The sequence below is a fragment of the Afipia massiliensis genome, from assembly GCF_014203115.1.
Lineage (GTDB): Bacteria > Pseudomonadota > Alphaproteobacteria > Rhizobiales > Xanthobacteraceae > Afipia > Afipia massiliensis.
Genome location: NZ_JACHIJ010000004.1, coordinates 168,665 through 279,407, shown reverse-complemented (window position 1 = coordinate 279,407; position 110,743 = coordinate 168,665). Strand labels below are relative to the sequence as shown.

General features: G+C 60.5%; 117 protein-coding genes, 1 tRNA gene, 2 other RNA genes and 1 pseudogene (2 of these 121 cut by a window edge). 63 read left to right on the top strand and 58 right to left on the bottom strand.

Going from position 1 to position 110,743, the window contains the following annotated elements; all coding sequences use genetic code 11:
* Both polA and HNQ36_RS15145 read right to left on the bottom strand, forming a co-directional pair.
* Window positions 1-2,593 carry the 5' portion of a DNA polymerase I gene (polA, locus tag HNQ36_RS15150; protein WP_184086440.1) on the bottom strand. The gene continues 509 nt to the left of window position 1, outside the view, so only the first 2,593 of its 3,102 coding nucleotides appear in the window; it begins with the start codon at window positions 2,591-2,593; its stop codon lies beyond the left edge, outside the window.
* 203 nt (window positions 2,594-2,796) lie between these two features.
* Window positions 2,797-3,855 carry an acyltransferase family protein gene (locus HNQ36_RS15145; RefSeq protein ID WP_184086438.1) on the bottom strand — a complete coding sequence of 353 codons (1,059 nt, stop codon included), beginning with the start codon at window positions 3,853-3,855 and terminating at the stop codon, window positions 2,797-2,799.
* Between the two features lie 154 nt (window positions 3,856-4,009).
* Between HNQ36_RS15145 and HNQ36_RS15140 the strand changes: the two genes are divergently transcribed.
* The 3 genes from HNQ36_RS15140 (at window position 4,010) to HNQ36_RS15130 (ending at window position 8,754) form a co-directional block, all read left to right on the top strand.
* Window positions 4,010-5,320, top strand: a complete 1,311-nt coding sequence (locus tag HNQ36_RS15140) for a UDP-glucose dehydrogenase family protein (RefSeq protein WP_184086436.1) — start codon at window positions 4,010-4,012, stop codon at window positions 5,318-5,320.
* A gap of 261 nt (window positions 5,321-5,581) precedes the next feature.
* Complete coding sequence (hrpB, locus tag HNQ36_RS15135) at window positions 5,582-8,053, top strand: ATP-dependent helicase HrpB (protein ID WP_184087075.1); 2,472 nt, start codon at window positions 5,582-5,584, stop codon at window positions 8,051-8,053.
* 161 nt (window positions 8,054-8,214) lie between these two features.
* Window positions 8,215-8,754 carry a TIGR02281 family clan AA aspartic protease gene (locus HNQ36_RS15130; RefSeq protein WP_184086434.1) on the top strand — a complete coding sequence of 180 codons (540 nt, stop codon included), beginning with the start codon at window positions 8,215-8,217 and terminating at the stop codon, window positions 8,752-8,754.
* A 14-nt stretch (window positions 8,755-8,768) separates the two neighbouring features.
* On the opposite strand, the gene HNQ36_RS15125 is transcribed toward HNQ36_RS15130, so the two are convergent.
* Window positions 8,769-9,371 (bottom strand): DUF938 domain-containing protein, encoded by a 603-nt coding sequence (locus HNQ36_RS15125; protein WP_184086432.1) that lies wholly within the window; start codon window positions 9,369-9,371, stop codon window positions 8,769-8,771.
* Between the two features lie 149 nt (window positions 9,372-9,520).
* On the opposite strand from HNQ36_RS15125, the gene HNQ36_RS15120 reads away from it, so the two are divergent.
* A complete protein-coding gene (locus HNQ36_RS15120) occupies window positions 9,521-11,020 on the top strand; it encodes a phosphomannomutase/phosphoglucomutase (RefSeq protein ID WP_184086430.1) in 1,500 nt (499 codons plus the stop codon).
* Between the two features lie 65 nt (window positions 11,021-11,085).
* Here the strand turns inward: HNQ36_RS15120 and HNQ36_RS15115 are convergent, their stop codons facing one another.
* The 4 genes from HNQ36_RS15115 to HNQ36_RS15100 all read right to left on the bottom strand — a co-directional run bounded on the left by HNQ36_RS15115 (window position 11,086) and on the right by HNQ36_RS15100 (window position 14,109).
* Window positions 11,086-11,595 (bottom strand): Lrp/AsnC family transcriptional regulator, encoded by a 510-nt coding sequence (locus tag HNQ36_RS15115; protein WP_046827832.1) that lies wholly within the window; start codon window positions 11,593-11,595, stop codon window positions 11,086-11,088.
* 92 nt (window positions 11,596-11,687) lie between these two features.
* Complete coding sequence (locus HNQ36_RS15110; RefSeq protein ID WP_184087073.1) at window positions 11,688-12,638, bottom strand: PfkB family carbohydrate kinase; 951 nt, start codon at window positions 12,636-12,638, stop codon at window positions 11,688-11,690.
* Between the two features lie 87 nt (window positions 12,639-12,725).
* Window positions 12,726-13,667 (bottom strand): NAD(+) diphosphatase, encoded by a 942-nt coding sequence (nudC, locus tag HNQ36_RS15105; RefSeq protein WP_046827830.1) that lies wholly within the window; start codon window positions 13,665-13,667, stop codon window positions 12,726-12,728.
* A 22-nt stretch (window positions 13,668-13,689) separates the two neighbouring features.
* On the bottom strand, window positions 13,690-14,109 hold the full coding sequence (locus HNQ36_RS15100; RefSeq protein WP_184086427.1) for an HIT domain-containing protein: 420 nt from the start codon (window positions 14,107-14,109) through the stop codon (window positions 13,690-13,692).
* Between the two features lie 380 nt (window positions 14,110-14,489).
* Between HNQ36_RS15100 and ffs the strand changes: the two genes are divergently transcribed.
* From ffs to HNQ36_RS15085, 3 genes and pseudogenes are all read left to right on the top strand, one after another.
* An RNA gene (gene ffs / locus HNQ36_RS15095) (signal recognition particle sRNA small type) lies at window positions 14,490-14,586 on the top strand.
* Window positions 14,587-14,657: 71 nt separating this feature from the next.
* Window positions 14,658-16,529, top strand: a complete 1,872-nt coding sequence (locus tag HNQ36_RS15090) for a DNA polymerase III subunit gamma/tau (RefSeq protein WP_184086425.1) — start codon at window positions 14,658-14,660, stop codon at window positions 16,527-16,529.
* Between the two features lie 17 nt (window positions 16,530-16,546).
* Window positions 16,547-16,873: pseudogene (locus HNQ36_RS15085) on the top strand (YbaB/EbfC family nucleoid-associated protein); the annotation flags it as partial.
* Window positions 16,874-16,906: 33 nt separating this feature from the next.
* Here the strand turns inward: HNQ36_RS15085 and HNQ36_RS15080 are convergent.
* Window positions 16,907-17,377 carry a hypothetical protein gene (locus tag HNQ36_RS15080; protein WP_184086423.1) on the bottom strand — a complete coding sequence of 157 codons (471 nt, stop codon included), beginning with the start codon at window positions 17,375-17,377 and terminating at the stop codon, window positions 16,907-16,909.
* Window positions 17,378-17,460: 83 nt separating this feature from the next.
* Between HNQ36_RS15080 and recR the strand changes: the two genes are divergently transcribed.
* Together recR and HNQ36_RS15070 are read left to right on the top strand one after the other, a co-directional pair.
* On the top strand, window positions 17,461-18,066 hold the full coding sequence (gene recR / locus HNQ36_RS15075) for a recombination mediator RecR (protein ID WP_184086420.1): 606 nt from the start codon (window positions 17,461-17,463) through the stop codon (window positions 18,064-18,066).
* A 36-nt stretch (window positions 18,067-18,102) separates the two neighbouring features.
* The gene (locus HNQ36_RS15070; protein WP_184086418.1) at window positions 18,103-18,513 is read left to right on the top strand and encodes a hypothetical protein; all 411 of its coding nucleotides are present in this window, start codon (window positions 18,103-18,105) and stop codon (window positions 18,511-18,513) included.
* On the opposite strand, the gene HNQ36_RS15065 is transcribed toward HNQ36_RS15070, so the two are convergent.
* A complete protein-coding gene (locus HNQ36_RS15065) occupies window positions 18,510-19,886 on the bottom strand; it encodes an AmpG family muropeptide MFS transporter (RefSeq protein ID WP_184086416.1) in 1,377 nt (458 codons plus the stop codon). The genes HNQ36_RS15070 and HNQ36_RS15065 overlap by 4 nt on opposite strands.
* Before the next feature lie 224 nt (window positions 19,887-20,110).
* Window positions 20,111-21,325 (bottom strand): DNA recombination protein RmuC, encoded by a 1,215-nt coding sequence (locus tag HNQ36_RS15060; protein WP_184086414.1) that lies wholly within the window; start codon window positions 21,323-21,325, stop codon window positions 20,111-20,113.
* 171 nt (window positions 21,326-21,496) lie between these two features.
* On the opposite strand from HNQ36_RS15060, the gene def reads away from it, so the two are divergent.
* Genes def through truA form a run of 4 tightly spaced genes read left to right on the top strand, consistent with a single transcriptional unit; the run spans window position 21,497 to window position 24,220 of the window.
* Window positions 21,497-22,012, top strand: a complete 516-nt coding sequence (gene def / locus HNQ36_RS15055; RefSeq protein ID WP_184086412.1) for a peptide deformylase — start codon at window positions 21,497-21,499, stop codon at window positions 22,010-22,012.
* A gap of 26 nt (window positions 22,013-22,038) precedes the next feature.
* The gene (gene fmt, locus HNQ36_RS15050; RefSeq protein ID WP_184086410.1) at window positions 22,039-22,971 is read left to right on the top strand and encodes a methionyl-tRNA formyltransferase; all 933 of its coding nucleotides are present in this window, start codon (window positions 22,039-22,041) and stop codon (window positions 22,969-22,971) included.
* Window positions 22,968-23,477 carry a GNAT family N-acetyltransferase gene (locus HNQ36_RS15045; protein ID WP_184086408.1) on the top strand — a complete coding sequence of 170 codons (510 nt, stop codon included), beginning with the start codon at window positions 22,968-22,970 and terminating at the stop codon, window positions 23,475-23,477. The genes fmt and HNQ36_RS15045 overlap by 4 nt, the downstream gene beginning before the upstream one ends.
* Before the next feature lie 5 nt (window positions 23,478-23,482).
* Entirely contained in the window at window positions 23,483-24,220 is a 738-nt protein-coding gene (truA, locus tag HNQ36_RS15040) for a tRNA pseudouridine(38-40) synthase TruA (protein ID WP_184086406.1), read from the top strand.
* A gap of 3 nt (window positions 24,221-24,223) precedes the next feature.
* Here truA and HNQ36_RS15035 read toward each other — a convergent pair whose 3' ends face one another.
* The 12 genes from HNQ36_RS15035 to rpmH form a co-directional block, all read right to left on the bottom strand.
* A complete protein-coding gene (locus HNQ36_RS15035) occupies window positions 24,224-24,604 on the bottom strand; it encodes a RidA family protein (protein ID WP_184086404.1) in 381 nt (126 codons plus the stop codon).
* Between the two features lie 12 nt (window positions 24,605-24,616).
* Window positions 24,617-25,174 (bottom strand): phosphorylase family protein, encoded by a 558-nt coding sequence (locus tag HNQ36_RS15030; RefSeq protein ID WP_184086403.1) that lies wholly within the window; start codon window positions 25,172-25,174, stop codon window positions 24,617-24,619.
* Between the two features lie 11 nt (window positions 25,175-25,185).
* A complete protein-coding gene (gene dapE, locus HNQ36_RS15025; protein ID WP_184086401.1) occupies window positions 25,186-26,343 on the bottom strand; it encodes a succinyl-diaminopimelate desuccinylase in 1,158 nt (385 codons plus the stop codon).
* A 134-nt stretch (window positions 26,344-26,477) separates the two neighbouring features.
* Entirely contained in the window at window positions 26,478-27,323 is an 846-nt protein-coding gene (dapD, locus tag HNQ36_RS15020; protein WP_184086398.1) for a 2,3,4,5-tetrahydropyridine-2,6-dicarboxylate N-succinyltransferase, read from the bottom strand.
* A gap of 275 nt (window positions 27,324-27,598) precedes the next feature.
* The gene (locus HNQ36_RS15015; protein WP_184086396.1) at window positions 27,599-28,297 is read right to left on the bottom strand and encodes a pyrimidine 5'-nucleotidase; all 699 of its coding nucleotides are present in this window, start codon (window positions 28,295-28,297) and stop codon (window positions 27,599-27,601) included.
* Entirely contained in the window at window positions 28,294-29,358 is a 1,065-nt protein-coding gene (locus HNQ36_RS15010) for a DUF1036 domain-containing protein (protein ID WP_246395393.1), read from the bottom strand. The genes HNQ36_RS15015 and HNQ36_RS15010 overlap by 4 nt, the downstream gene beginning before the upstream one ends.
* A gap of 91 nt (window positions 29,359-29,449) precedes the next feature.
* Window positions 29,450-30,346, bottom strand: coding sequence for an acetylglutamate kinase (gene argB, locus HNQ36_RS15005; protein ID WP_046829630.1), 897 nt, complete (start codon window positions 30,344-30,346; stop codon window positions 29,450-29,452).
* A 94-nt stretch (window positions 30,347-30,440) separates the two neighbouring features.
* Window positions 30,441-30,821, bottom strand: a complete 381-nt coding sequence (locus tag HNQ36_RS15000; protein WP_184086394.1) for a DUF423 domain-containing protein — start codon at window positions 30,819-30,821, stop codon at window positions 30,441-30,443.
* Window positions 30,822-30,911: 90 nt separating this feature from the next.
* Window positions 30,912-31,577, bottom strand: a complete 666-nt coding sequence (yihA, locus tag HNQ36_RS14995; RefSeq protein ID WP_184086392.1) for a ribosome biogenesis GTP-binding protein YihA/YsxC — start codon at window positions 31,575-31,577, stop codon at window positions 30,912-30,914.
* Window positions 31,578-31,637: 60 nt separating this feature from the next.
* Entirely contained in the window at window positions 31,638-33,482 is a 1,845-nt protein-coding gene (gene yidC / locus HNQ36_RS14990; protein ID WP_184086390.1) for a membrane protein insertase YidC, read from the bottom strand.
* A gap of 13 nt (window positions 33,483-33,495) precedes the next feature.
* A complete protein-coding gene (rnpA, locus tag HNQ36_RS14985) occupies window positions 33,496-33,882 on the bottom strand; it encodes a ribonuclease P protein component (RefSeq protein WP_184086388.1) in 387 nt (128 codons plus the stop codon).
* A gap of 43 nt (window positions 33,883-33,925) precedes the next feature.
* Window positions 33,926-34,060: a 50S ribosomal protein L34 gene (gene rpmH, locus HNQ36_RS14980; protein WP_008542748.1), complete on the bottom strand. Its 135-nt coding sequence runs from the start codon at window positions 34,058-34,060 to the stop codon at window positions 33,926-33,928.
* Window positions 34,061-34,387: 327 nt separating this feature from the next.
* Here rpmH and HNQ36_RS14975 point away from each other — a divergent pair, with 327 nt between their 5' ends.
* Window positions 34,388-35,866: an ATP-binding protein gene (locus HNQ36_RS14975; RefSeq protein ID WP_430641371.1), complete on the top strand. Its 1,479-nt coding sequence runs from the start codon at window positions 34,388-34,390 to the stop codon at window positions 35,864-35,866.
* Between the two features lie 118 nt (window positions 35,867-35,984).
* Window positions 35,985-36,061, top strand: a tRNA-Arg gene (locus tag HNQ36_RS14970).
* A gap of 18 nt (window positions 36,062-36,079) precedes the next feature.
* Here HNQ36_RS14970 and HNQ36_RS14965 read toward each other — a convergent pair.
* On the bottom strand, window positions 36,080-37,150 hold the full coding sequence (locus HNQ36_RS14965) for a tyrosine-type recombinase/integrase (protein WP_210312046.1): 1,071 nt from the start codon (window positions 37,148-37,150) through the stop codon (window positions 36,080-36,082).
* 283 nt (window positions 37,151-37,433) lie between these two features.
* The gene (locus HNQ36_RS14955; protein ID WP_184086380.1) at window positions 37,434-37,664 is read right to left on the bottom strand and encodes a hypothetical protein; all 231 of its coding nucleotides are present in this window, start codon (window positions 37,662-37,664) and stop codon (window positions 37,434-37,436) included.
* 359 nt (window positions 37,665-38,023) lie between these two features.
* On the opposite strand from HNQ36_RS14955, the gene HNQ36_RS14950 reads away from it, so the two are divergent.
* The 4 genes from HNQ36_RS14950 (at window position 38,024) to HNQ36_RS14935 (ending at window position 41,149) form a co-directional block, all read left to right on the top strand.
* Entirely contained in the window at window positions 38,024-38,341 is a 318-nt protein-coding gene (locus HNQ36_RS14950; RefSeq protein ID WP_184086378.1) for a MerR family transcriptional regulator, read from the top strand.
* Complete coding sequence (locus HNQ36_RS14945) at window positions 38,338-38,604, top strand: helix-turn-helix transcriptional regulator (protein WP_184086376.1); 267 nt, start codon at window positions 38,338-38,340, stop codon at window positions 38,602-38,604. Before HNQ36_RS14950 ends, HNQ36_RS14945 begins: the two co-directional genes overlap by 4 nt.
* Before the next feature lie 215 nt (window positions 38,605-38,819).
* On the top strand, window positions 38,820-39,974 hold the full coding sequence (locus HNQ36_RS14940; protein WP_184086374.1) for a hypothetical protein: 1,155 nt from the start codon (window positions 38,820-38,822) through the stop codon (window positions 39,972-39,974).
* Window positions 39,975-40,018: 44 nt separating this feature from the next.
* Window positions 40,019-41,149 carry a T6SS phospholipase effector Tle1-like catalytic domain-containing protein gene (locus tag HNQ36_RS14935; RefSeq protein ID WP_347339972.1) on the top strand — a complete coding sequence of 377 codons (1,131 nt, stop codon included), beginning with the start codon at window positions 40,019-40,021 and terminating at the stop codon, window positions 41,147-41,149.
* A gap of 161 nt (window positions 41,150-41,310) precedes the next feature.
* On the opposite strand, the gene HNQ36_RS14930 is transcribed toward HNQ36_RS14935, so the two are convergent.
* The 3 genes from HNQ36_RS14930 to HNQ36_RS14920 are packed head-to-tail and all read right to left on the bottom strand — an operon-like array spanning window position 41,311 to window position 44,958.
* On the bottom strand, window positions 41,311-42,459 hold the full coding sequence (locus HNQ36_RS14930; RefSeq protein WP_184086372.1) for a hypothetical protein: 1,149 nt from the start codon (window positions 42,457-42,459) through the stop codon (window positions 41,311-41,313).
* Window positions 42,460-42,478: 19 nt separating this feature from the next.
* Complete coding sequence (locus HNQ36_RS14925; protein ID WP_184086370.1) at window positions 42,479-44,644, bottom strand: hypothetical protein; 2,166 nt, start codon at window positions 44,642-44,644, stop codon at window positions 42,479-42,481.
* Window positions 44,644-44,958, bottom strand: a complete 315-nt coding sequence (locus tag HNQ36_RS14920; RefSeq protein ID WP_184086368.1) for a hypothetical protein — start codon at window positions 44,956-44,958, stop codon at window positions 44,644-44,646. The genes HNQ36_RS14925 and HNQ36_RS14920 overlap by 1 nt, the downstream gene beginning before the upstream one ends.
* A gap of 181 nt (window positions 44,959-45,139) precedes the next feature.
* Here HNQ36_RS14920 and HNQ36_RS14915 point away from each other — a divergent pair, with 181 nt between their 5' ends.
* Complete coding sequence (locus HNQ36_RS14915; RefSeq protein ID WP_184086366.1) at window positions 45,140-46,009, top strand: hypothetical protein; 870 nt, start codon at window positions 45,140-45,142, stop codon at window positions 46,007-46,009.
* 198 nt (window positions 46,010-46,207) lie between these two features.
* Here the strand turns inward: HNQ36_RS14915 and HNQ36_RS14910 are convergent, their stop codons facing one another.
* From HNQ36_RS14910 to HNQ36_RS26580, 11 genes are all read right to left on the bottom strand, one after another.
* Window positions 46,208-46,471 carry a P27 family phage terminase small subunit gene (locus HNQ36_RS14910; RefSeq protein WP_246395410.1) on the bottom strand — a complete coding sequence of 88 codons (264 nt, stop codon included), beginning with the start codon at window positions 46,469-46,471 and terminating at the stop codon, window positions 46,208-46,210.
* Window positions 46,472-47,304: 833 nt separating this feature from the next.
* Entirely contained in the window at window positions 47,305-48,063 is a 759-nt protein-coding gene (locus HNQ36_RS14900; protein WP_184086360.1) for an HK97 family phage prohead protease, read from the bottom strand.
* Window positions 48,063-48,647 carry a hypothetical protein gene (locus HNQ36_RS14895; protein WP_184086358.1) on the bottom strand — a complete coding sequence of 195 codons (585 nt, stop codon included), beginning with the start codon at window positions 48,645-48,647 and terminating at the stop codon, window positions 48,063-48,065. The genes HNQ36_RS14900 and HNQ36_RS14895 overlap by 1 nt, the downstream gene beginning before the upstream one ends.
* 245 nt (window positions 48,648-48,892) lie before the next feature.
* Window positions 48,893-49,396, bottom strand: coding sequence for a hypothetical protein (locus tag HNQ36_RS14890; RefSeq protein WP_184086356.1), 504 nt, complete (start codon window positions 49,394-49,396; stop codon window positions 48,893-48,895).
* Window positions 49,397-49,461: 65 nt separating this feature from the next.
* Entirely contained in the window at window positions 49,462-50,481 is a 1,020-nt protein-coding gene (locus HNQ36_RS14885) for an AAA family ATPase (protein WP_184086354.1), read from the bottom strand.
* On the bottom strand, window positions 50,478-50,759 hold the full coding sequence (locus HNQ36_RS14880; RefSeq protein WP_184086352.1) for a hypothetical protein: 282 nt from the start codon (window positions 50,757-50,759) through the stop codon (window positions 50,478-50,480). Before HNQ36_RS14880 ends, HNQ36_RS14885 begins: the two co-directional genes overlap by 4 nt.
* Window positions 50,760-51,131: 372 nt before the next feature.
* Window positions 51,132-51,461: a hypothetical protein gene (locus HNQ36_RS14875; protein ID WP_184086350.1), complete on the bottom strand. Its 330-nt coding sequence runs from the start codon at window positions 51,459-51,461 to the stop codon at window positions 51,132-51,134.
* Between the two features lie 68 nt (window positions 51,462-51,529).
* Window positions 51,530-51,913 (bottom strand): hypothetical protein, encoded by a 384-nt coding sequence (locus tag HNQ36_RS14870; protein WP_184086348.1) that lies wholly within the window; start codon window positions 51,911-51,913, stop codon window positions 51,530-51,532.
* Window positions 51,913-52,473: a hypothetical protein gene (locus tag HNQ36_RS14865; protein ID WP_184086346.1), complete on the bottom strand. Its 561-nt coding sequence runs from the start codon at window positions 52,471-52,473 to the stop codon at window positions 51,913-51,915. Before HNQ36_RS14865 ends, HNQ36_RS14870 begins: the two co-directional genes overlap by 1 nt.
* A gap of 257 nt (window positions 52,474-52,730) precedes the next feature.
* Window positions 52,731-52,943 carry a response regulator transcription factor gene (locus HNQ36_RS14860; RefSeq protein WP_184086343.1) on the bottom strand — a complete coding sequence of 71 codons (213 nt, stop codon included), beginning with the start codon at window positions 52,941-52,943 and terminating at the stop codon, window positions 52,731-52,733.
* A 6-nt stretch (window positions 52,944-52,949) separates the two neighbouring features.
* Window positions 52,950-53,675: a PDZ domain-containing protein gene (locus HNQ36_RS26580; protein WP_184086341.1), complete on the bottom strand. Its 726-nt coding sequence runs from the start codon at window positions 53,673-53,675 to the stop codon at window positions 52,950-52,952.
* A gap of 359 nt (window positions 53,676-54,034) precedes the next feature.
* On the opposite strand from HNQ36_RS26580, the gene HNQ36_RS14850 reads away from it, so the two are divergent.
* Entirely contained in the window at window positions 54,035-54,346 is a 312-nt protein-coding gene (locus HNQ36_RS14850) for a hypothetical protein (RefSeq protein WP_184086340.1), read from the top strand.
* 543 nt (window positions 54,347-54,889) lie between these two features.
* On the opposite strand, the gene HNQ36_RS14845 is transcribed toward HNQ36_RS14850, so the two are convergent.
* The 3 genes from HNQ36_RS14845 to HNQ36_RS14835 all read right to left on the bottom strand — a co-directional run bounded on the left by HNQ36_RS14845 (window position 54,890) and on the right by HNQ36_RS14835 (window position 57,904).
* Window positions 54,890-55,360, bottom strand: coding sequence for a hypothetical protein (locus HNQ36_RS14845; protein WP_184086339.1), 471 nt, complete (start codon window positions 55,358-55,360; stop codon window positions 54,890-54,892).
* A gap of 140 nt (window positions 55,361-55,500) precedes the next feature.
* The gene (locus HNQ36_RS14840; protein WP_184086338.1) at window positions 55,501-56,520 is read right to left on the bottom strand and encodes an AraC family transcriptional regulator; all 1,020 of its coding nucleotides are present in this window, start codon (window positions 56,518-56,520) and stop codon (window positions 55,501-55,503) included.
* A 184-nt stretch (window positions 56,521-56,704) separates the two neighbouring features.
* Window positions 56,705-57,904: an AraC family transcriptional regulator gene (locus HNQ36_RS14835; protein WP_347339971.1), complete on the bottom strand. Its 1,200-nt coding sequence runs from the start codon at window positions 57,902-57,904 to the stop codon at window positions 56,705-56,707.
* Between the two features lie 81 nt (window positions 57,905-57,985).
* Here HNQ36_RS14835 and HNQ36_RS14830 point away from each other — a divergent pair, with 81 nt between their 5' ends.
* From HNQ36_RS14830 to HNQ36_RS14780, 11 genes are all read left to right on the top strand, one after another.
* Window positions 57,986-58,459: a helix-turn-helix domain-containing protein gene (locus tag HNQ36_RS14830; protein ID WP_184086337.1), complete on the top strand. Its 474-nt coding sequence runs from the start codon at window positions 57,986-57,988 to the stop codon at window positions 58,457-58,459.
* Between the two features lie 64 nt (window positions 58,460-58,523).
* The gene (locus HNQ36_RS14825) at window positions 58,524-59,633 is read left to right on the top strand and encodes an HlyD family secretion protein (protein WP_184086336.1); all 1,110 of its coding nucleotides are present in this window, start codon (window positions 58,524-58,526) and stop codon (window positions 59,631-59,633) included.
* A gap of 200 nt (window positions 59,634-59,833) precedes the next feature.
* The gene (locus HNQ36_RS14820) at window positions 59,834-60,508 is read left to right on the top strand and encodes a hypothetical protein (RefSeq protein WP_246395392.1); all 675 of its coding nucleotides are present in this window, start codon (window positions 59,834-59,836) and stop codon (window positions 60,506-60,508) included.
* Window positions 60,509-60,520: 12 nt separating this feature from the next.
* Entirely contained in the window at window positions 60,521-61,966 is a 1,446-nt protein-coding gene (locus tag HNQ36_RS14815; RefSeq protein WP_184086335.1) for a DUF1254 domain-containing protein, read from the top strand.
* A gap of 57 nt (window positions 61,967-62,023) precedes the next feature.
* Entirely contained in the window at window positions 62,024-62,731 is a 708-nt protein-coding gene (locus HNQ36_RS14810; RefSeq protein WP_184086333.1) for an outer membrane protein, read from the top strand.
* Between the two features lie 463 nt (window positions 62,732-63,194).
* A complete protein-coding gene (locus tag HNQ36_RS14805; protein WP_246395391.1) occupies window positions 63,195-64,013 on the top strand; it encodes a DUF2092 domain-containing protein in 819 nt (272 codons plus the stop codon).
* A 59-nt stretch (window positions 64,014-64,072) separates the two neighbouring features.
* Window positions 64,073-64,342 (top strand): hypothetical protein, encoded by a 270-nt coding sequence (locus HNQ36_RS14800; RefSeq protein WP_246395408.1) that lies wholly within the window; start codon window positions 64,073-64,075, stop codon window positions 64,340-64,342.
* A 43-nt stretch (window positions 64,343-64,385) separates the two neighbouring features.
* Window positions 64,386-64,643: a hypothetical protein gene (locus tag HNQ36_RS14795; RefSeq protein WP_137325171.1), complete on the top strand. Its 258-nt coding sequence runs from the start codon at window positions 64,386-64,388 to the stop codon at window positions 64,641-64,643.
* Between the two features lie 73 nt (window positions 64,644-64,716).
* Window positions 64,717-65,205, top strand: coding sequence for a DUF992 domain-containing protein (locus tag HNQ36_RS14790; RefSeq protein ID WP_184086329.1), 489 nt, complete (start codon window positions 64,717-64,719; stop codon window positions 65,203-65,205).
* 41 nt (window positions 65,206-65,246) lie between these two features.
* Complete coding sequence (locus HNQ36_RS14785; RefSeq protein ID WP_184086328.1) at window positions 65,247-65,603, top strand: HdeA/HdeB family chaperone; 357 nt, start codon at window positions 65,247-65,249, stop codon at window positions 65,601-65,603.
* A 218-nt stretch (window positions 65,604-65,821) separates the two neighbouring features.
* Window positions 65,822-66,463 (top strand): alpha/beta hydrolase family protein, encoded by a 642-nt coding sequence (locus tag HNQ36_RS14780; RefSeq protein WP_184086327.1) that lies wholly within the window; start codon window positions 65,822-65,824, stop codon window positions 66,461-66,463.
* Window positions 66,464-66,545: 82 nt separating this feature from the next.
* On the opposite strand, the gene HNQ36_RS14775 is transcribed toward HNQ36_RS14780, so the two are convergent.
* Window positions 66,546-67,481: a hypothetical protein gene (locus tag HNQ36_RS14775; protein ID WP_184086325.1), complete on the bottom strand. Its 936-nt coding sequence runs from the start codon at window positions 67,479-67,481 to the stop codon at window positions 66,546-66,548.
* A 212-nt stretch (window positions 67,482-67,693) separates the two neighbouring features.
* Window positions 67,694-68,530 (bottom strand): class I SAM-dependent methyltransferase, encoded by an 837-nt coding sequence (locus HNQ36_RS14770; protein ID WP_184086323.1) that lies wholly within the window; start codon window positions 68,528-68,530, stop codon window positions 67,694-67,696.
* A gap of 130 nt (window positions 68,531-68,660) precedes the next feature.
* On the opposite strand from HNQ36_RS14770, the gene HNQ36_RS14765 reads away from it, so the two are divergent.
* Window positions 68,661-70,664, top strand: coding sequence for a transcriptional regulator (locus HNQ36_RS14765; protein WP_246395390.1), 2,004 nt, complete (start codon window positions 68,661-68,663; stop codon window positions 70,662-70,664).
* A 52-nt stretch (window positions 70,665-70,716) separates the two neighbouring features.
* On the opposite strand, the gene HNQ36_RS14760 is transcribed toward HNQ36_RS14765, so the two are convergent.
* A complete protein-coding gene (locus tag HNQ36_RS14760; RefSeq protein ID WP_184086319.1) occupies window positions 70,717-71,607 on the bottom strand; it encodes a transcriptional regulator GcvA in 891 nt (296 codons plus the stop codon).
* 112 nt (window positions 71,608-71,719) lie between these two features.
* Between HNQ36_RS14760 and HNQ36_RS14755 the strand changes: the two genes are divergently transcribed.
* From HNQ36_RS14755 to HNQ36_RS14745, 3 genes are all read left to right on the top strand, one after another.
* On the top strand, window positions 71,720-71,932 hold the full coding sequence (locus tag HNQ36_RS14755; protein WP_184086317.1) for a DUF1127 domain-containing protein: 213 nt from the start codon (window positions 71,720-71,722) through the stop codon (window positions 71,930-71,932).
* Between the two features lie 88 nt (window positions 71,933-72,020).
* A complete protein-coding gene (locus tag HNQ36_RS14750; RefSeq protein WP_184086315.1) occupies window positions 72,021-72,662 on the top strand; it encodes a GNAT family N-acetyltransferase in 642 nt (213 codons plus the stop codon).
* Between the two features lie 102 nt (window positions 72,663-72,764).
* The gene (locus HNQ36_RS14745; RefSeq protein WP_184086313.1) at window positions 72,765-74,060 is read left to right on the top strand and encodes an acetyl-CoA C-acyltransferase; all 1,296 of its coding nucleotides are present in this window, start codon (window positions 72,765-72,767) and stop codon (window positions 74,058-74,060) included.
* Window positions 74,061-74,063: 3 nt separating this feature from the next.
* Here HNQ36_RS14745 and HNQ36_RS14740 read toward each other — a convergent pair whose 3' ends face one another.
* Genes HNQ36_RS14740 through HNQ36_RS14730 form a run of 3 tightly spaced genes read right to left on the bottom strand, consistent with a single transcriptional unit; the run spans window position 74,064 to window position 76,578 of the window.
* Window positions 74,064-74,513, bottom strand: coding sequence for a GNAT family N-acetyltransferase (locus tag HNQ36_RS14740; RefSeq protein ID WP_184086312.1), 450 nt, complete (start codon window positions 74,511-74,513; stop codon window positions 74,064-74,066).
* A 28-nt stretch (window positions 74,514-74,541) separates the two neighbouring features.
* Window positions 74,542-75,570, bottom strand: coding sequence for a peptidoglycan -binding protein (locus tag HNQ36_RS14735; protein ID WP_184086310.1), 1,029 nt, complete (start codon window positions 75,568-75,570; stop codon window positions 74,542-74,544).
* A 15-nt stretch (window positions 75,571-75,585) separates the two neighbouring features.
* A complete protein-coding gene (locus HNQ36_RS14730; protein WP_046827777.1) occupies window positions 75,586-76,578 on the bottom strand; it encodes a hypothetical protein in 993 nt (330 codons plus the stop codon).
* Between the two features lie 166 nt (window positions 76,579-76,744).
* Here HNQ36_RS14730 and HNQ36_RS14725 point away from each other — a divergent pair, with 166 nt between their 5' ends.
* Both HNQ36_RS14725 and HNQ36_RS14720 read left to right on the top strand, forming a co-directional pair.
* Window positions 76,745-77,545 (top strand): DUF1295 domain-containing protein, encoded by an 801-nt coding sequence (locus HNQ36_RS14725; RefSeq protein ID WP_184086308.1) that lies wholly within the window; start codon window positions 76,745-76,747, stop codon window positions 77,543-77,545.
* 25 nt (window positions 77,546-77,570) lie between these two features.
* Entirely contained in the window at window positions 77,571-78,611 is a 1,041-nt protein-coding gene (locus HNQ36_RS14720; RefSeq protein ID WP_184086306.1) for an SAM-dependent methyltransferase, read from the top strand.
* A 7-nt stretch (window positions 78,612-78,618) separates the two neighbouring features.
* Here HNQ36_RS14720 and HNQ36_RS14715 read toward each other — a convergent pair whose 3' ends face one another.
* The 7 genes from HNQ36_RS14715 to tkt all read right to left on the bottom strand — a co-directional run bounded on the left by HNQ36_RS14715 (window position 78,619) and on the right by tkt (window position 87,140).
* Complete coding sequence (locus HNQ36_RS14715; protein WP_184086304.1) at window positions 78,619-79,407, bottom strand: inositol monophosphatase family protein; 789 nt, start codon at window positions 79,405-79,407, stop codon at window positions 78,619-78,621.
* Window positions 79,408-79,609: 202 nt separating this feature from the next.
* Entirely contained in the window at window positions 79,610-80,719 is a 1,110-nt protein-coding gene (locus tag HNQ36_RS14710) for a tetratricopeptide repeat protein (RefSeq protein WP_184086303.1), read from the bottom strand.
* Between the two features lie 7 nt (window positions 80,720-80,726).
* Window positions 80,727-81,407 carry a thiamine phosphate synthase gene (locus HNQ36_RS14705; protein WP_184086301.1) on the bottom strand — a complete coding sequence of 227 codons (681 nt, stop codon included), beginning with the start codon at window positions 81,405-81,407 and terminating at the stop codon, window positions 80,727-80,729.
* Window positions 81,408-81,599: 192 nt separating this feature from the next.
* Window positions 81,600-82,667, bottom strand: a complete 1,068-nt coding sequence (gene fba, locus HNQ36_RS14700) for a class II fructose-bisphosphate aldolase (protein ID WP_184086299.1) — start codon at window positions 82,665-82,667, stop codon at window positions 81,600-81,602.
* 57 nt (window positions 82,668-82,724) lie between these two features.
* Window positions 82,725-83,918, bottom strand: coding sequence for a phosphoglycerate kinase (locus tag HNQ36_RS14695; protein WP_184086297.1), 1,194 nt, complete (start codon window positions 83,916-83,918; stop codon window positions 82,725-82,727).
* Between the two features lie 127 nt (window positions 83,919-84,045).
* Entirely contained in the window at window positions 84,046-85,053 is a 1,008-nt protein-coding gene (gene gap, locus HNQ36_RS14690; RefSeq protein ID WP_184086295.1) for a type I glyceraldehyde-3-phosphate dehydrogenase, read from the bottom strand.
* Window positions 85,054-85,148: 95 nt separating this feature from the next.
* Complete coding sequence (gene tkt, locus HNQ36_RS14685) at window positions 85,149-87,140, bottom strand: transketolase (RefSeq protein ID WP_184086292.1); 1,992 nt, start codon at window positions 87,138-87,140, stop codon at window positions 85,149-85,151.
* Window positions 87,141-87,408: 268 nt separating this feature from the next.
* On the opposite strand from tkt, the gene HNQ36_RS14680 reads away from it, so the two are divergent.
* From HNQ36_RS14680 to HNQ36_RS14660, 5 genes are all read left to right on the top strand, one after another.
* Complete coding sequence (locus HNQ36_RS14680) at window positions 87,409-87,738, top strand: DUF4164 domain-containing protein (RefSeq protein WP_046827768.1); 330 nt, start codon at window positions 87,409-87,411, stop codon at window positions 87,736-87,738.
* The gene (locus tag HNQ36_RS14675) at window positions 87,735-88,118 is read left to right on the top strand and encodes a cell division protein ZapA (protein ID WP_019195440.1); all 384 of its coding nucleotides are present in this window, start codon (window positions 87,735-87,737) and stop codon (window positions 88,116-88,118) included. The genes HNQ36_RS14680 and HNQ36_RS14675 overlap by 4 nt, the downstream gene beginning before the upstream one ends.
* 54 nt (window positions 88,119-88,172) lie before the next feature.
* Window positions 88,173-88,333: non-coding RNA, 6S RNA (gene ssrS / locus HNQ36_RS14670), on the top strand.
* A gap of 55 nt (window positions 88,334-88,388) precedes the next feature.
* Window positions 88,389-88,979 carry a 5-formyltetrahydrofolate cyclo-ligase gene (locus HNQ36_RS14665; RefSeq protein ID WP_184086290.1) on the top strand — a complete coding sequence of 197 codons (591 nt, stop codon included), beginning with the start codon at window positions 88,389-88,391 and terminating at the stop codon, window positions 88,977-88,979.
* Window positions 88,980-89,798: a TIGR00282 family metallophosphoesterase gene (locus HNQ36_RS14660; RefSeq protein ID WP_184086288.1), complete on the top strand. Its 819-nt coding sequence runs from the start codon at window positions 88,980-88,982 to the stop codon at window positions 89,796-89,798.
* Between the two features lie 161 nt (window positions 89,799-89,959).
* Here HNQ36_RS14660 and HNQ36_RS14655 read toward each other — a convergent pair whose 3' ends face one another.
* Complete coding sequence (locus HNQ36_RS14655; protein ID WP_184086286.1) at window positions 89,960-91,711, bottom strand: methyl-accepting chemotaxis protein; 1,752 nt, start codon at window positions 91,709-91,711, stop codon at window positions 89,960-89,962.
* Window positions 91,712-91,941: 230 nt separating this feature from the next.
* Here HNQ36_RS14655 and HNQ36_RS14650 point away from each other — a divergent pair, with 230 nt between their 5' ends.
* The 11 genes from HNQ36_RS14650 to HNQ36_RS14600 all read left to right on the top strand — a co-directional run bounded on the left by HNQ36_RS14650 (window position 91,942) and on the right by HNQ36_RS14600 (window position 100,460).
* A complete protein-coding gene (locus HNQ36_RS14650; protein ID WP_184086284.1) occupies window positions 91,942-92,688 on the top strand; it encodes a YebC/PmpR family DNA-binding transcriptional regulator in 747 nt (248 codons plus the stop codon).
* Between the two features lie 223 nt (window positions 92,689-92,911).
* Window positions 92,912-94,285, top strand: a complete 1,374-nt coding sequence (gene mgtE, locus HNQ36_RS14645; protein ID WP_184086282.1) for a magnesium transporter — start codon at window positions 92,912-92,914, stop codon at window positions 94,283-94,285.
* A gap of 180 nt (window positions 94,286-94,465) precedes the next feature.
* Complete coding sequence (gene ruvC, locus HNQ36_RS14640; RefSeq protein ID WP_184086280.1) at window positions 94,466-94,984, top strand: crossover junction endodeoxyribonuclease RuvC; 519 nt, start codon at window positions 94,466-94,468, stop codon at window positions 94,982-94,984.
* A 66-nt stretch (window positions 94,985-95,050) separates the two neighbouring features.
* Window positions 95,051-95,674: a LysE family translocator gene (locus HNQ36_RS14635; protein WP_184086278.1), complete on the top strand. Its 624-nt coding sequence runs from the start codon at window positions 95,051-95,053 to the stop codon at window positions 95,672-95,674.
* 3 nt (window positions 95,675-95,677) lie between these two features.
* Window positions 95,678-96,295: a Holliday junction branch migration protein RuvA gene (gene ruvA / locus HNQ36_RS14630; RefSeq protein WP_184086276.1), complete on the top strand. Its 618-nt coding sequence runs from the start codon at window positions 95,678-95,680 to the stop codon at window positions 96,293-96,295.
* The gene (locus HNQ36_RS14625) at window positions 96,292-96,825 is read left to right on the top strand and encodes a hypothetical protein (protein WP_184086274.1); all 534 of its coding nucleotides are present in this window, start codon (window positions 96,292-96,294) and stop codon (window positions 96,823-96,825) included. The genes ruvA and HNQ36_RS14625 overlap by 4 nt, the downstream gene beginning before the upstream one ends.
* Entirely contained in the window at window positions 96,822-97,874 is a 1,053-nt protein-coding gene (gene ruvB, locus HNQ36_RS14620) for a Holliday junction branch migration DNA helicase RuvB (protein WP_184086272.1), read from the top strand. Before HNQ36_RS14625 ends, ruvB begins: the two co-directional genes overlap by 4 nt.
* A 50-nt stretch (window positions 97,875-97,924) precedes the next feature.
* Window positions 97,925-98,842: a metallophosphoesterase gene (locus HNQ36_RS14615; RefSeq protein ID WP_184086270.1), complete on the top strand. Its 918-nt coding sequence runs from the start codon at window positions 97,925-97,927 to the stop codon at window positions 98,840-98,842.
* A gap of 39 nt (window positions 98,843-98,881) precedes the next feature.
* On the top strand, window positions 98,882-99,334 hold the full coding sequence (gene ybgC / locus HNQ36_RS14610) for a tol-pal system-associated acyl-CoA thioesterase (RefSeq protein ID WP_046827757.1): 453 nt from the start codon (window positions 98,882-98,884) through the stop codon (window positions 99,332-99,334).
* Between the two features lie 80 nt (window positions 99,335-99,414).
* Entirely contained in the window at window positions 99,415-99,882 is a 468-nt protein-coding gene (locus HNQ36_RS14605; protein ID WP_184086268.1) for a nuclear transport factor 2 family protein, read from the top strand.
* A 20-nt stretch (window positions 99,883-99,902) separates the two neighbouring features.
* Complete coding sequence (locus HNQ36_RS14600; RefSeq protein WP_184086266.1) at window positions 99,903-100,460, top strand: TetR/AcrR family transcriptional regulator; 558 nt, start codon at window positions 99,903-99,905, stop codon at window positions 100,458-100,460.
* Between the two features lie 74 nt (window positions 100,461-100,534).
* Here HNQ36_RS14600 and HNQ36_RS14595 read toward each other — a convergent pair whose 3' ends face one another.
* Window positions 100,535-101,179, bottom strand: coding sequence for a glutathione S-transferase N-terminal domain-containing protein (locus HNQ36_RS14595; protein ID WP_184086264.1), 645 nt, complete (start codon window positions 101,177-101,179; stop codon window positions 100,535-100,537).
* A gap of 88 nt (window positions 101,180-101,267) precedes the next feature.
* On the opposite strand from HNQ36_RS14595, the gene HNQ36_RS14590 reads away from it, so the two are divergent.
* The 3 genes from HNQ36_RS14590 (at window position 101,268) to HNQ36_RS14580 (ending at window position 103,266) form a co-directional block, all read left to right on the top strand.
* On the top strand, window positions 101,268-101,936 hold the full coding sequence (locus HNQ36_RS14590; RefSeq protein WP_184086262.1) for a TetR/AcrR family transcriptional regulator: 669 nt from the start codon (window positions 101,268-101,270) through the stop codon (window positions 101,934-101,936).
* Between the two features lie 50 nt (window positions 101,937-101,986).
* The gene (locus HNQ36_RS14585; protein WP_184086260.1) at window positions 101,987-102,655 is read left to right on the top strand and encodes a TetR/AcrR family transcriptional regulator; all 669 of its coding nucleotides are present in this window, start codon (window positions 101,987-101,989) and stop codon (window positions 102,653-102,655) included.
* A 104-nt stretch (window positions 102,656-102,759) separates the two neighbouring features.
* Window positions 102,760-103,266: a DUF2852 domain-containing protein gene (locus HNQ36_RS14580; RefSeq protein WP_184086258.1), complete on the top strand. Its 507-nt coding sequence runs from the start codon at window positions 102,760-102,762 to the stop codon at window positions 103,264-103,266.
* Window positions 103,267-103,337: 71 nt separating this feature from the next.
* Here HNQ36_RS14580 and HNQ36_RS14575 read toward each other — a convergent pair whose 3' ends face one another.
* Window positions 103,338-104,135 (bottom strand): phytanoyl-CoA dioxygenase family protein, encoded by a 798-nt coding sequence (locus HNQ36_RS14575; RefSeq protein ID WP_184086256.1) that lies wholly within the window; start codon window positions 104,133-104,135, stop codon window positions 103,338-103,340.
* A gap of 227 nt (window positions 104,136-104,362) precedes the next feature.
* Complete coding sequence (locus tag HNQ36_RS14570) at window positions 104,363-105,061, bottom strand: DUF6498-containing protein (RefSeq protein WP_184086254.1); 699 nt, start codon at window positions 105,059-105,061, stop codon at window positions 104,363-104,365.
* Between the two features lie 287 nt (window positions 105,062-105,348).
* On the opposite strand from HNQ36_RS14570, the gene HNQ36_RS14565 reads away from it, so the two are divergent.
* The 6 genes from HNQ36_RS14565 to HNQ36_RS14540 form a co-directional block, all read left to right on the top strand.
* Window positions 105,349-106,332 (top strand): Na+-dependent transporter, encoded by a 984-nt coding sequence (locus HNQ36_RS14565; protein WP_184086251.1) that lies wholly within the window; start codon window positions 105,349-105,351, stop codon window positions 106,330-106,332.
* 325 nt (window positions 106,333-106,657) lie between these two features.
* Window positions 106,658-107,371 carry a protein TolQ gene (gene tolQ / locus HNQ36_RS14560; protein WP_046829619.1) on the top strand — a complete coding sequence of 238 codons (714 nt, stop codon included), beginning with the start codon at window positions 106,658-106,660 and terminating at the stop codon, window positions 107,369-107,371.
* A 37-nt stretch (window positions 107,372-107,408) separates the two neighbouring features.
* Window positions 107,409-107,861 (top strand): protein TolR, encoded by a 453-nt coding sequence (tolR, locus tag HNQ36_RS14555; RefSeq protein ID WP_046827748.1) that lies wholly within the window; start codon window positions 107,409-107,411, stop codon window positions 107,859-107,861.
* A gap of 1 nt (window position 107,862) precedes the next feature.
* Window positions 107,863-108,798 carry a cell envelope integrity protein TolA gene (locus HNQ36_RS14550; RefSeq protein ID WP_184086249.1) on the top strand — a complete coding sequence of 312 codons (936 nt, stop codon included), beginning with the start codon at window positions 107,863-107,865 and terminating at the stop codon, window positions 108,796-108,798.
* An 83-nt stretch (window positions 108,799-108,881) separates the two neighbouring features.
* The gene (gene tolB / locus HNQ36_RS14545) at window positions 108,882-110,219 is read left to right on the top strand and encodes a Tol-Pal system beta propeller repeat protein TolB (protein WP_184087061.1); all 1,338 of its coding nucleotides are present in this window, start codon (window positions 108,882-108,884) and stop codon (window positions 110,217-110,219) included.
* Window positions 110,220-110,403: 184 nt separating this feature from the next.
* Window positions 110,404-110,743, top strand: partial view of a putative bifunctional diguanylate cyclase/phosphodiesterase gene (locus tag HNQ36_RS14540; RefSeq protein ID WP_184086247.1) — the 5' portion only. 1,976 nt of this gene lie beyond the right edge of the window; the window shows 340 of its 2,316 coding nt (coding positions 1-340); the start codon lies at window positions 110,404-110,406; its stop codon lies off the right edge, out of view.

Here is a 110,743-nt window from a genome sequence, read left to right as displayed (position 1 = left end):
TGCCGAAGTTGATCGCCTTGGCGCGGCGGCGCACCTCACTCGGCATGTCCTTGATCGGCACGCCGAACATTTCCGACGCGGTCATGGCGTGAATGTCCAGCTTGTCCCGGAACGCCTGCTTCAGCGACGGAATGTCCGCGATCTCGGCCAGCAGCCGCAGTTCAATTTGAGAATAGTCCGCCGAGACCAGCTTGTAGCCTTTGGCGGCGATGAAGGCCTTGCGGATCTTGCGGCCGTCCTCTGTGCGCACCGGAATATTCTGAAGGTTCGGCTCGTTGGACGACAGCCGGCCCGTGGTAGTCGCGGCCAGTGCGTAGGTCGTGTGCACGCGATGGGTCTGCGGATTGACGTATTCCGGCAGTGAATCCGTGTAGGTCGATTTCAGCTTGGTGACCTGCCGCCATTCCAGAACATGTTTCGGAAATTCATGTCCGGCCTCCGCCAGTTCGTCGAGGATCTGCGCGGAGGTGGACCATGCGCCGGTTTTGGTTTTCGCGCCGCCCGGAAGACCCATCTTGCCGAACATGATGTCGCCGAGTTGCTTCGGGCTACCCGGATTGATCGGCTCGCCCGCCATTTTCTGAATATCTGCTTCGACGCGCGCGGCGGTCTGCGCGAACTCGCCGGACAGACGCGACAATACTTGTCTGTCGATGGAAATGCCGCGCCGCTCCATGCGCGCGAGCACGGACACCAGCGGGCGCTCCAGCGTCTCGTAGACGGTGTTGACGCGATACGCCATCAGGCGCGGCTTCAGCACGCGCCAGAGCCGCAGTACGATGTCGGCGCGCTCGGCGGCGTATTCGGTGGCCTTGTCGACCTGCACCTGATCGAAAACGATGCGGTTCTTGCCAGTGCCGGTCAGCTCTGTGAAGCCGATGGCCTTGTGGCCGAACCAGCTCTCGGCCAGCGACTCCTGATCGTGCTTGGCGCGGCCCGCATCGAGCACGTAGGAAATCAGGATGGTGTCGTCGATGGGAGCCATCTCGATGCCGTGCTGTGCCAGCACCACGGTATCGAACTTCAGATCGTGGCCGATTTTGAGAACACCGACATCCGTCAGCAGCGGCTTGAGCGCGGCGAGCGCGTCAGCAGCCTTAATCTGATCCGATGCCAGTCCGCCGGCGAACAGTCCCGAGCCGTCGCCGGGCTTGGTGTGCGCCAGCGGTACATAGCAGGCCTCACCGACGCCGGTGGCCAGCGAGATGCCGCAGATCTCCGCCTGCATCGGGTCGGCGCTGGAGGTCTCCACCGTCACGGCAACCTGGCCGATGTCGAAGGCGCGCGCGATCCGCCGCTGCAATTCGTCGAGGGTTTTGATCGTCGCGTAGGCGGCGCGATTGAATTTGGCGCTGCGCGCTTCCGCGGCGCGGGCATCGGCCAGCGCCTTTGGCGTCTGAGGTCCCGCGCCATTGGTTGCGGATTGCTTCGGCTGCGGCGTCGATCCCGCCCACTGGCCGGCGTTGGACGTTCCGCCCGATGTCCCTTTGGCAAACAGGTCAGGCTCGCCGCCCAGCGGCAGTGTGGCCGGTGATGAAGCCGCGACATCGGCGGGTGCGAACGCGCTCTTCATGCCGGCATCGGCTTCGACATCCGACGGATCGATCTGCGCATACTCGGCGACGCGACGCGTCAGCGTCGAGAATTCCATCGCCTTGAGAAATGAGATCAGCTTGCGTGAATCCGGTTCGTGCACGGCGAGATCATCCAGCGGCACATCGAGCGGCACACGGTCGTCGAGTTGAACGAGTTTCTTCGAGATGCGCGCCTTCTCGGCGTGCTCGATCAGCGCCTCGCGCCGTTTCGGCTGCTTGATCTCTGGGGCGCGCTTGAGCAGCGTTTCGAGGTCGCCGTATTCGGTGATGAGCTGCGCCGCGGTCTTGATGCCGATCCCCGGCACGCCTGGCACGTTGTCAACCGAGTCACCCGCCAGCGCCTGCACCTCGACCACTTTTTCGGGTGGTACGCCGAATTTCTCGATCACTTCGGGAATGCCGATGCGGCGATCCTTCATGGTGTCGTACATCGACACGCAATCGGTCACGAGCTGCATCAGATCCTTGTCGCTGGAGACGATGGTTGCGGTCGCGCCGCGTTCGCAGGCTTCGCGCACATAAGTGGCGATCAGGTCGTCGGCCTCGAAGCCGGACTGTTCGAGGCACGGCAGATCGAACGCGCGCACTGCCTCGCGGATCAGCGCGAACTGCGGAATGAGGTCATCGGGCGCGGGCGGCCGCTGCGCCTTGTACTCGGGATAGAGTTCGTTGCGGAACGTGACCTCGGACTTGTCGAAGATGATGGCGAGGTGGGTTGGCCGGTTGTCCGGCGGCATGTCGCGCATCAGCTTCCACAGCATGTTGCAGAAGCCGAGCACGGCGTTGACCTGCAGGCCGTCGGACTTGCGGTTCAGCGGCGGCAGCGCGTGGTAGGCGCGGAAGATGTAGCCCGAGCCGTCCACCAGAAAGACGTGGTCGCCCTTGGCGGGGGCGTTGGCCGCAGGAGCCGTCGTCGCCGCAGTTTTGGCGGCGGGCTCTTTGACAGCGGCGGGTTTCGCGGCGGGTGATTTCGCGGGGGATGCGGGCTTTTTCGGCATGGCCGCAACTTAAGGATTTTGGCTGCGAATAACACCCCTTTGGAAGGTAGATGCACACTGGATTCTTGGCGAGGGCAGTCCAAAACCTGCGTCGTCCCCGCGAAAGCGGGGACCCATAGCCACAGAACACTATGAGAATCGCTTCAGGAACCGCTCGCTCAGGGAGTATGGGTCCCCGCCTTCGCGGGGACGACATCGTGGATTTATTCCGCCGCCTGCAGGGCCGGGCGCTTTTGCTTCGGCGCGATCCAGAACATGGCGGGCCGTTCGAACAGGAAGTTGAGCCCAGCGCGTTTCGCGCCCCACCACATCAAAAGCGCGCCGAGCACGCCCGCGATGGTGTCGATCAGCGAGATCATGCCGATGTCCGCAATGATGCCCGTCTTCAGCAACACAACGCGCGTGATTGCCATCGGCAGGAAGAACGCCAGATAGATCACGATGGAGTGTTCGCCGAAGTAACGCAGGAAGCCGAGCCAGTTGGCGCGGGCGAGCAATGTGCCGGTGACGATGACGGCGCAGGCGCCGGCAAATCCGAGCGCCAGCGAAATCACCGGGCGGTCGCCGAAGCCTGCGAACACCAGAACGCCATTGATCAGCGCCCATGCCGCAAGGCCGGCCAGTGCGAGGCTTGGCTTGTCGCGTGCACGATCGGCCAGCGCGAATACATAGTTCGCGAACAGGTAGCCGGAATAGAAATAGACGAAGCGCGCGGCGAATTCGTCGATCACGGTCCAGCCGGTGGCGATATGCGCGGCCTCAAGCAATGCGGCGATCAGCCAGATCAGCGCTGCGGGGATGCGCAGCGTGGCTTTGGTCACCACGAAGAACACCGGTAGCAGGTAGATGAACCACAGCGTGCCGAACGGCTCGATGAAAGATTGCAGATACATGACACCGACATGGCTCCAGCCCTGCTCGGCGGCGAAGCCGGGGGCCTTGAAGCCGAACTGGATGGTGACCCACAGCACGTAGAAGTAGGCGAAATGGACCACCTTGCGGTCCAGATAGGTGCGCCAGTCGCGGTCGATCACCCGTGCCAGGAACAGCCCTGAAATCAGGAAGAAATCCGGCATCCGGAACGGCTTTGCGAACTCGACGAACAGGTGCATGAAACCCTGCTTGCCTGCGGCCGCCTCGACGCCCAGCGTCGAATGCATCATCACCACCATGATGATGCAGATGCCCTTGGCATAGTCGACCCAGTCGATCCGCTCGGAGGCGGGGGACAGGAGCGCGCCGGATGTGCCGTTGTTGCTCATCGTGTCTCGTTTCGGTCCAACTGCGCGCCATCATGGGGCGCATGGGTTTCTTTCTCCTTTATTCATACAAATGTTGTGCCCACTTCACGCGGAATTGCGCTAAAAGCCCCCGCGACAACAACATCGTTAATTTGCGTCCTGGGTGGGTAAATACATGCGGATTGCCATGATCGGCACAGGCTATGTGGGGCTGGTGTCCGGGGCCTGTTTCGCGGATTTCGGCCATCGCGTGACCTGCGTCGATACCGATGCCGGCAAGATCGCCGCCCTTAACCGCGGCGAAATTCCGATTTTCGAGCCCGATCTGGACCGGCTGGTGGCCGCCTCCGTGAGCGCCGGGCGGCTCGATTTCACCACCGATCTGGCCGGCCCGGTCGGTGAGGCGGACGCCGTGTTCATCGCGGTCGGCACGCCGTCGCGGCGCGGCGACGGCCACGCCGACCTGACCTATGTGCATGCTGCGGCCCGCGAGATCGCCAAGGCTCTGCAGGGCTTCACGGTGGTCGTGACCAAATCTACGGTGCCGGTCGGCACCGGCGACGAGGTCGAGCGCATCATCCGCGAAACCAATCCACAGGCCGACGTCGCCGTCGCGTCCAATCCTGAATTCCTGCGCGAGGGTGCGGCGATCCGCGACTTCAAGCATCCGGACCGCATCGTGGTCGGAACGTCGGACGAGCGTGCGCGCAAGGTTCTCGGCGAGGTCTATCGCCCGCTGTATCTCAATCAGGCGCCGATCATGTACACCGAGCGGCGGACGGCGGAGCTGATCAAGTACGCCGCCAACGCATTTCTCGCGACCAAGATCACCTTCATCAACGAAATGGCGGATCTGTCGGAGAAGGTCGGCGCCGATGTGCAGGAGGTTGCGCGCGGCATCGGGCTCGACAATCGCATCGGTCCGAAGTTTCTCAACGCTGGTCCCGGTTTCGGCGGCTCGTGCTTTCCGAAGGACACCCGCGCGCTGGTGAAGACCGCGCTGGATCACGATGTGCCGCTGCGCATCGTCGAAGCCGTGCTCGCGGTCAACGACAATCGCAAGCGTGCAATGGCGCGCAAGGTTTCCAACGCGCTCGGCGGTAATCTGCGCGGCAAGACCATCGGTTTGCTGGGTCTCACCTTCAAGCCGGACACCGACGACATGCGCGAGGCTCCGTCGATCCCGCTGGTCACCGGACTGCTCGACCTTGGCGCGAAGGTGCGCGCCTACGATCCGGCGGGCATGGAACAGGCCAAGACCGAACTGCCGGATATCACGTACTGCGAAGATCCTTATGCGGTCGCCAAGGATGCCGATGCGCTGGTGATCGTCACCGAGTGGCGGCAGTTTCGCGCCCTCGATCTGAAGCGGCTGAAGCGTGAGATGGCGACGCCCGTGATGATCGACCTGCGCAATATCTATCGCCGCGACGAGATGGAAGAATTGGGCTTCACCTATGAGAGCGTCGGGCGCGGGGCGGTTTGAACGCTGCTCTCTTAAAAGATCCTTGCGTTTCATTTTCGATGTCGTCCCCGCGAAGGCGGGGACCCATAACCCCTGAATTCACAGTGTTATCGTTGCGTGCTTCGAACGCATCGGCCATCAACGCTGAACGATCACGTTGGGAGCATGGGCCCCGCCTTCGCGGGGACGACGCAGAAATTTTTGCAAATGCCGACGGACTAAATGCGCAGCAAGACGTGGATGGCCGGGACAAGCCCGGCCATGACGCATTATAGAAACAGCATGAACTTCTCCACACCTCTTCCCATCGATGCGGTTCTCGATCAACTGACATCGACGCTCGCACGCAGCAGCACCGCCGTGCTGGTCGCGCCGCCCGGTGCGGGCAAGACCACGCGCGTGCCGCTGGCGCTGCTGGACGCGGATTGGGTTGGAACGAAAAAGATCATCGTGCTGGAGCCGCGCCGGATAGCGGCGCGCGCCGCCGCCGAGCGCATGGCGCACACATTGGGCGAACGCGTCGGTGAGACCGTCGGCTATCGTGTGCGTTTCGGTTCGAAAGTCTCGCGCGCGACGCGGATCGAAGTGGTCACCGAGGGCATCTTCACCCGGCAGATTCTCGACGATCCGGAATTATCCGGCGTCGCCGCGGTGCTGTTCGACGAATTCCACGAACGCTCGCTTGATGCGGATCTGGGCCTTGCGTTGGCGCGCGATGCGCAAATCGGACTGCGCGAGGATCTGCGCATCCTGGTGATGTCGGCGACACTCGATGGCGCGCGGGTGGCGAAGCTGCTCGGCGATGCGCCGGTGATCGCCAGCGAAGGCCGCGCGTTTCCGGTCGACACGCGCTACCTCGGCCGCAAGCCGGATGTTCAGATCGAACGGCAGATGGCGGATGCCATCGGCATGGCGCTGCATGCCAACAACGGATCGGTGCTGGCGTTTCTGCCGGGTGCCGCCGAAATTCGCCGTACCCAGACATTTCTTAGCGAGCGCGTCAGCGATCCCAACACCGAGATCGTGCCGCTGTTCGGCGCGCTCGATGCGACCGTGCAGGATCGCGCGATTTCGCCGCCGCCTAGGGGACAGCGCAAGGTGGTGCTGGCGACGTCGATTGCGGAGACGTCGCTGACGATTGAGGGCGTGCGGATCGTGGTCGATTCCGGCATGGCGCGGGTGCCGCGCTATGAGCCGGATATCGGTCTCACGCGGCTGGAAACCGTCCGCGCCTCGCGCGCCGCCGTTGATCAGCGCCGAGGACGTGCAGGCCGCACCGAGCCCGGCATCTGTTACCGGCTGTGGGACGAGCCGCAGACTGCGTCGTTGGAGGCCTATACGCGGCCGGAGATTCTCTCGGCTGATTTGTCGTCGCTGGTGCTGGACCTCGCCCATTGGGGCGCGAGCGATCCATCGGCGCTGGCATTTCTCGATTCCCCACCGCTCCCGGCGCTGACCGAGGCGCGTGCGCTGCTGCGCGAACTGAACGCGCTTGATGAGACCGGCCGGATCACGCCTGAAGGCAACAGCCTGCGCGCGTTGGCGCTGCCGCCGCGCCTTGCACGCATGATCGTGGATTCGCATCGGCTGGGTTCTGGTGAGGAGGCCGCGTTGATCGCCGCGATTCTCACTGAACGCGGGCTTGGCGGCGACAGCGCCGATCTTGATGCACGACTGGATCAATTCCGCCGCGACCGTTCGCAGCGCGCGCAAGCCGCGCGGCAGCTCGTAGAGCGCTGGGCCAGGCAGGTGGCGGCGAATGAGCCGTTCGATGTGACGGATCGCTCGCTCTCCACGGGGCTCATGCTCGCGCTGGCCTTTCCTGATCGCGTCGCGCGCAATCGCGGCAACGGCTCCTTCGTGCTGGCCAACGGACGCGGCGCGAGCGTTGAACAAACATCGGCGCTGGCGAAATCGCCTTACATCGCCGTCGCAGAACTGACCGGCACGGCGGCGAACGGACGTATCCTGCTGGCGGCGCCGATCACGCAGGGCGAGATCGAGGCGCAGTTCGCCGATCACATCCAGACCGACGACGAGATCACGTTCGACAGGTCCGCGATGGCGCTGCGGGCGCGGCGCAGGAAGAAGCTCCACGCGATCACGCTCTCGGAGCAAACCCTACAGGTCTCGCCCTCGGCGGACACCGCGCGCGTGTTGGCCGACGGTCTTGTCGCTTTGGGGCTGGATCGGTTGCCATGGTCGAAGCCGCTCAAGCAATGGCGCGACCGCGTGATGTTTCTGCGTGCGGCGTCGCCTGAAGACTGGCCTGATCTCTCCAACAACGCGCTGGCAGATACACGCAGCGAATGGCTCGTGCCTGTTCTGTTCGACAAGACCTCGTTGGCGAATTTTTCCGCCGGCGACCTGTCCGATGCGCTGATGAATCTGCTGCCATGGGAATTGCGCGCGCGGCTCGACCGCGAAGCGCCGACGCACTTTGAGGCGCCGACGGGAACGTTGCTGCCGATCGACTATGAAGCCGAGCAGGGGCCGACCATTGCGGTTCGGTTGCAGGAACTGTTCGGGCTCAACGTGCACCCGTCGATCGCGAAGGGGAAGATTCCGCTGGTGCTCGAACTGCTGTCTCCCGCGCATCGCCCGGTGCAAGTGACGCGCGATCTGCCGGGCTTCTGGCGCGGGTCCTATGCAGCCGTTCGCTCCGATTTGCGCGGACGCTACCCGCGTCATCCCTGGCCGGAAGATCCGGCGTCCGCGCTACCCACCCGCCGGGTCAAGCCGCGCGGGACGTAAAGCCGCCCTTCGGGGCGGTTCCTGAGGCGCGCTTAATACTTCCCTCACCCTTATCTCGGAAAAAGCCCTCTTTGCCGGGACCGGACGGTCAGCTTTCGGCCCATTGTGATGTGGTTCCCATAAGCTTTGGCGCGGGACCGGTGAGTACAGGCGTATGCGTTATGCGTAGCATCATGATTCTGGCGGCCATTCTGATCGTGTTCGGCACGTCCATGGCGAAAGTCGCGGACACCATCACCACCGAGAAGGCGCAGGCCAAGGCGGTCGACAAGGCCAAGGCCATGAACGCTTTCGCGTCGGTGCAGCCGATAACCACCGGCAATGCCGGCCTCCGCAGTTTCACCATTCCGCGCGACAGCCGCGGCCATTTCCAGACCGAAGGCCGTGTCGATGGCCGCCGGCTGGGCTTCATGGTCGATACTGGCGCGTCGGTGATCGCGCTGAACGAATCGTCGGCGGCGGAAATCGGTGTCCGGCCGCGGCCCAGCGACTACACCGCGAATGTTTCCACCGCCAACGGATCGATCAAGGCCGCTCGCACGCGACTTGCGATGGTCGACATCGGCGGGCTTGTCGTGCGCGATGTCGATGCGCTGGTGCTGCCCGACGAGGCGCTCTCGGAAAACCTGCTCGGCCTGTCGTTCCTGTCGAAGCTCAGGCGCTATGAATTCGCCGGCAGCAAGCTGGTGATGGAGCAGTAAGCTTCGCTTTCGGATCACACCCGCCGGAACACCACACTCAGGTTGTTCGCCGGCATTTCGGTGACCACCGGCCCTGAGAATCCCACCGACCGCGCCAGATCAGCGACTATTTCCAGATCGCGCAAACCCCATTCTTCGTTCCGTGCCTTGAGACTTGCATCGAACGCCTCGTTGCTCGGTGCGGTGACGACACCAGCGCGCCGGTAAGGCCCGTACAGATACAGCGGCGCGCCGCCGGGCAGCAATTTCGCTGCGCCATGAAACAGGCCCTCCGTCGCCCGCCACGGCGCGATGTGAATCATGTTGATGCAGAGAACAGCATTCGCCGCGGTCACCGGCCAGCGCTCTGACAATGCATCCAGCATCACCGGCGGCCGCACGTTGGCGAGGCCGCTGTCCAGCGTCCACGCCTGTATGCTTTGCAGGGCGGCTTCCTCGGGATCGGAGGGCTGAAATGTCAGGCCGGGAAACGCCCGTGCGAAATGCACGATATGCTCGCCCGATCCGCTGGCAATCTCGAGCACTAGTCCGGACGCCGGCAGCACGCCGCGCAGCACATCAAGAATGGCGTCGCGGTTGCGCAAGGTGGCGGGATACTCAAGGCGGCGGTCGGTCATGCGTATCCGATCTGAATGAAAGCTGCACGGGTTAGCTGCCAATATGCCGCAATTCGTTCGTAAATGCTTGGCTCCCGCCTTTCCACGGTTCCAAGCATTCGCTAAAGCTGCTGGATATCGCCCGCCCGCATTGTCACGAGGCCATCTGAATGTTTCCGAAGCCGAAGCCCGAACTCGTTCCCAATACCTATGCCTACGAATCAGAGCCGATGGTGAAGGCGACCGGCTTCCGCGAATACGATGCGCGCTGGCTGTTCGGGAAAGAAATCAACCTGATGGGCATTCAGGCGCTGGGCATGGGCCTCGGCACCCTGATCGGCGAGATGGGACAAAAGCAGGAGATCGTCACCGCGCACGACTTCCGCAGCTACTCGGCCTCGATCAAGTATGCGCTGATCTCGGGCCTGCTGGCGTCCGGCTGCAAGGTGCATGACATCGGCCTCGCAGTGACGCCGATGGCGTATTTTGCGCAGTTCGAACTCGACGTGCCTTGCGTCGCCATGGTTACCGCCTCGCACAACGACAACGGCTGGACCGGCGTGAAAATGGGTGCGAACCGCCCGCTGACCTTCGGGCCGGATGAAATGAATCGCCTCAAGGAAATCGTGCTCAACGCCGATTTCAAGCTCAAGCCCGCGGGCTCGTATCACTTCGTCGAGAATTTTCCGGCGCGCTATATCGCCGATCTGACCAAGCGCCCCAAACTCAAGCGCAAGCTGAAGGTTGTGGTCGCCTGCGGCAACGGCACCGCGGGCGCGTTCTCGCCGCAGGTGATGGAAGCGATCGGCTGCGAGGTCATTCGCCTCGATACGGAACTGGATCACACCTTCCCGAAATACAATCCGAATCCCGAAGATATGGAAATGCTGCACGCGATCCGCGATGCGGTGCTTGAGCACAAGGCCGATGTCGGTCTCGGATTTGACGGTGACGGTGACCGCTGCGGCGTGGTCGACAACACCGGCGAGGAAATCTTCGCCGACAAGGTCGGCGTGATGCTGGCGCGCGACATGTCCGCGATCCACAAGAACGCGCAGTTCGTGGTCGACGTGAAGTCCACCGGCCTGTTCGTGACCGATCCAGTTTTGCAGAAGCAGGGCGCACACACGACCTACTGGAAGACCGGCCATTCCTACATGAAGCGCCGCACCCACGAGCTGAAGGCGCTGGCGGGGTTCGAGAAGTCGGGCCACTTTTTCTTCAATGCGCCGATCGGACGCGGCTATGACGATGGCCTCGTTTCCGCGATCGCGATCTGCGACATGCTGGACCACGCCGCCGGCAAGACCATGGCGGATCTGAAGGACGCGTTGCCGAAAACCTGGTCGTCGCCGACCATGTCGCCGCACTGCTCGGACGAGACCAAGTACGGCATCGTCACGCAGGTCGTGAAGCATTTCGAGGATTTGAAGGCGAAGGGTGCCAAGGTCGCCGGTCAGCCGATCCGCGATCTGGTCACGGTCAACGGCGTGCGCGTCACCTGCGAGGACGGCAGCTGGGGGCTGGTGCGCGCCTCGAGCAACAAGCCCGAGCTTGTGGTCGTGGTCGAGAGCCCGGTCTCCGAACAGCGCATGCGCGACATGTTCGAGGCGATGGATTCGGTGCTGCGCGCCCATCCGGAAGTCGGCGAGTACAATCAGAAGATCTGAGACCGATAAAATGCTCAGGCCGTCTCCGCCTTCGCGGAGACGGCCTGATTTCATTTAGCAGATGACTACGCCGCGCTGATTGCAGGCACCGGCAGCGCCGTGACCGACTTGATCTTCTCCATCGCGAAGCGCGAGGTGACGTTCTTCAATGCCACTGCGCTGATAAGCTTCTTGTAGAAAATGTCGTAGCTCTGCATGTCGGCGACGACCACGCGCAGCATATAGTCGACGTCGCCCGCCATGCGATAGAACTCCATCACTTCAGGCATGGCGCTGACGGCGTCAGCGAATTTCTTCAGCCAGGCGTCGGAATGATCGCCGCTTTCCACCGACACGAACACCGAAATTCCGAGGCCGATTTTGTTCTGATCGACCAGTGCCACGCGGCGCAGGATGATGCCCTCGGCTTCCATGCGCTGGATGCGCTTCCAGCACGGCGTCGAGGACAGCCCGACCCGGTCGCCGATTTCGGCCACCGACAGCGAGGCGTCGTCCTGGAGCACGGTCAGAATTTTGCGGTCGATGGCGTCAAGGCGGCGCGGGGCGTCAGCGATGACAACGGCGGCGTCGGACATGAAAAGAACTTTCTTCCATAATTGAGGATTGAAACCCTCATATATAGAAAATTCTTCTCAGACAAGCCCAAATCCGGGCCTTTAGAGAGCCTCTATACCATCGCCTCGACCGGGTTAGATGATAAAAACTCTTCAACTTCAATGCGTTGCGGGGAGCCAAAGGCCCCGCCGAAGCGCGTGCATTTGAGTGCAGCCGTGGCCGAGGCGAAACGCATGGCCGCTTCCAGCGCAAGGCCTTCGGCGATCGCCAGGGTGAACGCGCCATGGAAGGCGTCGCCCGCGCCCAGCGTATCCACGGTATGGACCGGGAAAGCCGGCATCTGCTTTGGCTCACCCTGCTGGTCGAGCCAGATTACCCCCTTGGAGCCTGAGGTGACGCCGAGCAATGCCGGCGTCACCTTTGCGATCTTGCGCAGCGCTGTCACGTCGTCGCTTTCGCCGGCGGTGGCGTGCAGCGCTTCCGCGGAAAAGATGATGTGCGACGACACCTGCAACAGGCCTTCGCGCATCGACATCATGCGGTCGCCGTCGACGACAACGGGGATGCCGCGGCGATGCGCTTCGGCGCACACATCGGTCCCGAATTCCGCACACCGGCTCTCGATCAGAATGGCGTCGCAGTCCGCGAGCAGTGTGTCCGATGGCGGCAGCGCCACGGTCCACAGTTTCGGATCGCGGAAAGTGGCGATGGTGCGTTCTCCGCTCGGATCGATCAGGACGCTGGAGATCGGCGTGACCACATCATTGACGACCACGAGGCCGCTGGTGTCGATGCCCTCACTCCTGAATTGATCCTCGATGGTGGCATTGCTCGCAGCAAGCGCACCGCCGATCGGCCCTGAGAGCAGAACGCGCCCACCGAGTCGCGAAATCGAAATCGCGGCGTTGGGCGAATTGCCGCCGGCGACCTCAACGAACTCGCTGGCATACTCCTTCTGTCCGCGCGCCGGAACTTCCGGTACGCGGAAAATCAGATCGCGCACCGGCATGCCGATGCAGACAATCCGTGGTGATTTTTTGCGTGCTTGATTGTGGATATTCACTGACACTGCGCCTCGCCCGAAATGGCCGTGACCAAGACAATCGATGACACGCGATGCGGTTCCCGTTCAAGGGAACCGTCAGGAATTTCAAGCTGTTTCCGCGAGCCAGTTCGCCAGAAGGTGGTGCGCGATTGCGACCGGATGAGGGCCTGTCATGCCCTCGGGATGGGTCTTGGCGAGCATCTTCACGGCCTCGTCCCGGCTAAACCAGCGTGCATCTTCAAGCTCGGTTTTGTCGACGACGATGTCCGTGGTGGTGGCGCGCGCGGTGCAGCCGATCATCAGCGATGACGGATAAGGCCACGGCTGCGTCATGTAGTAGCGCACGTCGGTGCAGTGGATGCCGGCCTCTTCCAGAATCTCGCGCTGTACCGCGTTCTCGATGGTTTCCGCCGCTTCGACGAAACCCGCAAGGCACGACCACATGGTCGGTGGAAACTGTGACTGTCGCCCCATCAGGCACTTGTCACCCGCTGTGACCAGCATGATCACGACCGGATCGGTGCGCGGAAAATGCTCGGTCTTGCAGGTGGGACATACGCGCTTCCAGCCGCCGTCCGCCATGGCCGAGCGCGCACCGCAATTGGCGCAGAAGCCGTGGCGCTGATGCCAACTCACCAGCGACTTTGCCATCGCAATCGTGGAGAGCTCGCGCGCCGGTATAGCTCCGCTTGCGGCGACGGCGCGCAGGTTTTCCACGCCGACATCCTGACGGCCCATCAGGTCCTCGGCGGCTGTGGCGCTGATGCCCATGCCGAAAATCGCCGCACCCTCGTGCAGGCCGAGAAAGATGGTGCCGGGATTGGCGCCGAACTTCTGCGCTTCTTCCAGCGTCAGCAATGCGCGGGGACCATCGGCGCCAAGGGTGACCACGAGCGAATCGCGATGCACCACATAGGCTCGCGCGTTGCGATGGGTTTCCAGTGCGAACAGTTTTTCGGCGTCGGTGCGGACATGCGCCGCACGGTCGATCGGGTGCGACACGAAGCCCGGTTGTCCGAGCGGAAAGGGATCATTTTTTGTTGTCATTGATTGTCAGCTCTATGAAAAATTAGCTTAGCCAGATCTTGCGGCGAAGCGCGGCGATGAGTGCTTCAATTTCCTGCGGATCGTGGGCCAATGGCGGCACCACGCCCCAGACCGGCCGCGGCCACGCCGCGTCCGAGGTCCGGCGTGCAATGATATGAACATGCAACTGCGGAACGACATTGCCCAGCGCCGCGATGTTCATCTTGTCGGGCTTGGTGACCTCCTTCAGCACGCGTGCGACGCGGTTGATCTCGGTCATCAGCTGCGCCTGTTCGACCTCATTCAAATCGATGATCTCGATGATGTCCGCGCGGCGCGGCACCAGCAGCAGCCACGGATAGTTCGCATCCTTGATGACGAGCACACGCGACAGCGGCAGATCGCCGATGTTGATGGTGTCTTTTTCGAGGGTGGAATGGAGCGACCAGGCGGAAGAGGACATTTGGATTCTCTGGTGATCCGGTTCTGACATTCGTATCAAATCCTTCGCGGGCACCTTTACGAATGTCAGAACCAAAGGATCACCAGCAATTATAATTTGCCAGTGTCCTTCGTATCCGACGTTCGCTCGAGATGTCCCGGATAATAAAGCGAACGTCGGATACGGGACACTGGCGGGTTCCCGTAATTTTGCAGAGTGCGGGGTTGCAAACAACACCTGTCATGCCCGGCTTTGCGCGGGGCATCCATGTCTTTGTTCCACCGGGGTGGGATCTGCGGCCGCCGGGCCCGGAAGCCGCCGATTTCATCAGCCGTAACAACATGGTGCGAAGGTCCGCCACGCGCTTGCTTTCCTGCGGTTTTGGCCCCAAATAGGGACCGGGAGATTGGCGGTGGACGAGCCACTCGCCAACCGGGTCAGGTCCGGAAGGAAGCAGCCCTAACGAGGTCCGGATCGGGTCGCTCGTCAGTCTCCTACCTCTCTTTTTCGTGCGTCCGCAGCGGCGCAACGCGCGCCTAATGCTAGCGTGCTCAATCGCGGATCGATTGATGACCGATGCTGACATTGCCGGCGCGACTGCGGACGATCAGCCGGGTTTTGCACTCGGCGGAGCGCCAGCCCCATCGACAGGTTCGGGGTCTGGCTATCGCGTGCTCGCGCGCAAATATCGTCCCGGCACATTCGAGGATCTGATCGGCCAGGAAGCGATGGTTCGCACCATCTCGAATTCGTTCGAGGCGGGGCGCGTTCCGCAGGCCTGGATTCTCACCGGCGTTCGCGGCGTCGGCAAGACCACGACCGCGCGCATTCTCGCCCGCGCGCTGAATTACGAATTGCCCGACGGGTCGGTCAAAGGGCCGACCATCCACATGCCGAAGATGGGCGTGCATTGCCAGGCGATCATGGAAAGCCGGCATATCGACATCCTCGAGATGGACGCTGCCTCACATACCGGTATCGACGACGTGCGTCAGATCACCGACGGCGTGCGCTATGCGCCTTCGAGTGCGCGCTACAAGGTCTACATCATCGACGAAGTCCACATGCTCTCGGAGAAGGCGTTCAACGCCTTCCTGAAGACTCTGGAAGAGCCGCCCGAGCACGCCAAGTTCGTGTTCGCCACCACCGAAATCCGTAAAGTTCCGGTGACGGTGCTGTCGCGCTGCCAGCGTTTCGATCTCAGGCGCGTCGAATCCGATGTGCTGATGGCGCATCTGGCGAGCATTGCGGATAAGGAAGGCGTCAAGACCGAACCCGAGGCGCTGGGTCTGATCGCGCGCGCCGCCGAGGGCTCGGTGCGCGATTCGCTGTCGCTGTTCGATCAGGCGATCGCACATGCCGCGGGCATGGTGCGCGCCGAGGACGTCCGGCAGATGCTGGGCCTCGCCGATCGCACCCGCGTGATCGATCTGTTCCAGTCGCTGGCGAGCGGCGATATCGCCGCAGCCTTCAAGGAATTCCGCGATCAGTATGACACCGGCGCCGATCCGGTGGTGGTGCTCAGCGATCTCGCCGAGTTCGTCAACTTCGTCACCCGCGTGAAGGTCGTGCCGGCGACGGCGGACAATCTGGCGCTAGGCGAAACCGAACGCACGCGCGGACGCGATTTCGCGGCCAAGCTCTCGATGCGGGTGCTGTCGCGGATGTGGCAGATGCTGCTCAAGGGTATTGCCGAAGTGCAGGCGGCGACACGGCCGCAGGCTGCGGCCGAAATGGTGCTGGTGCGCATTGCCTACGTGTCCGATCTGCCAACGCCGGATGAGGCGATCAAGATGATCGATGCCAATGGCGGCGGGTCGCCCACGTTTGGCGGTAATGTTGTCGGCAACAGCGCCCCGCGGGGGCCATCAGCGACGCTGCCGTCAGGTGGCGATGACGGTTCGCAATTGCGCGCGGTGGCATCCAGCACGCGCCCCGCGCTCGATACCTCGCCGCGTCCACAGATGAGCGCTCCTGCGCCCGCACCTGTTGCGGTGGAGGCTGCGCCGGTGCTGCGGCTGAACACGTTCGCTGAACTCGTCGCTCTGACCGGCGAAAAACGCGATTTGCAGATCAAGTCCGCGCTGGAAGCCGACATGCGGCTGGTGCGCATGGAAGACGGCAGGCTCGAAGTCTCTTTGGAACGCAGCGCCGCGCGCTCCGTTGTCAATGAGTTGTCGCGCAAGCTCGAGCAGTGGACCGGGCGGCGCTGGACCGTGATCGTGTCTAACGAGGCCGGTCAGCCGACGCTGCGCGCGCAGGCGCAGGCGGCGAAGGAAAAACTCACCGATGGCGTTCATGCCGACCCGCGCGTGCAGGCGGTGATGGCGAAATTCCCGGGCACGCAGGTGATCGATGTGCGGCGCATCGCGCCGGATACCGGCTCGGGCGCGGATGACTCCGGACCCGTCGCCGCGGCCGAAGAAGACGACGATCTCTAACTCAATTCGATAAAGGACCGTTCATGGCTGATTTTCTCGGCATGATGAAACAGGCGGCGCAACTTCAGTCCAAGATGAAAGCGCTGCAGGACGAACTCGAAACCATCGAGGTCGAAGGCACCTCCGGCGGTGGGTTGATCAGCGTTCGCATGACCGCCAAAGGCGAAGTGAAGGCCGTGAAAATCGATCCGTCGCTGGTGAAAGCGGACGAGCGCGAGATTCTCGAAGACCTGCTGGTGACGGCGCATAACGATGCGCGGCGCAAGGCCGAAGCTGCCATGCAGGAAAAGATGCAGACACTGACCGGCGGCCTCGGCCTGCCGCCGGGATTGGGTCTCGGCTGATAAAATCGAGGACGACCGGGACGCAGGCGCGGGTTACGAAGGAGCTGCGCTGCTTGGTTTGGCCGTCCGATAAATGCCAACGAAAAGCAGAACCGTAAAACCCGCGAGTAAGGACACAAACCGGACCCAGTCATCGAGAAACGACCAGTAGCTCCAGTATCCCCATGCCACCGTGAAGATGCCACCGAAGATCAATCCTGTACCGATCACGTTGAGGGTGAGATAAGCGCCAATGAGGATAGCGCCCACACCTAACGGCGTTGCTGCGATAGCCAGCACGCGGGCGAATTCCCTAGCTGCGGCATTGTATTTTTCTTGCTGCTGTCGCTGCTGGTCGAAGTGTTCTTTTCGCTCGTCTGGTGTGGCGGTAGGAGCCAACGGCGGCCTCGTTGTCACGAAGTTCTGTAGCTTGGGGATGGGATGAAATGTAGCCACGCCATAATAGACAAGTAACGGTAAAATAACTGCGATGCCGAAGCCGATCGCGATCTGGCGCGCTAACATCTAACCCTCCACCCCACTGGCCGGTACAGCTATACTGCGGTCGCCGGTCTTTATCCATAACTTGCTGCGAGCCGTAAGTACCCATGCCCACTGCCGTCGCCGGCCCCGAAATCGAACGTCTCATCCAGCTGCTGGCGCGGCTGCCGGGGCTTGGCCCGCGCTCGGCGCGGCGCGCGGCGCTGCATCTGATCAAGAAGCGCGAAGCCCTGATGACGCCGCTGTCGTCGGCTCTGCAAGTGGCGATTGAGAAGATTCAGGTCTGCAACACCTGCGGCAATATCGATACGCAGAATCCCTGCACGGTCTGCACCGATACACGGCGCGATCCCTCGATCATCGTCGTGGTGGCGGATGTCGCTGATCTTTGGGCGCTCGAACGCGCTCATGCCACAAATGGTTTTTATCACGTGCTCGGCGCGACGCTGTCGCCGCTCGATGGCGTCGGTCCGCAGGACCTGACCATCGACGCGCTGGTCCAGCGCGCGCTCGACCCGCGGGTCACCGAAATCATTCTCGCACTCAATGCAACAGTCGATGGCCAGACCACCGCGCACTACATCACCGACCTGTTGCAGGATGCCAACGTCAAGGTCACACGGCTGGCGCATGGCGTGCCGGTCGGCGGCGAGCTTGATTATCTCGATGAAGGAACCTTGTCGGCTGCCATGCGGCAGCGGACGCTGTTCTGATCTACCTTGAAACTGATTTCACAAAATGGAAGCCGCATGATTCTCCGCCTGTTCGCGAATGTGCCCGCAATGCTTGCCGCGGGCTGCCTTGCTGTTCTGATGTCCTCCAGTGCGTTTGCGCAGCAGAAGGCCAAGCCGATCAACACCGGCGAGGTGTTGTCGGGCCAACTGACCGCGATGCGCTCCGGTCCGAAGAAAAAGCGCGTCATTACGTATCAATTGACCAGCGAACCGCGGCGGCTGCCGGGGCCAACCGGCCTGTGCAATCTGGAAACCGGTCCTGAAACGTTTCAGATCGTGACCAGCAGCGACGCCGAGGCAGCGGCTTTAAAGCCCTTTATCGGCAAGAGCATTGCACTGAAGGCCAATGAGATGGCCTGTGCGCAGGCCGCCGGGCAGCTGAGCGACGCCATCGTCTCCAAGTGGAGCGTCGTGACCAAGCACTAAGCGTCGGCTGGAACGGCGTCGCGCCGTCTCAATGTGTCGAAATGCCCGCGTCGCTGCAGCCACGCCAGCAGGATCAGGCTCGGCACCGCGACCAGTACGCTGAGCACGAAGAACGCCGGCCAGCCGGTCGCCTGCGCGACATAGCCAGCGCCGGCTGAGAGATATGTCCGGCCGATCGCCGCGAACGCGGTCAGCAGCGCATACTGGGTCGCGGTATGCAGCGGGCTCTGGCACAGCGATGACAGATAAGCGACGAAAATCACCGTGCCGATCGCGCCGGTGAAATTCTCCACCGTGATCGCAAGCGCCAGCGCCCATTGGTTCAACCCGACATAAGCCAGCCACGCGAAGGCGAGATTCGAGATCGCCTGAAGCACGCCGCCGGTCCACAGGCACGCCTCGAGCGACCATGCGCGCGCCAGGAATCCGCCGGCAAACCCGCCGACCAGTGTTGCGGCCAGCCCGACGCCCTTGACGATGGCGGCGTAGTCATTGCGGGTGAAACCGAGATCGATCACGAACGGCGCGGTCATGGTGCCGGAAAACGAGTCGGTGAACTTGTAGAGAATGACAAATGCAAGAACCGCCCAGACGTCCTTGCGGGTCAGAAATTCGGTGAACGCTCCGACAGCAGCGCCAATGACGCGAGTGAGGGCGCTCTCGCCGCTGGTGGCTTCCGCGGCGCGGCGCGATTGCTCCGGCTCGGTGGCGACCAGTGCGGCGATCATGCCGATCAGCACCATCGCCGCCATCGCGATATAGCCCCACATCCAGGCGATCGATTTGGTCAGGCCGGTGGCTTCAAATCCGCTGACCAGAAACAGCGCGCCCGCCGTCGAGATCAGCATGCCGACACGATAGGCCGCGACATAGGCCGCCATGCCGGCGGCCTGCTCGCTCTCCGGCAGGCTCTCGACGCGGAAGGCATCGACCACGATGTCCTGCGTGGCGGACGCCGCAGCCACCAGCAACGCGCCGAGCGCGACATAGAACGGCGATTTCGCCGGATCGGTCACGGCGAGCAACATGATCGCTGCGATCAGCAGCAACTGTGCGAACACCAGCCAGCCGCGCCTGCGTCCCAGCCACTTCGTCAGCAGCGGCACATGCAGCGCATCCACCAGCGGCGCCCAGAGGAATTTCAGCGTGTAGGGCGTGCCGACCAGGGCGAACAGGCCGATGGTGCCGAGATCGACGCCGGATTCCCGCATCCACACCAGCAGCGTCGAGCCGGACAGCGCGAGCGGCAGGCCTGACGAGAAGCCGAGCACCAGCACGATCAGCACGCGTGGCTGCAGATACACCGCCCACGCCTCGCGCCACGAGGCGCGGGGGCTGGCTGCGGATTGTTTGACGGTCTCAGGCGCTGTCATGGGGGAGGTGTTAGCAGATTCGGGCCGCTTCTCCCTCTCCCCGTTCTTACGGGGAGAGGGTTGGGGTGAGGGGCGAAGTCACGAAGAAGCCCCTCACCCGACGCCTTCGCTGCGCTCAGACGTCGACCTCTCCGAGAGGTGAAGAAAGCGCGTGATCTTTCCCCGCCTGCGCGGGGGACGACATCGTATATGTCGCGAGTCCAGCAGCAGGATGGCGGAAGGGACTACTCCCCCGCCTGCAATTTGCGGAGCGGATGAGTGGGAAACAGATCGGAACCGCTGGACGCAACGACGCGCGGCGTCTCAGCGGGCTCGCTGGCTTTGCTGAAATCCAGTTCCTCGATACGGCCGGCGCGCTTTTCGATCTTGTCGGCGGAAATCAGGATCTGCCGCACGTCCTCGTTCACATTGCCGAAATCTTTCTGCAGCTTGACGACGCGCTCGCGCAGCCGGGCGAGATCGTCCGACATATGCATGACTTCGGTGCGGATCTGGTCGGCGGCGTCGCGCATCCGCGCGTCCTTCAGGATCTGCTGCATCACCTGGATCGCCAGCATCAGCAGCGACGGCGACACCAGCACGATGCGTGCGCGGTAGGCTTTCTGGATCACGTCATCGAAACCGTCGTGAATCTCGGCGTAGACTGACTCCGACGGCACAAACATCAGCGCCGTGTCCTGCGTCTCGCCGGGGATCAGGTATTTGTCGGCAATATCCGTGACGTGTTTCATCACGTCCTGCCGCAGCCGCTGGGTGGCGTATTTCTTCTCTTCGTCGCTGCGCGCATCGCGCAGCGATGTGACAGCCTCCAGCGGGAATTTCGCATCGACACACAGCGGCCGCTGGTCGGGCAGGAATATCACGCAGTCCGGGCGCTTGTTGTTGGACAGCGTGTGCTGGAACGCGAAAGAGCCCTTCGGCATGCCGTCCTGTACGATGGCTTCCATCCGCGCCTGACCGAACGCGCCGCGCGATTGTTTGTTGGCGAGCACGTCGCGCAGCGTCGTCACCTGCGAGGTGAGGTCGGTGAGATTCTTGTGCGCGTTGTCAATAATGCCGAGGCGTTCGTGCAGCACGCGCAGGCTGTCCATGGTGTTGCGCGTGGTCTGTTCCATCGACTGGCCGACGCGGTGGGTCACCGAATCCAGCCGCTCGTTGACGGCGCGAGCCATCTCGGCCTGGCGCCCGACCAGCGCCTGTCCCATCTCCTGAACGCGGCCGGTGGATTCACTCTGCAGGCGCAGCACCTCGGCCAACCGCTCCTCAAGCTCGTCGGCGCGCACGGCCTGCGCCATGGCGGCCTCAGCGCCTTTGCGGCCGGAGCGGGCGATGATAATGGCGATGGTCAGCAGCAGAAGCAGAGCCAGCGCCCCGAATGCGATGAGGGCGGCGCTCATGCGGACCGGCACATCGCCAGCAATGAAAAGGATATCGTTCATGCCGCCTTTGTAACCCGATTCGGCATCAGGCGCGAACGAATAGGGAACATAAATGGTTAACAACTCCCTGATTTTTATGGTTAATCGCTGGTTAACAGCTTGCCGGCCCGGTCAACCGCCTGACGCCACAACGGGTTTGACCGCGGCGGGCGCTCCCATTACATCGCGCCCATGGCCAATCGTGACATCATCATTCTCCCCGACAAGCAGCTGCGGCTGATCTCCAAGCCGGTCGAAAAGATCACGCCGGAGATCCGGGCGCTCGCCGACGACATGTTCGAAACCATGTACGAGGCGCCGGGCATCGGTCTCGCCGCGATCCAGATCGCGGTGCCGTTGCGGCTGATCACCATGGACCTCTCCAAAAAGGAGGGGGAGAAGGAGCCGCGCGTCTTCATCAATCCGGAAATCCTGTCGTCGTCCGAGGAACTCTCGGTCTACGAAGAGGGTTGCCTGTCGATCCCGGAATACTATGAAGAGGTCGAGCGACCGGCGCGGGTGCGCGTGCGCTTCATGGATATCGACGGCAAGATCCACGAGGAGGATGCCGACGGGCTTTATGCCACCTGCATCCAGCACGAGATCGATCACCTCAACGGCGTGCTGTTTGTGGACTATCTCTCCAAGCTCAAGCGCGACCGCGTGATGAAGAAGTTCACCAAGGCCGCCAAGCTCGCGGCGAAATAAATCCAGTCGCCGAAAGCGATTTTTGCATGCCGCTTCGTCTGATCTTCATGGGCACGCCGGACTTCGCGGTGCCGACGCTGCTGATGCTCGCGGACCATGGTCACGAGATCGCGGCGGTGTATACGCGCGCGCCGAAGCCGGCCGGCCGCGGCATGAAACTGCAGGCGACGCCGGTGGAGCAGGCCGCGCGCCAGCTCGGCATCCCTGTTTTAACGCCAAAGACCTTGAGGACTCCGGAAGCCGAAGCGGAGTTTCGCGCGTACAACGCCGACGCGGCAGTGGTGGTCGCTTACGGCATGATCCTGCCGCAGAACATTCTGGAAGCCGTGCCGCTTGGCTGTTTCAACTTGCATGGGTCCTTGCTGCCGCGCTGGCGCGGTGCCGCGCCGATCCAGCGCGCGATCATGTCCGGCGATGCCGAGAGCGGCGTCATGATCATGAAGATGGATGCCGGGCTGGACACCGGCGACGTCGCGATGGCCGAACGCCTGCTGATTGCCGACACCATGACCGCGCAGGATCTGCACGATGCGCTTGCGCCGCTCGGCGCGGACCTGATGGTGCGCGCGATGGGCGGGCTGTCACGCGGCGGCCTGCAACTGACGAAGCAGAGCGAGCAGGGCGTCACTTACGCCGCGAAAATCGACAAGGCCGAGGCGCGGATCGACTGGACCAAGTCCGCGCGCGAGGTGCTGCGCCACTGTCATGGCCTGTCGCCGTTTCCCGGCGCATGGTTCGAGGTTGCTATCGACGGCGAGCCGGTGCGCATCAAGGTGTTGCGCTGTGAACTGGCGAAGGGCTCGGGTGCGCCGGGCGATCTGCTGGACGACAAGCTCACAGTCGCCTGCGGCGACGGTGCGATCCGGATTCTGGAATTGCAGCGCGCCGGGAAACCACCGATGAAAGCCGATGCCTTTCTGAACGGCACGCCGCTCAAGCCGCCGGCACGGGCGCAATGATTGTTCGCCCGGAAACAGCCGGCGATATTGTGGCGATCGGCAACGTCATTCGCCGCGCGTTCGGGAGCCGCAACGAAGCCTGTGAGGAAGCTAATCTGGTGGAGCACCTGCGCCGCGACAACGATCTGGTGCTGTCGCTGGTGGCGGAGCAGGACGGACAGCTTGTCGGTCATGTCGGATTTTCGCGGTTGTGGATCATTCAAGGCGCGCGCCGCATTTCCGGCATCAGCCTCGCGCCGCTGGCGGTGATGCCGGATCATCAGCGCAACGGAGTAGGCCGCATGCTGGTCGAGGCGGGACATACGCACCTTCGCGAGGCCGGCGAGACCATCGTCTTCGTGCTGGGTGATCCGGATTACTATGGCCGTTTTGGCTTTTCGCTGTCGGCAGCGGCGACGTTCGATTGCCAATATGCAGGGCCGCATTTTCAGGCGCTGCGGCTTGCATCGTCTGCGCCCGACGCGGGATCCGTCGAGTATGCTCCCGCCTTCAACGATCTGGGCTGACCGACATGCCGCGCTACAAGCTCATTATCGAGTATGACGGCACGCCCTACTGCGGCTGGCAGTATCAGGACAACGGTCCCACGGTGCAGGGCGCACTGGAGGTCGCCGTAAAGGCCATGACCGGTGGCGATGTCCGCGTCAACGGTGCGGGCCGCACCGACGCGGGTGTGCATGCGCTCGGACAGGTCGCGCATATCGATCTCGTGAAGGACTATAAAGCGGACCGTGTGCGTGATGCGCTCAATGCGCATCTGCGGCCGAACCCCATCGGCGTGCTGTCGGCGGAGATCGTGCCGGAGACGTTTGATGCGCGGTTCTCGGCGACCAAGCGCCATTACATTTACCGGATCGTCAATCACCGGGCCAATCTCGCGCTCAAGGTCGGGCATGCGTGGCGCGTGGCGCGGCCGCTGAATGTCGAAGCCATGCAGGAAGCCGCACAGGCGCTGGTCGGCAAGCACGACTTCACGACCTTCCGAGATACCGAATGTCAGGCGAAATCGCCGGAGAAGACGCTCGATGCGCTCGACGTGATGCGCGACGGCGACGACGTCAACATCGTCACCTCGGCGCGATCGTTCCTGCACAGCCAGGTGCGCTCGATGGTCGGCTCATTGGTGTGGGTCGGTCACGGGCGCTGGAACGCTGACGACATGCGGCGCGCGCTCGATGCGCGTGATCGGGCCGCGTGCGGCCCCGTCGCGCCGCCGGACGGGCTTTATCTGGTGCGGGTCGAGTATTAGCGCTTAAGCCGCAGCGGTCGCTTCGATTTCCAGCAGCCACTTGCTGTCGAAAATGCCGGCGATGATCACCGTCATGGCCGGGGCAAGGGTGCCGAGGACGCTTTGGCGAACGGTACGGTTCTCCAGCGCATATTTCCGGTCCGACAGAAACACCGTGACCTTGACGACATCGGCGAGGGTCATGTCGACAGCCTTGAGCTGGCTTTCGATATTGGCCCAGATCAGCCGGCACTGCGCCTCGAACGTCTCCGGAACGGTGCCGTCCACGGTTTGCGGGATCTGTCCGCTGACGAAGGCGAGGCGCTGCGCGCCGCTGATCTCGCAGACCTGTGCGTAGCCGAAGGGTTGCGGGGCGTCGGCGGCGTTGATGTTGCGGCGTTGCATGGGCATCCCCCGTTACGATAGCGTCTTCATCACATCCCAGAACAAATCCTCGCCATTGGCAACGTTTTCGTTCCAGTGGTCGGCGGCGTTTTCATCGGCGGCGTCGGTGATGAACTTGAACGCCCGCCACGGCACGCCATGGCGCTGGCAGACATGAGCGATCGCGAACAGCTCCATGTCGACGATGTCGATGTTGTTCTCGACCAGCCACGGATCGACCGACGTGACGAAACTGTCGCCGGTGCCGCAGACAACACTGCCGTGCCCGGACGACAGCCGGTCCATTTCCGGCGAGAACGGCGTGCGCCCACGCGGCGCCAGCGGCATCGCCGCCATGTCGCGCTGAACAGTGTGCGCGACCTCCACAAGGCCGTTGTGGATGTGCGCGATCTTGCCGGCGGTGCCGTAGTTGACGATGAGCTTCGGCTGCAGCGCCATCACTGCCAGCGTCGCGATGCTTGCGGCATTCACCTTGCCGACGCCGGTATAGATCACTTCGACGCCTTCCGGCGCGCGCGCCTTGTTCAATTCGGTATCGATAGCGGTGAGGATGATAACGTGACCGCTCATGTTTTCAGCGTTCATGCGAAGTAGCGATCCAGCACACCGCGATAGATTTTCGTGAGCTTGTCGAGATCGGACACCGGCGTGCGCTCGTCGATCTGGTGCATGGTCTGGCCGACAAGGCCGAATTCCAGCACCGGGCAATAGTGCGTGATGAATCGCGCGTCGGAGGTGCCGCCGCCGGTGTTCAGCTCGGGCTTGCGCCCGGTCACGTCTTCGATGGCCGCGATCACGAGATCGGTAAACGGTCCCGGCTTGGTCCGGAACACGTCAGCATTCGACGGCTCCCAGGCGATCTGCGCCTTGATGCGATTTCCGCTTGCCTTGACGACGCGCTCCTCGATCAGCGCGCGCAGCGACTCGCGGGTGTGGCAATCGTTGTAGCGAATGTTGAAACGCGCCCGCGCCTGCGCGGGGATGACGTTCCAGGCCGGATTGCCGACATCGACCGATGTGAATTCGAGGTTCGACGGCTGGAAGTGATCGGTGCCCTTGTCGAGAGGATCGCCGCTCAATGCGGCGATCAATGCTGCGATGTCGGGAACGGGATTCGACGCACGATGCGGATAGGCGACATGGCCCTGCGCGCCATCGACGATCAGCGTACCGGATTGCGAGCCGCGCCGCCCGGTCTTGATGGTGTCGCCCATCTCGTTGACATTACTGGGCTCGCCGAGCACGCAATGGTCGAACTTTTCGCCGCGCTCCGCCGCCCATTTCAGCAGCTTGACGGTGCCGTTGACGGCGACGTCTTCCTCGTCGCCGGTGATCAGAAACGAGATCGAGCCCTTTGGCTGACCACCGTTCGCGGCGAGGTAGTCAAGCGTGGCGGCGACGGAGCAGGCGATGCCGCCTTTCATGTCCACCGCGCCGCGCCCGTACAGTATGCCGTCCTTGACGTCACCTGCGAACGCATCGTGCGTCCATGCGGTCGCGTCGCCCGGCGGCACCACGTCGGTGTGACCGGCGAAGGTGATATGCGGACCTGCCGTGCCGATGCGGGCATAGAGATTATCGATGTCGGCCGCGCCGGGCTCGGAGAAGGTGACGCGATGTACCTCGAAACCGGCATCGCCCAGCAATTTTTCCAGCACACCGAGCGCGCCGGCATCCGCCGGTGTGACGGACGGACAGCGCAAAAGATCGCGGGCGATGGAGAGGGCGTCGGTCGACATCAGGTTTCCGGATGTGTCATCACCGGGCTCGTCCCGGTGATCTCGATTACGTTAGCACCGTACTTCATTTGTCGGGATTGCCGGGTAAAGCCCGGCAATGACATCGAAGATGTGACGGTGCTCCTCGTCACATCTCAGTCTCGCAGCAATTCGTTGATGCTGGTCTTGGAGCGGGTCCGCTCGTCGACGCGCTTGACGATCACGGCGCAGGCCGTGTTCGGGCCGGGCTGACCATTCTTCAGCGGCTTGCCCGGCAATGAGCCCGGCACCAGCACCGAATATTCCGGCACTTCGCCGATGAACGTTTCGCCGGTTTCGCGGTCGACGATCTTGGTCGATGCGCCTAGGAACACGCCCATCGCCAGCACCGCGCCCTTGCGCACGATGACGCCTTCGGCGACTTCCGAGCGCGCGCCGATGAAGCAGTCGTCCTCGATGATGACGGGGCCTGCCTGCAGCGGCTCAAGCACGCCGCCGATGCCGACGCCGCCCGAGATGTGGACGCGCTTGCCGATCTGGGCGCATGAGCCGACGGTGGACCAGGTATCGATCATGGTCGCTTCATCGACGTAGGCGCCGAGATTGACGAACGACGGCATCAGCACGACGTTCTTCGCAATATGAGCAGAGCGGCGCACGATGGCGCCCGGCACGGCGCGGAAGCCGGCTTCGCGGAAACGGTTCTCGCCCCAGTCGGCGAACTTCGATGGCACCTTGTCCCACCACTGCGCGCCGCCGGGGCCGCCGGTGATCGGCGACATGTCGTTGAGGCGGAACGACAGCAGCACCGCCTTCTTCAGCCACTGATTGACTTTCCACTGTCCGTCCGCCTGCCGCTCGGCGACGCGGGCCTCGCCCTTGTCGAGCAGGTCGAGCGCCAGCTCCACGGCGTCGCGCACCTCGCCCTTGGTATTGGCGTTGACGGTATCGCGGGCCTCAAAAGCGGCATTCAGCGTGGTTTCAAGCGCGGAGAGAGACATTGAGAATCCTTGGGGAGTGCGGTGATACAACTATAAAGGGGGCCGCATTTGTTGACATTCTGCATACCTTTTGTCGGGTTTGGAGACCCTTAGTCAAGCTGCGGCAGCAGGCTTTTGGCGCGCAATCGCAGTTGGGATTGCACCCCCACCCCCGCGCTTTGCGCCGACCCTCCCCACAAGGGGGAGGGACAAGAAAGAAACTGCTGTCGCCGCATTCTTATCCCTCCCCTCGATGGGGAGGGTGGCTGGCCGAAGGCCAGTCGGGTGGGGTGTTTTTATCGAGCCCTTATCGCCGCCAAAAATCCCGTCAGATCGTCGGTGATGTGATCGACATAGGCGGCGTCGCGGCCTTCCAGCTCCCAGTCCTCGCGGACCACGCTTTTGGTGCCGTCGGGCACCACCAGAACGGTGGTCATGCCGAGATCGTGCGGCGTCACCAGGTTGCGCGCGAGATCCTCGAACATCGCAGCCTTCGCAGGATCGACGCCGTGCAGCTTGAGGAACTTCATATAGGTTTGCCGCGCGGGCTTCGGCTCGAGTTCGGCGGCGACGATGTCGAACACGTCCTCGAAATTCTTCGCGATGCCGAGGCGTTCCAGCACCTTGCCGGCGTGGGCGCGCGAGCCGTTGGTGAGGATCAGCTTGCGGCCGGGAAGTTTTTCGATCGCCGCGCCCATGGCGGGATTGGGTTCGAGCGGCGAGTGGTCGATTTCATGGACATAGGCGAGGAAGTCGTCGGCGCGCAGGCCGTGCTCGGTCATCATGCCGCGCATGGTGGTGCCGTAGCGGCGATAATAGTCTTTCTGAATCTTGAAGGCTTCGTCCTTCGGGACATTGAGATACTGCGCGACGAAATCGCGGATGCGCACGTCGACCTGCTGCCACAGATTGACGTGATGCGGGTAGAGCGTGTTGTCGAGATCGAACACCCACGTCTCGACATGGGAGAAGCTGCGTTTGTCTTTGTCTGTCATGGCATTCCGAACCGGATTGTTTTGCCGGCGCCTGCGGTCATATCGACGCGCTCGTAGCCGCTCGCATTCAGTCCGCGCGGGCCGCAATCGCCCTGTTCGGTGAATTCGAACTGCGCTTCACGGGTGCAGAGCATGTTAGAACCGCCCCAGTTCAGCGGCCGGCTGTTGATCTTGATGGTGCGGCCGTTGCTGTCGACCGCCTCCGCGAAACTGAAAATCCGACGCGGCTGTCCCGTCACATCGGGATGTAAGCACTTGCCGGGCTCGATGCGATACCAGCCGCGGCTGGTGACGGCCTTGCCGTCGTCGGTGGCGATGGAGGCCATCACGCGGTACTGTGTATCGTTGCACCAGGTCAGGCCGGTCGCGGACGGCGTTTCCACCGCGGCGATCATGGTCTCGAAGAAATTCGGAGCCTGCACCGCGTCCGCGCCGAGGCCGCGCGCCTTCAGGAACGCGGTCAGCGCGTTTTGCGTCTTCCGGCCGTCGACGCCGTCGATGGGGGCTGCGTCATAGCCTGCGATCACCAGCAGTCGCTGGATCGCGGCCAGCCGCGCCTGCTCGTCGTCATACTCCGCGCCTTCGGCGAGATACGCGACCTGATGGCCGTCCTCGCCAATGCTCGGCTTGATCTCGGTGAAAGGCACGGCGGTCTGGCTGCCGCGGCACTGTCGTCCGGCAATCACGAAGTCCTTCGGCGCGATGCAGAGATTGTCGGTGCCGTTCTGCGGCGCGGGCGATGCGCCGTAGACTGGCAAGGATCGCGCATGGAGGAGAATGCGCTCCGCCGTGATGTTGCCCTGCGCCACAACGCGGCAGGCGGCCGGATCAATCCGGAACCAGCCGCGCGTCGCGGTAGCGGATTTGTCGTCGATGCCGATGGCGGCTTCGACCACGTAGCTCATGCGATTGCAGAGCTTCAGGTCGGCGTGGGCGGGGGTGCCGGAAAGCAGCGTCGGTATCGCGGAGAGGAAAAGCGCGGCGGCGGCCACAGTGGTTTTGCTGTCGTCCCCACGAAAGCGGGGACCCACGGTGCGCCATAGACTTCGCATCATGCTCATCGATGCTTTTGTTTCCCGGACCGTTCGCTGGAAGAAAGGTGGGTCCCCGCTTTCGCGGGGACGACATCGCGAGGGAATTGTTTTGGCCGTATCACTTGTGGATCAGCGTTCCCGTGCCCTGATTGGTGAACAGTTCGAGCAGCACCGCGTGCGGCGTCTTGCCGTCGATGATCACCACGCCCTCGACACCGGCTTCCAGCGAATAGATGCAGGTCTCGACCTTCGGGATCATGCCGCCCGAGATCGTGCCGTCGGCGATCAGCTTGCGTGCGTCCTTGATCGACAGTTCGGGAATGAGCTTCTTCGACTTGTCGAGTACGCCTGGCACGTCGGTCAGCAGCAGCAGGCGCTTGGCCTTCAGCGCGCCGGCGACGGCACCTGCGAACGTGTCGGCGTTGACGTTGAAGGTCTGGCCGTTGGCGGACGACGCCAGCGGCGCCAGCACCGGGATCAGCTCATAGCCGATGAGCTGGTTGAGCAGCGTGAGATCCACCTTGTCGGGTTCGCCGACGAAGCCGAGGTCCACCACCTTTTCGATGTTGGAGCCGGGATCGACCATGGTGCGGGTCGCCTTGGTGGCGGTCACCATGTTGCCGTCCTTGCCGCACAGGCCCACGGCCTTTCCGCCGGCTTCGTTGATGTGGCTGACGATCTGCTTGTTGATCGATCCCGCCAGCACCATCTCGACGATCTCGATGGTCGCCGCATCGGTGATGCGCAGGCCGGATGCGAATTCCGACTTGATGCCGAGCCGGGTCAGCATCGCCGCGATCTGCGGTCCGCCGCCGTGCACCACCACGGGATTGATCGCAGTCTGCTCCAGCAAAACGATATCGCGGGCGAACTGCCGGGCGAGGTTTTCCTCGCCCATGGCGTGGCCGCCGTATTTGATGACAATGGTTTCTTCGTCGTACTGCTGCATGTGCGGCAGAGCTTCCGACAGGATGCGGGCCTGATCCTGCGGGCTGATATTTGGCGGCAGATCCATCATGGAGAATTCTCGTTCACGCGGCGGGCTGGCGAAGATTTGGCCGAGGGTTTAGCCGATTGGCGCGAGGCGTGCAAAGCGCCGCGGGCGCAAGTCAGCCCGCGCGGCGCGGCCAGGCGGCGGCGATTGCCAGCACCAGCCAGCTCAGGATCAGCAGCGTGCCGCCGGTTGGTGCTGCCATTGTGAACAATCCGTGACCAGCATACTGGCGCATCGCCAGATCGCCCGCGAACAGCGCCGCGCCCACGATGAAGCCACAGGTCGCGGTCAGGCCGAGGTGCCGCTGGGCGATGCCGTGCCCGGTCAGCAGCGCCGCGCCGATCACGGCGCTAGCGTGGAACAGCAGCATCGACGAGGCGGAGGCCAGTCGCGACGCATCGGGCTGGTGGGCGGACGCCGCCGCCAGCACCACACCGGCCGCGCCCATCAGCCCGGCAAGAACAACGGCAAGCCGCAATACGCCATTCTGGGTCATTATTTTTCCTTCCGGTCGGGCATGTTCTTATCCGAAAACCGGTGCCCACCCACGGGTCAAGCCCGAGGGCATGCTTTTCGGGATCATGCCCTAAACTCGCTCCCTGAGCAGGCGGATCATGGCGGCGCGTAACTCGGGCATGCCGTTGCCGGTGCGCGACGATGTCACCAGCACCTCCGGAAACGCCGCCGGATGCTTGGAGAGCGCGGCGATGGTCGCTGTGAGTGTTTCTTCAAGTTCGGCTTTCTTGACCTGATCGGATTTGGTCAGCACCACCTGATAGCTCACTGCAGATTTGTCGAGCGTCTTCAGCACGTCGTGGTCGACGTCCTTGAAGCCGTGGCGCGAGTCGATCAGCACGTAAACACGGGCGAGATTGGCGCGGCCCTGCAGGAATTTGTGAATCAGCATGGTCCACGAGGCGACCTTGGTTTTCGGGGCGGAGGCGTAGCCGTAGCCCGGCATGTCCACCAGCCGAAGCCCCGCGTCCTTGCCGTCCGCAGGCGTCGGGCCTTCGAAGAAGATCAGCTCTTGCGTGCGCCCCGGCGTATGCGAGGTGCGCGCCAGCCCGTTGCGGCCCGTCAGCGCATTGATGAGGCTGGACTTGCCGACGTTGGAGCGGCCGGCGAAAGCGACTTCGACGCCCTTCATCGGCGGCAGTGCTTCGATCGATGGCGAGGCCCAGAAAAATTGCCAGTCGCCGGCGAAGATCTTTCGCCCGGCTTCGATCAGCTCCGCATCGGTTTTATCGGTCATGCGAAGGCACTCGGATATGAGACGCCCGGCGGTTCGCCGGGCGCTGGAATTGCAAAGACGTCAGGTGGTTTTCTTCGAACCGGCGAAGGTCGTCTTGATGTTGTCGAACAGTTCGATTTTCGCGCCGTTCTTGTTCATGATGTAGCCCTGCTGTAGCACCGAGAGCAGGTTGTTCCAGGCCCAGTAGATCACGAGACCGGCGGGGAAGCCCGCAAGCATGAAGGTGAAGATCAGCGGCATCCAGTCGAAGATCATCTTCTGCGTCGGATCCGGCGGCGTCGGGTTCAGCTTCATCTGGACCCACATCGTGATGCCCATGATGATCGGCCAGATGCCGAGATGCAGGTAGTAGCCGAGAACCGGAAGCTGCGTCGGATCGAACGCCAGCAGGCCGAACAGGTTGAACAGGTTGGTCGGGTCCGGCGCCGACAGATCCCTGATCCAGCCGAAGAACGGCGCATGCCGCATTTCGATGGTGACGAACAGAACCTTGTAGAGCGAGAAGAACACCGGGATCTGGATCAGAATCGGAAGACAGCCCGCGATCGGGTTGATCTTCTCCTTCTTGTAGATCTCCATCATTTCCTGTTGCTGCTTCACCTTGTCGTCGGGATACTTGTCCTTCAACGCGGCGAGCTGCGGCTGCACGGCCTTCATCTTCGCCATCGACGCATAGGACTTGCTGGCGAGCGGGAAGAACACAAGCTTGACCAGCACCGTTACTGCGAGGATCGCGACGCCGAAGTTGCCGACGATGTGGAAGAACCAGTCGATCAGGAAGAACATCGGCTTGGTGATGAAGTAGAACCAGCCCCAGTCGATCAGGCGGTCGAACTTGTTGAGGCTGAGCTGCCTGTCGTAGGTGTCGACCACGGCGTTTTCCTTGGCGCCGGCGAACAGATTGGTCGTGGTCGTGGCCGTGCCGCCGATCGCAACCGTCAATGGGTCGAGCAGGTAATCGGTCTGATAGGTGCGCAGCGTACCGACGAGGTTCGACGAGAAGCGCGCCTGAACGTTGGCCTTCGGGCTCGGCAGCAGCGTGCCGGCCCAATACTTGTCGGTGATGCCGAGCCACGCATTGGTGACCTTGAACTCGACCGCCTTCGCCTCGTCGATGGCCTTGTAACCGTATTCCTGCAGGCCCTTCTCGCCGAGAACGCCGATCAGGCCTTCATGCAGGATGTAGTAGCCCGACACCGGCGGTACGCCGTGACGCGAAATCAGGCCGAACGGATACAGCGTAACCGGAGCGTCGCCGACGTTGGACACGTCGTCCTTGATCGTGAACAGGTACTTGTCGTCGATCGAAATGGTGCGCTTGAAGGTGAGGCCCTGGCCGTTGTTCCAGCTCAGTGTGACCGGCTTCGCCGGCGTCAGCGCGCCCGTGCCTTCCTGCGTCCAGACGGTGTCCTTGGTCGGCATTTTGACCGTGGAGCCTGCCGAAGGCACGAACCCGAACTCGGCGTAGAACGGCTCCTTGGTGCCCGACGGCGAGAACAGCTCGATGGCCGGCGACTTCGGATCGACGGTCTCGCGGAATTTCACCAGCGCGACGTCGTCGATGCGCGCGCCGGTCAGCGCGATGCTGCCGCTGATGCTGGGCGTTTCGATCTTCACGCGCGGCGAGGCCGCGATCACGGTGGGCCGGGGCTGCACAGGCGCGGCCGCTGCCGCAGGTGTCGTCGGTGCGCCGGCCTGCTGCGCGGGAGCCGTGGGCGTGGTTCCGGGAGTTGGGGTCGCGCCCGGCGCAGTCGTCGCGGGATTGGCGGCCTGCTTTTGCGCCAGTTCGGCCTGCTGCGCGGCGCGCTGCTTTTCCATCTGCGGGATATTGTAGATGTACTGCCACGCGATCAGCACAAGGCCCGACAGGATGACGGCGAGGATGGTGTTGCGATTTTCGATCATCGTTCAGGTCTCGTCATTCGCTCGAGCGGGTTCGGGAATTGGCGTGTGGCTTTGGGTCGCTGGGCTGTCTTGGCGGCTGTCGCTCGAGGCGGCTGAGCGCCGAGCGCAGATCGTTGAACATGGTTTCAAAGCCGCGGTCCAGCGCGGCTCGACGGCCCACTATCACATAATCATGGTGCGGTCGCATGGATATGACGTCCAGCCGCTTCACCAATTCGCGAAGCCTGCGGCGGACGCGGTTGCGCTCCGTCGCGGTGCCGACTTTTTTGGTAACGGTAAAACCGACGCGGACCGGGCCGGCGTCGTCGCGCGGGCGGCTTTGCACCACAAAGGCAGGGCTGGCCATGCGCGGTCCACTGGCCGCGGCGACGAAATCCGCGCGCTGCCTTAACCGGTCCATGATCTCAACCGGCGCATGGGAAAGGGTCTCGGGTGAGGTCCGCTCAGGCGCTCAGACGCTTGCGGCCACGCGCGCGGCGGGCGGCGAGAACCTTGCGGCCGCCGGCGGTCGCGAGACGGGCACGGAAGCCGTGACGGCGCTTGCGCACCAGTTTGCTGGGTTGATAGGTCCGCTTCACGGTCGTTCTCCGCTGCCGAATGGCTCGTTCGACGGTGTCGTCGAAGGCAATTCGCCGATAAATGAGATGAAATCCTGCGATGTCGGCCCTGAAGTGGACCAATTTCGGTCCAAAATGAACCGGCCCGGTCAAGCCGGGCCATCGAGGACAGTTGGCGCGGCTTATACGGGAGCGGTCTGTTTTCGTCAATCTTGGGGTTTGGTCTGGCGCATAAGTCGCATGGCGCCGCCGCGTGCTTAAATCATAACAGTTCCGGGGGTTTGACCCCGGTCGCCAGCGGGCGCATCCTGCGGCGGCAAATCTATATAGAGGGTGGGCGATCGATCAATGGCGGTATCCGGCCAGGAACCTGATCGGACAATGGCAAAGCCCCCGCCGGGGCTGCGTTTCGGGCTGTCCGGAAAGCTGCTGTTGCTGACGATTCCGTTGATCCTGATCGTCGAAATCCTGATCTACGTTCCCTCCATCGCCAACTTCCGGGTGAACCGGCTCAACGACCGGCTGGCGGCCGCGAATACCGCCGCGCTGGTGCTGGACGCCGCGCCGAGCGGCATGGTTCCGGATGCGCTGGCGCGGCAGATTCTCGCCAGCATCGGGGCGCGGGCCGTGGCCATCAAGAGCGGCCAGCAGCGCCGACTGCTGGCGGCGGCGGACATGCCGAAAAAAATCGACCACGACGTCGACATGCGCGAGATCGGTGTCGGATCGGCCATCTTCGATGCGTTCCGGGTCATGCTTGACAGCGGCGACGAGGTCATGCGCATTCTGGGTCCGGCACCCGGTAGCGGACAGTTCATCGAAGTGGTGGTCGATGAGAAGCCGCTGCGCGATGCGATGTTCCGCTTCTCGCGCAACGTGTTGTTGTTGTCGCTGGTCATGACCAGCATTACCGCGGGCCTGATCTATTACGCCCTGCATCACCTGTTCGTGCGGCCGATGCGGCGGGTCACCGCCAATCTCGTCGCCTTCCACGAGAATCCGGAAAGCACCGCGCGGATCATCGAGCCGTCGAAACGCACCGACGAAATCGGCGTCGCGGAGCGCGAACTCTCCGACATGCAGCGCGATCTGGTGTCGATGCTGCATCAGAAGAGCCATCTCGCCGCGCTCGGCCTCGCGGTCTCAAAGATCAACCACGATCTGCGCAACCTGCTGGCGTCGTCGCAACTTTTGTCCGACCAGCTCGCCAGTGTGCCCGATCCACGCGTGCAGCGGTTCGCGCCGAAGCTGATGCGCTCGCTGGAGCGCGCCATCGCGTTCTGCCAGTCGACTCTTTCCTATGGCAAGGCGCAGGAAGCCGCGCCCGACCGGCGCATGGTCCCGATCGAGCCGGTTATCAACGAGGTGCGCGAATCGGCCGGGCTTGCATCCGATACCTCGATCGAATGGATCAACGCCATTGAGCGCGGGCTCACCGTGGATGCCGACCCGGATCAGTTGTTCCGCGTGCTGCTCAATCTGGTCCGCAACGCCGCGCAGGCGCTCGAGAGCGAAAAATCCGGCGCCGGGGTTGCGCGGCAGATTCGTGTCACCGGCCGGCGCGAGGGTGCGGTGACCATCCTCGAAATCTCGGATACGGGTCCGGGTATCCCGGAAAAGGCAAAGGCGCACCTATTTGAAGCGTTTCAGGGCTCGTCGCGGGACGGTGGTACCGGGCTCGGGCTTGCGATTGCGGCGGAACTGGTGCGTGCTCACGGCGGCGAGCTGAGCTTGGTGGACGGCACCCTCGGGGCAACCTTCCGAATCATGATTCCGGATCGCGCCGTGGAGCTTCACCGGCTGCGGGATGCGCGGGCCCGGGGCTGAAAAACTGCCATTTTGGCCAGAAATCGATGCCGTATCGATCTTGCAAAGCGATCCCGGAGCCGGTAGCTATGGCGCTCTTTCGCGGCGGGCCCTCGGGGCTCCTTAACCCGCGAAATGCGCGCCCGTAGCTCAGCTGGATAGAGCACCAGACTACGAATCTGGGGGTCAGGAGTTCGAATCTCTTCGGGCGCGCCATTACTTAGCAGTGATTTGCTAGGTCTGTTTTGCAGGCCGTTTTGCAAAATCTGTTTCCAAAACGTTCTCAAACTTGGCGACCGCGCTGGCGGCGAGTTTGCTTGTTCGCTTTAAATACTTTTCGATGATGACCTGAGCCGTACGAAGCGAATGGCCGGTGATCGATACGATTTCTGGAAGAGTGCAGCCGGACTCGGCTAGCAACGTTACCGTGGTTCCCCTGATATCGTGAAAATGTAACTCTGATATCCCTGCGGCCTTGCAGGTCTCTTCCCACTGCGCGGCAAAGTATCGCTTCTTGAATGCGAGACCGGTTTTCGTCGTGAGGATAACCGCTGCGCGCCGTGGTGCGTTATCCAAGGTGACTTTGAGGGCTCTGGTGCAAGGCACGAGTATCGGCGGAGGAATTTTGCCGAGTCGTTTCGCTTTCCCCTGACGAATTGAAATTGCAGACCCATTGTATGCTGACCAAGCGAAGCGCAGGATATCGCCTTGACGCTGGCCTGTGTGTAGGGCGAGTGCCATCGCAAGTTGCATCTCGGGCGAAGCAACGGCCAGAAATGCTTCGACATGTTCTGGCAACCAAATGATTTCGGAACGGTCGCTGGAGTAAGCCCGTTCAAATCCATCAAGGATGTTGACCTTTAGCGGACCATCCTTTGCGGCCCATGACAGAACTCTTGCGAGCACACTGACTCTATTGTCGGCTTCACGCGGCTTGGTTTCAGAAAATCGGTCGTGCCATTTTATAACGTCCGCCCGAAATGCTTTATCCTCCAACGCACGGTAGGGGCAGGTGCCGTATTCGGCGTCCCAGAATTTAAATACCCTTTTGTATTCCGATTTCGTGCTCTCTGCGAGTCGGCGCCATTGCTTGGTGTTTTCGAAATCGCGAAACAGGCTGGATAGATTTCCGGTATTCCGATTGCGAGTTTTTTCTTCGGCTGATGCAAAAGTTAAAATAAACTCCGGGGAACCGGGCTTGCCATCCAAGCGAACGCCTGTGGCGCGGTGATAGTAATAGATTGCGCGCTGACCAGAAGCGAGGGTTGCCCGCACCGTGTTTACGCCTCGCATTCTAACGCGCATTTGACTGTTTCCATTCCGTAAAGGGAGACTGTTCAGAGTAAGGTTGCTCTTTGCCGTTAACTGCTGCTCGCTCGATAGCGAGCCGACTCCATCTTCGCGTGCCTGCCATCGATTTTGGCAAAATTCCTTTCCGCACCCAGGAATCGAATGTTTGTTTGCTCAGCCCGCAGAAATCTGCCGCTTGTGTTCGTTCAAGAAAAAGAGGCCAGTTATCGTTGGCAGCTAGAGCCAGTGTCATTTTCGTTCCCCAAAAAGAAGAAGCCTCCCGAAGGAGGCTTGGTTATCAGCAGAGGCTCAGAGCCAGTTTTTGTATGAAGCGGTCCGCAAAATCCGGTTCGCCATTTTCGTAGAAAATGTCGCGTTTAATCTGTCTGTCGGCGTCTGTGGCGTGTGGCGCTGTGATAATTGCGGCCTCCACAGCTAGCAATCGATCAAGCTGGCTTTCGTCGTAGCTGCTCAAAATCTGCCGACGCGTTGTTGCTAGCTCTTCAATACCCGGTGCGTTGTTGTGCATGTGATTGACTCACTGGTTCGGCTTCTTAGGGCCACGCTGCGAGACGGACGCAGCAGCCGGGGGCTAAGAACTTGCCAGCGAGCAAGCCGGACGCTTTTAACCTAGCGGTCTGGACAGCACGTCCGCCCCCGGCCAACACTGGCCGCATACACAATACAAAAGAGCGCTACTTCGATTTAGCTGTTTGGGTTCTTGGCCCGACGATACGATGCCATCGACAGACACGTTCGCAAGTCATTTCTGCAACCGATTTTGGGTTGAAGCATGAACGTCTGCACCGAATATCGGTGAAGAATTATTGTTGGCATGTTCGGTTGTGTGTGTTCACTAACGTGCGTCTCACAACAAAGGACGCGCCGATGACCGACGAAATGAATGCCGAAGAACCAACTAAGACACCAATATTTCGCAGTCTCCATGAAGCGGCCGAATACATAAAGGTGAAGCCGCGTACGCTTGCAAAAGCAGCTCGAAAGATTGGAGCGTGTTCGGTATTTGGGCGCGACTTGGTATTCAGTGAAGATGATATCAAAGCGATATTGGAAGCGAACCGAGCAGGGCGGAAAGTCTCATACACTATGAAGGCACCGCCATCTCAGTATCAGGCGATGAAGCGTTTGGAGAAGTTGTTGGCAAAGAAACCACGCAAGCGCAATCTGAAGCCGCGCCAGCAATGACCGATGAGACGCCGCCGCGACTTCTAACGCAAAAGGCTGCCGCAGCTTATCTCGGCGTTTCAACTCCTACCTTCGTGAAGTGGGTCATGGCCGGGATTATTCCGAACTCCGTCGGAAGCACGCGTAAATGGGACAAAAAGGCTATTGATCTCGCACTCGATAAAATCAGCGGTCTGGATGAACCCAAGGAAAAACAAGACAGTTATCGCGAATGGAAACTCAGGCAGGACGCGAGAAGAGCCCGCCACTCCAAGTCAGATTGACTCCCGTCAACGAAATAATTTCTATACCTATCCCAGCCGCCAGAATCGCTGCGGTGCGATGGCCGTGGGTGATAATGGTCGCAGTAGCGATTTACCAATGCTGTGTAGATCAGTGTTGCATAACTTCGCCCGCAATGAGAGCTACTTTAGCTTTTTTGACAGCAAGCTAATTTTCGGACACTTTTGTCGTTTTCTACTTAGATTCGAGTTTTGATATGGCCGATTCTTTCGAAAATCGATTGAAGTTAACAGCCGATCGGCTGCGGTCTGAGCGTCACAGAGTGGAGACAGAAAAGGCTGAGGCTCTCGCTCGTGCCAAAGCACATTTGGAGTTGTTAGTCCGCCATACGCGAGCATGGGCGCAAAACATTGTGCCGCGGGTAGGCGCTGCGGTTCAAACGGCAAACGCAATTGTGCAAGAGGTTCAGATTGCTGCCTCAGCTACGCAATCTCCTCCTCCGCGTGCCGTTCAAGGCGGCCCGCCGCTGGCTCACCTTCCTGGAATCCAAATCGCTCAGGCCCCGCCCCCGGCTGCTGCAGCGCGAGCGGCAGTAAGGTCGTCCCCGACTACAGCTCCCAAACCGCCGCTTTTGCTGCTCAGCCTTGATAAGGAGGGCAATATTGTTGTTCAAAAGAACAATTACAAATTTCGTGCCACAGCCCCGTTAAATCCTGTGGCCTTCGAGCAGTTCAAAGAGGAAGTCATAGAAGAACTGATCGCCGAATACGTAAATTCGGGTCTGCTTGGGTATGATCCCGATGAACCTATTCCGCAGGATGAGCAGCAGACGGGAGGCGTTTCTGAAAGTAGCGGGTCATCCGCAGAACAACAAAATGTAGAACAGGAGAGTGGCCACGATCCGAGGCCGACGACTCCTGTTGCACGTCAGATTGTCGCCGCCATCCGGTCCAACAGCGTAACGATAAAGGTCACTTCCGGATCATTTATCGCTATGCTGGATGAAAAAATAAGCATTCTTTCTCGTCAAATTCCCAACTCCGAACCGGCAAAAGAAAACTGGGATCGGGAGGTCCAAAGCTATCGGGACATGAAGGATGCGACGCAATCCCTTGTCACGGCGATAGATCTTTTATTGATGGATGCGGCAAAGGAATCCCCCGCAGTAAACGCCGCGTTGTCGGTTGCAGGTGGCCTGCGAAGTTGGTGGACCAAATCACATTCTGAGATTTGCGAGCGAGGCTTCGACTCCGGCTTGTTCGCGCTCGGTGTAATGCTTTGTCATTTTGCAGGGGCGGGCGGGGAAGTCGCGGCGGTTATTTCAGCCACTGTCGTTAAAGGCGCACCTGTCGTTGACGCGCTCAAAGCATGGGCCTCGCAAAAGGAAAAGGATGCGAAAAAGGATAAATAAGTCATCCCCGATACGCTGGCAAGTTTTTCATTGAGGAATTTATAGTGCCCAAAAAGCGCATAGCCATTTTTATCGATGGCACTTGGAATAAGCTTACTGACAACACAAACGTTTGGCGTCTGAAATCCTTATGCGCGCCGGTTGCGTCAGATGGCACTCAGCAACTTATTTATTACAACACGGGCTTGGGTACAAAAAAGGGCGAAAGTGTTCGCGGAGGGATAGTTGGCTACGGCATGGATGACGCAATTATCGATGCATATGGTTGGCTAGCCGAACACTACGAGGATGGAGACGACGTCTTCATTTTCGGTTTTAGTCGTGGCGCCTACACAGCGCGGGGTTTAGCAGGACTAGTTGCAAAATTTGGATTGCTGACACCTGGCGCTCCGCTTTCGCTGAGGCAATTGTACGATAGGTATAAGGTGGGTGGAGAACGCACGATTAGAGACATGGCCGGATACACGGGTTCGGCCAAAGATAAACTAACCAGAGAAGACAATTGGCTGCTTAAATATTCTCGGCCTATAAATATCGAATTTATCGGCGTTTGGGACACCGTTGGCGCGATAAGCAAATCGAAGGCTTTGTTTATTCATACGGGTCTGCGGAAACCATACAAAAATGCTTATCATGCCATAGCAATCGACGAGAACCGTCGAAACTTTGCGCCTACGTTGTGGACTTACGACCGTCCATCGGAAGAAAAAAATCCAGTCAGTCCCCGTCCGTTCGACCAATGCGAACAACGATGGTTTGTTGGAGCGCATGGAAATGTGGGCGGTGGTTACGCGAACGATCTCTTAGCGCAATTGCCCTTAAACTGGCTCATGGAAAAAGCGGCCAAGAGCGGTTTGGTTTTCCGAAATCAGGTCGATGTGGGAGATGAGGACTGCGCATGTCCAATCACGGATTCTTACGCAGAGTTCGGGAAGGGATTTTACAAGTATATCTCGCGACGGTTCTGGCGCGAGATCAGCCAAATTCCTCAAGATGATGGAAAAACCACTCGCCGCAGTATCAACGAATCCATAGATGGATCTGTGTTTGAGCGATGGAGGCGTGATAAAAATTATCGACCGAAGAATCTCGTCGCGTGGGGTGCACGTTACAAAGTTGACCCCTCAACGATTAAAACGTCGGTGATGGCGGATAGCCTTGGCGCGATCAAATAGGACGATCACGCCGCCCGCAACGTATCTTTAGGCAGCCTTATTGGTCATTGTTCTCGTTGGATCTGGGAAAGCCTCCGGAGGCGGCTCGCTCGATTCGGGACGACTGCGACAGCGCGGGAGTATGCCCCCGTCTCCAGTACCACTCGATCATTTCATAGGCCTCACAGATAGAGCCCGTAGGGGCTGGTTCCTGAATTGGTGCCACTGCCCGCGGAATTTCCGGGAAAATAGCTCGCGCCACCGCCGAAGGTGTTGACCAGCGCGTTGCTCTCTACCGAGTAGCGGGAGCCAGTCGCGGTCCCGGTGAACGTCCAGCTAAACCAATTCTGAACCGATGCGCTGAAACCCCATGTGAACGAGTGCGCGAAATTTGGAGTGCCCGTTAGCGTGACGGCGATTGTGGATCCATTGAATTGGGACCCAGCTCCATCGACTCGCACATGATTCACCGAACCGCCTGAGATGCTGTAGTTGCCTATAGCTGAAACGGTTCCACCGCTTGCAACCTGAATATGTTGGGTCGCGCACGCTCCAAAATTAATATTGGAGAATGAGACTGTCACGCCCTTATCGGATGCGCGTATTCCGACGCCCGACGTCGTGGTCTGAACCTTGAGGTCCTTGATAGTAACGTTCTTGGGCAGGCCGGTAAAGTTGAAGGCATTGGCGCTTGTTGCGCTGATCAGCACGTTCGCTGGCGTTCCGGAATTGCCCTGAATGACAACGATGCCACCGACGGGAGCGAACGCCGAGGATACCCCAGAAGTGTACGTGCCATCGGCAATCTGGATGGTTGCGACAAACCCATACAAATCCAGGATGAGAATTGTATTCCACGCCTTCTGAAGCGTCAGAAATGGGGTAAGGGCCGTCAGTCCATCGTTACCATCCGACCCTCCCGACCCAGAAGGCGCGACATAATACGTTCGATTGCCTGGCAGCACTTCACGCTGCCCGGTCTTGAGCGCGTTAAGCGCGTCCGTCACCGTGGCACCGGCCACGTCGCTTTCATTGGACACGTCGTCGGACGTGACGTTGCCGGAGCCCGCTACAATCTTAAAGCGGTTGCCTTCCGAGTCGATGATACACGTTGCGCCGTTATCGGCGGTCGTCGTGTCGCCCGTATCAAGATCAAAATTTGCTTGCAGCGACCGGATGTAGATTCCGGCGAATTGGCCAGATAGATCTGTGTTGCGTGCTACGCTAACGCTAGAAATATTTCGACGATGTGCAGTCTTATCGTCAGAACGGACATGTGATTTAACAACGTTAGAGCCGTCTACGTAAATGCTATCAATTGGATGGTTCAATTATCTTCTTTCAATTCCGTCATCGATTCGAGCCTGGCGTGTTGGATCGATACTTGGCCATCACGCCAGTCACGTTCCTTTCAAAATCGCGCTTATCTTTCGCAACAACACTCGCCAACTGAGCAATCGCTTTTGGATCGCTATTCGGCGCATGGATCGTTGGCGCGTACACAATTGAGATCGGAGCGTTATCATTTGCCCCAAGCAGTTTGCTGAGTTGGTTGTTCGGCGTGACCGACGAACCACGTGGCAGGTTGACGATCTCGATACCTTTTTCGCCCACGATGGCAGGACCACCCGGTGCAAAGTTGGTGCCTTCCGCAAACATCGGAAACGACAGACCGCCTGTTCCAGCGCCTAAACCCGAGGACATGGCAAACCCGCTGGACGCGCCAGAACCGCCCCCAAGCCCAAGCAACCCAAGGATACCGCCACTCCCGGAGCCGCCGAAGGCGCTACCCCACAAGTTGTCGATAGCCATACTGGTAAGCTTGTCAGCGATCTTGTTCAGTGCATTAAGACCGGCGCTCTGGAAGGCATCCCACGCGCTTGCACCATTTCGGATCGAATTGGAGAAGTCGCTAACGAAACCCTTTACGGTATCCCTGCCAACGTCATTGAGTTGCCTAAGCACCTCATTTGCACGTAGGGCCGCTGCCTCTGTACTGGCCAGTGCAGTAGGAATGTCGTTGCCGTAAATTCCCTTCAATTGCTGCGCAATGCGCAGATCGGTCGGGGATAAAAACGCTGTACCGCGATCAAATTCGATCTGCGAGGCGAACTTTGCTTTCTCGAGTGCGGTAGCAGCCTCGCCAGCAGTCTTTGCAAGACCGGAGATCTTATCTCGGAGTTCTTCCGTATCTTTGGCACCAGAAGCCAGTGCAGCAGCCGTCAACTGTGCTTGCGCACGAAACTCGGCCTGCGTGCCAACACCAAGCCCCACGGCGGCTGTATCCGCCTGCATGCGTGCGGTATGCTTCGTAACCTGCTCAATGGAGCGATCAAAAGCATTCGATTTTGTATCATCAACTGGAAGTTTTGTCTGCCTATCCCCAAACGCCGCTGGATTGATTCCATCGACACTTGGCAGGTCCACCAACTGCTTCTTCCAGAAAACGAGCAGCTTGAGCTTCTCAAGCATGTCATCAGCAGCCTGCATGTCTGCCTGGTCATCACCAAGTAACATCGACTTCTGATTACGAAGCTGGATCTCGTTCTTTAAATTCTGATTAGCAAGTCTAGCTCGTTCCAGTAATGAAAATTCATTAACAGCCTGGGTCGTTGCCCAAGTGAGCGCATCCTGTGCCTCTTTAAGGTCGGTCATCTTCCCACGAAGGGCTTCAACCGCCTTGATCTGCTTCTCAATATTCTCGACCGACTGATCTTCAATCGGAACTACCGAGGACTGCACAAACGATGCTGCCTTGCCAGCAGCGTCCAGAATTGTTTTCGCGTAGCCAGCCGCCTGAATCAGAAGCGGCAAAACCTCTGCGAGCGATGCTTTAAACTGTAGATCCCACGCGGCAACAGCAGCTTTCCACTGTCTATCGAAGTCAGTAGCCTTTGCGATCACATCGTTATCTACAATGATCCCCAGATTGGCTGCTGCTGCTTTCGTCCGTTCGATTTCATCCGTGCCGTCGCGTAAGAACGGAATCCAATCTTTGGAGAGGCCAACGATCTTCGCAATTGCCTGCTCAACCTGCGGGTTACCCGCGTTCTTCATCAGGTTGGCAATATCGCCAAGTGCTTCCTTGGTGGTTTTCAGTTCTCCATTGGCATTTCGGATCGAAACACCGTTTGCCTCAAACAGCTTTCCGAAATCAGTAATCCCACGGCTGGCGGCAATAATGTCCGCTCCGATCTTATCCAGACCAGATACAAAATCCTTATCGGACAGACCGCGCGTCTTGGCGGCATAAAGCGTCTCTTGAAACTCGCGAATGCTCATTGACGCATTGCGAGCGCCTTCACCAACTTCCAGAAACTGCTTGTTGATGCCACCGATCTGATCAATGAAAACGCGGAGGCTACCTAGTGCCGCGCCGATGCCCAGACCGGCAGTCGCGATAGATTTCAGAACATTGGTGGAAGCCTGAGCGGCACCATCCATGGCCTGCGAATATCGATCTGCACCACTAGTATCGGCATCGATAACTAGGCTGGTAACTACCTCTTCGGACATTAGGCCGAAGCTTTCTCGACCTTAATGTCGATGCGCGCTTTCGGATGCAGGAGTTGTGAAGTGAGCCCTCGAGAGAAGCCGAGCCGATAGCCTCTTTCGCCGGTAGCGGTCAGGCCGTTCGAACCCTTCTGAACCGCTAAGTAACTCTCAATAGCGTTATGGAATTTGGCTATGATGACCTCGCGCGTTAGCGAGTCGTTGCAATCGCTTTCCAGAATGCTCTGAGCGCATTGGACACCGAGGTGTAGCCCGAAGACCTTTAGGTCCGAAGTGGTGGCGGGCCGTTCGATGGTATTGCTGTCTTGGGTAAACATGTGTTCCTAAAATGTAAAAGCCGCCCCGATGGGGCGGCGGTGTGCTGTGCAGTCTGATGCAGTAATAAGGACTAGAAGAAAGCGGATAGCGAAAACCTCACGCCTTTCACTTCGATGTCTGTTAGCGTTAGGCCATTTCAAAGTTTGGCGTTTAACTTGCTGACGATACCTGGAGAAAATTATGCAGTTCAGAAGCTTCAGTAGTGCTCTTTCGTCATTTTTGGATCGTGTGATTGGAAAAAAGCAAGTATCGCTCACTTCGATCAAGCGCTTGTCGAGTAGAAAAATTCGTCAAGACTATTTTGCAGACCAAATGAAGAAGGACCCGTCGCTTTCGTCGGATGATGCGATTGAGACGTTTGATAAGAAGCGCTCCGAGGCCGAAGGCGCTTTTCTAAAATTGATGATAGTGCAACTAACCGTAACGGGCTTTCTAGGTCTTGCGCTTCTTAAGACAGACGCAAGCTTCAGCATCTTTGGAGTATCGTCAACTGACGCATACAAGCTGAGGGATTTTCTCTTATTCTGCCATGCAATCATAGTAACGATGTCGGTTGTGCTCCAACAGCACCACCATAAGCTCGAAGACTATTTAGTTGCCGGGATCGTAAGTGCTGGAAAGCCGACCGAGGTGTATCCAATGTTAATGTTGAAATACTTTGGACCATTGGAAACGTTCAACATCAACGTGCTGCCGTACCAAAGACACCAATTTCATAATTTGGCGACTAAGTATTTCTTCACAACCTACAAGATATTTCGCTTTGTCGCCGCGCTTGGGTTCATGTCATTCACTCTGCTTATCCCGCTTGTCACGGCGATCAGCGTATTCAAGGATCCTTCGCACGGTTGGGTCAGCTATTGTGCTGCAGGCTACTGGGTTGCTGTAATGACATTCAGCACAATCTCAATGATCATTCATGTAGTCGGGATACCTTACACCGATTACAGTTATACGATGAAGTTGCATGACTTACAGAATACAGATCCCTCACGCCATAAGAAAGTAATGGAAGAGATTGTGAGAACTAACAGACTCATTGAATTCTAGCGGGCCTTGGATTCGTATTTTTGATTTTATCCCAAGCTGCAGTTCGCGGGTCGCCGTATGCATCCCAAAAGTCCACAAGCTGTTCATGGGGCAAGAACTGAAAAAAGCGCGCGCCATCCATATCACCCTGTAGCCATGCAACAGCATCGTCGTCTAATGCCTCGCGGCGTTTATCGCTTCGTCGCCTTACTGGCATTGCTAGTTCCTGTTCGCCCTAAGTGGTTGTGGTTTGCTCTCGCTAGGTGGCGACACGTCCAGGCCGATCTCGCGAACAAGCCGGGCAAATGCTAGTCGAGAATCTCTTTCGATGGCGCACTCCGGGCGTGCACGAGGCGCAAGGAAGCGGTCGGTATAGGTAAGTCCGTGTTTTGCGATTGCCTCACGAGCGGCTTCGCTGCGATCCCACGCCTCACATGCCTTTGTTAAGAGCCGGACGTGATGGCTATCTAGTGCGAACTCCATTAGGACTTCGGACCACCATCGCGCTGTTTCGGGACGCAGGTGCTTTGGCGGCTTCTCAACCACCGTTTTTGATTTGATCATGTTTCCTGAGAATCTGTTTTCAATCGGGGAGGGTGTCGGGAATCATTGTGTACCCGCCGGTTCCTTCCCTTAGAAGCTGTAGAGATTGTGATGCCGCCCTGGGGCAGCTTATCACTACCGAATTGTCCGCCCTGTCTACGCCCGCCATCGGCGCGTTCTTTAATCTGGTTGTCATGCAACCGGCAGAGGGAACGCGTATTGGCAAGGCTGTCTGGGCCGCCTAGTGCCCTTGATTTTATGTGGTCTACAACCACGGCGGCTAGTTTACAGCCGGGGGCAGTGCAACGGTGGCCATCCGTGGCCAGCCTTTGGGCGCGCAGGGCACGCCATTCCTTTGAAGAATAGTAAGGATCAGCAATCTTGCGGGCAGGCGGTCGCCAGTTGGCCGGGCGATGTTGGGGAGCGCGTCGGGGCATTACTGGGCGGGTGCAAGTGTAACGTCGACATTGTAGTAATCGCCTACGCGATACATGTCGTCTGAACCGGCCTCCTTGTGAAAGCTAAACTCGAAGCGGCTCCAATGCTGTGATGGCGAGAGGGGCATAAGGACCACGTGGCATGCATCAAGCCCCTTCCATGGGCCTTGCCCTTGGCTAAGGTTCTTTTGATCAACGACGTAACTGGCAGGAGGCACTCTAAAATTCCTTTTCAATATGAGGTGAAGCCACCTCAAGCCAGCCCGGTCTGTGTAATGACCGGGCCAGCGAGGTGCACAACCGCGCACGCGGGACGAGATGCGCGATGTGTGGGTATTACCAGCGACTGCGAGCCATTGACTGGAGCCGCTCGGTCTCTTCGGTTTGCCAGTAGTTCATCATGTCGACAGTGATCGAGCGCGTAACCGATGCTGGTACGGTCCCGCGCATAGCAGCCTTCAATTCACGCAGTCCACGCGCCACTTTATGCAGGGCATATGTCGCCTTGAACGTTGCGGATCGCTTACCTGCCACTGGCTCTGGCGTGATTGATGCGTCAACGACAGCGGCAAAGCCTTCGTCGCCAGCCGCGCCGCTCTTGACCATTGATAGCTCTCTAAGTCGGGCCTTATGGACGATGCGGACATCTTGTCCTTCCATCACTCGATCCTCGAAATCGATCAAGTCAAGGCCAACTGAAATATCCTCGCGATTTCCTGATCGGCAGAGATGAGCGAGAAGCTTGCCGTTCTTTGCCTTCTGCAGATCTAGCCTGAATTGAACACACTTATCGTCAATGACAATATGCAAAGCGTCGTCAGTCGTTCCAACTTCGTTGGCTTTGTTGTGATCAATCCAAAAGCCAACAGGCGGCCCATCTAGATCGAAGGTGGCACCAAGCGCGCCCGTCTTTATGTAGTGAAGTACGCCGTTGACCAGTATCGGTTCTTCGAACGCGAGTGCTTGGCCTTCGATGACATGGTCCTTTGTCGTTTCGGCATACATGGCGGCTTTCATGCCGCCGTTACCGCGCATACGGTGAGCTCGTTCTTCACTAAGTCCAAGGATGCCAGGGTCTACATCAATACGATCCATTACTGAAACGCCTTCGGTAATTCACGCTTTGTGATGTGCCCATTATCCAAGAACTCCCGCATCGACCAATAGTAAGTTCCGTTAACGCTGGCCGGATGCCCCAGTGTGTAAGGGCTAACCGGCTGCAACGGGGATAGCGAAGCCCCGGTGCTTTCTACTGCATCGAGAAATTTCACATACCGCTCGTGAGCGGCGTGAAGCGCAACAATCTTCGCGGCAAAGTCTTTGACGTGTACCGTATGCTCGCCTGAGACATCCTCGCAGATTAGGCGCGAGGCAACGCGTCTTTCCTGTTGAATGGCATCGTCGATGACCGCTGAAGCAAGTTTCAATGATTCTATATCACTGACGAGTTCAGGTAGCCGCTCTCGATCAGGTTTTACATCAGGATCGGTCGGTTGGTTCAAAAGTCGTTTTAGACGATTAATCTCCCCATTACCCGGGCTGGGATTGTCTCGAATACGTTCAGAGATCTCAATTTTCTCAGCAGTCTTTTCCTTGATGCGGGTAAAGATGCCATTTTGATCTTCAAGAAGCGTTCGAAGTCTCGGATGCCGCTCCTCTAGTGTTGGAATAGCTTTCATAATGTCCTTGGTTTTGGCAATAAAAAAGCCGCTCTGCTGTCGGGCAGAACGGCAAAATGCTTCTAGGCGGATTGCTTGATCTTACTTTAGTTATACCGTCAAAAGGTAGTTTTTGGAAGGCTATAGGGCATGTTGTGTGCACGGAGTCGCAAATAGTTTTACAAAGGCCGCGCAACGTAAATAGCGTTGCCTAGTCAATGAAAAGTGACTTCGATACTTCTATGGCCCATACCTAATATGTACCGTCAAAAGTTACTTTTTGCGAGCTTTTGAGGGGTGTTGCGTGCACGCAATCGAAATAAACTGTGCATCGGTAGTTCAGGCCCACTTTTTGTGTAGTGATCGCGCAAGAGCAGCAACGATGAGGTCAGTACGGTGATTGCTGCAGCAACGGCCTGTGCCCTTTGATTGCGGCCCGTGTGCTTTCGACTAGTTTCGAAAACTGGCATTCCGTGCACAACGATATCTTCAAAGAGACCTCGCGACTCGATCACATCTAGTGACGCTGCGGCCGCGGAGTATAGCTTTGATTTGTTGAGATGGTCGGGAATAGGGCGGTCCCGAAAGGAATCGTAGCCATCGCATTCGATCTCTGGCTTTGACAGATAGTTTTTCCGGTAGCGTTCTCCTACGTAGTACAGATCGCGGTTGGTCTGTTCGTTTTGGTGCAGTAAGCCCTCCTTATACAGGCGATGAAATGGATCGCTGATGTGGCGCTTGGGCTTATTGTCGTTTGCTGCTTTGATCATTGTTGTTCCTAATCGTGTCTTAAAATCAATTTGAATATGTAAGTCGATAACACCGATAACAGTGGTTACACCTCAGAGGGTGTTATCGGTGTAACCGGTGTTATCGGGGTACAATAAAGTGATAGCGATGGTTCCGGTTTTGTGATCTCTCCAGCCTTCATCATTTTTCCAAGTAAGGTTCTGACGTTTCCTGGCTTTAGGCCGCTTTGCTCCGCAATATCTTTTGGAGCCAGAGGGGATATGGATTCCCGCAAGATCCTTAATATCTTGCGGCGCTCGTACGATTGCTTTACCTCAGCGGCGTCGCCAATGATCATCCAACGGCCCGCGTCGAACTTCATTGCCGTTTCGATTTCTTCAATGTCGCGGCCCCTACCATAAAGAACCGTCGCCGTGGAGTTTCGACTAAGCACCAGTACTGCGTCAGCAGCGCCCGTAACGCCATTGGTGCCACTGATCGATTCAAGTGGATCTTCCGCCTCCATTTTTCTGGTGTGGGTTACCAACACTATCGCGATGTGGTTCTTAGCCGCGTACTGTTGGAGCGGTACAACCGCCGCGTAATCCGCCGCGTAGACGTCTTCTCCGCGTTTTCGTGGTGCTCGGACCTTCATGTAGACATCGATGATGACCAAGCGTGGATTGACACAACTCTCTCGCCATTTGTCCAATTCGGTGAGTAGGCCGTTGTCAATCCGAGGCGCATCAACCCGGATCTTGAGTCGCTTTAGGTCCAATCCGAGTTTTTTTCGCAGTGGCGTCAGTGTTCGGATGCGGTCCGCTACTCGGCGAAGGTTGTCCTCCAATGCTAGATAGATAACGTCGCCTTGCTGGCACGGGATTGTTCCCATCGCTTTGCCACCTGTGGCTACTGCTATGGCTGCATCGTACGCCCACCAAGACTTGCCCATTTTCGGCTTGCCACCGAGTACGGTAAGTCCCTCGACCACATAATTGGGGATTATGTATTCGAGGGGTTCGAAATGCATCCCGAGCAAGGTTTCGGCATCAACGGTTGCTTGTTGGGGATTGTTATCGTTGGCGTGAGTATCCAGTGTTGGCATCCGCTTCGTGCCCACACTCATGCCGCCACCGCCAGTGAGATACGCGATATTGCTTCCTGCTCTGCTGCCTGATCATCTGCCCCTACGCTGATCGCTGGCTTGATGAAGATCCGCTCGGCGAGATGCCAGGCATGATCGTCGTTATCCGCCACAATCTGGGGAGTAGCCTGCAGGAGGGGAAAGAAGTTGTTGGCCAGTGGAAGTACTCCTTTGCACTTGCCACGCAGCCAGGAAAGCGGCGTTTGATACACCCGTAGTGGCGAACGCGTTAATGTCCCTGCTGAGAGTGCGGTACCCATAACGCAGCCCCAAATAGCGGGCGACGAACGAGATATGGCAAGAATATCCACCAGACGATGCTCTCGGCGAACAGGGAGAACTACCGCACGTCTTCCAACGCCGGGCGTAAAGGTCCAAGTGAATGAGTGATCGGGCAAATATCCTAGCGTGAACATTCCCCGCATGGTTACGGCTTGGCCGAGCGCGGGGCAATTGAACGGGATTTTGTAGTGTCTGAACCAAGCGCGAGCGAGCTTTGGTGAGTAAGCGTGCTTTTCGAAAAGAGTTTCGACGTCCACGTTGGAACGCCAATACGGCATGGATGGATCTCTGGAATACATACTCTAATTGCTTTCATTATTACTGCTCTCCTCAAGCAAATAACTGCGAGGTTAATGACGCGTGGGCCGTGAGAGATTGGAAATCAGATTGTCCAGATATCCGTCGAAATCGGCGGGCGTCTTGCGGAAGCCAACATCTCCGCTAGTGTTGGACACGGCATCGAGCCAACGATTATTGGTGGGATCAAAGTAGGGCGCGAGCTTAAGCCATTTCGAATCCGGAATTATGCGGCAGTTAGCGGCCAGATCCTTCAGCCTCGCTGCGGCTCGTTTATTGCGAGGATCGTCGGAAAATCTTTCCGATTGTTTTGTGCGCCATTCAGAAGATCGGCTTAAGCGATAGGCGAGATGGTCTAGGCAATCCTGTTTGTTATCAATCATGATGATTATTCTTTCTAATGAAAAGAGTGCGGGCTGCTTCGGCGGCCCGCTTGCAATGCATTGTTAGATTAAACTGAAACCGGTTCGCTGATCCTCTCGACCAGCAATGCGATGTAAGCGTCGAAGTCGGGTGCACTAGCCGCGCCGCTGACCAGATCTTCGTTCAAATGCTTGACGGAAAGCTGCAGTTTCGGAGCAAGCGGCTCGTACAGTGGGGCAATCTTTGCCCAGTAACCCGAAGAGATGAACGCTGCCGTCGCAACAATGCGGTCCAATTGGCCTGCTACATAAATGTCAGGTGGGTTTTTGTTCTTTAATTTAGAAGATGCTTTGACGAGTTGCGACTTCAGATACGTTTCAAAATCAATTCGATGAGACAATACAGTTTCCTTTTGGATGTTGGTTTCGCCAACGGGAGGCACGCGAATCCGCACGTGCGCGGTGGTTGGCACTACAGTAGTGCCGAGTGCGCTGCCGCTGTTCGCTGGGCAAGGTTTGGCAAGCATTCTTGCGCAATGGGGGTTAGCCCACGAGGCGGGATAATTTCCAGAGCCTCAAACAGTAGTTCTTGCTCGCCGTAGTCCAATTCGCTGACCGTTGCCATTGCAGCGTCGAGTCGAACGTTGGAAAGCCATTGAGGAGGGCGGCAGTCCTTATTGCTGATGGTTCGTTTGCTAAGCTCGCGCGATTTTCTCACGCTCTCAGCTTTACTGGCCCGAAGCTGGATTAGCGTGGTGCGCCCTTCCGCAACCATAATCAATTCGTCGGCTCGACGGCGGCCGATTTTGCTGCAGCAGCTTTCCAGATATTGGGGCCAGGTAAGGCCGCTCGTTTCCCGGACCAATGCTTTGGCTGCGGCGAGATATTTGCCTGCCTCCGTTACATGATCATCCGAGTCTCGCTGCGCGGCTATAGCTAATTCGTTGCGCTGCGACGCAAGCCTGCCGAGTTCAACAAGCTTGGGATTCATTGTGGTGGGATTGGTAACGGCCACAAGCTGGGTGCTTGTCATTTCAATTTCCTTATTGTTGCTACAACTGCCGGGCACACCGGCTCGTACTTCAACGCGAATTGCCACCGCTGTTAGGCGGCGGGTAGCTAGTTGGCTTGGTGGTTTGCGCGCTTAAGGGCCGTGGCACGCCTTAAGGGCGACTTTCGTAATTTGACTACGTGTACCTTATACCGAAAAACGCAGAATCGCAACCGAAAAGAGGTTGGAAGGCCTTATTTTAAGGGTACTTCTTGATCACTCCACACTGATGGAGTGCTCTAGCTTTCAATATCCCTCAACCTGAACAGCTTTTGCTTGAGCGCCAACACCACTGCGTGAGTTGCGTTCGTGGCCCCGAGCTTCAGCCTTGCGGTGCGGATGTGAACTTCGACAGTGCGCTTCGAAAGCCTAAGTTTCTTGGCGGCTTGCTCAGCACTGTGGCCCGTCGCCACCAGTTTCAGGACCTCGATCTCGCGGGCGGTTAGATTCATCAGTGTTCAGCGTTTAGCTGCTGCCGTTTGCGCGGGTTTCTGAAAAGCGAAGCTCATCTTGATGACTTCACCGGCGCGCTCTATTTCAACCGGCACAGTGGCACCAGGTTTTGTTTGTGAGACCACCTGTAAAATATCCTCTTGGGTGTTCATCGATCGTCCGGCAAAACTCAAGAACATGTCGCCTTTCTTGACGCCTGCCCTTTCAGCAACCGATCCGGGATCAACAATAAAGACATATCTCCCGTTTTCCGATGACGGATTCAAATTGGCCTTTTTGGCTTCTTCGGGCGTCAGCGTTTTGAGCCCCATAACTATTCCGTTCTTGCGTGCAATTGCGCCTGGTGAGTTCGGGTCAACGAAGAGTTTCAGGTTGTCCAACATCGCTTGAATCTGAGCACTGTCTTGGCTGTTGTTGAATTCTGTTCTCCGCTCAAACGATGATCCAGGGTTTGTGATCACGGCAAGGTCTGCGACCACTCGAATGTTCGGACCCATCGATGCAATGGTATATGTTACGCGGGCATTTGGCTGCGCGTCGTACCTACTGCCGAGCAAGGCTGCTGCGGCGATATTTTGGACGGGCTTGTCGAAGGATAGTTCGTAAGAAGTGTCCTTCGTAACGCGGTATCCGCCGTTGATCATATTATTGATAAGCTCAGACTTCACCGCGTCTACGCTGGCGTTTTGAAGGACAACTTCCGGTTTACCGGAGGCTGTCTGATGGTTCACTGGCGTGCCACACGACGCCAATAGGCATGCAAAGATGCCCGCAACCCAAATTCGCATTTTCTGATCTCCCCAGACCCGGCCTAATGGAAGCGCAACCTAAGCGGGAGAGCAAGGGGATTTGCGATGAAAAGGAGAACGCTAAAAGGAGGAGGCCGCCAACTGAGGCGGCTTTACCCTATGAACGCAGCGGCTGCTGCCAGCGCGACGGGAGTCAAGCCAACCACGATGACAGTGATGCGATACGCTAGGTCGTCTGCCATGGCACGTACCCCTCGCTTTATGTGTATCGGGTAATCTTACACCCGAGGGCAGTCCAAGAGGTGTGCAGTTTGTGCCAACTGGCGGCCTTACTTCTTTTCGTGTTCGAGTCGAATGACCATCCGGCCAAGTTGCCAAAGCTCGATATCAGCGCCGTCCAGGAGCTTCTTGGCCTCGGCAATAGCGGCGGCGTCGTCGGGGTAATCAAGGACCCGGACGTTTTCGAAATGATCATCATTGCCGACCAAATACGCTCGATACTCAGCCATGCGGGCCATGCGCTCTTACTTCTTTTCGTCGTGCAGAAGGCCTTTCAGAAGCCCCTTCACCTGAAGAGACTTCATCGGGTCTGGACGGTCGCAGTCGATGCATTGATAGGTGCGTCGGCCCTGGCCACCGGGCGGCAGCATTAACTTCACGGGCCGCCCGCACTTCGGGCAAACGCGCTGATTGATGGGCATAGCGGCAATCACACCAAGGAGACGCGAAATTCTATTGCGGGCACTGGATGAAAATCGAGTCCGATTTTTGGATTAGAGCTGCGACCAAAAAGAACCCGCGCCGGGAAAGCGGGGGCAAACCCAACGCGGGGAAGATGGGGGATGCTTCGTCCTACTGAACGATTCAAAAACCTGTAATCGGCGATTCCGTTCCCGGGCATGGGAAATTTCACCCGGTTTTGCAAACCCTCAGCTAACCCCTTGATAATGAAACGCATTCGAACATAGCCCTTTTGCAGAATTCGTAAGCAATTTCAAGCAGCCGCCGCAATCTACGAATCTGGGGGTCAGGAGTTCGAATCTCTTCGGGCGCGCCATTTATCAATGATTTCAGGCATTGTAGCTGCTCGCTGTTACCGAGTGTTCCCACAAGGCTCGACGCCCATGAGGGCCGCAGCCAATTCGATCAAACGCTTCGCAAATTTGGTCGCCTCTGACGACTGGGTTCGTGTCGCGCTATGGGTTGCCGCTCGTCGTTTGCTTTTGCGATGGCCACACCGCTTGGAACATGGCGAACAGGAATGCCGTGGTCAGACCGAACAGAAGTAGTCCGGCAAGTGATTGAAGGACACCCATCATCTGCCAGTTGGGCGGCAAGGAAACGTTCCCGGCCTCGAAACCGGTCATCGCGCCAAGCGAGTAGAGCATCGCCGACTTGCTGTCCGGGAGTGCGCCCAGAGAAAGATAGGCGAGGGCCCAGGTGACGGCCTCCAGTCCATGCAGAACAACGATCAGCAATATGGAAACGCTCATGACTTTGGCGAACTGGATCACAAACCGATGACGTATTTTTTCTCTCCGCACGAGCAGGGTGAATGCGTCAAAGATCAATGCAAGACCGAAGACGTGAATAATAACATTGAACAGGATCAGCGGCAGGCTCCAGGCCCAGTCCGTGCCCCACGGGGTCGCATTCAGAACATCCATATGGCGCCATCAAGCCGTCGGTTCGCAAATGTCAGATCTTAAATTTGCATGCGACGCCAGGGCGAGACCTGACGCTCGGACTCCTATAGCGGACAGACGGTGCCGAAAATTGCCATTATGCGCCAATCGAACGCGGACGTTCATATCACTGGGACGGCACCAATTTGTGATTTCGATTTGCCGCGAAACTCTCTCGGCGTCACCCCGGTAAATCGTCGGAAAGCACGCGTGAAATGGGCAGGGTCGGTGTAGCCTGAGGAAAAGGCGACATCGATGATCTTGGCATCAGTGCCGCGCAGAAGCTTAGAGGCATTTTCAAACCGGACTCTGTCAAGCAGGTCGGAATAGGAAACGCCTGCGTTTGAAAGTTTTCGTTGAAAGCTTCTGATGCTGACGCCGGCCATTTCTGCGACTTCCGCGACGGTTGGAATTTTATCGTCCATGTAGGAGGGCAACATCAATCTGATTGCTGAGACGATTTCGTGGCCGTCTGGCGCAACCTCGTCGCCATATGAGGTTGCCGGCGTCTCGCTTGCGAGGTGGGGGAGATCCAGCATTGATATGGGAACATCGATCCATGACGCGCTTTGATTTGATATAAAGCGAGTATTCTTCCAGACCGAGCGAGTTTCAGGGCTCGGTTCATAGCGGGCCCCGAAGGCCATTGTCGCCGGGACCCAGTCGGGGCCGGCAAATTGCCTTACAATATGCATCGACATAATATTTTGAAGCCACTGCGAATTCTCAAGATGCGGCACGAAGGACGTCCCCGCGGACTTGCAAATTCTCACATGATCGGCGTCACGCTCCAGCCACGCACTCGCATTCGTGTCTTCAAGAGGCAGCCACTTGCACAATTGCTGCAAGGCAATGAACAGCGTCGGCGAAAAGCGGATGACGGTACGCAGTCTTTCGCTCAGGTGACAGAACTGCAGCCGCCGAGCAGCCTGGAATCCAATATCCGTGATGCCCTGCGATCGCTGTGCGATCTCGGCGAAACGGATAGCCAGCTGGATTGGGACATAGTGATCAGCTTTCTCCTCCAAAGAAACTGGGAGGCGGAGCTTGGTCAGCAGCGCCTCCGTTGGAGCGCCGATCTCGTCACAAATATCAGCGAAAGGAATGAGGAACTGGCAACGAGTCAAAGGAAATGCGGTCATTTTCTAGCTCTTGTGCAGAGTTTGCGTTTGGCGGTTTTCCCCGTTTCGAAGCGTGGCTTGGCTGAACTGCCGAAAGCTTATCAGTTCCCGGTTGGCGCGTATTGCAAATGTTGCCCGATGCATTTGGGGACGGAAGGGGCTGAATTGGCCTGGGAGTCGGCGCGCCCTTACGCGGACGTTTACATCAGTGGGACGGCACCGATTGCGACTTCCATTTGCCGCGAAACTCTCTCGGCGTTACCCCGGTAAATCGTCGAAAGGCACGCGTGAAATGGGCAGGGTCGGTGTAGCCCGAGGAAAAAGCGACATCGATGATCTTGTCATCCGTGCCGCGCAGAAGTTTGGAGGCGTTTTCAAATCGGACTCTGTCAAGAAGGTCGGAATAAGAAACGCCCGCGTTTGAAAGCTTTCGTTGAAAGCTTCTGATGCTGATGCCTGCCATTTCTGCGACTTCCGCGACGGTTGGAATTTTATCGTCAAGGTAGGAAGGCAACATCAATTTGACTGCTGAGACGATTTCGCGACCGTCTGGCCCAGCCTCATCGTCATGTGAGGTTGCCGACGTCTCGCTTGCGAGGTTGGGAAGGTCCAGCATTGAGATGGGAATATCGATCCACGACGCGCCTTGATTTGATATGAAGCGGGTGTTTTGCCAGAACGACCGAGTCTCAAGGCTCGGTTCATAGCGGGCTTCGAAGGCCATCGTCGCCGGAACCCAGTGGGGGCCGGAAAATTGCCTTACGATATTCATCGTGTAAACATTCTGAAGCCACTGCGAATGCTCAAGATGCGGCACCTTGGCCGTGTCCGCGAGCTTGCTGCAAATTCTCACGTGATTGTCGTGGCGCTCCAGCCACACACTCACGGTCGTGTCTTCAAGCGACGCCCATTTGCACAATTGCTGCAAGGCAGTGAACAGCGTCGGCGAGAAGCGGATGACGGCGCGCATCTTCTCGCTCAGGTGGCAGAATTGCAGCCGCCGAGCAGCCTGGAATCCAATATCCGTGATGCCCTGCGATCGCTGTGCGGCTTCCGCGAAACGTATAGCCAGCAGGATTGGGATATAGTGCTCAGGCTTTTCCTCTAGAGAAGCTGGAAGGCGAAACTTGGTCAGCAACGCCTCCGTTGGAGCTCCGATCTCATCACAAATGGCAGCGAAAGGAATGATGAATTGGCAACGGGTCAAAGGAATGGTCATTTTCTGGCTCTTGTGCAGAGTTTGCGTTTGGCGGTTTTCCCCGTTTCGAAGTGTGGCTTGGCTGAACTGCCGAAAGCTTATCAGTTCCCGGTTGGCGCGTATTGTAAATGTTGCCACCTCTGGCTCGGCCTGGGAGCCGGCGCGCCCTTCGGCCTCAGCTTGGCGGCTTAAGGCAAGACCACCCACGATTTTCCACCCATGCTCCAGCAAAAGCGGAGGCTAGACGAGGCGCTACGGCGTTGGTCTTGATCACATATCTTCGGTCCCATGAAGCCTGTTCATGCACCTTCCCTGTACTCAGTGCGTGCGGCGATTGCCGCCTCGCTACACTATGGTGACACAGCACTTCAACGTACTGCGTTCCAACTGGGGATAAGCTCGCGCTCGTTGCAGCGTCATCTCGCTGAATTGGGCACCAGCTACAGTGACTTGGTTACGGAAGTGCGCCTCGACACGGCTTGCCACCTGCTGCTTGAATCCAACGAGCGCATATCGGTGATCGCCTTGCGTCTCGGCTATGCCGGAACGAGCAGCTTCAGCCGTGCTTTCACGCATTTGACAAAAATGCCGCCCGTGATTTATCGGCGGCAGCGAGCTGTTCAAGGAAATGACAGGTCCAGGCTCAGGAAAGAGCCGGATGCAGGAAATCAGCACAAGCCGTCACGATTGGCGCGAAATGGCAAGACGTCTTCCTTGCCAAGCGGGAATACCGTTGCAATCCCCCGGCAAGGGAAAAAGTAACGCTATAACGGCACTGGCGGAAGAATCTTAGCGTCAGCCTGCCACGGCTGCGACAGGACAAACGATGTTCGTCATTCTCGTCAGCTACCTTCTCCTTGTTTGGCTGGCATTTTCAAAGTTCAAGCTGATACGCCTGACCTGGCCGTCCGGGATCGTTGCGGGCCTCGCAGGTGTTCTCATTCTCGCAGCCTTCATGGCGATGCTGAATTATCTCACCCCCACCGGGCGCGTTGTCATCGTATCGCGGGTGGTGGAAGTGACGCCGAATGTCAGCGGCGAGGTGATCGCGATTCCCGTTAAACCCAACGTGCCAGTCAAGGCGGGCGCAGTTCTGTTCGAAATTGATCCGACGCCGTTTCGATACAAGGTTCGTCAACTTGAAGCCGCATTGGTGGCTGCGCAGCATCAGGCTGAAGTGCTGAAAGCGAATTACGATCAGGCCAGCGCGAATGTAGCGGGTCTCGAAAAGCAGGCTGCGTTTCATCAAAAGAGGTTGGATGATATCGCCACTTTGGCGAATAGCGGAGCTATCACATCTTTTCGCGAACAAGATACGCGCGATCAGCTTGATGCTGCGACTGCGCAATTGCAGTCCGCAAAGGCGCAACAGCAGAGTGCGAAAGTCTCGTTCGACTCTTCCATCGGCGGTGTCAACACGACCGTGCTGCAGACTCGTGCGCAACTCGATGATGCGAAATGGGAGCTTGAGCAGACGACTGTCAGGGCGCCGTCGGACGGCTACGCAAGTGTTGTGGCGCTCGCGGTCGGCGCCCGCGCGCTGCAGGCGCGTGCGGCGATGTCTTTTATCGTCGAGTCTGACACTTCCGTTATCGGTGTGTTTGCGCAAAATGGCTTTCGCACGATCAAGCCCGGCGCGCGGGTGGAGCTTGTTTTAGACAGCGACCCGGGACGCATCTATGAGGCCAGGATCACGGAGATTCCGGAGGGCGTAGGGCAGGGTCAGATCGCGGTATCAGGCACGCTTGCTCGTGTCGGATCAATCGGCGGTACGAGTGCGTATCCCGCGGTGATTTCGATTCCAGCGAATGCTGACCGCTCAACTTTGCGCCTTGGTACATCGGGCACGGCGACGGTGTTCGCCGAGAACGCGGGACCCATCGGACTGATTGCCCGCATCGTGCTCTGGATCCACTCCTACACGGCCTACCTGTAAGCTTTGGCAGTGGCGCGTCGCCGCCAATCGGCGTGGTCTTATCGCCCCTTTTGTAACGGCGGCGATTTCGAAGTTCGCGATCCGGCAGCAAATTTTTACCGTTGTCGTGGCCATTGGCGCGAAATGGCAAGACCGCCGGCCTGATCGCCGCGAAAGAGTGGGATGAGAAGCATTCTCGGTGCTCGCGGAAAGGTAAACCAATGACGATACTACGTGCTGCCGTTTTCTCCGTTGCAGTTGCTGGTATGGCGTGTGTGCCGACAGTCCTTTCCGCTCAATCGGCGGCCGAGCCGAAGCCGCACGTGCCATTGGAGAAATCCATCGGAAAGGCGAAGCCCGAGGTCGTTCCGTCGTTGTTTGTTCTGAACTCCAAGGGGGTCAGTCTGAAGGACGGAAAGCTTGTTCTGGCCGGAATTTCTCCGAATGCGATTGTGTTTGCGGATCGGCCGGTGCGGTCTGCTGGGCATGATCTGACGGCGCGGATCGTTGAGGACTGGGGCAGCGGAAGCGACAATTTCGCAAAGGATCCGCCGAACGCAACGGTTTCCGGATTCAAGAAGGACGGATCGGCTGTTGTCGATGCCGTGGTTGTTCTGAAATCACCGAAGCTCGAAGGCGACAAGCTGACTTTCGATGTTGACGTGCTCGAAGGCGACCTGACGGGGTCCGACGGACCGGCTGCGGTCTTTATCGATATCATTGGCCGGCCATTTACGCCGATGTCGTTTGCCGGTGTCGCCCGCAGAACGGCATGGCGCGGCGCTTACTATCGCGGCGCCGCCGTTGCCGGGGCAGCGGCTGTTGGAGCGGCCGCAGTCGCCTATCCTTATTACGCGCCGCGCTGCGGCTATTACCCCTATCCACCTTGCTACTAAGGAGTACGGCAAATGTTGACGAAGAGAGACTTACTTCGCTCCACCGCGGCGATCGCCGCGCTCGCCGCCACGACGGCGAAGTACACCACCCCGGCAATTGCGCAGAACAAAGCCGATTGGCCCAGGCTATTAGAGGCCAAGGACATCGCCGAGGAAGGCTTCATCTACGGCCTACCGCTCGTGATGAATTATGCGGTCATGCAAGAGTATGCCGTGGACAGGAATTCGGGGCAGTTCAAGGCGCCGTTCAACGAAATCTACAACATGCGCCACGTCGCCACCCCGGCGGATACGGCAATCATCACGCCGAACAGCGACACCCCTTACTCGATCCTCTGGCTGGATTTGCGCGCTGAACCGATGGTGATCTCGGTGCCGGCGATCGAAAAGGACCGCTACTACTCGGTCCAGTTGATCGACGGCAACACCTACAATTTCGGTTATATCGGCACGCGCGCCACGGGGACCGAGCCGGGCGACTATCTGGTGGTCGGCCCTGACTGGAAAGGTGGAACGCCCGCCGGGATCAAGAAGGTCTTCTCATCGACGACGCCGTTCACGTTCGCGGCTTTCCGCACCCAGCTCTTCAATCCCGGCGATATGCCGAACGTCGAGAAAGTTCAGGCCGGCTACAAGGCGCAGCCGCTTTCCGCTTTCCTTAAACAACCCGCACCGCCCGCCGCGCCGAAGATCAATTTCCTTCCCGCGACCACTGCCGGGATCAAGGATAATTTCTTCCAATATCTCGACGCGGCCCTGCAATTCGTCCCCGAGACGCCAAGGGACAAGGCGATCCGTGCGAAACTTGCGAAGATTGGCGTCGGTCCCGGCAAGACCTTCGCGTTCAAGGATCTATCGCTCGAACATAAAGCCGAAATCCTGGTGGGCATGAAGCAGGGTGACGCCAAGGTCGACAAATGGCTGGCCGGCGGAAACAAGAATATCAACGGCTGGAACGTCGGCTCGTTCTTTGGCGACGAGGCCTTCTACAACGGCGATTGGGCGATGCGGGCGGGCTCCGCCAAGGGCGGTCTCTATGGCAACGATGCCGTAGAAGCCATGTACCCTTATACCCGAACGGACGCGGCCGGTGAGACGCTCGACGGCAGCAAGCACAAGTACACCATCACCTTCGCAGCCGGCCAGTTGCCGCCAGTGAATGCGTTTTGGTCCGTTACGATGTACGACGGCAAGAGCCAGCTCTTGGTCAAGAACCCGATCAATCGCTACCTCATCAACTCTCCGATGTTGTCGGCGATGAAGAAGGACGCAGACGGCTCGCTGACGCTGTACATCCAAAAAGACAGCCCCGGTGCGGACAAGGAAGCAAATTGGCTTCCGGCGCCGGATGACAAAATCTATCTCGTGATGCGGCTGTACTGGCCGAAACCTACGCCACCTTCGATCCTGCCGGCGGGCCAAGGGACATGGCAGCCGCCCGGCATCAAGCGGGTTTGACGGCACTTGAGCAATTCCGCTGGTGCATTTTGAGATTGTAAGGTCGGAGAATCTAACATGAAGAAACTTATCATTGGGGCGGCATTTGCTGCCGTCAGTTCTGTCTGCGCCTTTGCCGCAGACCTTCCCACGCAGGCCTATAAGGGGGCACCCGCGGTGGCCCAAGTCTATAATTGGACCGGCCTTTATGTCGGTGTAAACGGCGGTTACGGCTGGGGTACGCAAGATCCGCTGACGCTCTTCTCTAACAGGTTCGACCGTAGCAGCTTCGATGTCAGTGGCGGGATGTTCGGCGGCACCGTGGGTGCCCAAATCCAGCAGGGATATGTGGTGCTCGGCCTTGAGGGCGACCTTGATTGGGCGAACATCAAGGGCAACGGCATCTCAAATCCGGCTATTGCTGGCATCGGGCAGGGTATTACGCTCAATATCGCGTCCAACATCAGCGCCGTTGGAACGGCAAGAGCACGCGTCGGCGTCGCTATGAATAACACGCTGTTCTATGTGACCGGCGGCGCGGCATTTGTGAAATCGAGCGTCAATGGCACCTCAATTGCTGGCGTGCCGTGCGGTACACTCGGTGTGTTCCCGAATTGCGCGGCCTCCGCCTGGCACCCTGGAATCGCTGCGGGCGTGGGCATGGAATATGGCTTCACACCTAACTGGTCCGTGAAGGGTGAATATCTTTACACCCAGGTGATCGGCACAGGAGCAAGCACTGACAAGCTCAACACCTTCCGTGGCGGCATCAATTATCGATTTTGAAATAGAAGATGAGCGTGGGGCGTTATTATGAATCCTAAGGCGTTGGCTCTTTGTGCAGCGTTGGCTGCACTTGCCGGTCCTGCTTCGCCCCGTGCAACACCGGCAGCCTAGCATGAGGTTTTGCAGCGGACAGTCCGGCCGGGGTTTTGCAGAATCTGGATAGTCCTTTTTCCTGTCATCGTGAGATGTCGTGCGAACTGCAGGTGACCCGCTCCGCTACGGAGAAAGAAGGTCACCACTAATGACCCATTGCTCCGGAGGATGGTGCGCCGTGACAGCGACACCTGTTCGACATCGAAATCACGTAGCAAAGCCGCACAGACTCGGCTGCGGTTGCGATGTTAGGCTGCGCCCGTCGGCGTAAGCGCTTTAACACGCTCCCTGCCTCAACGTTAGGTGAGGTCTCAATGCGCCGGCTTTGTGGGTTTAAACTGTTTGTTTTCAATAACCGAAGGAGAGAGCGATGAAGCGAATGAAAGAGGTCGCGAGGAGAGCGGCGAGTTATGCGCTGCGGCGGCCGGGGATTGTAGCAGGCGCGCTAATGGTCATGAGTCTGTCTTCGATATCTTCCGCCAGTGCCCAGGGCAACGACGCCGACAAGCTGCTCAAGGCAATGTCCGACTACGTGGCCAGTCAAAAGGCGATTTCGGTTACATTCGATTCCGATGTCGAGGTGATCACGTCCAACCTGCAGAAAATCCAGTTCACCAGCTCGGGCCAGGTCCAACTGAGCCGGCCGGATAAGCTGCGCGCCACGCGCACGGGCGGATATCGGGACATCGAGATCGTGTTCGATGGCAAGACGTTCAGCATCAACAACAAGGACAACAAGGAATACACGCAGGTCGACGCGCCGGGTACGGCCGATCAACTGATCGATGTGCTGCGTGAAAGGCATGGAGTAACGGCGCCGGGCGCCGATCTTCTGCTGTCAAATGTCTTCGACGTCATGATGGCGGATGTGATCGACGGCGCGGTGATCGGCAAGGGCGTCATCGACGGCGTCGAGTGCGATCATCTGGCGTTCCGCAATGTCGATACCGACTGGCAGATCTGGATCGAGTCGGGAGCCCGGCCGATCCCGCGCAAGTATGTGATCACCAGCAAGGCGGTCGCCGAAGCGCCGCAATACACCCTGCGCATCAAGGACTGGAAGAACGATGTGCCGGCCGACGCATTCGTGTTCAAGCCCGATCAGTCAGCCAAGAAGATCGCAATCAACGAACTTTCGGACATCGACGAAGTGCCGCAGGGCATCACGCAGGCAGGAGCAAGGAAATGACGCGCGCATCAACAACTCTCATTCGTCTCTCCGTTGCGACTATTCTCGGCGGTGCCGCCATGCTCTGGAGCGGACATTCGCCGCTGAATACGCAGGCGTCGCTCGTATCATCTGCCGATGCGAGGATCGGCCGCCCGCTGACGCCGATGAGTTACGCCGGGGTCGCGCGCCGCACGACACGCCGCGCTGTGGTGGGTGGTGCAGTGGCGGCGGGAGCCGTCGCGGCAGGAACTTATTATGCGGCGCCGGTCGTCGTCGCGCCCGCTGTCGTACCCAGATGCGCTCAGGTCGTGGATGCCTATGGACGGATCGCCACCGTTTGCCGGTGAGTCCGTCAGAAAATCAAACAGGACACAACTGGAGGAGGCAAAGATGAAGCTATCGATTGCGCTGTCGGCATTGCTGACAGCCGGTTTCGTGATGGCCAGCAGTGAGCAGGCCAGCGCCGTGGTCTACTGCCAATACGTTGCGTATCCGGTTGGGTGCGTCGTAAGGCCCGGCGTCGTGCTGCGGCCGCGGCCGGTCGCGCGAGCGGTCGTGACCCCCGGGGTCGGTGCCCCGGGAGTGGGCGTACGGCCAGGAACGCCGATGAATCGTGGCGGCCCTGTCAACCGCGTCGGCAGACGCTGAACGCTGCTTCGGAGTGCGGCGGCGCCGCACTCCGTCATGTCATCAGTCATTTTTCGAAGCGTTGGAGATATTCATGTCCCAGAGAACGCGCCTAGCCGCTTGCCTTCTGTTTGCTTCGACCGTTGTGGCCTTGAGCGCAATACCGGCCTCGGCGCAAAGCCATTCGATCCGTCAGGGCGTGCTGACCTGCCGGACATCCGCGAGCGTCGGACTGGTGGTCGGCTCGCGTCAGCGACTCCGTTGCCAGTTTAGATCGGCAAGCGGACGAATCCAGAATTACACCGGCACGATTGGCCGCCTCGGTCTGGATCTCGGCATCACGGCAGGTGGCGTGATGACCTGGGCCGTTTTGGCGTCCACGGCCAACATTCCCACGGGCGCGCTTGCAGGCGAATTTGTCGGCGCAAGCGGCGACATCTCTGTTGGTTTGGGCGTCGGGGCGAATGTGCTTGTCGGCGGCACACGCAAATCCGTTTCGCTGCAACCGCTGTCCGTGGAAGGGCAGGTCGGCGCCAACCTCGCACTCGGCGTTGCACGAATGAGACTCATGCCAGTCACCTGAGCATTCAGGGACCACTCGCGTTCAATTGGGGGACATATTTTATGATCAAGAAAGCACTCGTTCTATCCGCGGCAATCATCGCGCTGGCAACGCCTGTTTACGCGCAGGTCGAACTGAAAACCTATGCTGACAGCAACGGCTTCATCGACGTCCAGAAGCTGACCTGCGCCCAGCTGGCAAACACGTTTCAGGAAGACGCCGATCACCTGACCACCTGGTACAGCGGCTGGTACAACGGCCTCGCCAAGAAGCACATGATGAATGTCGGCCGGGCGAAGGCGCTCGAGCATGAGCTCATCGTTCATTGCAAGGCAAATCCGGGCAAGAAAATCATCGAGGCGATCGACGTGGTTTTCAAGGCGTACAGAACCGAGAACAACATCAAGCTGAAGCAGTAACTTTGCTCAGCAGGTCGGCGCGTCCGGACGCGCCGAAACCGGTGAAGGTCTAAGCGGTACAACTTCGTGGGCCGCCTATCATCCGCATATCGAGGTTGTCGGCACCATCATTCCGATGGGTTGGGTGCGCGTTGAGCGGAATGATCGGGACATGGTAGGCTCCTTGCCATGTGATCCGATCTGCAGCAGTTCCCATCTCCTTCCCCGAACGGTGTTTGATGACAACGAGATTTCTATTCGACGGACCCGAAGACGCCGGGACGACGATTCTTCTGGCGCATGGTGCTGGCGGGGCGATGGATTCCGTGTCGATGACAGCAAGTGCGAAAGCCCTCGCGGAAGTCGGCTTGCGCGTTGCCCGCTTCGAGTTTGACTACATGGCCGCGCGCCGGACATCGGCCTCGCGAAAGCCGCCGCCGCGTGCGGACAGGCTGAACCCGGAATACATCGCTGCGATTGATGCGCTGAACCTGAAAGGGCCGCTTATTATCGGCGGAAAATCGATGGGCGGGCGCGTCGCGAGCATGGTCGCCGACGAGTTGTATGCATCCCGGCGAATCGCGGGGCTTCTCTGTCTTGGCTATCCCTTCCATCCGCCGGAGAAGCCCAAGCAGTTGCGCACCGAGCATCTTGCAGAACTCGAAACACCAACGCTCATCGTGCAAGGGACACGAGATGTGTTTGGCTCGAGGGAAGAGGTTTCAGCGTACGTGCTGTCGAAGACGATCGAAATTCTCTGGCTGGAAGACGGCGATCACGATCTCAAGCCGCGGAAAAGCATATCCGGGTTCTCGGCGGCTGATCATTTGAAGACAGTTGGAGAGGCCGTCTCATCCTGGGCCGACAGGATCGTTCGCTAGGCGCGATCTGCGGAGATTTCGGCGCATGCTTCAACGGTGTCGACATGACACCGTTGACCGATCAGGGACGTATTACCCGCGATTATCGCAGCGGCATCGGCGGCCGTGGAACGCTCGTGTCGCCGGGCGGGGGCGGAAGCTGCGAGGGCGCAGATTGTTGTGGTGGTGCCGGCGGGATGTAGGCTTCGCGCTGAGGATAGCTTTGCGGGTAGGTCTGCCCTTGCGGATAGGCTTGGGTTGAAGCGGGCTGGACACTCCGGATAGCGGGAGCCGGCGCAGGTGTCGACGCCCGCTGTGGTCGCGGTGCTGCGGCTGGCTTCGCGGCTTGCGCGGCGGGCTTGCGGCGCGTTTCATGCTCTGCGGCTTTCGCGACATCGCGGCTCAGTTGCTGCTGGCCGGCCTGCAGTTGCTCGACCGTTTGCTTCAACGACGCGATTTCGCGCGCCATGGTTTCAATCGACTGCGCAAGCTCGGGCGTCGGCGCCGCCGGGGTTGGAGGAGTCTCCGCCGCCGGGGTTGAAGCGGCCGTTGCAGGCTCTGCGAGTGTCGGTGCCGCGGCGTCTTGCGCGGGTGGTGGTTCGGCAGCCGGCTCAGATGTCGCGATCTGAGGGGTTGTGTTTTGAGACTCGGCGGCGTCTGCGCTTTGCGTTGAAGCGGTCGTGCCTGCGAGAAGCTGCGGCACGAGGTGAGAAAGCCGCTGCTTTGCTTCGTCACCGTAGGAATGCCAGGCCGCAGCCGTGGCAATACCTGCGCAGACGATCAGTCCCACGACGCCGCGAGCAAGCTTCCCGCGTGGCGCCGGATTGAGGATGTCGCCGACGTTATCGTTCAACGGCGCGGCGCTGGGCAGTGGCTCGCTGGCAGGTTCCGGCGCCGCTGCAGGCGTGACGTTGACCTCAGACGGGGCATGGTCCTTGGACGGATCATGCACGATGCGCGGCGCCAACTCGCGGAGCTGTGCCACAATGGCGTCGTGCGGATCGGCGTGCGGGTCTGCGTGTTGCAATTCGAGTTGCATTGATGCTCCGTGATTGTGCGAGATGGGCCTAGCGGCGGGCATCCGGCCATCTGCCAGCAACAGGAGGCATCGCGCTTTGACCATAGCAAGGCGGTACGATGAAAAGTCTGAGGCAGGGGAACCCGAGGTGGGAGATCGTGCGGTGATGCTCACCGCACGATCTCCTTGAGGGCCTTATCGCTCTCGTCAATCAAACGGGATGCTGGCTCGCTTCAGCGCCGCGTGCAGACGATCTCAAGGTACTCGCTGGGAATAATGACGGCGTCGTCACCCGAGCGGTTGAAATGACTGAGCAGCGCCCTGATGTCGCTTTCGAGCGCCGATTGAGCGGCAGGTTCGAGCGCGGCGAACGCCTTGAGCACCGGTCCGTAATAACCTTTGAAGATCTCCAGCCAATGGTCCGGCGATCGGTAGCGAAACACGAAATGACGTTGTGCCACCTTGATGGATGAGGCGTTAGCCGAAAACATCTCGTCAATGCGTGCGCGTGTGCCCCAGAGCGCCGGTGACTTCACGCCCGCGGGCGGCGGCAGGTGTTTGCCGATGGTCTTGAAAAGCTGGCCGATGAAGCCCTCCGGTGTCCAGTTGGCAAGACCGATCTTGCCGCCGGATTTGCAGACGCGGATGAGCTCGCCCGCGGCGCGGTCGTGATCCGGCGTGAACATCACGCCAAAGGTCGAGACGACCGCGTCGAAACTCTTGTCCTGAAACGGCAACGCCTCGGCATCGGCCTCACGAAAGGTGATGTTAAGCCGTTCGGCGCGAGCGCGTTCCTGGCCGCGTTCGAGCAGGGCCGGCACATAATCGGTGGAGGTGACGTCACACCAGCGGCGCGCGGCCGCGAGCGTGATGTTGCCGTTTCCGGCGGCGACGTCGAGTACGCGCTGGCCAGCGCGCAGGTCGAGGGCCTCGCACAGTTCTTCGCCGACGATCTGAAGGGTTGTGCCGACGACGGCGTAGTCGCCGGACGACCAGGCGCCTTGCTGGCGGGCCTTGACCGCCGTAAAGTCAACGGGAACTTTGCTGATGGTATTGGTGGTATCGAGCATGGTTCTTCTCCGTTCGGATGTGTTGTCTCGCCTGCGCGAGTAGGGCTGGATCGGGCGCCATAAGCGCCATTGCCATCGATCCCAGCCGTAACGGTCACACATGGAGACGAGCGTGGTACGCGGCGTGGAAATGCCCGTGGAATCGGATCGGTCCGGTGGCCCGGCCTTGCATGTGCAATTGCTCGGACCGCTGGCGATTGAGCGGGGCGGCGCCCCGGTGGCGCTGCCGACCTCGCGCAAGGTGCGGGCGCTGTTGGCTTATCTCGCGCTCGCGCCACGAGCCGTGCCGCGCAGCCAGCTTTGCGAACTTCTCTGGGATGTTCCGAACGATCCGCGTGGAGAGCTGCGTTGGTGCCTCAGCAAGCTGAGGTCTGTGGTCGACACGCCTGACCGGCAACGGGTTGAAACCCAGGAAGACACCGTCGCGCTCGATCTGGCCGATTGCTTTGTCGATGCCATCGAGGTCGCGCGCGCAACCCAGCAGGGCATCCAGCAACTGTCACCCGAACGGCTGCGAGTGCTGGCTTCGCTGTACGTCGGGGAATTTCTCGAAGGCTTCGAGATCGATCGCAATCCGGATTTCAACGCCTGGCTCACCGCACAGCGCCGCCAGTTTCGCGGCCGCCACGCAGCCCTGCTGGAGCGCCTTGCCGGAGCAGAGACCGGCGACGACATCTTCGGCTATCTGGAAAAGTGGCTGGCGCTTGCGCCATTCGATCTGCGCGTCCACGAAATGCTGCTGGATGCATTCGCGCGTCGCGGCAGGCTGCGCGAGGGCGACGAGCACTTGCTGTCAACCGCACGGATGTTCGAGGCTGAAGGACTCGATCACGGGCCAGTGCGGGAGATGTGGCGGGCAGCGAAAGCGCGGGGCGACGGCCCAAAGGTTCGCGTGACCGATCTATCTCCGGTGCTCGCGTTGGCACCGGCCGATGACGGCGTGATCGCGTCACCTCGCCGTGCCTCCATCGCGGTCATGCCGTTTGTCGAGCGCAACGCCGCGTTGCCCGCGCAAGGTGGCGCGGCCGGGGGTCTCGCGCATGATCTGATCACGAGGCTCGCGAAACTGCGCAGTCTCTTCATCATCGCGCAGTGCACTGTGTTCGCGCTCAGCGAGCGGCACGTCGGCCCGGAAGAAGCGGGGCGGATGCTGAACGTGGACTATGTCGTCAGCGGCTCGCTGCAGCGCCAGGGCGCGCGAATGACTGTCGCGGTCGAACTCGCCGAGACGCGCTCCGCACGCGTGGTCTGGACCGAGGTTTTCGACCAGAGGACAAGTGATTCATTTCTCGTCCTCGATGAGATCGGCAACAGGATCGTTGCATCCATTGCCCACGAGATCGAAACGATCGAACGCAACCGCGCGATGTTGAAGCCGCCGAACTCGCTGGATGCGTGGGAAGCTTATCATCGCGGCCTGTGGCATGTTTACCGGTTCAACAAGGCCGACAACGAACGCGCCCGGGAATTCTTCGAGATGGCCGTGCAGCGCGATCCCACCTTCGCGCGGGCCTATGGCGGGCTGTCCTTCGCGCATTTCCAGAGCGCATTTCAGGGCTGGGCACCGCGCGAGCCGGAAGTTGACCGGGCGTTCGACACCGCCGGACAGAGCCTGATGGCCGACGATCGCGACCCCGGTGCGCATTGGGCCATGGGCCGCGCGCTCTGGCTGCGCGGACAGCAGGACCAGTCCCTGATCGAACTGGAGCAGGCGATCGATCTCAGTCCCAATTTCGCACTTGGCCACTACACGCTGGCTTTCGTCCACTCGCAGGGTGGCGATCCGCAGGCGGCCGTCAAATTTTCCGATCACTCGCGTCACCTCAGTCCGTTCGATCCCCTGCTGTTCGGCATGCTCGGCGCGCGTGCGATGGCGCTGGTGCGGCTCAAGCAGTTCGATGAAGCGGCCGACTGGGGCCTGAAGGCGGCCGCGCGGCCGAACGCGCATGCGCACATCCTTGCGATTGCCGCCTATTGCCTGGCGCTGGCGGGCCGGCTTGAGGAGGGGCGTGCGCAGATGGTCGCGATCCGCAAGCGGCTTCCGAGCTATTGCGTCGACGACTTTCTCACCGCGATGCAGTTCGCACCGGAAGGCGCCGCGCTGTTCCGCGAAGGCGCAAGACGCATCGGGTGAGGTGTCGGAAAGGACCACGCGGCAGCTGTTTCGCGAACAGCGCGCAGGCGCTTTATGGCCGCATCGCTGTGAGCAACCAATCCCGGAACGCGGTGACCTTCGGCAAAGTGGCCTTTTCGTGCGGCGTGACGAAATAGTATCCGGCATCCTCCGGCAATGTCACATCGAAGGGCGCGACCAGACGTCCTTTCGCGATATCGTCCTGAACGAAGGCGGTGTGGCCGATCGCAACGCCGATGCCGTCGACGGCGGCCTGAATCGTCATGAATGACAGATCGAATGTCAGTCCTGGATTCTTCGCAATGTGGGTGGGAAGTCCGGCGGCCGTCAGCCAGAACCGCCAGTCGTCATTGTAGCCGGTTGTGTGCAGCAGCGTGAAACGGGCAAGGTCTTCCGGCTTTTTCAGGGCATTGTTGCCCTCAAGCAGCGCGGGGCTGCACACCGGAAACATCTGGTCCGTCATCAGCCATTCCGCGCGCAGGCCCGGCCATTGGCCGCGTCCGTACCGGATTGCTGCGTCCACCGTGCCGCGGCGGAAGTCGACCAGCTCGGTCGAGGTGGTGATACGGACGTCGATGTCGGGATGTTTTTCCTGAAACGGCGCGAGCCGGGGCAGCAGCCATTTCACCGCGAACGATGTCAGCGTGCTGACTGTCAGCATCCGGTCATTGCCGTTGCGCAGCAGGCGGTCGGTGGCGGTGCGCAGATCCTGAAACGCGGCGCGAATGCCCGGCAAATAGTCGGTGGCCTCGGGCGTCAAAGCCAGCGAGCGGCTTTGCCGGATGAACAGCTTGATGCCGAGTTCTTCCTCCAGCCGCCGGATCTGGTGGCTGATGGCGGTCTGGGTGACGTTCAGCTCCTGCGCGGCAAGGGTGAAGCTGAGGTGCCGTGCAGCGGCCTCGAAAGCGCGCAAACCGTTCAGGGAGGGCAATCTGGCGGTCATGAGCTTCCCTAATATATGAGATTATCTCATATTACGAGGGACAACGTGTCGTTTGTCAATGGGGGTTCGCGGGCAGATATTCCCATCATCAAGTTTGTTTTAGGAGGCTACCATGTCTGCTTGCACAACCGACCTGATGACAAATCATCATCATGACTTCATCCATCACCCGATCACGTCGATCTCCGACGTGCTGCACACCTGGCAGCAGCGCTCAAAGCGGCGGGCTGAGCTGGCCCATCTCAGCGACCGCGACTTCCACGATGTCGGCGCGAGCTGGAGCGACTTCGCCTACGAGGCCAGCAAGCCGTTCTGGCGTGCGTAAGCCGCCTTCGCGAGTCTGATCCGTCCCCGTCGTCCTCCCCGGATCAGGCTCGCTTTTTCCTCTCGCACAACAGTCGATGGAGTGCGCCATGCTGGCCGAATCCGATCACCGCTTTGTTCTCAGCAATCTCGGCCGCTACACCGATGTGGTGCGGCTGAAGGGCGGCAGGTCGTTGACGGTCCGTTTCCTTGAGCCAAATGACGCCGACGCGCTGCTGTCCTACTTCCGGTCGTTGTCGCGGCAGTCGCGCTACAATCGCCTGATGGGGGCCGCCAGTGAGTTGCCGCCGTCGGAGCTCGACAAGGCGCTTCATATCGGCGAGGGCAGCCGTTTCGCGGTGATCGCCGAAATGAAAATCGACGGCGTCGACACGATCGTCGGCGAGTCCCGCTACAGCTATGACGCGCAAACGCAGAACACCGAATTCGGACTGTCCATCGGCGACGCATGGCAGGGTCAGGGTATCGGCACGGCCATGCTGTCCAATCTCGAATGCCGCTCGGCGGCGCTGGGCGCGCTGCGGCTGTTCGGCGAGACCTTCCGCAACAACGAACAGATGATCGCTCTCGCCCGCAAGGCCGGCTATACCTTCGCGGTGGCGCCGAGCGATTGGCGGCTGACACGTTTCGAGAAGCCGCTGTATCGCGCCGCGGAAATTCCCTGCGAAAGCTGGAAGCAGGCCGCAATGGCGGGCTGGATGCCGAACGAAGCGCTGCTGGCTGCAAGCTGACAGCTTCATGACAGCCCGGCGCGCCGTCGGCTTGTATGCTCTCTGCCTGATCGCATAGTGTCCCGGAAGCGCCAACCAAGGCGTACGATCCGGGAGCATTCGATGGCGCAATCTGCAAAAACCGATGCAAGAAACGATATCTGGCTCGCGGCGGGTGTTCGCACGCCGTTTGCGAAAGTCGACGGCCCGCTGTCGGGTGTCGATGCCATCGCGCTGTCGGTTCCGGTGGTCAAGCACATGATCGAGCGTCTGGACGGGGGCAAGCCGGACTTCTCGGTCTGGGGCAACGTTGTGCCCAACCTGACCTGGAGCAACATTGCGCGCGAAATCCTGATGGATGCCGGCGTTGATGCGACGGTGCCGGCTTATTCCACCGTCATGGCGTGTTCGACCAGCATGATGGGCGTATTCGAAGCCGCCGGCATGATCGACGGCGAGGTGCGAAACCTTGCGTTGGTCGGCGGCGTCGACAGCCTCAGCCAGGTTCAGCTTGGGCTCGGCATGTCGCTGTCGAACTGGGTGCGCCAGTTCCAGACCGCGCGATCGCTGGGACAGAAGCTCACCCACGCCATCGATCTGAAGCTCAGCGATGTACGTCTCTATATCCCGGCGGTCAGCAACCGCACCACCGGCATGAGCATGGGCGAGCATACCGAGATCACCGCCAAGGTCTGGAATATCTCGCGCGAGGCGCAGGACCAGATCGCGCTGGAAAGCCATCAGCGCGCGGTGGCCGCGTGGAATCGCGGATTTTTTGACGACCTCGTGATTCCGTTCGACGGTGTGAAGCGCGACACCATTCCCCGCAAGGATACCTCGCTGGAGAAGCTGGCGCGGCTGTCGCCGTCATTCGATCGCACCAGCGGCAAGGGCACGCTGACGGCGGGTAATTCATCGCCGCTCACCGACGGCGCATCGAGCATCTGGGTGGCCTCAAAAAAGGGACTGGAGAAGCTTCCCGCCAATACGCCGCGGGTAAAGCTGATCGGCTGGGAAATCGCGTCGGTGGATTTTCGCACCGAAGGCCTGCTGATGGCGCCGCCTTATGCGATCCCGCGTCTGCTCGCGCGCCATTCGCTGACCTATGCGGACATTCACCTTTGGGAAATTCACGAAGCCTTCGCGGCGCAGGTGCTTGCGCATATCAAGGCGCTGGAGAGTCCGGAGTTCATCCGCGACAAGGCCGGCGTCAATGCCGAGTTCGGAAAGTTTCCGCGCGAGCGCATGAATCCGAACGGCGGCTCGACCGCGCTCGGTCATCCGTTCGGCGCCACCGGCGCGCGTATCCTCAGTCAGGCCGTGAAGGCGCTGGCGGCAATGCCGAAAGGCCAGCGCGCCATCGTCAGTATCTGCGCCGACGGCGGGCAGGGCACTGTGGCGCTGCTGGAAGCGGCTTGACGCTTACGGCTTCCACGCCATGCCGTAGACCTTTCGTCCGGACACCGGATTGACGTCGTCGTGGGTGTGGACGAAGCCGTTGCGCTCATAAAAGCGGATCGCGCGGGCGTTATCGGTGTTGACCAGCAGTGTGATGCCGCCCGGCGACATCGCCTTGGCCTTGGCGATCAGCACGTTGCCGAGATCCGATCCCCATGCCTCCGGCGCGATCACAAGCTGGTCGAGATAGCCCGATCCATCGATGGTGACGAAACCGGTGATCTTGCCGTTCTGTTCGGCAACGACGATTTGCGCTACCGGCACCAGTTCATCCCGCCAGCGCGCGCGCCAACCTTCCAGCCGCTGCGCGAAGTCGATCGACGGATAGGCCTGCTGCCAGGTGCGAAACCACAGGTCGATGGCTGCGTTCTCGTCGTCGGCAGTGTAGGGCCGGAGCGTGAAGGGGACGCTCATGATCGCATGCAGGTCTGCGACGTGCGGATCATCGTTCGGTGAGCTTCAATTCGATGCGGCGGTTGCGCTTGTAAGCCTCTTCGGTCTTCTCGGGATCGAGCGGCTGGAATTCCGCAAACCCTGCTGCAACGAGCCGCTGCGCCGGTACGCCGAGCGAGACGAGATACTGCACCACGGAGATCGCGCGGGCCGATGACAACTCCCAGTTCGATTTGAACTGCGGGCTGTTGATCGGCCTCACGTCGGTGTGGCCGTCGACGCGCAGCACCCAGGCGATCTCTTTCGGAATCTGGTTGTCGAGATCGATCAGCGCGGTTGCGAGCTTGTCGAGTTCGGCGCGGCCTTCCGGCAGCAACAGCGCCTGTCCGGTGTCGAAGAACACTTCGGACTGGAACACAAAACGGTCGCCGACAATGCGGACATCCGGCCGGTTGCCGAGAATGGCGCGCAGCCGTCCGAAGAATTCGGAACGATAGCGCGACAATTCCTGAACCCGCTGCGCCAGCGCCACGTTCAGCCGCTGGCCGAGATCGGCGATCCGGGTCTGGGATTCCTTGTCGCGCTTCTCCGAAGCGTCGAGTGCTTCCTCGAGGGCCGCCAGTTGCCGGCGCAGCGCGCTGATCTGCTGGTTCAGCACTTCGATCTGCGCCAGCGCGCGCGCGGACACCTGTTTTTCCGAATCCAGCGCCTTGCCGAGTTCGGTGGCACGGCCCGCAGCACTGGCACCGGCGCCCGCGAGGCCGTCATACAGGCCTTTGACGCGATCGCGTTCGGCCTCGGCGGAGGCAAGTCCGGCGCGCATCTGCGAGAGTTGCTCGTCGAGGTTCAGCTTGCCGAGCTTTTCGAGCGACAGCAGATCGTTGAGCTGCGCGATCTGCGCATTCAGCCGCTCGAGCGCCTTGTCCTTGCCGGTGACTTCCTGCGACAGGAAGAACTGCACCACAAGAAACACCGACAGCAGGAATACGATGGCGAGAACCAGCGTCGACAGCGCATCGACGAAGCCCGGCCAGTAGTTGAAGCCGCTGTCGTTGCGGCGTGAACGCGAGAGCGCCATATCCAATATCTCCGGTCAGTTGGTCTCGGGCTGACGCGCGAGGCGCTCCAGAAGCTGCTTGATCTCTTTGTTCTGCTCGCCCTGGCCGTCGGCCCATTCGCGGATCAATTGCTGTTCGGTGCGCATGTGATGCACCAGACCCTGGATCGCTTCGGCGAGATTGGCCATCGCGGTGGTCGCGGTTCGGTTCGATCCCATTTCCTCGACGGCCAGCCGTAGCCGGTCGAGCGCGGGATTTAGGTCGCCGGTGCTGCTGCTGCCGTCGCCGGCATATTCCCGCACGGTTTCCGCCAGCCAGTCTTCGAGGTCGGTGTAAAAACGGTTTTGCGCCTGGCTCGATTGCAGATCGAGAAAGCCGAGCACCAGCGAACCAGCGAGGCCGAACAGCGAGGACGAGAACGAAATGCCCATGCCGCCGAGCGGCGCGGCGAGACCTTCCTTCAGCGTGTCGAACACCGAGCCGGCATCGCCGCCGACTTTCAGGCCTTCGATCACCTTGCCGACCGAGCCGACGGTTTCAATGAGGCCCCAGAATGTGCCGAGCAGGCCGAGAAACACCAGCAGTCCCGTCATGTAGCGCGACAGGTCGCGCGCTTCGTCGAGCCGGGTAGCTATCGAATCCAGCAGATGCCGCATGGTCTGTTGCGAAATGCTCATGCGGCCCGAGCGATGGCTCAGCATCGCGGCCATCGGCGCCAGCAGTGTCGGCCGCCGGTCCACCGCAAGACCGGGATCGGAGATGCGGAAGCTGTTGACCCACGAAATTTCAGGATAGAGCCGGATCACCTGCCGGAAGGCGAGGATGATGCCGATGGCCAGAACGCCGACAATCAATGCGTTGAGTCCGGGATTGGCGAGGAACGCCACCCAGATCTGCTTGTAGAGGACCACAAGCAGCAGGCTGCACAGAATGAGGAACACCATCATCCTGACCAGGAAGATGCGCGGTGTTGACAGTTTCGTGACGCTGATGTCGGCCGCAGTTTGGGATGGGGAAGTCTTTGCCATGGCGGATATTCAATCCTTGTCCGTGGAACGTGTCGGGCATCAATATGGCACAGCGGGGGCGGGAAAAAAGACTCCATCGCCGATTTGACCCCAGCTACGGAACCTCGCCTGAAACCCTGGCTTCTTTGAAGCGTATTTCTTCCACGAAGTTGAGGCGAGGATTGTCATGGTCTGGTTCTTCCTGAGCGCGTTGGCGGCCATGGCGGTCGCGCTCGCTATCCTGATGACGGGCGCATGGCTGGTGCAGCAGCGCACCGGTAATTCGGGGTGGGTCGATACCGTCTGGACGTTTTCGCTTGGCCTCGTCGGAGCCGTCGGCGCGCTCTGGCCGATGGCCGGCGAGCCCATCGCGCCGCGTCAATGGCTGATCGCGGCCCTCGTTGTCATCTGGTCGCTGCGGCTCGGCACGCATATCGCCGTTCGCACGGCGGGCATCACAGACGATCCGCGTTACGCGGCTTTTGCGAAGGAGTGGGGTGCCGATTCGCCGCGCCGGATGTTTGTGTTTCTGCAGAACCAGGCTTTCGGCTCGATCCCGCTGGTGTTCTCGATCTTCGTCGCCGCGCATGTTCCGGTCGCAGGACTGCGCGCGCAGGACTATCTCGGCGCGCTGATTCTGTTGACGGGCATCGCGGGCGAGGCGCTGGCCGATGCGCAACTCAAGGCGTTCCGAACAGATCCGGCGAACAAGGGCAAGGTCTGTGATGTTGGATTGTGGGCGTGGTCGCGGCACCCGAACTACTTTTTCGAGTGGTTCGGCTGGCTGGCCTATCCGGTGATCGCGATCTCGGCGGGCTATGGCTATGGCTGGGGCTGGTTCGCGCTGCTCGGTCCCGTCTTCATGTACTGGATTCTGGTGCATGTGACCGGCATTCCGCCGCTGGAAGAGCAGATGCTGCGTTCGCGCGGCGACGCTTACCGGGCGTATCAGTCGCGCACCAGAAAGTTCTTTCCGCTGCCGCAGTAGTTTAATTCGAAGATTGAGCCGATCCATGAGTCTGATCTCACGCATCATCGGTACCGCCGAACGCACGCCGCTTCCCGATGTCATGATCCGCGCCGGCATCAATGCGCTGTGCTCGCGCACGGCGGCCAAGCTCGCGATGGGCAATGCGGAGACCGACGCTGCCTTCGCGCGCGACATGGCCGCGCGCGACATGGCCGCACGCGCCATTGCCGAACACACCGCCGATGCCAATGCGCAGCACTATGAGGTGCCTGCGGCGTTTTTTGCGAAGGTGCTCGGGCCGAACCGGAAATATTCGTCGTGCTTCTACAGCGATGCGGGATCGACGCTTCAGGAAGCCGAGGAGGAGGCGCTGCGGCAGACCGTTGTGCATGCCGATCTCGCCGACGAGCAATCCATTCTTGAGCTGGGGTGCGGCTGGGGCTCGCTGTCGCTGTGGATGGCGCGGCAGTTTCCCGGCGCGAGCATCGTTGCAGTGTCGAACTCCAACTCCCAGCGCGAATACATCGAGAGCGAAGCGGCAATGCGCGGCCTGACCAATCTCAAGGTCGTCACCTGCGACATGAACGAGTTCGACCCGGAGCAGGCGTTCGACCGCGTCGTGTCGGTCGAGATGTTCGAGCACATGATGAACTGGCGCGAACTGATGACGCGGGTGCGGTCATGGCTGAAGCCGGACGGGCAGTTCTTCATGCATATCTTCACGCACCGATCCGGCGCTTACCTGTTCGACCGCGCCGACAGGGAAGACTGGATCGCGCAACACTTCTTCACCGGCGGGGTGATGCCGAGCCATCATCTGATCCGGCAATACTCTGATCTGTTCGTGGTGGAGAAGGAATGGCAGTGGAGCGGCGTGCATTATCAGCGCACCGCGCTCGACTGGCTTGAGAATTTCGATCGCAACCGCGACGCCATCGAAGCGGTGTTTCGCGAGGTTTACGGCCGGGACACCAGGCTATGGATGAGGCGCTGGCGCTGGTTCTTTCTCGCCACCGCAGGGCTGTTCGGCTACGCCGACGGCACCGAGTGGGGCGTCAGTCACTACCGGATGAAGCGCGCCTAGCGCAGCATCAAAGTGGCTTTAGAATCTTCACCAGTTCGCGCTGGATCGTCTCGTTGCCGCAAACGACATGGCCGGTGGCCATCGCCGTGTCGCCGCCCTCGATGCCGCTGATGACACCGCCGGCCTCGCGCACCATGATCAGCCCGGCTGCGATGTCCCACGGCTGGAGATTGCGTTCCCAGTAACCGTCGAGGCGGCCGGCCGCGACATACGCGAGATCGAGCGAGGCCGCACCGAAGCGGCGCAGGCCCGCGACGCGCTGCTGCATCTCCGCCATTTCGCGGCGGGACAGTTCATGGTCGCCGCGCCCGATATGCGGCAGGCCGCACGCGATCACGCATTCGTTGAGCTGCTGGCGCGCGGCGACGCGCAGGCGCTGATCGTTGAGGAACGCGCCCTTGCCGCGCTCGGTCATGTAGAGTTCATCGGTGGCGGGATTGTAGATCACGCCGGCGATGATCGTGCCTTCGCGCTGCAGAGCGATCGAAATCGCGAATTGCGGAATGCCGTGCAGGAAGTTCGTTGTGCCGTCGAGCGGATCGACAATCCATGTGTTGGATTTGTCGGTGCCTTCGCGCGTGCCGCCTTCCTCGCCGAGAAATCCGTAACCCGGCCGCGCTTTGGTCAGATCGTCATAGAGCATCTGCTCTGCGCGCTTGTCGGCGAGCGAGACGAAATTCGCCGGCCCCTTCATTGAAACCTGAAGGTTCTCGATCTCGCCAAGATCGCGACTGAGGCTGCGGCCCGCGCGACGCGCGGCCTTGACCATGACGTTGATGAGAGCTGAATGGATCATGCGTCCGGCTTGATAAGGATCCGAATGAGGCCGGATCGGGATGAAGGATTGGGGCTTTGATGCCGGATGCTTGGCGTCAAAGCGCAGGCGCGTCAAGGGCGTTCAGGGCATTTTGGAGAGAAGCGGACGGCGGTTTGCGTGAAGAAAAAGCGTCAAATGTGAGCTTCGGTTCGAATTAAGCCGGACTGAGGAAAATCCCGGCTCATTTCGTGCCAAACCACTTTTTGGCGAGGTCTTCAGCCTTGGCTTTCTCTAGCGCAGAGAGCTGGGCGAACTGCGCATCGAGGTCGGGATCGCCGTTGCCGGCGGTTTTCGCGATCAGATGCCATTTGAAGCCCTGAACCTTGTCCATCGGAACGCCGAGGCCGTCGACGAGAATACGCGCCAGGCGGTTTTGCGCGATCGGGCTGTTCTGGCGGGCCGCCCTGTTCAACAGCGCAATCGCGGTGGGCACATCCTTGGGCGTGCCGGTGCCGTTATAAAGCGCGATGGCGTATTCCACTTCGGCGTCGAGATTGTCGACCATCGCGGCGGCGCGCATCAGCTTCGCGGCCTCGACAAGATTCTTCTCCACACCGCGGCCCTCTTTGTAGAGCGTCGCGAGCGCATATTGTGCTTCGGGGTTGCCGGCATTAGCGGCCTGACGGAACAGTTCGGCGGCGCGCTTGACGTCCTGCGGGAAGGTCTGGCCTTCCAGATAAAGCAGGCCGAGATTGTAGGCGGCGGCGGCTTTCCCAAGTTTGGCGGACGAGGCCAGCAGCCGGGCGCCCTCTTCGCGATTGGTTGGACCGCCGCGTCCGGCGATCCGCATCATGCCGAGCGCGAACATCGCTTCGCGGTCGCCGCGGTCGGCAGCCTGCTTGTACCACTCTGCGGCCTTGGCATCGTCGCGCTTGATGCCGAGCGCGTTGGAATGGAGTTCGCCCAGCAGCGTCATCGATTTAGGATCGCCCATCTCCTGCGCACGCTTCAGCGCGATGTTGAAGGCGGTGCGGTACAGTCCTTGCTGATAGGCGCCGTAGGCGAGATCGGCATTCGGATTGTCGGGAACGGCGGGCGCAGGCGGGGTCGCCGCCTTCGCGGGCTCGCTCTTCTTTGGCTGTTTCGGCGTACTCGCTTTCGGTGCGGCGGCTTTTGGCGGAGCGGATTTGGCGGCCGGAGGTTTTTCGGCGGGCTTGATCGGTTCCGGAAAAGGATTCGGCGTGCCCTGCGCGACAGCGCTTGCCGAAAACGCGACAACACCGGCAACGACCGATGCAAGAAATCTTGCATGAGCGGCTGCGAACGGCGTGGCCCGGCGAAGCGCGGTCATCGTGGTCTTATCCTCCCGTCAGCGTGGCTTGCGCGAGAGACGTCAAAAAGCCGCGCGCGATGGCCTGGCTGGCTTCGATCAGGGCGGCGTGAGCGCCGCGCGAATCCTGCCAGATGGAATCACCGACCAGAACGAAGTCTGCGCCGGCTGCCGCGAACATCTGCGCCTCGTCCAGTGTCGTAGCGTAGCCCACGCAAGGCGGTTCGAACAGTTCGGCCCACCAATCCAGCCGTTCGCAGATTGCGTCTGCCGAAGGCCGTTCGCCATTCGCATCCGGCTCGCCGAACAGCACATAATCAGCACCGGCCTCACCAGCCACCATCGCATCGTGCCGCGTGATCAAGCCGCCGACGCCGAGAATGCGATCGGGCTTCAGCGTCGGCATTGCTTCCTGCATGGCCTCGATACCGGTGAGGTTGGCGCCGTCCGCGCCGCCGCGTGCGACCAGTTCGAAATGTCCGTCGAGCAGCACGGCAGCGCCGGCCTTCTGGATCACAGGTGCCAGCGCCTTGACGCGCTGGATCATGCCGCGCTCATCGGCTGGCGTGAGTCGTAGCAAGACCGCGGCGACGTCAGCGGCAGCCAGCAGCGCGGGCAGATCGGACGCAAGATGCGCGGGATCGGTCACCGGCGGTGTCGCCAGATAGAGCCGTGGCGCGGGGCGCGGCGGGGGAGGTTTTGTGGCCATGATGGCGTATCTGCCCGTTGACTGCGGCCAAAAAAGGGGCGGGACTGTGTCCCGCCGATTTGAAATGACGTCAGTGGCGTCACCCTTCGAGGCCTTCGCTTTGCTACGGCGCCTCAGGGTGACGAATTCGAGTTCATCGTCATCCTGAGGTGCGAGCCGCTCTTGAGCGGCGAGCCTCGAAGGATGGCTTATTTACGCGATCTTCGCCTGAAGCTCGCCCTTGGCGTAGCGCTGCGCCATCTGGGCGGTGGTCAGCACCTTCTTGATCTTGCTGGCCTGGCCCGCGGTGTTGAACTCCTGCAAGCGCTGCTTGCAGAGCTTGGTCATCGCTTCCATCGCGGGCTTAAGATACTTGCGCGGATCGAATTCGCTCGGATGTTCGGTCAGGATCTTGCGGATCTGGCCGGTCATCGCCATCCGATTGTCGGTGTCGATGTTGATCTTGCGCACGCCGTGCTTGATGCCGCGCTGGATCTCGGAGACGGGCACGCCCCAGGTCGGCTTCATCTGGCCGCCGAACTTGTTGATGATCTCCTGCAGATCCTGCGGCACCGACGACGAGCCGTGCATCACAAGGTGCGTGTTCGGCAGCTTGCGGTGAATTTCCTCGATCACGTTCATGGCGAGGATGTCGCCGTCCGGCTTGCGGGTGAACTTGTAGGCGCCGTGCGAGGTGCCCATCGCAATCGCCAGCGCGTCGACCTGGGTTTCCTTGACGAACTTCACGGCCTCGTCGGGATTGGTCAGCAACTGATCGTGCGACAGCTTGCCCTCAAAACCGTGACCATCTTCCTTCTCGCCTTCGCCGCTTTCCAGCGAGCCGAGCACGCCGAGTTCGCCTTCCACCGAGATGCCGCCGAGATGCGCCATGTCGGTGACGGTCTTGGTGACGCCGACATTGTAATCCCAGTCGCCCGGGGTCTTGCCGTCCGCCTTCAGCGAGCCGTCCATCATCACCGAGGTGAAGCCGGCCTGGATCGCGGTCATGCAAGTGGCGGGTTCGTTGCCGTGATCGAGATGCACACAGACGGGAATGTGCGGATAGATTTCCGTCACCGCGTCCATCATGTGCTTGAGCATCACGTCGTTGGCGTAGGAGCGCGCGCCGCGCGATGCCTGAATGATAACCGGCGCATCGACGGAACTGGCGGCTTCCATGATGGCCAGCGCCTGTTCCATGTTGTTGATGTTGAATGCCGGCACGCCGTAGTCGTTCTCAGCAGCATGATCCAGCAATTGACGCAACGTGATGCGAGCCATGGGTGCTTGTTCTCCGTGGTCTTGAAGGCAGCGCCAAGGGCGCCAGATCCGTTGAAATTAGCGTACTCTAAGAACCTCGACGCCGGGCAAAGGTTTCCCTTCCATCCACTCAAGAAAGGCGCCGCCGGCGGTCGAAACGTAGGTGAAATCCTTGCCCACGCCAGCGTGGTTCAACGCCGCAACGGTGTCTCCGCCGCCTGCGACGGACACCAGTTTGCCGGCCTTGGTGCGTGCTGCCGCATATTTGGCCGCCTGAACCGTGCCGCGGTCGAACGGCGACATTTCGAACGCGCCGAGCGGGCCGTTCCATACCAGCGTCGCGGCGTCGTCGATGGCCGCATCGATCCGCTTGATGGACTGCGGGCCGACGTCGAGGATCATGCCGTCGGCGGGAATGGCGTCGAGGCCACAGGCCTGCGACGGCGCGTTGGCTTCGAATTTCTCGGCGACCACCGCATCGACCGGCAGGATAATCGCGCAGTTGGTGGAGTTGGCCTTGACGAGAATGCGCAGCGCGGTGGCGGCGAGGTCTTTTTCACAAAGCGACTTTCCGACATCGACGCCCTGCGCGTGCAGGAAGGTGTTGGCCATGCCGCCGCCGATCACCAGCGCATCGACCTTGCTGACGAGATTCTCCAGCAAATCGATCTTGCTCGAGACCTTCGAGCCGCCGACAATGGCGATCACCGGATGGACCGGCTGTTCCAGCGCTTTGCCCAGCGCGTCGAGTTCGGCTTCCATGGTGCGGCCGGCATAGCCGGGCAGCACGCGGCCGAGGCCTTCCGTCGAGGCGTGGGCGCGGTGCGCGCAGGAGAAGGCGTCGTTGACCCAAATGTCGCCGAGCTTCGCGAGTTGCGCGACGAAGGCGGGATCGTTCTTCTCCTCGCCGGGATGAAAGCGGGTATTCTCCAGACAAAGAATCTCGCCGTTCTTCAGCCCCGCGACGGCTCTCTCGGCGATCTCGCCGACGCAGTCGGGGGCGAACTCGACGTGACGCAGCAGCACGTAGCCGAGCGCGGTGGCCACGGGCTTCAGCGAGTCCTTCGGGTCCGGCCCTTTTGGCCGTCCGAAATGGGCGAGGATCACGACTTTGCCGCCGGCTTGCGACAGCTCGATGATGGTCTTGGCGATGCGCTGCAGACGCGTGGTGTCGGACACGCGTCCGTTGTCCATCGGCACGTTGAGGTCGACGCGCAGCAGCACGCGCTTTCCCTTCACGTCGACATCATCGAGGGTGCGAAATCCGGACATTGCGATCTTGCGTTCTTCCCATCGTCACCCTGAGGTGCGAGCGTCGTAGATGCGAGCCTCGAAGGGTGGAAGTTTGTTCGATGTCATCCTTCGAGGTGCGCCAGTGCGCACCTCAAGATGACGTTTTTCAGATCAGCTTGCTCATCGCAGCAGCCGTGTCGGCCATGCGGTTCGAGAAGCCCCACTCGTTGTCGTACCACGACAGCACGCGCACCAGCGTTCCGTTCTGCACCTTGGTCTGGTCGAAGGCGAAGGTGGACGAGTGGGCGTCGTGGTTGAAGTCGATCGAGACGTTCTGATCGCTGGTCGTGCCGAGGATGCCCTTCAGTTCCTGTTGAGCCGCGCGCTTGATCGCGTCGTTGATCTCTTCCTTGGACGTCGCGCGCTTGGCGACGATCTTGAGATCAATCACCGACACGTTCGGAGTAGGCACGCGGATCGCGACGCCGTCGAGCTTGCCCTGCAGTTCCGGCAGCACGAGGCCGATGGCCTTCGCCGCACCCGTGGAGGTCGGGATCATCGACAGCGCAGCCGCACGGCCGCGATAGAGATCGCTGTGCATGGTGTCGAGCGTCGGCTGGTCGCCGGTATAGGCATGGATCGTGGTCATGAAGCCGGTTTCGATGCCGACGGTGTCGTTCAGCACCTTGGCGACCGGCGCGAGGCAGTTCGTGGTGCAGGAACCGTTCGAAACGACCAAGTGATCCTTGGTGAGCTTGTCGTGGTTGACGCCGTAGACGATGGTCGCGTCCGCGCCGTCCGACGGGGCGGACACCAGCACGCGCTTGGCGCCTGCGGTCAGATGCGCCGATGCCTTGGCCTTGGCGCTGAAAATGCCGGTGCATTCCATCGCGATGTCGATGCCGAGGTCCTTCCACGGCAGGGTCGCCGGATCACGCACTGCGGTGACCTTGATCTTGCCGTTGCCGAGATTGATGGAATCGCCGTCGACCGTCACGGTGCCCGGGAACCGGCCATGCACGGAATCATAGCGCAGCAGATGGGCGTTGGTTTCGACCGGGCCGAGGTCGTTGATGGCGACGACCTCGATGTCCGTGCGCTTGGATTCATAAATGGCCCGCAGGATGTTGCGGCCGATACGGCCAAATCCATTGATTGCGACACGAACTGCCATTCAACTTCTCCTCGATAGGTCGGAAATGACGATTTTCGAGGCGGTTTTTGCCCCGAATGACGCCACGATGCAATCACCTGAATCCTGAATGTTTATCAGGCCTTCAGAGCAGCCTGCGCGGCCTCCGCCACGGCTTCCGCGGTGATCCCGAAATGCCGGTACAGATCCTTGTAGGGGGCGCTGGCGCCGAACCCGTCCATGCCCACGAAAATACCGTCGGAGCCGATGACTGCGTCCCAGCCCTGACGAATCGCGGCTTCAACGGCGATTTTCACCGGCGCCTTGCCGATGATGGCGGCTTTTTGGGCCTTCGGCAGTTCCAGCAGCAGATCCATGCAGGGCACGGAGACCACCCGCGTCGGAATGCCGCGCGCGGCGAGCAGTTTCTGCGCCTCGACCGCAAGCGAGACCTCTGAGCCGGACGCGAAGATCGAGACTTTCGCCTCGCCGTCGGCCTTGGAGATCTCATAGGCGCCGGCGGCGCACTTGTTGTCGGCGTCGTTCGCAAGGCGCAGCTGCGGCAGGTTCTGGCGGGTCAGTGCCAGCACGCTGGGCCGATCCTTGGCTTCGAGCGCGAGCTGCCAGCATTCCAGCGTCTCGACCGTGTCGCAGGGCCGGAACACGTTGCAGTTCGGGATCGCGCGCAGCGCCGCCAGATGCTCGACCGGCTGATGGGTCGGGCCGTCCTCGCCGAGGCCGATCGAATCGTGGGTGAGAACGTGGATCGCGCGCTCGCCCATCAAGGCCGCAAGCCGCAGCGCCGGGCGCAGATAGTCGGAGAACACGAGGAACGTGCCCGAATACGGAATCAGGCCGCCGTGCAGGGTCATGCCGTTCATCGCGGCCGCCATGCCGTGCTCACGGATGCCGTAGTTGACGTAACGGCCGCCGTAATTGTTGGCGGAGATGGCGACCATGCCCTTGACGCGGGTGTTGTTGGAGCCGGTGAGATCGGCCGAACCGCCGATCATCTCGGGCACCGCCGCGCAGAGCACTTCGAGCGCTTGCTCGGACGCGGTGCGGGTGGCGATGTCCTTCGGACTCGCAGCAAGCGAGGCCTTCATCGCAGCGACTGCATCCGCGAGCGCCTTGGCGGGAAGCTCGCCCTTCATGCGGCGCTCGAATTCGGCGCGTGCGCCTGCGTCCTTGGTGCCGATGGTCTTGGTCCAGGCTTCATGTGCAGCTTTGCCACGAGATCCTGCTGCGCGCCAGGCGTCGAGAATGTCCTGCGGAACCTCGAACGGTGCTGAATCCCACTTCAGGTTCTTGCGGGCGCCGGCGATTTCGTCCGCGCCGAGCGGCGAGCCGTGGGACTTTTCCGAACCCGCCTTGTTCGGCGCGCCGAAGCCGATCGTGGTCTTGCACGCGATCAGGGTCGGGCGGTCGGATTTTTGCGCGCGCGTCAGCGCGGCCGCGATGGCTTTTTGATCGTGGCCGTCGATACGCTCGGCAGCCCAGCCAGCAGACTCGAAGCGCTTCACCTGATCGACCGAATCCGACAGCGAGATCGCGCCGTCGATGGAAATGCCGTTGTCGTCGAACAGTACGATCAGCTTGTTGAGCTTGAGGTGTCCGGCGAACGCGATGGCTTCCTGGCTGATGCCTTCCATCAGGTCGCCGTCGGAGGCGAGCACATAGGTGTGATGATCGACGATGTCGCCGCCGAACTCGGCGGCCATGCGGCGCTCGGCCAGCGCCATGCCGACGGCGGTGGCGATGCCCTGGCCGAGCGGACCGGTGGTGGTCTCGATGCCCGGCGTGATGAAGTTTTCCGGATGGCCCGGCGTCAGCGAGCCGAGCTGACGGAAATTCTTGATCTGCTCGATGGTCATCGACGAATTGCCGGTCAGATACAGCAGCGCATAGAGCAGCATCGAACCGTGGCCGGCGGACAGCACGAAACGGTCGCGGTCCGGCCAGGCCGGGTCGCTGGCATCGAATTTAAGGAACTGGGTGAACAGCACGGTGGCTACGTCGGCCGCGCCCATGGGCAGGCCGGGATGGCCCGATTTCGCCTTTTCCACGGCGTCCATGGCCAGTGCGCGAATCGCATTGGCCATACGGGAGGGGTCGACACGCACAGTCATGGGATGTCCGCCTGACATTCGATGTGGGAAGTGGCCGTATGTCTCAAAAATGCCACGGCCGGGGAAGCTTTCGCAGGGTGGATAGCATCGTGAAACCCTTGAGTCCAAGGGCATTACGGCCTTTTCGCCGTGAGTTTTCGCTTTGTGTGCATAGCTTGCGGCCAGCGTTGCGCGCGGCTCGTCCGGGTCGTAAATTTACCCGCCTAAATGCTTGCCGGTTCGCTGCTTTTCAAGCCGGGCCAGAGTCGAAAAAGGCCGCCGTTCCGTGATGACCGACCGCAGTGCCAACGGTTTCGCCAATCCAGAGCCCGCACCTGCCGGTGCGAGCGACATCGAACTCGCCACGCGGCGGCTGGCGGCGGCGCTCGATGCGCTTGAAAGTGCCGTGGAGCGGCGCCGGGAATCCGATCGCATCGACGATGATCTGGGCGCGCGGATCCAGTCGCTCGGCGCCGATCGTTCGCGTCTCGCCAATGAACTCGACGGAACGCTGGTGCGCTCGCGGGCGCTGGAGCGGACCAATCGCGAGATCGCGGAACGCCTCGATGTCGCCATCGACACCATCCGCTCGGTGATCGATTCCGGAGAATCTCCATGAGCCACATCAACGTCACCATCAACGGTCGACAGTATCGCATGGCCTGCGAGGCCGGGCAGGAAAGCCGGCTGCTGCGGCTGGCGGAAAGCCTGGAGGCCCGCATCGCCAGCCTGCGCGGCAAGTTCGGCGAGATCGGCGATGGACGCCTGACCGTGATGGCTGCGTTGACAGTTGCCGACGAACTCGTCGATGCCGGGCAGCGTATCCGCGCTCTCGAGGAAGAACTGAACGCCCTGCGCGACGTTCGTGTCGTCGCAGCGGACCGGGCCCGGGCAACACAATCTGCCGTCGCCAACGCGCTGAATTCAGCGTCCGACCGGATCGAGAAAATGACCCAGGCGCTGAATCGCCCGGCCCGCAACGGCATCGCGATCGGCTGACGATTGACGGCGGCCCCGCTGGCGCTCCGGCGTGATCGTGACTACATTGGTCAGGCGAGGCTGCGTCGCGCGTCAGAAGCCATAATATCCCCGGGGCCTTATCGATCCTTCAGGGAACTGTCCCTGGCCGGATCCGTGGATCCGGTCACATGGTGCCCACCTACTTTCGTAGGTGCTCCGGGATCGAGTGCTTCAACGGCCATCGTGGCTTCGCACTTTCTTTTCGCCTCCGCCCCTTTCGCGCAGGAGAGGTGACAAGGACTCTCCGCGGTGGATGGAAATAAATTTCTCGACAATCTGAAAGACGATTTCCGGCGCGGCGCGCTGGCGCAGCGTGACGCGTTGAGCGTCGAAGCGCGCGCCGATGCTGCCAGGGTCATCGCGGCGGCATCCCTGCCGGTTGAACTGCCGCCCGGTGTCATCGTCGCGGGCTACTCGCCAATCAACAGCGAACTCGATCCGTATCCGTTGATGCGAGCGCTTGCGCACAGAGGCGCTACGCTGGCGCTGCCGGTTATCATCGCGCGAAATGAGGCTCTGATCTTTCGTGCATGGCAGCCTGACGAGGGGCTCGTGCGCGGGCCTTTCGGGATTTTCCAGCCGTCGTCTGACGCGGATGAGGTCGATCCGGATATTGTGCTGGTGCCGCTGGCGGCCTTCGACCGCGCCGGTCACCGCATCGGCTATGGCCGCGGCTATTACGACCGTACCCTTCAGGACCTGCGTACCATCAAGAAAATAACCGTCATCGGCGTCGCGTTTGCAGTGCAGGAAATCGAAACCGTGCCGCGACTTCCACACGACGAACAGCTCGATTGTGTGCTAACGGAACGCGAACTGATTGATCTGCGGGGGTTGTAAGTGCGCATTCTGTTTGTTGGCGACGTGGTGGGACGCAGTGGCCGCGTGGCCGTGAACGAAATGCTTCCGGGCCTGATCCGCGACTGGAAACTCGATCTGGTTATCGTGAACGGCGAGAATGCCGCCGGCGGTTTCGGCATCACCGAAGCAATTTATCATGAATTGCTGGAAGCCGGCGCGGATGCGATCACGCTCGGCAATCATTCGTGGGATCAGCGCGAGGCGCTGGTGTTCATCGAGCGCGCGCCGCGGCTGATCCGTCCGGCGAATTTTCCGCCGGGCACGCCGGGCCGCGGCGCTGCGCTGATCGATACCCGGAACGGCAAGCGCGCATTGGTCATCAACGGCATCGGGCGCGTCTTCATGCAGCCGTTCGATGATCCTTTCGCCATCATCGACCGCGAACTGAATGCGTGTCCGCTGCGCGAGGTTGCCGATGCGGTCGTTGTTGATTTTCACGGCGAGGCATCGAGCGAAAAACAGGCGATAGGCTATTTCTGCGACGGCCGCGCCAGTCTCGTGGTCGGCACGCACACCCATGTGCCGACCTCGGATCATCGTATTCTTCCCTCCGGCACGGCCTACATGACCGACGCGGGCATGACGGGAGATTATGAATCCATCATCGGGATGCAGCGCGAGGAGCCGCTTGGACGCTTTCAGCGCGGTTATCCGGCGGGACGTTTCGAGCCTGCGGAAGGTGTCGCGACATTGAGCGGCATCGCGGTCGAGACCGATGATACGACCGGCCTTGCAACGCGTGTGGCGGCTGTGCGGATCGGTCCGTTGCTGGAACGGGCCGTGCCGGATTTCTGGTAGCGTTCGTAAGAGGTATCAGCCTTGCGAACCGATATTGTCGTCATTGCCGGGCTTGACCCGGCAATCCGTCTTTTCAAAGGATTTCTTTTTAGATGGATGGCCGGGTCAAGCCCGGCCATGACAACGATGTGTCGGTGCGAGCATCGCTCCGATACGAGAACCTAAACCTTATACGCCGTTCTGAACCCACCCCAATGACGGCCCCTGACGCGGATCGGCACGTCGATCTCGCGCATCATGATCGTTTTGCCGTTGCCCATGTCGCGGGCATAGCTCTGGATCAGATAGGATCGGATGTTGCGGCCGGCGGCGAGCCCGGCGGCGTCGTTGAATATCCGGCGGTTACGACAGTTCGCGGTGTTCCAGGCGGCATCGCCCGCGCGTTGCGGATGCGAATATACCTTGTTGTGGACCGGCAGATAGCCGTTGCGGTCGATCGTGGCGCAGAAAGCCGCGCGAGCGTCGCGAGCTAGCATGGCTTCCTGGATCTCGGGCAGCGCCCGGTCGGCCCAGTTGAGAAACCGCGTGCGATACTGCACCGGGTCGGTGCCTTCGATCTTCACGTAATCTTCGTCGAACAGATCATCGAGGGTGATGTCACCCTTGGCGACAGCGTTCTCGAAAATCTTGGTGATCGCATCGCCGGCTTCCATGGCCCGCGTCACGAACTCGGTGTTCTCGTCGTGAATGCTCCAGACCTTGTCTTCGATCCTGTCCTTGAGCGCGGCGTCGGGTGATACGAATTCGGCCAGCGCGCCACCGGCGGTTTGTCCGGTCACGCGGATGCTGCACACACCGATATCTTCCAGTGTCGCCTTCAGCACCTGATGAGATGGAATGGAGCCGGCGCCCGCGCCGCCGATCAGGAGGCCGTCGATGGAAATCTCGAATACCTCGGCCTTGATCGGGGAGGGGTGGGTGCCGATCTCGATCTGAAGGCGGCACGGCATGCGCTCGGCCTTGCGTTCCTCGTTTTCGTTCTGGCGCAGCAGAACCGCGCAGCGCGTTTTCAGCTTCTCGGCAAACATCGTCACGGCTTTGCCGGCCTGCGCGACGCTCTCGCCGTGGGCTTCGGCTTCCTTGGCGGCGTTGTCGATCTCGGCGCTGCTGGTGCCGACCGAGGCGATGAACTGCGAAGCAGAGGCTGCGTTCTGCGTGATCTCGCCGGTGGTTTCGTTCTGCTCGGCCACCGCGCCGTTGACGTGCGCGAACACCGGCTTGATGGCGTCGATGGCGGCGGAGATCCGATGCACCGCGTCGAACGACGTTGCGGCGTCCTGCTGCAGGGCGTCGATCTTGGCCTTGATTTCCTCGGTCGCGTTCTGGGTCTGGACCGCGAGCGCCTTGACCTCGGACGCGACGACCGCGAACCCGCGGCCCGCAGAACCGGCGCGCGCCGCTTCGATGGTGGAATTCAGCGCCAGCAGCGTGGTCTGCTTGGCGATGGTCGCGATCAGGTTGACGACGTTGCCGATCGCCGCGGAGGACTCGCGCAACCGATCGACATTGAGGCTGGCTTCGCGCGCCGCGGCGCTGGCCTCATCCGCGAGCTTGCTGGCGCTGCGCACCTGAGCGCCGATGCCGTGGGCCGACTGGGTGAACTTTTCCGCCGCCTGCGAAAACGTCTCTGCCGTGGCCTGCGCGTCGCTGGTGCGGTCGGTCAGGGCGTCGGCGCGATGACGGATGGCGTACAGGGTGGTCGCGGTGGATTGCGCCCCGCTGGCGACTGAATTCGCCGCACGCTCGAGCTGGCGGATCATCGCCACCAGCTCAAGTTCCAGCAGTTCGAGAATCTCGCGGGCCGAGTCGTGATCGGCGGCCGCAACCGGCTCAGGCGCCGTCACCGGCGCGTCGAGGGAAATATTCGGCTTGACCTGTTCTGGCAGCCGCTTCCGAAAAAGACCGAACGCCATAAGGGGGCTCTAAAATATGTGCAATAGGTAGGCATTATCGCACCCCGGCATGAAGTCATGGTTAACTTTTGCCGCTGTCGTGGCCGATCAAGCGTATCGCCATACCGAAAATCGGGCGTTCTGCCTTTAAATTTGACCGTTCCCGGAATATAACGCCGCCCCGCCGGGCCGTTGCGTTAACAATGCCCGGGAATCATGCAACGCATCGCTGAACACCCGAGAGATTTCCGATGGCCGGTCATTCCCAATTCAAGAACATCATGCACCGCAAGGGCAAGCAGGACGCCATGCGGTCCAAGATGTTCGGCAAGCTCGCGCGTGAAATCACGGTGGCGGCGAAACTGGGAACCCCGGACCCGGCGATGAACCCGCGCCTGCGGCTGGCGATCACGGCGGCGCGTGCGGAAAATGTGCCCAAGGACAACATCGAGCGCGCCATCAAGAAGGCGCTCGGCAACGAGGGCGAAAACTACGATGAGATCCGCTACGAGGGCTACGGTCCCGGCGGCGTCGCGGTGATCGTCGAGGCGCTGACCGACAACCGCAATCGCGCTGCGTCGGACATCCGTTCCTACTTCACCAAGTCTGGCGGCAATCTCGGCGAAACCGGCTCGGTGTCCTTCATGTTCGACCGCGTCGGCGTGATCGAATACGACGCCAAGGTCGCCTCCGATGACGCCATGCTGGAAGCCGCGATCGAGGCCGGTGCCGAGGATGTGGCGTCGAGCGAAGACGGCCACGAAGTCTTCGCATCGCCGGAGACGTTTCGCGAAGTGGCCAAGGCGCTGGAGGCGAAGTTCGGCGAAGCGCGCAAGGCCGCGCTGGTGTGGAAGCCGCAGAACACCATTACGGTCGACGACGAGACCGGCGAGAAGCTGTTCAAGCTGCTCGATCTCCTGAACGAGCATGATGACGTCCAGAACGTCTATGCGAATTTCGAGGTGTCGGACGCCCTCGCGGCCAAGATGAGCGCGTAAGGCCGAACAGACCCCATCCCTGAAGATTTTTTCTTGACGTCGCCCTGCTGAAGGATCATGTCAGCCGCAGGGGCGCGTCCGCTCGCGTTCGATGCCCATCACTGGAAACCAATCAACTATGCCAAGCGACAGTCCACGTATTTCGCCGACAACGGTCCCAGTGGTCTAGAGCACCTGCCAGCTCACCGACCCTGCCGTTGCCGGCAGAACCTGAAGGTGAGCTATGACTGATACCCATGCAGCGCATGAAGGCGCTTTCAATGCGGCTGTTCTGGCCGCGAGCCTGATCGGCGAGCACGCCGCCGACACCGTCGAAATTCTCAACACACTCCCGCCGTCGGACGCCGCGGACGTTATGCGGCTGCTGCCGCGTGAGTTCGCGATCGAGATTCTCGACAAGCCGGAACTGGATTTCGGCGCCGAGATCATCGAGGCGCTGCCTCGTCATGTCGCGGCACCTTTGCTCGCAGGGATGTCCGCCGACATGGCGGCGGACATCGTGCAGCAGCTCGACGAGCCCGCGAAGACGGAGCTTCTGGCCGGGCTCGATGCCGTATCCCGCGGAGCGATTGTCGGCCTGCTGGCCTATCCGGAGAACACCGCCGGCGCGATGATGACGACCGAGTTCGTCAGCGTGCCCAGCAACTGGACCGTCGAGCAGACGCTTCAGCATATTCGCAAGGTCGAGCGGACCCGCGAGACCGTCTATGCGATCTATCTGCTCGATCCCTTCACCCGCCGTCTCGTCGGCGCAGTCACCCTGCGCAGGCTGATCTCGGGTGAACCGTCGGCGAACATCCTGACCCTTGCTCCGACCCGCGAGCCCATCACCACATTCCCCCTGATCGATCGCGAAGACGTTGCCCGCCTGATCACGCGGCACGATCTGCTGGCGGTCCCGGTGATCGACAAGGCCGGGCATCTGCTCGGCATCGTCACGGTGGACGACATCATCGACGCCATCATCGAGGAGAATACCGAAGACGTGCAGAAGTTCGGCGGCATGTCCGCGACCGAAGAGCCCTACATGCAGATCGGGTTGCTCGGCATGCTCCGCAAACGCGGCGGCTGGCTGTCCATTCTTTTTGTCAGCGAGATGCTGACGGCGAGCGTTATGCAGCATTTCGAAGGTGAGCTGGAAAAGGCTCTGGTGCTGACCCTCTTCATTCCGCTGATCATGAGTTCTGGCGGCAATTCGGGCTCGCAGGCGACCTCGCTGCTGATCCGGTCCCTCGCGCTGCGCGATGTGAAGCTGGGGGACTGGTGGCGGGTGATGCTGCGCGAACTGCCGACCGGCCTGATCCTCGGCGGAATGCTCGGCGTCATCGGCATGGCGCGGGTCGTGATGTGGCAGAAGCTCGGCATCTATGACTACGGCGAGCACTGGATGCTGGTGGGGCTGACTGTTGCCGTAGCACTTGTCGGCGTCGTCACATTCGGTTCCGTGGCGGGATCGATGCTTCCGTTTGCCCTGCAAAGGGTCGGATTCGACCCGGCCAGCGCGTCCGCGCCCTTTGTCGCGACCCTCGTCGACGTCACCGGACTGATGATTTATTTCAGCGCGGCACTGCTGATCCTGCGCGGGACGTTGCTGTAGGTCGCAAAGGTATTTTCCATCGTCATGGCCGGGTTTATCCCGGCCATCCACGTCTTTACCGCTTGCTTCAAGAAAGACGTGGAGGCCCGGCACAAGGCCGGGCATGACGATGAGGTGGGTTTCGGTGTCCCGCGCACGCTCCTCTGCGGACGTGAGGAAGCCGTTGCGCTAACATAAGCCATGACTTCTCACGCGATTCGCATTCTTGGGATCGATCCCGGTCTCCGCCGGACCGGCTGGGGCGTGATCGACATTGACGGCAACCGGCTGATCTATGTCGGTTGCGGCTCGGTGGAATCCCGCGAGACGTCGCCGCTGGCGGAGCGTCTCTTGGCGATTCACGAAGGCCTTGCCCGGGTGCTCGGCGACTTCAAGCCGCTGGAAGCCGCTGTCGAGCAGACGTTCGTCAACAGGGACGGGGCGTCGACCCTCAAGCTCGGTCAGGCGCGGGGCGTCGCCATGCTGGCGCCTGCGATGTTCGGCATTTCGGTTGCGGAATACGCACCCAACCAGGTGAAGAAAACCGTGGTCGGGGCTGGGCATGCCGACAAGAACCAGATCCGCGTCATGCTCGGCGTCTTGCTGCCGAAGGCCGATCCGAAAACACCGGACGCCGCCGACGCGCTCGCCATCGCCATCACCCATGCCCATCACCGCCAGAGCGCGATGCTGAAATTGAAGGTGGCAGCGGCGCGTTGAGACGTCGTCGCATGGGTGGCGGTGCGGCCGGTTCGATGCGATGATAGCGTGCACAGGGATTTGATGATGACGATAACCGCGTTGACGATTTTTGCCTTCGCCATTCTGGTGGCGGCGGCCTCGCCGGGACCGGCAATTGCTGCGCTATTGGCGCGCGTGATCGGACGCGGCACCGCGGGTGTGCCGGCCTTCATCGGCGGCATCGTACTGGGCGACATCATCTGGCTTGCGATCGCAGTGCTGGGCCTGTCGTTCGTGGCGAACAGTTTCGAGATGATCTTCGCCGTTATCAAATATGCCGGTGCGGCGTATCTGCTTTTCATCGCGTATCGGCTCTGGACGGCTCCGGCCAAACCGGTTGACGTCGATGCGGCCGGTAACGTCGATGGCAAGCCGCGGCGTTCGTTTTTCGGCGAGCTGTTGCTGACGCTGGGCAATCCCAAGACCATCGCATTTTATCTCGCGCTGACGCCGACGCTGATCGATGTCTCCCGGATCGATCTTGTCAGCTACGCGGAGCTTGCCGGTATCATCGCGGTGGTGCTGGTATTCGTACTCGGCGGCTATGCGCTGGCGGCAGCGCGGGCGCGCAAGCTGTTTCGCAGTCCGCGCGCGATGAAATTGCTTAATCGGATCGGCGGCGGTGTGATGGCAGGCGCTGCGGCGGCCATTGCGACACGGCAGGCATAACCGGTGATCGGAAAACTCAAAGGGCTGATCGATTCCTACGGCGAGGATTACGTGATCCTCGATGTGCAGGGCGTCGGCTATCAGGTGCACTGCTCGGCGCGCACCTTGCAGGCGCTGCCGCAGCCCGGCGAAGCCGCGGTGCTTTCCATCGAAACCTATGTCCGCGAAGACCAGATCAAGCTGTTCGGCTTTCGCAGCGACATGGAGCGTGAATGGTTCCGCCTGCTGCAAACCGTTCAGGGCGTCGGCGCGAAGGTGGCGCTCGCGGTGCTCTCGACCTTGCCGCCGTCCGACCTCGCCAATGCGATTGCGCTGCGCGACAAGGCCGCGGTGGCGCGCACGCCCGGCGTCGGCCCGAAAGTTGCGGAACGCATCGTCACTGAATTGAAAGACAAGACACCGGCCTTTGCCACTGTCGATCCCGCCGTGGTGCATCTGTCCGGCGCGCTCGACGACAACCGTGCACCGCGTCCCGTCACCGACGCGATCTCCGCGCTGGTCAATCTCGGCTACGGCCAACCGCAGGCTGCTGCCGCCATTGCAGCGGCATCGCGCAGCGCAGGCGAGAAGGCCGAGACCGCGCAGCTCATCCGGCTCGGGCTCAAGGAATTGTCGAAGTGACCGGCGCCCAGGATGCAATCGCCGGGCGCGAAGGTCTCAAGCGGGCCTTACGGTTTCTCGGCATCGTTGCGATCTTCACGATAGCTGGACCGCTGACGGTCGCCGCGATTGTCTCGCTGCTGGTGATCGCGCTGGGCGCGCCGCTGCTGCAACTGCTGCTCGCCATCGCCGATCTCGACGCATTGCGCACGGTTGCCTCGTTCGCGGCATGGCTGCTGGCGGCGGTCGCGATTCTCGCATCGTTTTTGCCATCGGTGGCGGCCGGAACCATCTTCGCGTGGACCGCGGTCTATGCGGACATCAATGCGATCTGGATGGCATGGCTCGCAGCAGGCATCGCCGCAGCGGGCTTCATCGTGTTCGGCATGTTCATCCACCCGAGCGAATCTTCCGCGCTGATCCTGCCGAGCGTGCAGTCGCCGGCGCAGGCGCTTTCGCTGTTCTCACTATTGGGCGTGCTGGCATTTCTTGCGGCCAGCTTCTGCTGGTGGCTTGCCCGTCCGCTGCATCGGGTTAAACATACGCCATGACTTCGCCCCGCATCGTTACCCCCGAACGCCGCGCCGACGACATCGGCGACACCTCGCTGCGTCCGCAGAACCTGTCCGAGTTTGTCGGCCAGCAGCAGGCGCGCGCCAATCTGCAGGTGTTCATCGATGCAGCACGGAAGCGCAGCGAAGCGCTCGATCACGTGCTGTTCGTTGGCCCGCCGGGCCTCGGCAAGACCACGCTGGCGCAGATCGTGGCGCGCGAACTTGGCGTCGGATTTCGCGCCACTTCTGGTCCTGTGATCGCCAAGGCCGGCGATCTCGCCGCGCTGCTGACCAACCTTGAAGAGCGCGACGTCCTGTTCATCGACGAAATCCACCGGCTCAGTCCCGCCGTGGAGGAAGTGCTCTATCCGGCGATGGAGGATTTTCAGCTTGACCTCATCATCGGTGAGGGGCCGGCGGCGCGGTCGGTGAAAATCGATCTGGCGAAGTTCACGCTGGTCGGCGCAACCACGCGGGCAGGGCTTCTGACCAATCCGCTGCGCGATCGCTTCGGCATTCCGATCCGGCTGAATTTCTACACCGAGGAAGAACTGGAAAAGATCGTCACTCGTGGTGCCCGGGTGCTCAACATCGGCATGACGCCGGACGGCGCCAACGAAATTGCCCGACGCGCGCGCGGCACGCCGCGCATCGCGGGGCGCTTGCTGCGGCGGGTGCGCGATTTCGCGTCGGCTGCGGATGCGAGCGCCATCGACCGCAAGATCGCGGACAATGCGCTCGGCGCGCTGGAAGTGGACAAGGCGGGCCTTGATGCGATGGACCGCCGTTACCTGACAACCATCGCCATGAACTACGGCGGCGGACCGGTTGGCGTCGAGACCATGGCGGCGGCGCTGTCCGAGCCGCGCGACGCCATCGAGGACATTATCGAGCCGTTCCTGATTCAATGCGGCTATCTGCAGCGCACGCCGCGCGGGCGGCTTCTGACCTCGCATGCCTTCCGGCACCTCGGCCTGACCGAGCCGTCGCGCGATCCGTCGCAATTCGGACTGTTCGGGGGAGGCGAGAGCGACGGGGAACCGTAATTCCGCTTCAATTCATGGGCATGGATGGGGCGCATCACGATTAACCATTCATGATTTCTCGCCGACATTTTCTCCGTTTGATGGCTGGGCTTGGCGCTTTTGGCGCTTCGACCACGGCCTATGGATTCGGTGTCGAGCCGGCCCGGCTGCGGGTCACGCGCTATGACATCGCGCCGCCGCAGTGGCCGGCAGACTTCAATCTCAAGATCGCAGTCATCACAGACCTTCATGCCTGCGATCCGTGGATGTCGCTCGATCGCATCCAGGGCATCGTCGATCGCACCAATCGTCTCAAAGCGGATGTCGTCGTGCTGCTGGGCGACTACGTCGCCGGGCATCGTCAGGTGACGCGTTACATTCCTGCGGATGAATGGGCGCCTGTGTTGGGCGGTCTAAAGGCGCCGCTCGGCGTACATGCGATCCTCGGCAATCATGACTGGTGGGACGATAAGACGATCCAGCGCGCGGGCGAGGGCCACACGGTTGCGCGGCGTGCACTCGAGGCTGCCGGTATTCCGGTTTACGAGAATGATGCGCAGCGCCTGACCAAGGACGGTCGCCCGTTCTGGCTGGCGGGTCTCGGGGATCAATTGGCGTATCTGCCTGCGCGGCGCTTCCGGCCGGTCAGCCGCATCGGCGTTGATGATCTCTCGGCGACGTTGGCAAAAGTGAAAGACGACGCGCCGGTGATCCTTCTGGCTCACGAGCCGGACGTTGCGGTGCGGGTGCCCGCCCGCGTGGCTTTGCAATTGAGCGGTCATACCCATGGTGGTCAGGTCAGGCTGTTCGGCTGGTCGCCGGTGGTGCCGACTCGCTACGGCGGCAAGTTCGCGTATGGCCACAGCCGCGAGAAATGCGACGTGATCGTTTCCGGTGGCCTCGGCTGCAGCATCCTGCCGTTCCGTCTGGGCGTTCCACCGGAAATCGTGCTGGTCACGCTGGGTGCGCCTGCGTCCGGCGTGGTGTAGCGGCTTGCAGCGGCGGACATTTTGCGCAAAACGGTGGGTATGACAATTCATCTCGACGGATCGATCCGCGACGGCAAGCATGTGATGCAGGTGCGTGTCTATTACGAAGACACCGATTTCACCGGCATCGTCTATCACGCCAATTATCTGCGTTTCATGGAGCGCGGCCGCACCAATTATCTGCGGCTGCTCGGCGCCGACCAGCATGCGCTGTTCGCGGAAGCACAGAACGAGGCGCCCGGTTTCGCCTTCGTGGTCCGCTCGATGCAGATCGAGTATCTCAAGCCCGCGCGGATGGACGATGTGCTCGATGTCGTGACGGTGCCCGCCGACATTCGGGGCGCATCGATCACGCTGGCGCAGGAAGTCCGGCGCGGCGACGAGGTGCTGGTGGAGGCGCGGGTCAAGGTCGCGTTCGTCTCCGGCGGCCGCGCGCGGCCGATTCCGAAAGCGCTGCGCATCGCCATGAAGGCCGATCAGGACGCGGCCTGAAAACGCTTTGAATCTTCGAACTTGACGTGTTGTACCGATTGGTAAAAGTTTGTACTCATCGGTACAAACTGGAGCTCGTCATGTCCCGTCCGCCGCTGCCGCCATTTACCCGGGAGACCGCCGCGCAAAAGGCGCGCATGGCGGAAGACGCCTGGAATTCGCGCGACCCTGTGAAGGTCTCGCTGGCCTACACCGAGGACAGCATCTGGCGTAACCGCTCGGAGTTCTTTCAGGGCCGCGCCGCGATTGTCGAATTCCTCACCCGCAAATGGGCCAAGGAACACGAGTACCGCCTGATCAAGGATCTGTGGGCGTTCGACCGGAATTTCATCTCGGTGCGTTTCCAGTACGAGTGGCATGATCACGCCGGGCAGTGGTTCCGATCCTATGGCAACGAAAACTGGGAATTCGACGAACACGGCTTGATGAAGCGCCGCGAAGCCAGCATCAACGATGTCGCGATCAAGGACAGCGAGCGCCGGTTTCATTGGACCGCACCGGGGCCGCGCCCCGCGGACACGCCGGGGCTGGCTCCGGTTCCGAACTAGGCGGGTCTTGAAGGATTGAAATGGTGAAGACGGTCACCGAGCGCGCGGATGTCCTGTTGTTACTGGCGGAAGTGTTCCGCGCGCACGGCTATGAGGGGGCAACGCTCACGCTGATTTCCGAAGCCACCGGTCTCGGCAAGGGCAGCCTCTACAACTTTTTTCCCGGCGGCAAAGAGCAGATGGCGACGGAGGTGCTGGCCGCCATCGATCGCTGGTTCGTCGACAGGATCTACACGCCGCTGCGCACGGCGTCCGATCCTGTGAAGGGCGTTGCGGACATGTACGCCGCGACGGATGACTATTTCCGTTCGGGTCAACGGGTCTGTCTTGTCGGCGTCGTCGCGCTTGGCGCGTCGCGCGATCTGTTCGGCGAGAAGGTGAAGGACTATTTCGCCGGCTGGGTCGATGCGCTGGCTGCCGCACTGCGGCGTCTCGGCGACGAGAAGAACGTCGCCCGCCGCAAGTCGGAGCATGCGGTGCTGGAGATTCAGGGAGCGCTGGTGCTGGCGCGGGCCTTCAACGACGCCAAGGTGTTTTCGCGGGCGCTGAAAGAGTCCGAGGCGCGACTCAAGGCGTGATCCAGGAACAGTTTGTAAAAAGGAGCGGCGTGCGCGAGGGGGTGCGCAACGCCGCCTGAGTTGCCGTCAGAGAGTTACGCTGCCGCCTTGTGGCGCGCGATCTCGGCCTTGTAGAGTTCGAACTCCTCGGCAAGAGCTTTCATCACGCTTGGTCGCGTCTTGAACCGAGCCAGGTAATCGTTGATCGCAGGCCACTTCTTGAGGTCAATCGGCGGCGTCGCCATGGTCCAGTTCAGCACTGTGCCGAGATAGGCGTCGGCCACGCTGAAATGATCGAGCAGGAATTCGCGTCCATCGAGATAGCTGTTGAGATAGTCGAGCCGTGAAATCCCCTTGGCCAACGTATATGCGTGGACATCAGCCGGCGCCTTCCGGTCGAGCAGGGTGACGAACAATCCCTTGTGCAATTCGGTGCCGACAAAACACAGCCACTGCTGCAACCGGCTGCGCTCGATCCCCGCATCAGTGCCGATGCCGGCATTCGGGAAACGGTCGGCGACATACTGAAGGATAGCGGCGTTCTCGGTGAGGACGAGACCGTCATCGGTGCTGATGGTCGGGACAAGGCCGAGCGGATTCACGCTGCGGAAATCCGAATTGTCCTGCAGCACTTTCTTGGATTTCGGATCGACCTCGAGGTAGCGGGCGTCGGCGCCGGCTTCATAAAGCGCGATGCGGGTTGCCATCGAGCAGGCGAGGGGAGAGAAATAGAGGTCCATGGTGCATCTCCTTGGTTGAAACCGGTGCGTCCTTGATTTTTATACCGTTCCGCATAAATTAAATGCGGTCAAGAGAATTATTTGCGATATGGTACAAAAAAAGCAGAATCCACCGAAGCCAGCAGTTGATCCGCCGAAAAAGCGCGGGCGTCCGCGCGCCTTCGAGCCGGACGTGGCGCTGGGCAAGGCGATGGACACGTTCAGGGACGGCGGTTTCGCGGCGACCTCGCTCGACGACCTGAGTGAAGCGATGGGGATCAACCGGCCGAGTCTCTACGGGACGTTCGGCGACAAGCGTGAGCTGTTTCTGAAGGCCTATGAGCGTTACCGCGCCGAAATGGCGGCGACCTTTGCGCCTGCTTTCGCGCCTGGGCTGACGCTGCGGCAGATGCTGGAAAAGATCTATGCGATCGCGCTCGACGTCTATCTCGCCGGCGAAAATGGCCCGCGCGGCTGCTTTACCGTGATGACGGCGACATCTGAAGCGATGGCCGATCCGGAGATCCGTCCTCTGGTGCAGAGGGCGCTGGGTTCGACACAGCGCACGCTGGCCAAGCGTTTCCAGATTGCGGTGGAGACTGGCGAACTGCCGCCCACGGCGAATGTGCAGGTCCTGTCGCAGATCGCGGCATCGACCGTCGAGGCGCTGGCGATCCGCTCACGAGCCCGCCTGCCGCGCGCCGAGCTGGAAGCCATTGCAAAAGGAACGGTGGATTTGATCTGCGGGCCTTCGCCAGCGGGGACAAAGGCTTGGTGACGGCTGGGCGCAACTCATGTAAAAGAGGTTTACATGAGTAGATACGCAAAATGAGCTGGAACAAGGGTCGCGGCCGTCGTGACGGCGGGTACCATCACGGCAATCTGAAAGAAGCGCTGGTGCAGGCCGCGCTCGATCTGATTGCGAACAAGGGTCCGGCAGGTTTCACCTTCGCCGAAGCCGCGCGGTCGGCCGGTGTCAGTCCGGCAGCGCCGTATCGACATTTCCGCGACCGCGACGAGTTGCTCGCCAGTGTTGCGCAGCAGGGCTTCGAGCAATTCGAAGCGCAGCTCACCGCCGCGTGGGACGATGGCCAGCCCGATACGCCGACGGCATTCCAGCGCATCGGCAAAGCCTATCTCGCCTTCGCGCGCGAAAACCCCGCCTATTACTCGGCAATGTTTGAATCGGGCGTTCCGCTCGAGAGCAATCCGGCTTTGCTGCTCGCCGGCGAACGCGCCTTTGCGGTCATTCGCGCAGCATCGGAACGGCTGGTCGCGATGGCGCCTCCGGGCGTGCCGCGTCCGCCCGCGATGATGATGGCGCTTCACATCTGGTCGATGTCCCACGGCATCGCGTCGCTGTTCGGACGCGGCGATGCCGCGCGCCGCAAGCTGCCGATGTCGCCGGAAGATCTGCTGGAGGCGGGCGTGCTGATTTATCTCAAGGGGCTCGGGTTCCCGACCGATCAGCACCGGCACGCCGCGTCCTCCAAATAATTTTTCGGACCCGAGTGAGGCTCCGCTTGACAAAATCCCCGGATGTTTTATCTATGTAAATGTTATTTACATTCACGGAAGCGTGAAACTCAGGGAGGACGTTTATGGCGAACCCCGCAAACGCCAACACCGCACACCTCGACAGATGGGGCCGCCCTGCCTGGGCCGGACCGCGTCACGACAACTACGAATCTCGCCCCGATTGGCGTCCGGGTTTTCATCCCGGCCGGATCATCCTGATCGTGGCTGGTTTCATCATCTGGTGGCCGCTCGGGTTGGCCGCTCTCGCTTACTCACTCTGGAGTAGAAACATGGGTTGCTGGTCTCATGATCGTCACGGCCGCTGGGCCGACAAGATGGAGCGCATGCAGGACAAGATGGAGCGGATGCGCAGCCGTATGGAAGGCCGCGGATACTATGCGCCGTCGAGCGGCAACCGCGCCTTCGATGACTACCGCATGGAGACGCTGCGCCGTCTTGAGGAAGAGCAGACCGAGTTCAAGGACTTCCTCGACCGCCTGCGTCACGCCAAGGACAAGGAAGAGTTCGACGCCTTCATGGCGCAGCACAAGCAGCGCCCGACGCCGCCGAACGATCAGCCGCAGGGATAAACCCCGTCTCCTGACTGGCTAACGAAACCGCCCATCTCGCTTAGAGGTGGGCGGTTTTATTTTACGGATCGCTACGTCAGCGCTAACCGGATCGCTTGTTCTACCGGCGAATAGTCATCGTGATGTCTATCGAGCGATAACGGCACAGCCGGCAAAAGCGGTGGCTGAGCCATAAACCGCGGCCGGGTGCCGCGATGCGGCTGAGCCGCATGCACAAGAAACGGGTGGCAGAGATAGACTGTTCCCGCGTCGCCCGTCGCCAGCACCTCCGGCAACTCCGCTGTCTCCGCGAAGCCGTTAGCGGCAAGCTCCCTGAGCGTCAAACCGTTCTCGCCCGCTGGGGCGAGTATCCTCGCGATATCGAGATGCGATCCTGCGCGAATACGAGTCGGTGCATCCTCTTGGCCGACATCGGAGAACAGGAACAACATCAGCAGCGCCCGGTCCTTCGAGGTGACGTTCGCCCGCCACTCCATGAAATCGGGATGCTCTGTCCCGAAACTGACGTCGATATGCCACCCTGCGTCGCCCGGATCCTCGGGCGAGGGAAACCGCACAGGGAAAGTGCCGAGACTCATGCGAGGCTGCCAGCGATCCTTGCCGGCAAGCTGGTCGAACGCATGATGAAGGATCGGGGTATTTGCAGCCATCGCGAATGGCTGTTGTCCATATTGGCCCAGTCGAATGACAGGCCTTGTCCATGTCTTCGGATTATCCGGATCGCAACCGGTGTCGCGCCAAAGAATGTCTCGGCCTTGATCAGTAAGTTCGCGGGGAAAGGCCCGTTCAATCTTCACGTATCCATCGCGGATGAACTGTTCGATTTGCGCATCGGTCAGCGCACGTGCAGGTTCTGCAGTGTGGGGCATAGGAAACTCTCATGACATCGGCCAGCCGCAGACGTTCGCTGTTGGAAGCGAGGCCGGCTATTGGATTGGGCTTTTTCAAACCCGGCTTTTGCCTGCAAGCAGGCGGGGCCGATCAGGTTTGAAAGAAGGCCGAGCGGATGCTGAGTGTCATGAATTTCATAGCGGACGAATTCTAACCGGCGACGCGGTTTCGTTCAACGGGTGGATATGCATCACGTGCGCGCGTGTCAGCCACCTGCAGGCGAGGAAACCGGCATTCCGGCATTTTTGCTCCGCATCGTGAACCGGATCTCAATCGCGACCTTGAGCAGCACCAGCACAATCAGCGGCGCGGCGGTTCCGATCGCCTGCGCGATGAACGCGCCGCCCATGATCGCCACATGCATGATCACGATGCGTTTGTAGAAATCGCCCATGATCGCGCCGGTGTCGGCGCCGGTCAGCGGCGGCTTCGCGAACACGAAACGGTTCACCGCGTCGTTGATGAAGATCGCGCCCTGGCCCACGAACAGCGCCAGCAGCGGAATCCACAAATCCTTGCCGATCACGATCAGGCTGATGAAATCCCGTGCATCGTGAATGCGCCCGGCCCACAGGCCCGCGAACAGCGTGTAGATGAACAGCATGTGTACGGTCATGAACAGCCCGGCATGCAACGTAAAGAATCCCGCGAGAGCGAGAGTGCCGGCAATGCTGCGTCCCGCAACAGAGCCCGGATCGCGGGACATCGTCGCGACCCGCGCAATGGTCCAGAACCCGATCACCGCGGTCTCCAGGCAATAGAGACACAGCAGCACGAACGTGTCCCAGCCCCAGAACAGGATTCCCAGGAGCGGCACCAGGTTCGACAGGATCAGGATCGACGACGTGAACGCGCCGCGCCGCGATGCGCCTGAATTGGTCGTGGTCGGGACGGTGGATGTCATCCGTCGATTAAATCCGATCCTGCGTCACAAACAAAGCACTTGAGTTTGGCTGAAGGTCATTCCAATTGCCATCGCATCCCGGATGGGTTTGAATACAGCATGATCAGGAACGTCATCTCATTGCGCCGCCGCTGGTGGCGAGCCGTCTCATGCAGCGGCATCTGGTAGGCTGATCCCCGCGATCGCATGCGAGCGCCGGTTTGCGCTCACGGCATGCATCAACCGCTTCCTTTTGTCATCCAATCCATCGGATCAGGGCCTCTCTTATTGGGCCTGCGGGAGTCACTATGCCTGCGATCATGCAGCATTCACTTGCCTTGCCTGTGGCGGCGCTCGCCTGGCTTGGCCGTCAGGGCGCGCGTGCAATCGCGGCGCTGGTTTTCATCGGCATCGCCGTTCCACCGCTCGGCGTATTTTTGAAGCCTTATGTCACCGAGGCGATCTTCCTGCTGCTCTGTATTTCGTTCATGCGGGTCGATGTCGCCGCGATGCGCGGCCATCTCGCGCGGTCGGCGCTGGTGATCGGCGCGACGCTCTGGAGCAGTTTCGCGGTGCCGCTGCTGTTCGGCCTCGGCGGCATTGTCACCGGCATCGACCGATCCGCGCCGGATCTGTTTCTCGGCCTGATGCTTCAGGCTGTGGCGTCGCCGATGATGGCGTCGCCCGCGCTGGTTGCGCTGATGGGGCTGGATTCGACGCTGGTCCTGATCACGCTTGTCACCGGGACCGCGCTGGTGCCGCTGAGTGCGCCGCTGTTCGCCTGGCTGTTTTTCGGAAGCGCGCTGACGCTGTCGCCGCTCGCATTGGGATTGAAGCTGTTCGCGATGCTCGCCGGTGCGATTTTCGTCGCTGCTTTGATCCGCCGTCTGGTCGGCGCGGAAGCCATCGTCCGTTACAGGCAGTCCATCGACGGCTTCAACATTCTGGTGCTGCTGGTGTTCGTCAGCGCCGTGATGGGCACGGTGGCGGCGAGTTTCTGGGCTCAACCCATCCGCGTGCTGCTGCTCACCGTGTTTGCCTTCGCGGTCTTCGCCGTGCTGCTCGGCGCCACCGCGCTGGTGTTCCGCAAGGCCGGTGCTGAACGCGCGCTGGCGCTGGGGCTGATGGCGTCTCAGCGCAACATGGGCCTGATGCTGGCGGGGACCGACGGGGCGTTGCCGGGTCTGACCTGGCTGTATTTCGCGCTGGCCCAGTTCCCGATTTACGTCTCGCCGCAACTGCTCAAACCCCTGGTCCGGAGCCTGCGGCGCACATCCACACCGGCGCCTTAATTCGCCCCGGAACCCGCTTCCGGCAGCAGCAGGATGCTGGCGCGATGGCCATTTTCGGGCTCAGAACCGCCTGCGGTAACTCCGCCTTAACCCTGATTAGCGTTTTGTTAGTTGGGCTAAAGCGATGCCGGCAGCCCTCGTTTTGACACGTTAGCAGGGGATTCAGGACCCGGCCTTGGGACAGGCCATCCCACGCGACACGAGACCGGAACGGGGCGATCGGCAGCGTTAGCGTTTTCGCTGCGACGGTCGTCGCTTGGCGGCGGCCATGACCAGCCGCCATTCGCGCGTGAAACAGGACAATCGCTTTGAGAGGATACCGATCATGAATCCAGCAGACGTAGCGCAGTCGGCCTTGCCGTTGGCATCCGCTGACGTGTCGCTGATCTCGCTGTTCTGGCATGCGCACTTCGTCGTCAAAACGATCATGCTCGGTCTGCTGGCCTGTTCGGTGTGGGTGTGGGCCATCGCGATCGACAAAATGCTGCTTTACGCGCGCACCAAGAAGGCCATGGACCGCTTCGAACAGGCGTTCTGGTCGGGGCAGTCCATTGACGAACTGTACCGCGCGCTGGCTGCCAAGCCGACGCAATCGATGGCCGCCTTGTTCGTGGCCGCGATGCGCGAGTGGAAGCGCTCGTTCGAGAGCCAGTCGCGCTCCTTTGCAGGTTTGCAGATGCGGATCGACAAGGTGATGAGCGTGTCGATCGCCCGCGAGGTCGAGCGGCTGGACCGGCGGTTGCTGGTGCTGGCGACGGTCGGCTCAGCGAGCCCGTTCGTCGGCCTGTTCGGCACCGTCTGGGGCATCATGTCGAGCTTCCAATCCATTGCCGCCTCGAAAAACACCTCGCTTGCGGTGGTCGCTCCCGGCATCGCCGAGGCGCTATTTGCCACCGCCATCGGCCTGATCGCCGCAATTCCGGCGACAATTTTCTACAATAAGTTCACCTCGGAGGTGAACCGGCAGGCCCAGCGGCTTGAAGGGTTCGCCGACGAGTTTTCGGCGATCCTGTCGCGCCAGATCGACGAGCGCGCGTGAAGGTGAACGGCTTGAACTACGGCTTGGGATATTCGACATGGGCATGAGCATCGGGGGCGGTTCGAGCGGCGGTGGACGCCGTCACTACCGCCGCGCCAACGTCATGGCCGAGATCAACGTCACGCCGATGGTGGACGTGATGCTGGTGCTGCTCATCATCTTCATGGTGTCGGCGCCGCTGCTGACGGTCGGCGTGCCGCTCGATCTGCCGCAGACGGCGGCCAAGAGCCTCGATCAGGACAAGGAGCCGCTGACGCTCTCGGTGCAGCTCACCGGCAAGGTGTTTCTCAACAACACCGAGATCCCGATGAACGAACTGGTGCCGAAATTGACGGCTGTTACCCAGGCGCGTGGCGGCCTGGATGAGCGTATCTTTGTTCGCGGCGACACAAAGGTGGATTACGGTACGGTGATGCGCGTGATGGGACGCCTGTCCGCCGCAGGGTTCAAGCGCGTAGCTCTGGTGACCGAGGTCGAGCAGGGAAACTGACGTGAAGATCGACAAGACCGTAGCAGCGTCTGTCGCTTTGCATGCCCTGGTGATCGGCTGGGGCATGGTCTCGTTCTCGACCAGGGCCTACGAGTCGATGCCGGAGGATTCCGTTCCGGTCGACATCATTTCCGCCGACCAGTTCGCCAAGGCGATGGCGGGCATGAAGACCGGCAAAAAGGAAAATCCGAAGCCGATGGTGGAGAAGGTCGCCGAGCCCAAACCGCCGGTGGATGACGCTGTGGGCAAGATCGACGACAAGAAGCCGCCGGTGGTCACCGAGGCGGCGCCGCCACCCACACCCAAGCCCGAGGAAAAGCCGGTCGAGAAAAAGCCCGATCCGCCGAAGCCCGTGGCCGAGAACAAGCCGAAGGAAGAGCAGAAGCCTGCGGAGAAGAAGCCGGATCAGGCGAAAGTCGATCCAATCGCGGAAGCATTGAAGAAGGAAGAGGCCAAGAAGCCGCCGAAGCCGCAGGCGAAAGCCACGCCGCCGGAGCCGCAGAAGCAGAAGGCCGAGCGTACCTTCGATCAGTCGAAGATCGCAGCCCTGCTCGACAAGCGCGATCCGTCGCGCGAATCCATCACCGGCGCAGCGCTGAATTCGCAGGCCGCACTCGGCACGGCCAGAGGCAAGGCCGCCGACAACTCCGCGACCTGGGGCGCCCTGTTCCGCCAGCAGGTGGAGCGGTGCTGGAAGAAGCCTTATGGCGGCGTCGAAGCGCAGAAGGTCGAGGCCGTCTTCACCATCAAGTTGAAGCGTGACGGCACGCTGGAAACCATGCCGGTGCCGCTGCCGGGCGGATCGAGCCCGTATTTCCGCGTCTATCAGGATAGTGCGATGCGCGCGATCATCGAGTGCCAGCCGTATAAATTGCCTGAGCCCTTCTTCGACGAATGGAAATTTTTCGAACCCGCATTCACTGAAAAATTTTCGTAACGAAAATCAAAGCGGCGACATCGCCAGAATGAAGTTTGGATAGCATGCGAGACCATGACGAGTTGCAGGCCAAGTTGAAGCAGATGATCGCGGCCGCCAATCTGAAATTGACCCGCCGCCAGATGATGTCGGGTGCAGCTTCCGCCGGCCTGCTGATGGCGATGCCAGTCAGCAAGGCGCTGGCGCAGGCGCGCGTCACGGTCACTGAAGGCAATTTTCAACCGATCCCGATTGCGATTCCGAACTTCGTTCCCGGTTCGCAGGGCGACGGCGAAGTCGCGTCCGGCATCGCGCAGGTGATCACCAACAACCTGAAGCGCAGTGGACTGTTCGCGCCGATCGATCAGGCCGCGTTCATCGAACGCATTTCCAATATCGACGTGCCGCCGCAGTTTGCGAGCTGGCGGCAGATCAATGCGCAGGCGTTGGTCACCGGCCGCGCCACGCGGCAGGGCGACGGCCGCCTCAAGGCTGAATTCCGGCTGTGGGACGTTCCACAGGCGCAGCAGCTCACCGGCCAGCAGTATTTCACGTCGCCGGAATCCTGGCGCCGTATCGCGCACATCATCTCGGACCAGATTTACGAACGTCTCACCGGCGAGAAGGGTTACTTCGACAGCCGTGTCGTGTTCGTCGACGAGACCGGTCCTAAGGATCGCCGGGTCAAGCGGCTTGCGATGATGGATCAGGACGGCGCCAACGTGCGCTATCTCACCCGCGGTGCGGACCTCGTGCTGACGCCGCGGTTCTCGCCGTCCACGCAGGAAATCACCTACATGGAATTCGGCAAGGGTGATCCGCGCGTCTATCTGTTCAACGTCGAAACCGGCCAGCGCGAGATCGTCGGCAACTTCCCCGGCATGTCGTTCTCGCCGCGGTTCTCGCCGGACGGCCAGCGCATCATCATGAGCCTGCAGCAGGGCGGCAACTCGAACCTGTTCGTGATGGATCTGCGGTCAAAGTCGACCACGCGGCTCACCGACACGCCGGCCATCGATACGTCGCCCTCCTATGCGCCTGATGGCGGGCGGATCTGCTTCGAGTCCGATCGCGGCGGCAAGCCTCAGATCTATGTGATGGGCGCGGGCGGAGGCGCGGCGCAGCGCATTTCCTTCGGCGAGGGCAGTTACTCGACGCCGGTATGGTCGCCGCGCGGCGACTACATCGCCTTCACCAAGCAGGGCGGTGGCCAGTTCTCCATCGGCATCATGAAGCCGGACGGTTCAGGCGAACGCATCCTCACCTCGGGTTACCACAATGAAGGGCCGACGTTCGCCCCGAATGGCCGCGTGGTGATGTTCTTCCGCGAAGCGGGCGGCGGGCCGTCGCTCTACACCGTGGATATTTCTGGCCGCAACGAGCAGAAGGTGCCGACGCCCGGCTTCGCATCCGATCCCGCCTGGTCGCCGCTGCTATCGTAAATGAAGCGTTAACGGACGTCGGGTTCGCCGCTTCGGTCGGCAACCCTTGCCTACTTTGATGAATTTGCAGGCAGATTTCGTTTCTTCACTGAGCGCGGCAACGTATCGGTAACGATGTTCGCTCAGAAAGACTTCATCTGCGGCGGGTAAAGCTGTGCGTTCAAAAGGACGTGCGCGCGCCCCTATGCAACTGATCAAACCACGACCGATCGATCGGGAAGAACTTCCACCGCGAATCTACGCGGCGCTGGTCGATTCGATGTGCCAGAATTCTTGGCCGATGCTGTTCGGGGCCATCTGTGCCGCCGCCGCGGCTTTGATGACGGCGCTCAAGACCGGCTACGCTCCGATCTGGCCGTGCGCACTGCTGATCATGACCATCGGTATCGCGCGCGCGATCCAGATGCGCAAATACGAGAAGCGCACCACGGTTCTTACCCCCGAACAGGCCGCCGATTTTGAACCGCGTTACATGGTCGGCGCGATGCTCTACGCCGGGGTGCTCGGACTTTGGTGCGCGGTGG

Excerpts from the sequence above, each read along its gene's own strand:
- HNQ36_RS14820 (WP_246395392.1), top strand. The coding sequence starts at position 59,834 with ATGACGATACTACGTGCTGCCGTTTTCTCCGTTGCAGTTGCTGGTATG.
- gap (WP_184086295.1), bottom strand. The coding sequence starts at position 85,053 with ATGGCAGTTCGTGTCGCAATCAATGGATTTGGCCGTATCGGCCGCAAC.
- HNQ36_RS14765 (WP_246395390.1), top strand. The coding sequence starts at position 68,661 with ATGCCCGTGGAATCGGATCGGTCCGGTGGCCCGGCCTTGCATGTGCAA.
- HNQ36_RS15140 (WP_184086436.1), top strand. The coding sequence starts at position 4,010 with ATGCGGATTGCCATGATCGGCACAGGCTATGTGGGGCTGGTGTCCGGG.
- HNQ36_RS15010 (WP_246395393.1), bottom strand. The coding sequence starts at position 29,358 with ATGAGCATGATGCGAAGTCTATGGCGCACCGTGGGTCCCCGCTTTCGT.
- HNQ36_RS15045 (WP_184086408.1), top strand. The coding sequence starts at position 22,968 with ATGATTGTTCGCCCGGAAACAGCCGGCGATATTGTGGCGATCGGCAAC.
- HNQ36_RS14945 (WP_184086376.1), top strand. The coding sequence starts at position 38,338 with ATGACCGATGAGACGCCGCCGCGACTTCTAACGCAAAAGGCTGCCGCA.
- HNQ36_RS14915 (WP_184086366.1), top strand. The coding sequence starts at position 45,140 with ATGCAGTTCAGAAGCTTCAGTAGTGCTCTTTCGTCATTTTTGGATCGT.
- HNQ36_RS14725 (WP_184086308.1), top strand. The coding sequence starts at position 76,745 with ATGGTCTGGTTCTTCCTGAGCGCGTTGGCGGCCATGGCGGTCGCGCTC.
- HNQ36_RS15035 (WP_184086404.1), bottom strand. The coding sequence starts at position 24,604 with ATGCAACGCCGCAACATCAACGCCGCCGACGCCCCGCAACCCTTCGGC.
- HNQ36_RS14605 (WP_184086268.1), top strand. The coding sequence starts at position 99,415 with ATGTCCCGTCCGCCGCTGCCGCCATTTACCCGGGAGACCGCCGCGCAA.
- HNQ36_RS14590 (WP_184086262.1), top strand. The coding sequence starts at position 101,268 with ATGGTACAAAAAAAGCAGAATCCACCGAAGCCAGCAGTTGATCCGCCG.
- HNQ36_RS14745 (WP_184086313.1), top strand. The coding sequence starts at position 72,765 with ATGGCGCAATCTGCAAAAACCGATGCAAGAAACGATATCTGGCTCGCG.
- HNQ36_RS15100 (WP_184086427.1), bottom strand. The coding sequence starts at position 14,109 with ATGTCCTCTTCCGCCTGGTCGCTCCATTCCACCCTCGAAAAAGACACC.
- HNQ36_RS14825 (WP_184086336.1), top strand. The coding sequence starts at position 58,524 with ATGTTCGTCATTCTCGTCAGCTACCTTCTCCTTGTTTGGCTGGCATTT.
- dapE (WP_184086401.1), bottom strand. The coding sequence starts at position 26,343 with ATGTCGACCGACGCCCTCTCCATCGCCCGCGATCTTTTGCGCTGTCCG.
- HNQ36_RS14585 (WP_184086260.1), top strand. The coding sequence starts at position 101,987 with ATGAGCTGGAACAAGGGTCGCGGCCGTCGTGACGGCGGGTACCATCAC.
- HNQ36_RS14975 (WP_430641371.1), top strand. The coding sequence starts at position 34,388 with ATGGCGGTATCCGGCCAGGAACCTGATCGGACAATGGCAAAGCCCCCG.
- HNQ36_RS14780 (WP_184086327.1), top strand. The coding sequence starts at position 65,822 with ATGACAACGAGATTTCTATTCGACGGACCCGAAGACGCCGGGACGACG.
- HNQ36_RS14595 (WP_184086264.1), bottom strand. The coding sequence starts at position 101,179 with ATGGACCTCTATTTCTCTCCCCTCGCCTGCTCGATGGCAACCCGCATC.
- HNQ36_RS14575 (WP_184086256.1), bottom strand. The coding sequence starts at position 104,135 with ATGCCCCACACTGCAGAACCTGCACGTGCGCTGACCGATGCGCAAATC.
- HNQ36_RS14565 (WP_184086251.1), top strand. The coding sequence starts at position 105,349 with ATGCCTGCGATCATGCAGCATTCACTTGCCTTGCCTGTGGCGGCGCTC.
- HNQ36_RS14890 (WP_184086356.1), bottom strand. The coding sequence starts at position 49,396 with ATGATCAAAGCAGCAAACGACAATAAGCCCAAGCGCCACATCAGCGAT.
- HNQ36_RS15090 (WP_184086425.1), top strand. The coding sequence starts at position 14,658 with ATGACCGATGCTGACATTGCCGGCGCGACTGCGGACGATCAGCCGGGT.
- HNQ36_RS14860 (WP_184086343.1), bottom strand. The coding sequence starts at position 52,943 with ATGAATCTAACCGCCCGCGAGATCGAGGTCCTGAAACTGGTGGCGACG.
- tolB (WP_184087061.1), top strand. The coding sequence starts at position 108,882 with ATGATCGCGGCCGCCAATCTGAAATTGACCCGCCGCCAGATGATGTCG.
- HNQ36_RS15125 (WP_184086432.1), bottom strand. The coding sequence starts at position 9,371 with ATGACCGACCGCCGCCTTGAGTATCCCGCCACCTTGCGCAACCGCGAC.
- ybgC (WP_046827757.1), top strand. The coding sequence starts at position 98,882 with ATGACAATTCATCTCGACGGATCGATCCGCGACGGCAAGCATGTGATG.
- HNQ36_RS14615 (WP_184086270.1), top strand. The coding sequence starts at position 97,925 with ATGATTTCTCGCCGACATTTTCTCCGTTTGATGGCTGGGCTTGGCGCT.
- HNQ36_RS14710 (WP_184086303.1), bottom strand. The coding sequence starts at position 80,719 with ATGACCGCGCTTCGCCGGGCCACGCCGTTCGCAGCCGCTCATGCAAGA.
- HNQ36_RS14650 (WP_184086284.1), top strand. The coding sequence starts at position 91,942 with ATGGCCGGTCATTCCCAATTCAAGAACATCATGCACCGCAAGGGCAAG.
- HNQ36_RS14570 (WP_184086254.1), bottom strand. The coding sequence starts at position 105,061 with ATGACATCCACCGTCCCGACCACGACCAATTCAGGCGCATCGCGGCGC.
- dapD (WP_184086398.1), bottom strand. The coding sequence starts at position 27,323 with ATGTCTCTCTCCGCGCTTGAAACCACGCTGAATGCCGCTTTTGAGGCC.
- HNQ36_RS14895 (WP_184086358.1), bottom strand. The coding sequence starts at position 48,647 with ATGAAAGCTATTCCAACACTAGAGGAGCGGCATCCGAGACTTCGAACG.
- HNQ36_RS15130 (WP_184086434.1), top strand. The coding sequence starts at position 8,215 with ATGCGTAGCATCATGATTCTGGCGGCCATTCTGATCGTGTTCGGCACG.
- HNQ36_RS14760 (WP_184086319.1), bottom strand. The coding sequence starts at position 71,607 with ATGACCGCCAGATTGCCCTCCCTGAACGGTTTGCGCGCTTTCGAGGCC.
- HNQ36_RS15080 (WP_184086423.1), bottom strand. The coding sequence starts at position 17,377 with ATGTTAGCGCGCCAGATCGCGATCGGCTTCGGCATCGCAGTTATTTTA.
- HNQ36_RS14675 (WP_019195440.1), top strand. The coding sequence starts at position 87,735 with ATGAGCCACATCAACGTCACCATCAACGGTCGACAGTATCGCATGGCC.
- HNQ36_RS14800 (WP_246395408.1), top strand. The coding sequence starts at position 64,073 with ATGCTCTGGAGCGGACATTCGCCGCTGAATACGCAGGCGTCGCTCGTA.
- HNQ36_RS14940 (WP_184086374.1), top strand. The coding sequence starts at position 38,820 with ATGGCCGATTCTTTCGAAAATCGATTGAAGTTAACAGCCGATCGGCTG.
- tolR (WP_046827748.1), top strand. The coding sequence starts at position 107,409 with ATGGGCATGAGCATCGGGGGCGGTTCGAGCGGCGGTGGACGCCGTCAC.
- rnpA (WP_184086388.1), bottom strand. The coding sequence starts at position 33,882 with ATGGACCGGTTAAGGCAGCGCGCGGATTTCGTCGCCGCGGCCAGTGGA.
- ruvB (WP_184086272.1), top strand. The coding sequence starts at position 96,822 with ATGACTTCGCCCCGCATCGTTACCCCCGAACGCCGCGCCGACGACATC.
- yihA (WP_184086392.1), bottom strand. The coding sequence starts at position 31,577 with ATGACCGATAAAACCGATGCGGAGCTGATCGAAGCCGGGCGAAAGATC.
- HNQ36_RS14805 (WP_246395391.1), top strand. The coding sequence starts at position 63,195 with ATGAAGCGAATGAAAGAGGTCGCGAGGAGAGCGGCGAGTTATGCGCTG.
- truA (WP_184086406.1), top strand. The coding sequence starts at position 23,483 with ATGCCGCGCTACAAGCTCATTATCGAGTATGACGGCACGCCCTACTGC.
- ruvC (WP_184086280.1), top strand. The coding sequence starts at position 94,466 with ATGACTTCTCACGCGATTCGCATTCTTGGGATCGATCCCGGTCTCCGC.
- HNQ36_RS14795 (WP_137325171.1), top strand. The coding sequence starts at position 64,386 with ATGAAGCTATCGATTGCGCTGTCGGCATTGCTGACAGCCGGTTTCGTG.
- HNQ36_RS14830 (WP_184086337.1), top strand. The coding sequence starts at position 57,986 with ATGAAGCCTGTTCATGCACCTTCCCTGTACTCAGTGCGTGCGGCGATT.
- HNQ36_RS14815 (WP_184086335.1), top strand. The coding sequence starts at position 60,521 with ATGTTGACGAAGAGAGACTTACTTCGCTCCACCGCGGCGATCGCCGCG.
- HNQ36_RS15115 (WP_046827832.1), bottom strand. The coding sequence starts at position 11,595 with ATGTCCGACGCCGCCGTTGTCATCGCTGACGCCCCGCGCCGCCTTGAC.
- HNQ36_RS14775 (WP_184086325.1), bottom strand. The coding sequence starts at position 67,481 with ATGCAACTCGAATTGCAACACGCAGACCCGCACGCCGATCCGCACGAC.
- HNQ36_RS14715 (WP_184086304.1), bottom strand. The coding sequence starts at position 79,407 with ATGATCCATTCAGCTCTCATCAACGTCATGGTCAAGGCCGCGCGTCGC.
- HNQ36_RS14900 (WP_184086360.1), bottom strand. The coding sequence starts at position 48,063 with ATGGATCGTATTGATGTAGACCCTGGCATCCTTGGACTTAGTGAAGAA.
- HNQ36_RS14920 (WP_184086368.1), bottom strand. The coding sequence starts at position 44,958 with ATGTTTACCCAAGACAGCAATACCATCGAACGGCCCGCCACCACTTCG.
- HNQ36_RS15145 (WP_184086438.1), bottom strand. The coding sequence starts at position 3,855 with ATGAGCAACAACGGCACATCCGGCGCGCTCCTGTCCCCCGCCTCCGAG.
- tolQ (WP_046829619.1), top strand. The coding sequence starts at position 106,658 with ATGAATCCAGCAGACGTAGCGCAGTCGGCCTTGCCGTTGGCATCCGCT.
- HNQ36_RS14875 (WP_184086350.1), bottom strand. The coding sequence starts at position 51,461 with ATGATTGATAACAAACAGGATTGCCTAGACCATCTCGCCTATCGCTTA.
- HNQ36_RS14580 (WP_184086258.1), top strand. The coding sequence starts at position 102,760 with ATGGCGAACCCCGCAAACGCCAACACCGCACACCTCGACAGATGGGGC.
- HNQ36_RS14950 (WP_184086378.1), top strand. The coding sequence starts at position 38,024 with ATGACCGACGAAATGAATGCCGAAGAACCAACTAAGACACCAATATTT.
- HNQ36_RS14735 (WP_184086310.1), bottom strand. The coding sequence starts at position 75,570 with ATGGCGCTCTCGCGTTCACGCCGCAACGACAGCGGCTTCAACTACTGG.
- HNQ36_RS14600 (WP_184086266.1), top strand. The coding sequence starts at position 99,903 with ATGGTGAAGACGGTCACCGAGCGCGCGGATGTCCTGTTGTTACTGGCG.
- HNQ36_RS14680 (WP_046827768.1), top strand. The coding sequence starts at position 87,409 with ATGACCGACCGCAGTGCCAACGGTTTCGCCAATCCAGAGCCCGCACCT.
- fba (WP_184086299.1), bottom strand. The coding sequence starts at position 82,667 with ATGGCTCGCATCACGTTGCGTCAATTGCTGGATCATGCTGCTGAGAAC.
- def (WP_184086412.1), top strand. The coding sequence starts at position 21,497 with ATGGCCAATCGTGACATCATCATTCTCCCCGACAAGCAGCTGCGGCTG.
- HNQ36_RS15065 (WP_184086416.1), bottom strand. The coding sequence starts at position 19,886 with ATGACAGCGCCTGAGACCGTCAAACAATCCGCAGCCAGCCCCCGCGCC.
- HNQ36_RS15060 (WP_184086414.1), bottom strand. The coding sequence starts at position 21,325 with ATGAACGATATCCTTTTCATTGCTGGCGATGTGCCGGTCCGCATGAGC.
- HNQ36_RS15000 (WP_184086394.1), bottom strand. The coding sequence starts at position 30,821 with ATGACCCAGAATGGCGTATTGCGGCTTGCCGTTGTTCTTGCCGGGCTG.
- yidC (WP_184086390.1), bottom strand. The coding sequence starts at position 33,482 with ATGATCGAAAATCGCAACACCATCCTCGCCGTCATCCTGTCGGGCCTT.
- tkt (WP_184086292.1), bottom strand. The coding sequence starts at position 87,140 with ATGACTGTGCGTGTCGACCCCTCCCGTATGGCCAATGCGATTCGCGCA.
- HNQ36_RS15070 (WP_184086418.1), top strand. The coding sequence starts at position 18,103 with ATGATTCTCCGCCTGTTCGCGAATGTGCCCGCAATGCTTGCCGCGGGC.
- mgtE (WP_184086282.1), top strand. The coding sequence starts at position 92,912 with ATGACTGATACCCATGCAGCGCATGAAGGCGCTTTCAATGCGGCTGTT.
- HNQ36_RS14790 (WP_184086329.1), top strand. The coding sequence starts at position 64,717 with ATGTCCCAGAGAACGCGCCTAGCCGCTTGCCTTCTGTTTGCTTCGACC.
- HNQ36_RS14785 (WP_184086328.1), top strand. The coding sequence starts at position 65,247 with ATGATCAAGAAAGCACTCGTTCTATCCGCGGCAATCATCGCGCTGGCA.
- HNQ36_RS14955 (WP_184086380.1), bottom strand. The coding sequence starts at position 37,664 with ATGCACAACAACGCACCGGGTATTGAAGAGCTAGCAACAACGCGTCGG.
- HNQ36_RS14840 (WP_184086338.1), bottom strand. The coding sequence starts at position 56,520 with ATGACCGCATTTCCTTTGACTCGTTGCCAGTTCCTCATTCCTTTCGCT.
- hrpB (WP_184087075.1), top strand. The coding sequence starts at position 5,582 with ATGAACTTCTCCACACCTCTTCCCATCGATGCGGTTCTCGATCAACTG.
- HNQ36_RS14750 (WP_184086315.1), top strand. The coding sequence starts at position 72,021 with ATGCTGGCCGAATCCGATCACCGCTTTGTTCTCAGCAATCTCGGCCGC.
- HNQ36_RS14845 (WP_184086339.1), bottom strand. The coding sequence starts at position 55,360 with ATGGATGTTCTGAATGCGACCCCGTGGGGCACGGACTGGGCCTGGAGC.
- argB (WP_046829630.1), bottom strand. The coding sequence starts at position 30,346 with ATGGATCTGCCGCCAAATATCAGCCCGCAGGATCAGGCCCGCATCCTG.
- HNQ36_RS15030 (WP_184086403.1), bottom strand. The coding sequence starts at position 25,174 with ATGAGCGGTCACGTTATCATCCTCACCGCTATCGATACCGAATTGAAC.
- HNQ36_RS14635 (WP_184086278.1), top strand. The coding sequence starts at position 95,051 with ATGACGATAACCGCGTTGACGATTTTTGCCTTCGCCATTCTGGTGGCG.
- fmt (WP_184086410.1), top strand. The coding sequence starts at position 22,039 with ATGCCGCTTCGTCTGATCTTCATGGGCACGCCGGACTTCGCGGTGCCG.
- HNQ36_RS14705 (WP_184086301.1), bottom strand. The coding sequence starts at position 81,407 with ATGGCCACAAAACCTCCCCCGCCGCGCCCCGCGCCACGGCTCTATCTG.
- HNQ36_RS14880 (WP_184086352.1), bottom strand. The coding sequence starts at position 50,759 with ATGGGTACCGCACTCTCAGCAGGGACATTAACGCGTTCGCCACTACGG.
- HNQ36_RS14655 (WP_184086286.1), bottom strand. The coding sequence starts at position 91,711 with ATGGCGTTCGGTCTTTTTCGGAAGCGGCTGCCAGAACAGGTCAAGCCG.
- HNQ36_RS14885 (WP_184086354.1), bottom strand. The coding sequence starts at position 50,481 with ATGAGTGTGGGCACGAAGCGGATGCCAACACTGGATACTCACGCCAAC.
- HNQ36_RS14925 (WP_184086370.1), bottom strand. The coding sequence starts at position 44,644 with ATGTCCGAAGAGGTAGTTACCAGCCTAGTTATCGATGCCGATACTAGT.
- HNQ36_RS14910 (WP_246395410.1), bottom strand. The coding sequence starts at position 46,471 with ATGGAGTTCGCACTAGATAGCCATCACGTCCGGCTCTTAACAAAGGCA.
- nudC (WP_046827830.1), bottom strand. The coding sequence starts at position 13,667 with ATGACAACAAAAAATGATCCCTTTCCGCTCGGACAACCGGGCTTCGTG.
- HNQ36_RS14755 (WP_184086317.1), top strand. The coding sequence starts at position 71,720 with ATGTCTGCTTGCACAACCGACCTGATGACAAATCATCATCATGACTTC.
- HNQ36_RS14810 (WP_184086333.1), top strand. The coding sequence starts at position 62,024 with ATGAAGAAACTTATCATTGGGGCGGCATTTGCTGCCGTCAGTTCTGTC.
- HNQ36_RS14865 (WP_184086346.1), bottom strand. The coding sequence starts at position 52,473 with ATGACAAGCACCCAGCTTGTGGCCGTTACCAATCCCACCACAATGAAT.
- HNQ36_RS14720 (WP_184086306.1), top strand. The coding sequence starts at position 77,571 with ATGAGTCTGATCTCACGCATCATCGGTACCGCCGAACGCACGCCGCTT.
- HNQ36_RS14770 (WP_184086323.1), bottom strand. The coding sequence starts at position 68,530 with ATGCTCGATACCACCAATACCATCAGCAAAGTTCCCGTTGACTTTACG.
- HNQ36_RS15120 (WP_184086430.1), top strand. The coding sequence starts at position 9,521 with ATGTTTCCGAAGCCGAAGCCCGAACTCGTTCCCAATACCTATGCCTAC.
- HNQ36_RS15015 (WP_184086396.1), bottom strand. The coding sequence starts at position 28,297 with ATGACAGACAAAGACAAACGCAGCTTCTCCCATGTCGAGACGTGGGTG.
- HNQ36_RS14730 (WP_046827777.1), bottom strand. The coding sequence starts at position 76,578 with ATGGCAAAGACTTCCCCATCCCAAACTGCGGCCGACATCAGCGTCACG.
- HNQ36_RS14740 (WP_184086312.1), bottom strand. The coding sequence starts at position 74,513 with ATGAGCGTCCCCTTCACGCTCCGGCCCTACACTGCCGACGACGAGAAC.
- HNQ36_RS14695 (WP_184086297.1), bottom strand. The coding sequence starts at position 83,918 with ATGTCCGGATTTCGCACCCTCGATGATGTCGACGTGAAGGGAAAGCGC.
- recR (WP_184086420.1), top strand. The coding sequence starts at position 17,461 with ATGCCCACTGCCGTCGCCGGCCCCGAAATCGAACGTCTCATCCAGCTG.
- HNQ36_RS14965 (WP_210312046.1), bottom strand. The coding sequence starts at position 37,150 with ATGCGCGTTAGAATGCGAGGCGTAAACACGGTGCGGGCAACCCTCGCT.